Raw genomic sequence first — 115,343 nt, forward strand, 5'->3', positions numbered from 1 at the left:
TCTGAAGGAATTTTTTTCGCTCTACATTATTAATTTTAGATAGTTTCTTTTCATCTATAAAAAAATCATGTAGATCTGTTGGCATAGTTTGGGTTGTCATGTTTAAAAATAAAAGCGTTAATGTTCGTTTTTTATGCTTTTAAAAAAATGAATTTATTTTGAATTTAAATGTATATAAAAAAATTATTTTTTAAAATACTTTTTCTATTTTTTTATAAAAGATTTAATATTTAATCGAAATTTATATTTTTATAAAATAAATATCGAGTCAATTTTTAATATCCAGCTCCTTAGAATTTAGAATTACGTAGACGGGAATGACTAAAGCCTCTAAATTATTTAATTCAGCAAAAGCCACTAAAAATGAGCGTTATTTAGCGCTGGATGTTTTACGCGGATTAACCGTAGCTCTAATGATATTGGTAAATACCCCGGGAAGCTGGTCACATATTTATGCGCCATTTAAACACGCTCCCTGGCATGGTTTTACTCCAACAGATTGGGTTTTTCCTTCTTTTTTATTTGTAATTGGTAACGCTATGAGCTTTAGTTTACGCAAGTATGAAAGTATTTCTGAAAACGCATTTTTAAAAAAGGTCTTTAAACGGGGAGCACTTATTTTTCTTATTGGATTGTTTTTAAGCGCATTTCCATTTGTATTTAGACAGGAGGGAGAGCTGGTTTTTAAAAATTTGGCCAATATGCGAATTATGGGTGTTTTGCAACGAATTGCCCTTTGTTATCTTTTTGCATCCTTAATAATTCATTATCTAAAACTGAAAAAATCTATAATTTTAGGAAGTTTTATTTTACTCGGTTACTGGGCTTTAATGTGGTTTTTTGGTGATCAACCCCATCCTTTTTCGCTAGAGAATAATGCTGCGCTGAAATTTGACAATCTTATTTTTAGACCTGAAAATCTTTATAAAGGTTATGGACTTCCATTTGATCCCGAAGGTTTACTGAGTACGATTCCGGCAATTGCAAATGTAATCGCAGGATATGTGGCCGGGGTTTTTATTCAAAAATCAGGAAATAATATTTCCACAGTAATTAAGTTAAGTATTTATGGCGTATTTCTATTGGTAGTAGCACAAATTTGGGATGTTTGGTTTCCTATAAATAAACCCATTTGGAGTAGCTCTTATGTAATTTACAGCACCGGGTGGACACTTTTAGTGCTTTCGGCCTTGATTTTGATTATAGAAATTTTCAGTTTTAAAAAGTGGACGACTTTCTTCGAAGCTTTTGGTAAAAATCCGTTGTTTGTTTTTGTAATGTCTGGTCTTGTAGTAATGCTAATGAATATTATTTATGTTAACGGGCAGGCACTCAAACCCTGGCTTTATCAAAACCTATATCTTAGCTGGCTGGATAATTATAACGCGTCTTTGCTGTTTGCGTTTAGTTATTTATTACTTATGTGGATGCTGGGTTACTGGTTACATAAAAAACGAATCTATATTAAAGTATAAAATCAATATTTTTAAAATGAAGAATAGAACTTCAATCTTATTCCTTTTAGCAGTTTCATTTCTTGTTTTGCCTATGCAGGCTCAAGAAAATGCTAAAAAATCGCCAGAATTCCTTCAGTACACCAATAGTAAATGGGTAGATTCTATAATGGAGTCCTTAAGTCCGAAAGAAAGAATTGCACAATTAATTATGGTGGCGGCATATTCTAACCGGGATAATGCTCATAAAGAAGAAATACTGAAACTTATTAACGAACAAAAAATTGGTGGACTTATTTTCTTCCAGGGTGATCCTAAATCTCAGGTAGAATTGATGAACGATTACCAGTTAGCTTCAGAGGTACCGTTACTCGGCGCGATTGATGCCGAATGGGGTCTAGGAATGCGGCTTAAGAACACTATAAGTTATCCTTATCAAATGGCCCTGGGCGCGATTCGTGATGACAGTTTGGTTTACGATCTTGGAAAAGAAGTAGCGCGACAAATAAAACGAAGCGGACTTCATCTTAATTTTGCGCCGGTGGTAGATGTAAATAATAATCCGGATAATCCTGTGATCAATTACCGCTCTTTTGGGGAAAATAAGAAAAATGTTTCTGAAAAAGGAATTGCTTATATGCGTGGGATGCAGGATGCGAATTTGCTTACCACCGCAAAACATTTTCCCGGTCACGGCGATACCGATACCGATTCGCATTACGCGCTTCCGCAGATAAATCATCCTTTTGAAAGATTGGATTCCTTAGAAATGTACCCGTTTAAAGAATTAATAGACGCTGGAATTGGCGGTGTAATGGTAGCGCATTTAAATATCCCCGCTTTGGATTCTACCGGGGTGCCTTCCACTTTATCAAAATCTATCATCACCGGAATTTTAAAAGACAGTTTGGGTTTTGAAGGTTTAATCGTGACCGATGCGATGAATATGAAAGGCGTAACCAAAGGTAACGAACCCGGTATTGTTGATAAAGATGCGATTCTTGCCGGGAATGATTTGCTGGAGTTTACCGAAGATGTTCCAAAAGCTATAGATGAGGTTAGTAAAGCAATCCAACAAGGCTTGATCTCCCAAAAGCAATTGGACGAACGTGTAAGAAAAATCCTGGCGGTAAAACAATGGGTTGGATTAAACGATTATAAAGAAATTCCCACTAAAAATATTGTAAAGGAAATCAATACTCCCCAGGCGGAGTTTTTGAATAGAAAACTGGTAGAAGCTTCACTCACCGTATTGAAGAATGAAAACAGTATTTTGCCTTTAAGAAAATTAGATACTTTAAAGATCGCTTCTATCTCTTTTGGAGCCGAAAAGCAAACCAAATTTCAGAAAACCCTGGATCTTTATACTGAAGTGAAAAACTTCCAGTTAAAAGCTGATGCGAAAGCTTCAGAAATCGAGAAGATCAAAGAAAAACTTTCAGATTATAACCTGGTAATTGGTGGAATTCATGACGATAGCCGTTTTCCGAGAAATACAATGAAATTTTCAAAGCCCGTTCAGGATTTTATCGCAGAACTTTCGGAACAAAATAATACGGTCTTCAGTTATTTTAAAAATCCGTATTCCATCAATAAACTGGATAAAATTGAAGATGCCACCGCTTTGATCTTAACTTACCAGGATAACGAAACCACCCAGGATCTTGCCGCCCAACTTATTTTTGGTGGAGTAGGAGCAAATGGAAGACTTCCTGTGAGTATTGGTGAAAAATTCAAATCTGGTGATGGTTTAGATGTAAAAGGAAAAATAAGATTTAAATATACCCTTCCCGAAGATGCCGGGATGAATTCAGAAAAACTTTTTGGAGGAGTAGATTCTTTAATGCAGGAAGCTATTAAAAAAAAAGCGACGCCGGGAGGGCAAATTCTAGTCGCTAAAAACGGTAAAATCGTTCTGCATAAAGCTTACGGATACCACAAATACAGCGATACCGTAAAAGTTAAGAAAACCGATTTGTACGATCTGGCTTCGGTAACCAAGATTTCTTCGGCTTTACCGGCATTGATGAAATTGAATGATGAAGGAAAATTTAGTCTGGATGCGGGCATAGATGATTATTTACCATATTTTAAAAATTCCAACAAAGCGGGTGTTCCGTTTCGGCAAATTCTAACGCACCAGGCAAGATTTAAACCCTGGATTCCTTATTGGAAAAATACACGACGCAAAAACGGAAGTTATAAATGGTTTACGTTTAAAAAAGATTCCTCAAGTAGATTTCCAGTTAAAGTGAGTGAAAATTTATGGTTGCATCGCAATTACCAGAATAAAATGTTTAAAGCCATAAAAAAATCTGAGCTTGAAGAGGAAGCAAAATATAAATACTCGGGCCTAACTTTTTATCTTTTACCTTCTATAGTTGAAGAAATTAGTGGAGAGGATTTTAGAAAATATATCAACGAAAATTTTTATGATAAACTTGGCGCGACAACTTTAGGCTATAATCCGTTGGAACGCTTCGAAAAAAGTAGAATTGTACCTACAGAACACGATTATTTATTCCGAAGAAAACCTATTCACGGGATGGTGCATGACGAAGGTGCGATTATGATGGGTGGGGTTTCCGCCAATGCAGGGCTTTTTTCTACCGCGAACGATTTGGCAAAATTGATGCAAATGTACCTGAATATGGGTGAATATGCCGGGGAGCGTTATATTGAAGAAGAAACTTTGAAAGAATGGAGCACGGCGCAATTTCCGGAAAACGATAATCACCGCGGAATCGGATTTGACAAACCTTATTTAGAATATAAAGGCGAGAGCAGTAACACAGCAAAAGACGCCAGCAAAGCCAGTTTTGGGCATACCGGATTTACCGGAATTTACGCCTGGGTAGATCCTGAAGAAGATTTATTATATCTTTTTTTATCTAATAGAGTACTTCCTACAAGAGAAAATACACGACTCTACAGCCTGAATACCAGAACTAAAATTCAGCAGGTTTTATACGATTCTTTAGAGTATTAAATAAGAATTTATACTTCTTATATTCAAATTTCTTCTGAATTATTAGAATAGAATCCCTAAAAACTTTACAACTTATTTAGGAAAGTATATATTTGTTTGATTTTTCCATAAAAACCATTCAAATTATATGACCAAAAATTACCCCCCAGTTCTAGTTACCCTACTATTTTTATTTACCAATTCTTTAATCGCTCAACATACTGTAAAAGGTAAACTGGTGTCTGAAACCAATGATCCTATTGCATTTGCCAATGTAATTTTATTAAATGCCGAAGATTCAACTACGGTTTATAAGGGTACTTTTTCTGAAGACAATGGGGAGTTTTTGCTCGAAGAAATAGCTTCAAAAAACTATGTTTTAAAAGTGAGTTTTGTGGGCTACGAGGAGTATCTCCAGGCAATTTCGGTCAATTCTGATAAAAAATTAAAAAAGATAACCCTAAAAGAGGGCGCTGCCAATTTAGATGAAGTCACTATTAACGCCCGAAAACCAAAGATCACTCGAAGTATAGACCGTATTACCTTCGATGTAGAAAATTCTACGCTTTCCAGTGGTAGTAGTTGGGATATTTTAAGACAAACCCCGGGTGTGATTATGGCTCAGGGCCAACTACAAGTGAGAAATTCTTCAGTTACAGTTTATATTAATGACCGAAAAGTGCAACTTACTTCAGATGAATTACAAACTCTTTTACAAAGCTATTCAGCAGAAAATATAAAGTCTATTGAAGTAATTACCAATCCGCCGGCTCGCTATGAGGCTGAAGGTGGATCTATTTTGAATATCAATACATCCTCAGCTATATCTCCCGGTTATAAAGGAAGTGTAGAGGGCAATTATACGCAGGGAATTGTTCCTAAATACCAAATGGGTACCAGTCATTATTGGAAAGGCGATAAATTAAATGTCTTCGCTAATTATACTTTTAGTCCGCGAAAAGAGATAAAACGAGACGATAGTTATATAAATTTTAGTCCAAATGAAGAGTTTGGTCAAAGGTGGGAAAGCGATTTTGAAAGAGTTACGCGCTCCCAGGCGCATAATGCGAATCTGATTTTAGATTATGATTTTGATGAAAAGAACAAGCTTAGTTTTTCTTCAAATTTTCTGTATTCCCCAGACAAGGCTTTTGATAATTCGGTGCGAACCGATATTACTGCCCAGGGAAATACGGCTTTTTCAAATTTTATGACCGATAGTGAAGTTGTTACCGATGAGCATAACATTGCTTTAGATCTAACCTATACCCATAATCTTGAAAATGGAGGTAGTTTTTCTGCTGCCACACACTATACCAGGTTTTATCAGGACAGGGATCAAATAGTAGCTACCAATTATTTTGATTCAGCCGGTGAGAATGTTCAAAATATCAATTTCAATACTGCCTCGGGACAAAACATAGAAATTTTTACAGGTCAACTTGATTTTAATAGTTCGCTAGGTGAGATGAGTTTTGATGCCGGGGCGAAGGTTTCAAATATAAATTCTAACAGTGGGATCAACTTTTCTAATGCAGAAAGCCTCAACGATCTATATGATAACCTTTCCGACGATTTTTACTATGACGAAACAGTTTCTGCGGCTTATATTAGTACCTCCAGGGATTGGGAAAAATGGAGTGCCCAAGCCGGTTTAAGGGGAGAATATACTGATCTTTTAGGAGTATCTTTATCAACAAGTCAACGAAACCGTCAGGAATATTTTGAACTTTTTCCAACTGCTTATTTACAATATCGCGCTTCTGATAATCATAGTTTTACGCTGGATTATAGCCGAAGAATTGAACGACCACGTTATGAAAGCTTGAATCCGTTTAGATATTTTTTGAATGAAAACGATTTTAATGCCGGAAACCCGAATTTACGTGCGGCAATTAGCAATAATATCAATCTGAATTATACGCTTTTAGGGCAGTATTTTTTCGATGTGTATTATCGTGATAATGGGAGATCACCGGCAAGTTTAGCTTTTCAGGATAATCAAAACCTAACCATTAGAAGGTTGCAGGCCAATTTGCTGGAAAGCAAAAGCTACGGACTCGACGTTTTGCACGGCAGATCAATTACCGGCTGGTGGTATGCACAATTATACGCTTCACTTTTCCACGAAGAGAATACCTTCTTAGCGGTAGAGAGCAATAATGCGGAAGTTACCAATGAAATTGATGCTGTTTTTGGTCAATTATATAACTCATTTACCCTTTCAAAAGACGGAACTTTCTCAGGAAATCTAAGTTTCACTTATGTTTCAGATTATATTTCGGGTTCTTATAATTTCGATCCTTTTTCAACTTTAAGCCTTGGAGTAAGAAAAACACTTTGGAATAATCGTGCAGAATTAAGCCTGAATATCAACGATATTTTTAATAATACCAATACCAGGCTGACTTCCCAATATTTAAATCAGGATAATTCCTTTTTTGCACGGGAGGAAATGCGTTATGTGCGGGTTGGATTTAAATATAACTTCGGAAACTTTAGACTGGAAGACAACCAACGCAGCATAGAAGCCGCTGAGAGGGATAGGTTGTAAAAAGAAGAGCCCCCTAGCCCCCGAAGGGGGAACTCAGCGTACTCCGATTACTTTAGAAAAAGGGATTTAACTACCTCCCTTCGGGAGGGTTGGGGTGGGCTGACTTTTTTCGTACTTTTGCACTCCAAAATAAACTGAAGTGGCTAAAATAGGAAATATAGATGTAGGAGACTTCCCGTTGCTGTTGGCACCGATGGAAGATGTGAGTGACCCGCCATTCCGTGCGCTTTGCAAGGAGCAGGGGGCCGATGTGGTTTACACTGAATTTATCTCTTCAGAAGGGCTTATTCGCGATGCAGCGAAAAGTACTATGAAACTTGATATTTACGAAAAAGAACGCCCGGTGGGTATCCAGATTTTCGGAGCCAACCTGGAATCTATGTTGCAATCGGTAGAAATTGTAGAAAAATCTGGCCCTGATATTATTGATATTAATTTTGGTTGTCCGGTGAAAAAAGTGGTTTCTAAAGGTGCCGGTGCCGGTATTCTAAAAGATATAGATCTTATGGTTTCGCTTACCGAAGCCATGGTAAAACACACCAACCTGCCAATTACTGTAAAAACCCGTTTGGGCTGGGATAACGATTCTATTAAAATCGTTGAGGTTGCAGAAAGACTTCAGGATGTTGGTTGTAAAGCCATTTCTATACACGGGCGAACCCGTGTTCAAATGTATAAAGGCGAAGCCAATTGGGCCCCGATTGCCGAGGTTAAGAATAATTCACGAATGCATATTCCGGTGTTTGGAAACGGCGATGTTGATACGCCCGAAAGAGCGGTAGAAATGCGTGATAAATTCGGACTTGACGGTGCGATGATTGGTCGTGCCAGTATTGGTTATCCCTGGTTTTTTAGAGAAGTAAAGCATTACTTTGAAACCGGAGAACATTTACCACCGCCTAATATGCTGGAACGCCTGGATGCTGCAAGGCGTCACCTACAAATGGCGATTGACTGGAAAGGGGAGCGGTTAGGTGTTTTTGAAACCCGCCGCCATTATACCAATTATTTCAAAGGAATACCACATTTCAAAGAACACCGCATGAAAATGGTAACCAGCGATGATGCTGCCGATGTTTTTGCTGCGTTTGATGAGGTAGAAAGGGATTTTTCAGATTTCCAGTTTGCTTAATAAATTTAAGCCACGAATTCACGAATATTATATTTTTATGCTCCCCCCCTCCTTTCCAAGGAGGGGAATGAATTCAGCTATGCTGAAGAAAAGGGGTGGTTAAACACTTAACCTAACAAGTTCTTATATAAAAATTCAAGAAAAACCCCTCCGGCCTCACGGCCACCTCCCCTTGAAAATAAGGGGAGGAGCTTTAATATATTTTTCAAAAAGAAAATATTCGTGAATTCGTGGCGAGAAATATTAAACCGCTTTTAAAGCTTTTCTACTACTACCCGCCGCTATAAATGAAGCGATAAGCCCTAGAATTCCTATGGTAAATATCACGATAAGAATGTTTTCAAAAGTAATGGCTACGGGATAGGGCAGGCTGGGAGTGATCATAACAAGATCAAATTGCAGTTGCAAGTAAACCAATAAAACTGCAGCAGAAAGACCAATGGCCCCACCAATAACAGTCATAAGGATTCCCTGGGTAAAGAAAATTTGTTTGATCTGACTTTCGGAAGCGCCCAGGCTAAATAGTGTTTTAATATTATCACGTTTATCCAGGATCACCATAATAATAGAACCGGCAACATTAAAAAGTGCGATTATCAACACCAACGTAAAAATAAGATAGACCGCAAGATTTTCGGTATTCAGCATTTTATAAAGCGTCTCGTTGAGTTGTGCCCGGTTTTTTATGATGATTTCATCTCCAAAAAGTTCTTTTATTTCAGCGGTAATGATATCTGGATTAGCACCTGGGGCAATTTTAATTTCAATTCCGGAAAAAGTATTTTCATCTAGTTCTAAAAGATTTCTGGCAAAATTTAGATTAGAAAAAACATATTTATCGTCTAAGTCTTCATTTACGCTATAAATTCCGCTTATAATTACTTTTTCCTGGTTAAAAGCCTGGCCGGGATCTAAACCGGTAATTTGTCCTTTTCCCGGGCGCGGCACCATTACATTTAATAGATTCTGATAATTAAAAATACTAAGGCCCAGTTTTCTGGAAATAGTATTTCCAACCACTACCTGTGCTTCGCTATTGGTTAACCAGGAACCCGAAACCGCACTGTCTATTTGTGTAACTTGCTGATAATTATTGTCTACCCCTTTTAGAAAAGCGGTGTGGTTTTTATTGCGGTAATCGAGAAAAATTCGCTCTTCAATGATTCTGCTGAATCCAGAAATCCCTTCAATTTCAGCCAGATCTTCAGCTTTATCATTCGGGAACTGAAATGTTTTTCCGCTTGACGGGAGTACTTTTAAATCGGGATCAAATTTATTGGAAAACGAAAGACTAAAGTCTTTAAGTCCGGCAAACCCTGAAAGTACTATGAATAAGGAAAAAGCCCCTGCAAACACCCCAATGGCTGCAATAATGGTGATAATATTAATGGCATTATTGCTGCTTTTGCTAAAAAGATAGCGCCTGGCGATGTAGAAGGGAAACTTCAAATTAAGATTTTTTCCGGCGTTCCAGTAGGTCGGGATCGGTGATTGGGTTTTCTTCGCCCTTAATAGATTTTTCTATACCTTCTATATAATCTAAAGAATCGTCTAAGTAATAATTGATCTCCGGCATTTTACGCAACTGATTTTTAGTGCGCTGTGCCATTTCGTGCTTGATCTTAGATTTGCCAAGGTTTATTTCCTCTATAACTTCCTGCGCGTGTTTCTGCGGAAAAATACTGATATAAGCCTTAGCAATGGAAAGATCTGTGGTCACTTTCACTTTAGAGACCGAAATAATTACTCCTGTTCTCCCGGCATCTTTCAGGTTTTTTTGCAGAATATCGGCTAGATCGCGTTGCAAAACCCCTCCTATTTTCTTTTGTCTGTTTGTCTCTTCCATAGGGCAAAAATACTATAATAAATTGTTATGCACATAACATTTGGATGCGATGCATGTTCCCGGTAGATTTTGTTTATATAAAAATACAGGTTTACTTTGTTGAAATAAGCTTGATGCTGAAATGAAAAATGGCTAATTCACTTATAATTAATTGTAAACTGTAGCTATTAGCCTGGAATGAATCAAAAAATAAACAAATGAAGAAAATTGAACATATTGGTATTGCCGTTAAGGACCTTGAAGCGGCAAATGCCACTTATAATGCGGTTTTGGGAAGTGAACATTATAAAACCGAAAGTGTGGAAAGTGAAGGAGTGAGTACGTCTTTTTTTAAAATTGGGGAAAGTAAAATTGAATTATTAGCTGCTACAACTTCTAATAGTCCTATTGCGAAATTTATAGAAAAACGGGGTGAAGGAATTCACCATATAGCTTTTGCGGTAGATGATATTAAAGCTGAAATCACACGACTCCAAAAAGAAGGTTTTAAGCTGATAAATACCGAGCCTAAAGACGGCGCCGATAATAAGCTGGTAGCTTTTATGCATCCTAAAAGTGCTAACGGGGTATTGGTAGAATTATGCCAGGAAAAAAGCACTTCCCCAGTCCAGTCTAAAGGAGAGGGAGCGAGCAGTTAAGAAATTGCATTTCACCTTGCAGGAGTTAAAAATATATCATAATATTGCACTCCTAAAATTCGGGTATTGTTGAAATACTTGAATTGGTCCTATAGCTCAGCTGGTTAGAGCACTTGACTCATAATCAAGGGGTCCCTGGTTCGAGCCCAGGTGGGACCACCAATAAAATCAAGCCTTACAGAGATGTAAGGCTTTTTTATTTCTTCTTAGGCACAACATTTATTTCTCAGTCTTTGTGTAAGCTTAAAGGCCAACTTTATATCGGGGTATTGCTCGAAGAGTATTTTGCTACGCTCGTGCTGGTTCTCTGTCCAATTTGAAGGTGCTTTATAGAGCAGGTACCGGCTGCGGGCTAATAATTGTTTTCTGGTATCTCCATTAGCAAAGGTTTCTGGACTAAAACTTTTCTGTTTTAACCTGGCTTGTTTGATTTGTTCGTTCTCCAGATCTATAGCCTCCCATCGGTGCTTGATCCTAATATCCTGCAGGGCTTCAAAGGTGAGTTTCTGCACATGGAATCGGTCGGTGACCTGTATGGCCTTAGGGAAGCATTTCCTGGCAATGGTTTTCATGGAATTGGCCATATCTAGGGTGATCTCCTTGACTCGGGCTCGTTTTGAAGCTGGTATTTTAAGCAGCTGTTCTATAATGGGTTCTACCTTGGTTCCCGAGAAAATAGCTACGATACTGCCCTTTTTACCCTTAGCTTTTTTATTGGCAATAATGGTATACAGCTCCCCTTTGGAGAGTGCAGTCTCATCTATAGAGAGCTTGGAGCTGATATTCTCGGGGAAGATGAGCCATTTCTTTGAATGGGATTTTTGATCCCAATCTTTAAAATCACTTAAATAATTTTTGTACTGGCGTTGGAGCTTCTTTCCATTGACCCCGTAAAATCCACCGATGGTATGACAGTCTGAGGCTTTAGTACTGACTAAGTACTTTTAAAAAAGCAGCGAACTCGACGGTCATACGGGTTCCCTGTGCTACTAAGTTCCAGTCACGCTGAATAACCTGTTTGCTTTGTTTATTGAGCCACCGACGGCGTTTTATATGCAGGAATACCTTTTTACCACGTACAGGAAAATCCTGGATTGTTATTTCCTTATGGAACCCGTGTGCTATGACCATCTGGGAGGAGAACTCTTTAGGAATCTCCGGCTTCTCTTCAAAATGTAGGTGTAATATACCTCCTTCTGTTTGATGACCGGTAAGATCAAAATGGGTGATTAATAATTCTGGTAATAATATCTTGAGTAGGTCTATATATGGATCCAATGCTTCCTGTTTAGAAAACAAAAATCAAACTATTATTTCAATTCACACACAACTTTTGAGAATGATCCATTTTTTCTACCAAGAATTATCTCAAACATTCCTAATATTTTTGTCTACTTTTACTTCTGAAGCCCCAAGCTAACATGGATATAAAAAGTATTGAAAGCGAGTTCGACCTGGAACCCTTCTTTTCCCTATCTCACGATTATTTGTATATTGCGGGTTTTGATGGATACTTCAGAAAAATAAATCCAGCCTTCGTAAAATTAATGGGATATACCCGTGAAGAACTATTTTCGAATCCCATTAGTAATTTTGTTTATCCTGAGGATAAGAAGAATACGGCCGAAACCCGGGCAAAGATTTTGAAAGGAGTACCTTTGTTGCATTTTCAAAACCGTTATCTCACGAAATCAGGCGAAATTGTTTGGCTCACCTGGACTTCTATTCCGGTACCCGATAAAGAATTAATCTACGCTATTTCCAAGAACATTACCCATCTTAAAAAGCTGGAAGAAGATCGTCACTTCCGAATAAGAGACCTTACTTCAAAAAATTCAGGACTTACACAATTAAGTTATACTACGGCTCACGATTTAAGGTCTCCGGTAAACAACTTGATTTCGCTTGTTAATTTACTAGACCGCTCCAAAATTCAGGATGATGAAACCTTGCTATATCTGGAGTTATTAGAAAAATCAGTTTATAAATTAAAGAGGACTTTAAACGAGCAGGTTGATCATCTTCAGGAAAACCGTTTTCTAAAACCCTATTGCGAATCGGTGAATTTAAAAGAAGTGATTCAAAACATTGTAGATTCCTTACATTCTCTAATTCAAGAAACCGAGACCTGCTTTGAAATTGATTTTTCTTCAGTTGAATTCCTTAAGGTTAATAAATTTTACTTGCATAGCATCTTCCTTAATCTTATCACCAATTCCATAAAATATGCTAAACCGGGAATTCCACCTCTAATCTCCATTAGTTCGAAAAAAAAATGAATTTGATTCTCAAATTAATTTTTTAGATAACGGAACTGGTTTCGATATGGAAAAAACTGAGCACAGGCTATTTAAATTGCACCAGAAGTTTACAGATAATAAGGACAGCAAAGGTATTGGCCTATATCTGGTAAAGAGTTATATGAATAGCTTAGGAGGTGATATTGAGGTTAGGAGCAAAAACGGCGTTGGCACTGCTTTTATCTTAAATTTTAAAGATTGAAGATAAACGAAAAACAGCGAATGGTAATTGTGAAGTTTAAAGTCGTGGATATATTAATAGAGATATTAAAGGTCCGGAATTCTTATTATCTCGTGAATAATCTGGCTGTAAACTTCGTAGTAGAGTAAAAGTCTTTATAGAAAACAAAAAAACCTTAAAAAGACCCGTTTTAAAAAGCCTTTTTAAGGTTTTTATTTACTAAACTTCAACTAAAATCAAATTTGCTCAACAAAATCTGAAAAGACTTTTTTATGGAGTTTGAGGTCTAAATCTGGAGATACAGATACCCTGGCAATATAGTCCTTGTCATCTTCTTTGGTTGTGCCCTGGGTAGAGGTTGCGGGGATCGTCCAGTAACATCCTTTTAATTGACCATAACTCACACAATACTTACTTTCATTTGGGATCTCACTAATCATCATATTAATTAGTTTTTGATTTAATGCTCGTTTATAGGTCTCCCTTTCTTCATCGGTATTTCCTTTGGTAGGAAGATCTAATGAAAATACAGAAGGGGTAAAGCCTTGCTGCGCTAATTCTTCTGAAACAAAATTAATTTTCGCCTCTGGTAAAGTTTCTTTGATGAAATTTACAAATGAGCGTGTGTTCACGTAGGCATCGGCAATTCTTTGGTTCATAGAAGGTAATTGCTTTGCCAGGATTTCAACCTGCAAATCTGTTGCCTCGTTATCGCAAAGGATCAGGTGTTTCTCTATTTTTCCTAATAAATCTTCTGCATTTTTATTGGCCACACAATAACCGGCGGTGCATTTTCCGCCACTTGGAAATTTTGAGCCGCTAACGTATGAAATTGTTCTAATTTGAGAAAGTATACCGTCTTCAGCCAGGAATTGTACGTTAGGGCAAAAGGTTTGATCTAATATAAATACAGGATCAATAGCAGTTTCGCCGGTGGCAGTTTTTCGGCTTTCACTTAAAACAGCTCTTAATTTCTCAAGATCTGGGACTTCTACCCTTGGATTAGTAGGGATTTCGGCAATAATAAGGGGCACGGCGTCTTCTTTAGCAACCTGCTCCAAAACCAAATTAGTGCTTTGTACCATATCGTTATCCCCATCAACGGGTAAATCTACTATCTCCACATTATCCAGGCAATCAGCCACTCGTCTGGCCTGGTCGTTGGTTCCGCCATAGCAATTAGGAGGCACAACTATTTTAATAGGTTTACCGGGATATTTTTCCAGCGCATCGTCTATTAGTCCCATCATAATGGCATATTGAATAGACAGCCCGCAAGAACCAAGCAGTGCTTTTGTAGAAGTACCGGTAATTTTTTTAATAGATGCTACTACACTGGCTTTATGAGCTTCAATATTATTTTCTTCGGAAGCAACAGGTTTTCCTATTAATTGCTTTAAAGCAGAAAAAGAATCTGCCGGGGTCATCGCAATGGTTTCCCTTCTTCGCACGTGCTGAATTGCTGAGATATAAGTTTCGTTTTGTTTCCCATTGACTAATAGAATGCTTCCCAGTTTTGGATCAACATTTATAAAAAAGTCAATATTATCGGAAAAATTCGCTGTCTCGATCTCCTTCGATTGTGAAATAAAAACGCTACTACCATCAAAATCAGTAACCTCTTCAGCATTCTCTACCGGGTTTAATTCAAAATTATAAGCGTAAACACGCTTTAGCGTTTCCGCATCAAAATAATCTGGTAATTCGCCGGTATATGAAATTCGGGTATTTTTCTTATCGAATAAATTTTTTCTTAGAATCGCCAACACAGGAATTGTTCCTGATGAAAAACTAATTACATTTTCTGGCTTTACTCCATTTAACCTGGCAATAGCCCATTCCAATACTGAGGATAAAGGATGGCCCAACCGAATATAGTCGAAAGCGGTAGGTAATTCCTTAAGCGCTGCTGTTTCTGAATTATTGGCGGCATATAGTTTTTCAAATTGCTCTAGAAATTCGGTTTTGGCTAATTTTTCATTATAAATATCCAGTCTATGCGTGGTAAGTTTCAGCCAATCTTCTGGCGTATTTTCTAATATATCTTCAATATAATTTAGCACTTTAGCTTCCTTCATTATCATTAATTTTAGATAGGTTGGTAATATAATCTGCTTAGTTCTATTTTAAAAGTAAAAGAGATCGATTTTCGCATTGACGTTATAATATTTAATTAAGAAACCTCTTTTGGCTTCATTTCAGCACTTGAAAATTATCCTTAGTAAAAGCCCATATTATTTAGTAATTTCCGTTTTTTGCCGAACTATGCGCTTACTCGCCTTATTTTTCTTTTTTAGCTTGAGCCTGTTTGCGCAGGAGTTGCCACCAATTACCAATTTTGATCCGTCTGCTTATAATGCAGGGAACCAGAATTGGATGATAAGCCAGTCCCCAAATAATCATATTTATGTGGCCAATAACCTGGGTTTGCTTAGCTATAATGGTGAGCATTGGCATCTTCATAAAGTTCCCGATGCCAGCGCAGTGAGATCTGTTTTGGCCCAGGAAGAAAAGATCTACACCGGTTCTTATATGGATTTTGGTTTTTGGGAGCACAATAGGAAAGGAGAACTAACTTATACCAGCTTAACTAATTTATCTAATGAAGAGATTCTAGATGGGGAGCAATTCTGGCATATAGAAGCTTTAGAGGAATATATTATTTTCCAAAGCTTGCGCCGACTTTATAGCTACAATAAAGAAACAAATGAGCTCAGTACTATTACAGCTGGGAATATTATTTCCAATTTGTTTAAAGTTGGTAATAAATTGTATTACCAGGTTGCTGAAGATGGGCTTTACGCCATAGATAATGGAGTAATTGAGCGTGTAATTCCAAATTCTGAAATTAAGGATAGCCCCATTGTGGGACTTTTTCCTTTTGATAATGATGAAATGCTTGCTGTAACCCGGGACGATGGCTTGTTTATCATTAAACAAAATACCTGGCAAAGATTTCAGTTAGAAAATTATTCTTTAGACGAAAGTATTTTTACCGCTAAATTATTAGCAGATAAAACCCTGGTTTTGGGAACTATTGGCAGTGGTTTACATGTCTATAATTTGGAGACTTTAGAAAGTTACCGGGTCTTGCAGCCTGTAATAAATAACAATACGGTGTTATCGGTAATGGAAGATAAAGCCGGTAATATTTGGGGAGGCCTGGATAGTGGCCTTGTGCTTATTAATCGTAAAAGTCCGTTTAGGCTTTTTACTGATATTTACGGAAAATTGGGTACGGTTTATTGTAGTTATCAACTGGAAGATCACCTGTATCTTGGTACAAACCAGGGTTTATATGTTAAAACTGCAGATTCTACCAGCTACAAATTAATTTCGGGAACCAGCGGCCAGGTATGGAGTATCAACAAAGTAAACGGCAAATTATACGCCGGCCACGATAGGGGTGTTTATGCTATTGATGGGAATTCTGCTGAACATATTTTTGATGGCCCCGGGGTTTGGGAAATCAAAGCCATTAAAGACGGTTTGTTACAGGGGCATTATGACGGACTTAGTTTCTGGAAAGAGGGCGAATTTGAAAATGATCCCGAGTATTTAGAGAATTTCGATCTTTCTTCCCGCAACCTGGTCGTTGAAAACGATTCGGTGATTTGGGTGGGTCACGATCATAAAGGCATTTTTAAGCTGAAAATTAACGAGTCTGTAAATAAAGTTGAAGGTTTTCAGAATTATCGGGTATCTTATCAGGGTGGGATGGGATTAAAAGTCTTTCGGTTTAACGATTCAATATATTATTCTACTGAAGATGAAATTTATAAGTACGATCCTTCTAAAGATGAATTTGTTCAGAAAAATAATTTAAATAATCTTATTGAAGAACCTCGTATTACTGGAATTTCCAAGGTGCTTCCAGATAATACCTGGTGGAGTTTTGGGCGTGAGAATCTAATTTATGTAACTCAGGATGCTTTTCAGGAAAGATTGAGTGTAAAAACTGCGGCTATTCCAATAGAGTACAGGAGTATTGCAAAAGGATTTGAAAATATTTCTCTTGTTGGTGAGCGAGAATACCTGGTAGGGTCTAATAAAGGTTATACAGTTTTCTCTACACCTTTAGGTTTTCCTGGAATGGAGCCTTTAAGTATTAATAAAGTTTCTACCGCCGCACTGGAGGAAAACTTCAAAAACCAAACTTTAGAACTTGAGCTGCTGGAATTACCAAATTCTGAGAATAATATCAATTTTGAATTTAGTATTCCTGCTTTTTCAAAACTGGCCAAACCGGTGTATAGTTATAGGATTAAAGGCTTTAGTGCAGGCTGGAGCGAATGGCAGTCGCAGGGGCTAGCGAATTTTGAAAATATGCCTTCTGGTGATTATGTTTTTGAAGTTAGGGGTAAATACAACAATAAGATTAGCGATACTGCCTCCTATGCCTTTAGTATTACGCTACCCTGGTATGCCACTACCGCAGCCATTATTATTTATATTTTACTCTTCTCTTTGCTCATTTTTATTCTTCATAAAATTTACACGGGATATTACCGAAAGCAACGAAATAGGTTGATGGAGCGTAACCGAAAGAAAATTGAAATAAAACAATTAGAATCCCAACAAGAAATTATTACGCTTCAAAATCAGAAATTGGAATCAGATATGGCTTCAAAGAATCGGGAACTGGCAGCTTCAACGATGAACCTGATTAAGAAAAATGAATTTCTTAACGAGCTTAAGAAAAGAATATCTTCAGCCAACAAAGAAGAGGATATCCAAAAAGTAATTTCAGTAATCAATAAAAATATTGCGGAGGAGGATAACTGGAAATTCTTTAAAGAAGCTTTTGATAATGCCGATAAAGATTTCCTGCAATCGGTAAAAGAAGCTCATCCTAATCTTACTTCTAACGATCTTAAACTTTGTGCTTATTTACGACTTAATTTATCTTCAAAAGAGATCGCTCCATTGCTTAATATTTCGGTTCGAAGTGTGGAAATAAAACGATATCGTTTGCGTAAAAAGATGGAATTAGACCATGATCAGGGTTTAGTAGAGTACATCCTCCAGTTTTGAGCACTTAACATTTAGGTGATTTACCTCAACATCACCTCAACATTCACCTTTAATTCCTTTAATATCAATACTTCAACTCAAATATTTTAAAACTGCTTAATCTTCGGTTTTAGAGCGCTATACTGCTTAATTCGTAATTATTTCCCTTCTAAATTCTCATGTTGAAGTATTGTAAGGGTGCTTTTTCTATTGCCTTAACAATTTATTAATACATTGATTTCCGAATTAAAATCTCAACAAATGAATAGAATACTAGTACTAATTTTGTTTTGTATAGGAACATTTTCTTTACAAGCACAAGACTTCTCGGTTTCGGGAACGGTAGCTGAGGCTGACACCGGTTTCCCACTTCCTGGAGTAAACATTATTGTGAAAAACACTTCTAATGGAGTAGTAACCGATTTTGACGGAAATTATACCATTAATGATGTTAGCGCAGGAGACATTTTAGTTTTTTCTTATGTAGGTTTTTTACCAAAGGAAATTCAGATAGACGAAAATCAAAATGTTTTGGATGTGGTTCTTGAAACCGATTCTGAAGCATTAGACGAGGTGGTTGTAATTGGTTATGGAACTCAGCAACGTAAAGATATTACCGGGGCTGTTTCTGTAGTTTCTAATGAAACCATTGAAGACTTAAACCCAATTAAAATTGAGCAGGCTTTACAGGGTACTGCAGCAGGGGTAAATGTAACACCATCTTCTGGAGCGCCGGGAGCCGGAATTAATGTTAATATTCGTGGTATCGCTTCCAACAGTGAAAACGGTCCGCTTATTCTTATAGATGGTTACCAGGGCGATTTAAATACGCTAAACCCTAACGATATAGAGTCTATTTCTATTCTTAAAGATGCGCAGGCTGCTATTTACGGTATCGCCGGTGCAAACGGGGTTGTTTTGGTAACAACTAAATCAGGAAAAAAGAATACTGCTCCTACCGTGCAATATGATGCGTATGTAGGGATGCAGGAAACCACTAGAAAACTTCCTTTGTTAAATGCTACCGAGTATGGCTTACTTTTAAATGAAAGCTATGCAAACAATGGGCAGGCTTTGCCTTATCCAGATGTTAGCAATTTAGGAATGGGTACAAACTTCCAGAATGAAGTATTTGATACTTCTCCAATTATGAGTCATAACCTTACCCTTAGTGGAGGTTCAGAAAAAGTGACTTATTCGTTCGGGGTTTCGCACCTTGACCAGGAAGGAATTATTGGCGCAGAAAAATCTGATTTCAGCAGAAGTACCGCCAGGTTTAATATTGGTGTAGATATATCAGATGAATTTAAGTTAACCGCCAATACTATTTATACTAGTTTAAATAGAAGATCTATTAACGAAAATGGACTGGGATCTGTGCTTTTTAATGCATTGAACATCGCACCAACTTTTGATCGCGATCAGGAAGACCTGCAGGGTAGATTAGGAAATGAAATTATTAATCCGCTGTCGCAAATTGCTAATACATTTAATGATTATAACTTAAACAGATTTAATGGATCCTTCAGTCTTGATTATACTCCAATTGAAGAGCTAACTTTTACTTCCAGAATTGGATATAGTCTTGCTAATTCTAAAGGCAAAGATTTCGCACCAATTATAGATTACGGTCCTGGTAAGGTTTTCAATAATGTGCGTAGTACAGTGAATCAAAATCGAATTAATGACAATTCTTACACATATGACCTTTTTGGTACTTATGAGAACACTTTTGATGATACACACCATATAACAGGAACTGCAGGTATGACGGTAATTAGAGACTGGGGAGACGGACTTTATGCTACCGGTTACGATGTTCCTAATAACTCCTGGGATTTTGCTGATATAAGTCTAACCACAGGAACTAACGATGGTTTAAATAACAGTGCTTATAAATATGATATCCGAAAATTATCATTCTTCGGAAGGTTGCAATACGATTATAAAGGAAAGTACCTGGTTTCTGGTATGCTTCGTAGAGATGCTTCTACCAGGTTTGGCCCTGAAAACCGTGTAGGTTATTTCCCTTCGGCTACGGCAGGTTGGATTCTTTCAGAAGAAGCTTTCTTAGATAATTCGGATGTTGTTTCTTTTCTAAAGTTAAGAGGTAGTTTCGGTATTCTGGGGAATGATGAAGCTGGAGGTGCAGAATTTTACCGTGCATTATTAGACGGGGAATCTACCTATGTTTTAAATGGAGGTTTGGTTAATGGAACCGCTTTAGGACGAATTGCAAACCCTGGAGCTGGTTGGGAAGAAGCAGAGAAAACTAATATTGGTGTAGATCTTAGGCTTTTTAACAATAAACTTGATATCACTGCAGATATTTTTAGGGAAGATCGTAGAAATCTTCTTGTTGCAGGAATTCCTGTTTCGGGAATTTTTGGCGGTGGAGCACCGGGATCTGGAGCACCAACCATTAATGCAGGAACTACGCGTAACGAAGGTCTTGAATTCGCTATAAATTACAAAGAAAGTATAGGCGATGATTTTAGCTATGGAATTGGTTATAATGCCACTTTCCTTAGAAACGAAGTTACCGAAGTAAATGGAACTGAATTTTTGCCCGGCGGGCAATTTGGCGTTGGACAGCCGCAGCCTTCACGTTTCCAGGCAGGTTTCCCAATTGGTTATTTCTTTGGATATGAAACTGATGGAATTTTCCAAACTCAGGCTGAAGTAGATGCACACCCTTCTCAGGAAGCTCTTGGTGCTGCAGCTGCTCCTGGAGATCTTAGATTTGTAGATACCAATGGTGACGGAGTTATAGATGTGAACGATCGTACTAATATTGGAGATCCAATTCCAACAGCAACTATGGGCTTTAATATTAATTTTAATTATAAAAACTTCGATTTTACGGCCTATACCTACGCCTCTTTAGGCAACGATATGGTTAGAAACTACGAACGTAATCAGCCAAACGTAAACCGTCACGCTTACTATCTAGAACGATGGACCGGGCCGGGAACCAGTAATGAAGTGCCTAGACTTACCACAGGAGCAACTTCAAATGTTGTTTTCTCAGATTTCTTTGTTGAAGATGCTTCTTATGCTAGAATTCAAAATGTTCAGTTAGGCTATAGCCTGCCAGATACATTTTTAGAGCAGACGGGAATTAACCGTTTGAGAATTTATGCTTCTGTGCAAAACCTGTACACTTTTACTAATTACAAAGGTTTTGATCCTTCAGCCTCAACCGGGGAAGCCATTGGCGGCGGAATTGACTACGGATTCTATCCGGTACCGAGAATTTTCCTTGCCGGATTAAACCTTAACTTTTAAAAAATAGCACCATGAAGAGATATAACACCATATTTAATAAAATGCTTCTGTTGCTCCTGCTGGCTTTTAGCTTTGGTTGCAGCGAAGATTATCTTGAAAAAACTGAAGAATATAATATAGATTCAGAAAATTATTTCAATTCTGAAGATGACTATTATAATGCCCTTATTGGGGTTTACGATATTCTTCAATCTACTTATGTAAATGTGTTACTGGGCGAGATCGCTTCAGATAACACGGTAAGCGGTGGAGAAAGCGCAACCGATGTTATCGGTTTTCAGCAAGTAGATGATATGACGCATACTCAGGTAAATGATAACCTGGACGATGTTTGGGACTGGAATTTCGCCGGGGTACAACGAGCCAACTATATGTTAGAATTTGAAGACAAAACCGATTTTGAAGGGCGTGATATGATTATTGCTGAAGTTCGCTTCTTACGGGCCTATTTCACTTTTGAATTGTTGAAATGGTTTGGTCCAATTCCATTAAGTGGCGATGAACGTTTTGTTTTAGGAGATGAAACTTCTATCCCCAGGGCTTCTACAGAAGAAGTTTACGCACAAATAGAAAGCGATTTACAGTACGCTATAGATAACCTGAATTATACTGCGCCTCAAACAGGCCGTGCGACCAAAGGTGCTGCATTGGCTTTACTAGGAAAAGCACATTTGTATCAGGAAGAATTTGACGAAGCAGCAACTGTTTTAAATGAATTAATAAACAACGGGCCTTATGCTTTAGCCAATTTTGAAACACTTTTCGAATTTGAAGGAGAAAACAATGAAGAATCGGTTTTTGAAGTACAATATACCGGCGAAGAAGGAGCAGGATTCGACTGTCTTCAGTGTAGTGAAGGTAACGTAGCCGTAGGTTTCCAGGGAATAAGAAATTATTCAGGGCCGGTTTTTGAGGCTGGTTTCGGTTTTAACTTACCCACACAGGAAGCTTATGATATGTTCACTGAAAATGATATTCGTAGAGATCTTTCAATTTTAGATATCGAAGCCTGGGCAGCAGAAACTGGAGCAACCTATTCTATTGGAAATGTAGAAAAACATACCGGTTATTTTAACCGAAAATACCTTCCGCGGGAAAATAATAACGTTGGTGATGCGAATCTTACCCAACCTAATAATTACCGTGCAATTCGTTATGCAGATGTATTGTTAATGGCTGCTGAAGCTCTTAACAGAGGCGGGATTGACGATAGTCAGGCAAGAAACTACCTTAATGAGGTACGCGATAGAGCAGGTTTAGATGATGTAGACGCTTCTGGAAGTGAACTTACTGAAAGAATTTATGAAGAAAGAAGGAAAGAATTGGTAGGCGAAGGTCACCGTTTCTTTGACCTGGTAAGAACCGGCAGAGCAGCCAATAATATAGACGGATTTACTAGCGGAAAGAACGAACTTTTCCCAATTCCGTTAGAAGAAATAGAATTTTCTCAGGGTAACTGGGAGCAAAATCCTGGTTATTAATAATATTAAATTTAAGACACATGAAACTTTTTAAAAAATTACTGGTATTCTTTTTAGTTATTAATGTTTTCAATTCCTGCGAAAAAGAAGAAGAAGTATCTTACGCCTTGCAGGATGTATCGGCGCCCCAAAATATAAATGCAGTTTTTGATATATCCCAGGAAGAAGAAGGCCTGGTTAGTGTAACCCCGACTGCAGATGGAGCAACTTCTTTCGAAGTTTATTTTGGAGATGAAGAAAATGAAACCCCTACGGTAATTGAACCAGGAGAAACCCTGGAGCATCTTTATGAAGGCGAGGGCGAATTTAACCTTAGAATTGTAGCTGTTGGCCTTACAGGTTTAACCAGTGAGCTGGTAAGAGTGGTAACTATTTCCAGTGATCCTCCGTCAGAACTTGAGGTTGATATTTCAACTTCCTCCCTTGAGGTTACTGTAACTCCAACAGCAATTAATGCAACGGTTTATGATATTTATTTTGGAGAAGAAGAAGATGAAGAACCAACAACAATTATGAATACAGAATCGGCTACTTATACTTATGCTGAAGCAGGAACTTATACTATTAGAGTTGTAGCAAGAGGTAGTGGTAGTTCAAGTACAGAAATTTCAGAAGAGATCACTGTTACAGAAGGCACAAATCCGATTAAATTTCCGCTAACTTTTGATGAAGAAGGTGTGAATTATGATTTTGAAACTTTTAATGGAGTATCTTTTGAGGTAGTTGAAAACCCTGATGTTTCCGGAGCTAATGATGTAGAATCTAATGTAGGTGCCATCACCAATTCAGGAAATACATTTGAAGGAATTCTATTTGCGCTTGATGAAGCAGTAGATTTCAGTGGCGAAAATAAGACCATTACCATGAAATTCTGGTCAGATGTGCCACTTCCACTTTTACTAAAATTTGAAGGCGGAGTGAACGACGAGCGCGAAAATGAAGTTGTCGCAAACCATGGTGGTACCGGTTGGGAAGATATAACTTTCAATTTTTCTGCAAATGCTACTACAAGTTATATAGATGAAAGTCAGCCTGGTGGAGAGCCATTTGTGCCTACCGGAGAGTATTTAAGTGCAGTATTGTTTGTAGATGGTCCCGGTACAACCGATGGAACATTTTATATTGATGATGTAGCACAAGCTGAAGGAGAAGGAAATGGTGATGGCGAAACAGAATTTGCTACCAGCCTACCCATAGATTTTGAATCAAATAAAACATTTTCAGGTGTTTTTGAGGCAGACCAGGGTGTGACAGGAAACTTAATTGAGAATCCTGATATGAGCGATGAAAACCCATCTAATATGGTTTTCGAATTCACAAAAGCCAATGGAGCTGCCTGGTATTCGGGAATATTCCAAATACTTTCTGAGGATCTGGATTTGTCTACTGAAAAAAGTTTCAGCTTTAAGATATGGTCTCCAAAAAGCGGAATAAATGTAAGAATGAACCTTGAAAAAGAAGGTGAAGGAGGTGGCCCTACTTTATCAATTGATCAAACCCTGACTGAAGAAAATACCTGGGTAACTTTAACCTACAATTTTTCAGACCTTATTGCTGATGGCGATGCTTATGATAAATTGGTGATTTTCTTAGATTATGATGAAGAAAATCAAGCTCCAGGAGATGGTTCGGTTTACTATATAGACGATTTAGAACAAACTTCAGGAGGTGATACTGGAAATGGTAACGGAGGCGATGAGACATGTGTACCTGAAGCTACTGAATCACTAAATGCAGCAGATTTCAACTTAACATTTTTGACGAATAATTTAACTGTAGTTCAGGATAATGCAACATACGTTCGTACAGATAACCCTGGAGAGGATTCTGTAAACAATTCATGTTTTGTTGGTGAAGTGACAAATTCTAATCAAAACCCTTGGGATAATATTCAAATTGATTTAGATAGTAAATTAGATTTTAACGCTAATGCAGGTTTTAAAATAAAAGTATACTCCCCTCAGGCAGGCAAGAAGGTTACAATTAAACTTGAAGAAATAGGAAATGCCGGCAATAATATGGAATTAGGTGTTGAAACAACTAGAACCAACGAATGGGAAGAGTTGACCATTCCTTTTCCAAGTAGTGCGAGTGGAGAATTCAATAAAATTGTTCTTTTCTTTGATCTGGAATCAACCAATGGGGATACCTACTATTTTGATGATCTTAAACTTTATCCACGTACCGATGGTAACGGAGGAAACGGGGACGGTGAAGGAAATGGCGACGGTGACGGAGGTGCTACTGGTGATTTGGCTAGTAATGGTGACTTTGAAACAGGAAATCTTGATGGTTGGGCTGTATATGAGAATGGTGGAATCATTGAAGCAGATAATTCGCAAAGTAATGGTGGAGATTGGTCTGCCAGAATTGTGGCCAGTAGTCCAGATGGTTTGAATCCAACTCTTAAACAAGAAAGAAAGGGCGCTGGAAGTGTTTCTGTAGGAGATGTTGTAGAGATTAAGTTTGATTATAAGGGATCAGCTTCAGCTGGTGGTATTTATAGCATCCAGTCTTTTGTAGAAGCTGCAGAAGGTATTAATCAAACTGAAGTTTTTTCAGTCACACCAACAGACAACTGGCAAACGTTTACCACTACTTATACTGTAGTTGATGGTGACGTAAATGGTGGTATTACATTGGAATTTACGCCAATTTGTGGAGGTGATCCTGCTTGTAATTCAACTTTAAACTTGGATAATGTTTCTATAACACTAAATCCATAGATATTTAAATAACTGACTGAAAGTTAGAACTTAATCATCTTTCAATCAGTTTAAAATTCAACTTTTTGATGAATAGTATTGTTCTGGTATTTAAAGTTGTTGACCAAATAATAATCCCTGATTTTGCCTATAGAGATGTGGATAACATCACTTTCAGCAGTAATTAAAAAAGCATAAAAATGAGAAATATAATTAAAATAAGTCTTTCGGTTCTGGCGCTGCTATTTTTTAGCATCGCCTGTACCGACGATGACTACGAGCTTGGCACAATAACCACGCCTTCAAACTTAACGGTTACAACAGAGGTGGTAGGCCAAACTGAAGATATGCCAAATGGTGATGGTAGTGGTGCTGTGAATTTTAACGCAAGCGCCGATAATGCCATGAGTTATAAGTTTATTTATGGCGATGGTTTTGAGGAAGTTTCATCTACAGGTGAAACAACGCATAGTTTTAACGAGAACGGAGTTAACGATTATACCGTAACGATAATTGCTTCGGGTACTGGTGGAAATTCTTCCAGTATGAGCACCATGGTTACTGTTTTTAGTGATTTTAATGATCCTGAAACCAAAGAATTACTTACCGGTGGAAGTTCTAAAACCTGGTTTGTAGCGGCTTCACAGCCCGCACACCTAGGAGTGGGACCAAGCTCAGGAGAAGGGTTTACAAGTCCTATTTTTTACTCTGCAGCTCCTTTTGAAAAAGCCGGAGCTGAGGTTAGCTCTTGTTTTTATACCGATGAAATGACCTTTAGTTTGAATGCCAACGATAACATTGTTTATAACTACAATAATAACGGACTAACTTTCGTCAACGTAGCCTTTACTGGTGATTTTGGTGGCGATGGTTCTGAAGATCAATGTTTGGATTATGACAACACCGGTGATTTTAGTGCTTCATTATCACCCTCAACTTCAGGATTGCCTGAAGAGGCAACAACTGGTACAGTAATTAATATTGCAGGTGGTGGAACCATGAGTTACTATGTTGGTTCAAGTTCTTATGAAATTCTTGATATTACTGCAACCACTATGGATGTAAGGGTAATTCCCGATAACGATCCTGGTTTGGCCTGGTATTTAAAATTCACCACGTCACAAGGTGAAGAAGAAGAACCAGAAGAGTTTGAAAGTCAGTTTAATACTGAAATCTGGTCAGACGAGTTTGATGGGGATGTTCTTGATACCAATAACTGGAATTATGAAATAGGTAACGGAGTAAATGGATGGGGTAATAATGAAGCTCAGTATTATACCGATTCCGAGGACAACGTAAGAGTGGAAGATGGAAACCTGGTTATTACTGCAAAAAGAGAAGCAGAAAGTGGCTTCAATTTTACTTCTGCAAGAATAACTACCAAGGATAAATTTGAGTTTACTTATGGACGTGTAGAAATACGCGCAAAATTACCTGCTGGTGGCGGTACCTGGGCTGCATTCTGGATGCTGGGAGCCGAATGGCCTGAAGAAGACTGGCCCGGAGTTGGAGAAATGGATATTATGGAGTTTGTAGGAAATGATCCTGGGAAAACTATATCTGCATTGCATTTTCCTGGAAATTCAGGAGGAAATGCTATTGTGGGGGATACTCAGGTAGCTGATGCGACATCAGAATTTCACATTTATGAAGTTGAATGGACATCCGAAAAAATCACCTTTCTGGTAGATGGAATGCCTCATCTAGAATTTGATAATGATGATTCAACTCCTTACCAGGATGACTTCTATTTACTGTTTAATATTGCTATGGGAGGTACTCTTGGAGGTAACATTGCTGATGATTTCCAGGAATCCTCTATGGAAATAGACTACGTAAAAGTCTACCAGGAGTAATTATTTTTTAAGAATCAGACTGCCTGATTACTATGTCAATTTTACGGTTGAAGATGATTTGTTTGTAGGCCACAAACTTAATTACCAAAACATAGTACAGGCAGTTTTTTTACTCGATAATCGAGATTTAAATGCTTTTAGGCTTGCCTCGATATCAAGATATATTTTCTATAAATGCCTTTTGGGAGTATCCCAGGGTACTTCACTTCAAATTATGAAAAAACTAAATTTATTAGGTTTTTTTCTGTTGAGCTGTTTTATTGCAAGCGCACAGGAATCAACCATAAAAAGTTCGGTTAGAAATGTGGAAACCAAAGTAGATTCGGTTTTGGCATTAATGACGTTGGAAGAAAAAGTTGGACAACTTGTTCAATATAACGGTAGTTGGGATCTTACCGGTCCCGCTTCTGAAATGAACAGTAAAGAAAAGGAAGAAAACCTTAAAAACGGAAAGGTAGGCGCAATGCTTAATGTACTTTCGGTAGAAGCTACAGCAGAAGCACAAAGACTGGTCATGGAAAATTCCCGTTTGAAAATACCGTTGATGTTTGGCTACGATGTAATTCACGGATATACCACTATTTTTCCTGTGCCTCTTGCAGAAACTGCAAGTTGGGACCTGGAGGCGATGAGGAAATCGGCTGAAATTGCTGCTTTAGAATCTGCCGCTAATGGCGTGAACTGGACCTTTTCTCCCATGATTGATGTTTCCCGTGATGCCCGTTGGGGTAGAATAATGGAAGGTTCTGGAGAAGATACCTATTTAACCGCAAAAGTTGCGGTTGCAAAAGTAGAGGGTTACCAGGGCAATGATTTAGCTAATTCCAGAAGTATTGCTGCCACGGCAAAACATTTTGCGGGTTACGGCTTTGGTGAAGCAGGCAGGGATTATAATACCGTGCATATTGGAGAAAATGAACTTCATAATACCATTCTTCCCCCTTTTAAAGCTGCGGCTGAAGCTGGTGTAGCAACATTTATGAATGCATTTAACGATATAGATGGCACTCCGGCAACAGGCCATAAAATTCTTCAGCGAGATATTTTAAAAAGAGACTGGGATTGGGACGGATTTGTAGTTTCAGACTGGGGTTCTATTCCCGAAATGATCCCACACGGTTTTGCAAAAGACAAAATGCAGGCTGCTGAAATCGCTTTAAACGCGGGCAGCGATATGGATATGGAAGGCGGAGCTTACGAATCCAGTCTTGTTGAACTTGTTGAGAACGAAAAAGTAAGCCTGGATTATATTGATGATGCGGTAAAAAGAGTGCTTAGGGTAAAGTTTAAACTCGGTCTTTTTGACGATCCTTATTTATATGCAAACCCAGCTCTTTTAGAACAGATTTCTTTTGAAGATCACAAAGAACTTGCCCGGGATGTGGCAAAAAAATCTATCGTTTTACTAAAAAATGAAGGTGACCTTCTTCCGCTCAAAGATGAAGTAAAAAACATTGCTGTTATTGGCCCACTTGCCGATGATAAAGATACACCAATAGGAAACTGGAGAGCGCAGGGAGAAGCTAATTCTGCTGTTTCGTTGTTGGAAGGACTTAAAAATAATGCGGGTAAAAATGTAAATATCACTTATGCTAAAGGTGCAGATCTTGGGGTTGGAGAACGAAGTTTTTTAATGCCTTTGGAAATTAATAAAACCGATAAATCGGGATTTGAAGAAGCAATTAACACAGCTTCAAAAGCCGATATGGTGATCATGGCACTTGGTGAGGATGCTTTTCAAACCGGGGAAGGTAGAAGCCAGGTGAATATTGGTTTAGCTGGAGTTCAGCAGGAATTACTGGAGGAAATTTATAAAGTGAATCAAAATATTGTTTTGGTTTTAATCAATGGTAGACCTTTGGAAATTACCTGGGCATCAGAAAATATCCCGGCCATTGTTGAGGCCTGGCAATTAGGTTCTGAAAGTGGAAATGCCATTGCCGATGTTTTACTGGGGAATTATAATCCTTCAGGAAAACTTCCGGTTTCGTTTCCAAGAGCTGTAGGCCAGGAACCACTGTATTACAATCAAAAAAGCACTGGCCGCCCTTCTAATCCTGAACACGTGACATATTCCGGTTATACCGATGAAAAGAAAGACGCGCTTTATCCTTTTGGCTTCGGACTTAGTTATACCAATTTTGAATATAGCGATTTGCAACTTTCTTCTGAAGAAATGAATCCTGATGGAAATAGCCAGGCAAGTATAACTTTAAAAAATACCGGTGATGTTGAAGGAAAAGAGATCGTTCAACTTTACTTAAGAGATCTTGTAGCCAGCACTACCAGGCCGGTGATAGAACTTAAAGGATTTGAAGCGGTAAATCTGGCTCCCGGAGCATCTAAAACAGTCACTTTTGAAATTAACGAAGAAATGCTTCAGTTTTATACAGCCAATAGAAAATGGGAATCTGAAGCCGGGGAATTCGAAGTTTTTATAGGCGGAAATTCTCGTGATCTCCAGAAAGTGAAATTCAGTTTAAAGAAATAATGATGAAAAAAAAGAATATAGTATTAAGCTTAATCCTATTTATTGGCCTACAAGTTTCTGCACAGGAATTAGTGTGGGAAGAAGATTTTGAAGGCGATTCACTAAATATGGACAACTGGAGCTATGAAACCGGAGACGGTTGCCCCGATCTTTGCGGATGGGGAAATAACGAGCGCCAGATCTATAGTGAAGATTATGTTGAAGTAAAAGATGGAAATTTGGTAATTACCGCCGATAAAATTGGTGAGAAATATTACAGCGGAAAAGTAAATTCTAAGAATAAATTTGAATTTCAATACGGTACCGTTGAGGTAAGAGCAAAATTGCCTGATGGCCACGGGTTATGGCCGGCAATTTGGATGTTGGGAAATAATATAAATGAAGTAGGTTGGCCGGCTTCCGGTGAAATTGATATTATGGAATTTGTAGGGAGGCAACCCGATACGATTCATAATGCGTTGCACACACCCGCAAGCCACGGTGATACCGAAAATATTAAAACTACGCCGGTTAAAGATGCGACTTCAGAGTTTCGTGTGTTTAAAATGAACTGGACAAAAGATGCGATCACCTTTTATATTGACGATAAGAAGACGTATACCTTTTCACCTTCAGAAAAAAATGAAGAAACATATCCTTACAAGCATCCGTTTTATTTCTTGCTGAACCTTGCGGTAGGCGGAAATTTTGGCGGTCCCGATGTTGATGATTCTATTTTTCCAAAGCAATTTTTAATAGATTATGTGAAGGTTTATAAGAATTAAAATATTTTAAAATTTAGAAAAAGGTCAATGAACGTATTTGCGTTTATTGGCCTTTTGTTTTTATGAATTGGTTGAAGATTAATAATTTGTGTGTATTTTACAGATATTAATAATCTTTACCAATGAGAAACATTACCATTTTGCTTCTAAGCGCATTTCTATTTGCCAGCTGCGCCGAATCCCAGAAAGACGACATCCCCTGGACTAATTTATTTGACGAAGAAAGCCTTGACGGATGGTCGCAAAAAGGCGGGGAAGCCGAATATCGCGTGGAGAATTCAGCAATAATCGGCATTACGGTACACGATACTCCAAATTCTTTTCTTACCACCGATAAAGATTACGAAGATTTCATCCTGGAACTGGATTTTAAAGTCCACTCGAGTATGAATTCAGGGATTCAAATTAGGAGCAATAGTTTTGATGATTATATGAACGGTCGGGTACACGGTTACCAGGTAGAGATAGATCCTTCAGAGCGTGCCTGGAGCGGGGGAATTTATGATGAGGCCCGTCGTGGCTGGTTGGTAGATTTAGACGAAAATCCAGATGCTAAACAGGCTTTTAAAAAAGACGAATGGAACAGTTTCCGCATAGAAGCTATTGGCGATACTATTAAAACCTGGATAAACGGGGTTCCTGCAGCTCATTTAATAGATGGTAAAACATCAAAAGGCTTTATTGCACTACAGGTACACAGTATTGGCGAAGATGCGGAAGAGGGTACAGAAGTAATGTGGAAAAACATTAAAATTCTAACCGAAAATTTAGATAAATACAGCACTAAAACTCCCCTGGAACCTATTAAAACTAAAAATAGATTAACGACTGCAGAGGAAAAAAACGGCTGGGAAATGCTATGGGACGGAGAAACTACCAATGGTTGGCGCGGTGCACGTCTTGATGAATTTCCTAAAGAGGGATGGAAAATAGAAGATGGAGTGCTGACAGTGTTGGCTAGCGGAGGGGGTGAATCTGAAGCCGGTGGTGATATCGTTACCAAAGAACTTTATGGCGATTTTGAATTAAAAGTTGATTTTAAAATTACAGAAGGTGCCAACTCCGGCATTAAGTATTTTGTGGATACCGATCTAAATAAAGGTCCCGGTTCTTCCATAGGTTTAGAGTATCAAATTCTGGACGATGAGCTGCATCCAGACGCAAAACTTGGGAATCATGATGGCAGTAGAACAATGGCTTCTTTGTACGATCTCATTCAGGCCGATCCGGATAAACCGGTTAATCCCGTGGGAGAATGGAATACTGCGCATATTATTTCGAAAGGAAATAAAGTAGAGCACTGGTTAAATGGCGTAAAGGTTTTGGAATATGAACGAAAGAGCGAAGATTACCGAAAACTTGTTGCTGAAAGCAAATATGTAGACTGGCCAGATTTTGGAGAAGCCGAGGAAGGACATATCTTACTTCAGGATCACGGCAATGAAGTGAGTTTTAAAAACATCAAAATCAAATCGGAATAATGAAAAATTCAAGAAGAGATTTTATCAAAAAAACAGCATTGGGCGGAACTGCGATTGCTGTAGGAAATTCAGCAATGGGAATGAGCGCAAAAAGCTACCGCAAAATTATAGGTTCTAACGATAGGATTCATGTAGCAATTGCCGGTTTGGGAAGAAGGCTTGGTGCATACTTCGATCCAATTGCACGAAAGGAGTCAAATGTAGAGCTAATGTATTTGTGTGATGTGATGGAAAGTCAGCGTGTAAACGCACTAAAAAGTTTTTCAGAACATATAGATTATAAACCCAAATTGGAGAACGATATTCGTAAAGTTTTAGAAGACTCTAAAGTTGATGCGCTAATAAATGCTACGCCAGATCACTGGCACACGCCCGGTTCCATTATGGCGATGAAAGCTGGTAAGCACGTATATGTTGAAAAACCTTCCAGCCATAATATGTTTGAAAATGAATTGCTGGTAGAAGCCACTAAAAAATATGGGAAAGTAGTTCAAATGGGAAACCAACAACGCTCATCAGATCATACGATTCAAATAATAAAAGATATCCACGATGGGGCCATCGGGGAGGTTTATAAAGCAGTGGCATTTTATACCAATAGCCGCGGGGAGACCCCAGTTCAGAAAAAAGCTGCGGTTCCGCAGGGATTGGACTGGGATTTATGGCAGGGCCCTGCAATAAGGAGGGAATATACCGAAGAAACCTGGGATTATAACTGGCACTGGTATGGCTGGAATTACGGCACGGCAGAAGCCGGTAACAACGGCACTCACGAAATGGATATCGCTCGCTGGGCATTACAGGTGGGACTTCCGCTACGTACCGATGTACAATCAGCCAAACGCCATTTTAAAGATGACGGGTGGGAGATGTACGATACCATGGATGCCACTTTTAAGTTTGCTGATAACAAAGTTATTCAATGGGATTCTAAAAGCCGGAATGGCTACGACACCTATGGCGGTGGTCGCGGGACTTTAATTTATGGTACCGAAGGCGGGGTTTTTATAGACCGTGAGAAATATGTACTTACCAATAGAAATGGAGAAGTAGTTAAGGAATATAATTCAGAATCTGAAGAAGCGGGAACCGCACTTGGTGGCGGTGGCGATATGTCTACACAACACCTTATTAACTTCTTTGACGGGATACGGGGCACAGCAAAGCTTAATGCGCCAATAGATGATGCTAACATTAGTATGGCGATGGTTCACTACACCAATATTGCCGACCAACTTGGAAGGGGATTTGATGTAGACGATAAAACAGGAAGGATATTTGACCGGGATGCAATGAAACTTTGGGGCCGCGAATATGCCCCGGGCTGGAAACCCCAAATTTAGTAACTTCTATTTCTTTATAAACTGTTCTCTAAGTATTAAATACCGACTTTAGATTTATGAAAATAATATTCTGAAAACTGATTTAATTGCTGATTTTTAGAAAAATCCTAAGCGATATCATACCCAAGGAGCTTTATTTTTTTAATATCTTTGACACCTCATATAGCCCCTTATGAATAATGTTGAAATTGAAGAGAATAAAGAAATAAAAAGATTACAAACTTTACTTTCCTATAACATTCTCGATACCCCCTACGAAAAAGATTTTGATGAACTGGCCCAATTAATCGCCCTTATATGTGATGTGCCTACTGCTATTATTTCTATGATAGATGATAAGAGGCAATGGTTTAAAGCCAAAGTAGGAATTTCTATGGATGAAGCTCCTATTGAAGAAACTTTCTGTAAATATACCGTTGTTCAGGACGAACTTTTAGAAATTTCTGATGCACTTTTAGATGAACGAGTAAAAAATAATCCTCACGTTAAAGCTGAAAACGGTATACGTTTTTATGCAGGATTGCCCTTAAAATCTGAAAATGGTTATAATATTGGGACGGTATGTGTGGTAGGAGACAAACCAAAGCAACTTACCGGAAAGCAAAGAAAAGCTTTAAAGCTTCTAACCAGCCAGGCTATGCATTTGCTGGAAACCCGAAAAAAGAATAAGAATCTGGGAACTGAGTTAAGCTCCATCCTGGGAAAGAAAATTGCCGAGACCCAGAAGAAGCTTCTTCTTAAAGAGAGCGAGAATAAATCCCTAATGAAAGCGATTAAAAATTCTAGTGGGGTAGTAGAATTTAGGCCAGATGGAACAATAATCTCTATTAATCAAAACTTTGAAGAAATTTCTGGGTACCGTGAGATCGAGCTTTTGGGAAGCCATCATAAAATGTTTATTACACCTGCCGATTATTCAGAAAATGATAGACTTTGGAAATCGTTAGGGAAAGGCAAATTTAAAACAGGAAGGGTAAGAAGAATTCATAAAGATGGTTCAGAATTTTATCTTCAGGCTACTTATAACCCTATACAGGACCTGGATGTTAGAGTAGTGAAAGTAGTAAAGATCTCCCAGGATATCACCAAGGAAATAGAAGCAGAATTTTCTTTGCAAAGAGCCAAAGATATGGCTGAAAGCCTGAATGAACAAAAAGATAATTTTATTGCCAATGTAAGTCACGAGATTAGAACGCCCATTCACGCTATGTTAGGTTTTACAGATCTTTTACTTGAGAATGAGAATGATGGGCATAAAATAAATTACCTAAAAGCAGTTAAAGTTGCTGGCGATTCATTACTCTTTATAATAAACGACATTCTTGATCTTTCCAAAATGGATGCAGGATTACTACAAATAGATAAGGATGTTTTTGATATACGCGATGCAATTAACAGGGTCTTTTCAATTTTACATCTTAAAGCACATCAAAAGAAAATTGAGTTCAAACCATCTATTGCTCAGGAAGTCCCACAACTATTAATTGGCGATAAGAACAGGTTGGCCCAGGTACTTATTAATTTATTAGGCAATGCTATAAAGTTTACATCAGAAGGTAGTGTAAAGTTACTGGTAGAAATTTGTAAAGAAACAGATTTTAAAGTTGTTATTAGATTTAATGTTTCAGATACAGGAATTGGTATTCCGCAGAAAAAACTCCATACAGTTTTTCAGCGATTTACACAGGCTGAAGAAAATACCTCGCAAAAATATGGAGGCACCGGGTTAGGGCTGAATATTTCCAGGCAGCTCATAGAAAAGCAGGAGGGGAATATTGAAGTGAAAAGCGAATTTGGAAAAGGAACCAATTTTATTTTTGAGATCCCATTCGAAAAAGCTACTGAAAAGGCACTAAAGAAAGAAATTAGTATAAATAATTTTCAGGAAAAATATTCGGGCAAAATTTTAATTTGCGAAGACAGTGAATTAAATCAACGCTTGGTAAGGGCTATTTTAAAAGGAAAAGGTCTTGAGGTAGATATTGCCGCAAATGGAGAAAAAGCAATTTCCTTTTTAAAGGAAAAGAATTACGATCTTATTTTTATGGATGTGCAAATGCCTGTAAAAAATGGGTATGAGACCACTAAAGAAATAAGAAACGAACTGAAATTAACGACTCCTATTGTTGCTTTAACAGCCAATTTTATGACTGCCGAAAAAGAAAAATGTAGCGCAGTGGGAATGGACGATTATTTGGCGAAACCATTTCAGAAAAAACAATTGTTTGAGAAAGTAGAAAAGTGGGTAAATGGGAAAAAATAATCGAGAAATAAAGATTTGTCATTAATTACCCGAACCGGTTTCCACAAAAGGCCTGGCTAAGATTAAATATTTATAGATATTTAATGAGAATTGTTAAATTGAATCAAAATTATACTATTTTTATATAGTGTTGCCCCCACATAAAACCACCCTGCTTATTTTTACGTTAATATACCCCAATTGAAGTTTTTTGGCGAACAATATTATTGTAGTACATTACGCACGAATTATGAGGGTTAATGTGATAAAAGTTTTTCTGATAATGACGATTTGGTTAGCTCCAGGTATTATCTTTACACAGGACAGAGTACATCCTCCTGCCCCGGATAATGTAGTTATGTCTACGCCTCCTCCTCCTCCCGGTCTACCAATAGACTTCGGGATCTCCGCTTTAATTGCTGCGGGTTTAGGATTGGGAATTCATCATATTAGAAACAGGAAGTAATTATTTTAATTCCTGAATACGCTTTACATATTTACCTATCACATCAAACTCCAGGTTTACGTTGTCTCCTTCTTTTAGAGATTTAAAGCTGGTGTGCTCATAAGTATAGGGAATTATAGCTACGCTAAATTCATTCTTTTTTGAATTCACCACGGTAAGACTCACACCATTTACAGTAATAGATCCCTTTTCTATAGTTATATTTTGCAAAGTCGGGTCATATTCAAAAGTGAATTCCCAGCTACCATCTTTTTCCTTCACTTTTTTACAAATTGCCGTTTGATCTACGTGTCCCTGTACAATATGACCATCCAGGCGATCGCCAAGTTTCATCCCGCGTTCTAGGTTTACCGGGGCGCCTTCAGCTAAATTTTTCAAATTGGTCTTCTCAAGGGTTTCAGCTACAGCTGTAACGTTATATTGCGTATCATTAATAGCAACCACGGTTAGACAAACTCCGTTGTGTGCGACACTTTGGTCTATCTTAAGCTCAGGAGTTATCGCGGCTTTTATACTAAAATGTATATTGCCACCTTCGGGTTCTATACGGCTTACTTCTCCTACTTCTTCAATAATTCCGGTAAACATATCTTTGGATTATTCTTACATTTGTGATGTAAAAATAGAAATAAACCCGGGAAGTTTTAGGTAATTAGCCAGAACAAAATCCTGAATTTTCTCAGGATGGTTTTTTGTAAATTAATTAGTAGTCGGAAAATCTATAAACATTAAGTAAATGAAACACGCTGAAAAGGTCAAATTAGGAATAAGCATAGGAGATTTGAATGGAATTGGAAGTGAAATAGTGCTTAAAACCTTTGATGATTCCCGAATGTTGGATTTTTGTACTCCGGTTATTTTTGCTTCAGCTAAGGTGATTACTTTTCTAAAAAAACACTTTAATCTAACTTTAAATTTCAATGGAATTGATCATCCGTCTAAAGCAATAGATGGAAAGATTAATGTGATGAATGTTTGGAAAGAAGGAGTAAATATAAATTTTGGGGAAGAAAACCCTAAAATAGGAGAGTATGCTTTTAAATCTTTGCAGGCAGCTACAAAAGCGCTGAAAGAAGATGAAATTGATGTATTAGTCACTGCACCTATAAACAAACACAGTATCCAGTCGGCTGAATTTAATTTTCCAGGACATACCGATTATCTGGCGAAAGAACTGGAAGGGGAAAGTCTAATGTTTATGATTACCGATACCTTGAAAATTGGCTTACTTACAGATCACGTTGCTTTAAAAGATATTGCCAATACAATTACTCCAGAGTTGATTGAAAAGAAACTAGGAATAATTCAGCAAACCTTAAAACAGGATTTTAGAATTCAGAAACCTAAAGTTGCTGTTTTAGGAATAAACCCGCATAGTGGAGATAACGGGGTGATTGGGAAAGAAGATGAAGAGATTTTAAAACCAACGCTTCAGAAGTTACGGGATAAAGGCGATTTGGTATTCGGTCCATTTTCAGCTGATAGTTTTTTCGGTTCAAAAAATTACATCAATTTTGATGCGGTTGTAGCTTCATATCACGATCAGGGATTAATTCCGTTTAAAACGCTATCCTTTGGGAATGGTGTGAATTTCACCGCTGGCCTTAGTAAGGTTAGAACTTCACCAGATCATGGTACTGCATTTGAAATAGCAGGAACAAATTCAGCAAATATTAATTCCTTTAAAGAGGCAGTTTTTAGTGCTATAGAAATTTACAAATGCCGTGAAGAATATAAAGAGCTCACTAAAAATCCCTTAAAGAAGCAGGGAAAAAAGTTATAAACAAAAATTTGTTTACAACAGCGCTCTAATTTATTAATTTTTATATATTTGCACCCGCCTAAGCCGAAGCGGCCCGGGCAAGAAATTGACGATGAGATGAGGAAATTAGCAGCGTATACAATTCCTTTTGTAGGATTAAAGCTGGGAAAGCACCAGTTTGAATACGATATTGATAATGAGTTCTTTGAGCATTTTGAGTACGACGATCTAAACAGTGCCGATGTAAAAATCGATTTGTTGTTGGAGAAAAAAACAACAATGATGGAGCTTACTTTTAAAGCTTCGGGATCTGTAAACGTAAATTGTGATATTACCAATGAGCCCTACGACCAGCCTGTAGAAGCAAGTTTATTTTTGGTTGTAAAGTTTGGTGATGAATTTAATGATGAAAATGAAGATTTACTTATTCTGCCACACGGCGAGTTTGAAGTAAATGTTCAGCAATATATTTACGAACTTATTGTATTATCTATACCATTAAAGAGGGTGCATCCCGGGGTAGAAGATGGGACTTTAGATTCAGAATTACTTGATAAACTTGAAGAATTAAGTATTAACAACAACGAGAATAGAAATGATGAGGATGAAATAGATCCTCGTTGGGATAAATTAAAAAACTTATTAAACGATAAATAACAGCAAGCCATGGCACATCCAAAGAGAAAAATCTCTAAAACAAGAAGAGATAAAAGAAGGACACATTATAAAGCTTCGGTACCAAAAATAGCTACAGATCCTACTACAGGAGAGGCGCATTTGTACCACAGAGCACACTGGCACGAAGGTAAACTATACTACCGCGGCCAGGTATTAATTGACAATACCGAAGAAATAGAAGCTTAATTTAACATAGAGCTTCAACTTTTAATAAAAACTCTCACCCACGTGGGAGTTTTTTGTTTTAAGTTGATTAAGTGCTAAAAAGACCTTAATTTGCAGCCCCGTTCAAAGAATAATTATTACATTTCTTTAAATATTTTTACGTTTTTAAAGGCGTAAAGGGGTTTTAAAAGTCAAATCTATGAATAAAATCACAGCTGCTATTACCGCTGTGGGTGCATACGTACCCGAAGATGTGTTGACCAACAAGATGTTGGAAAAAATGGTGGAGACCAATGACGAGTGGATCTTCAGCAGAACCGGAATTAGAGAACGCCGCATACTTAAAGACCCAAATAAAGGAACTTCATATTTAGGAATAGAAGCAGCTAAAGATTTAATAGAGAAATCTAACCTTGATCCCAAGGAGATAGATCTTGTGATTCTTGCTACTGTTTCTCCCGATTTACCTGTAGCCGCTACTGGTGTACATATCGCTACCCAAATTGGTGCTACAAATGCTTTTGCCTACGATTTACAGGCTGCCTGCTCGGGCTTTTTATACGCTATGTCTACAGCTTCGGCTTACATAGAAGCTGGGCGGTATAAAAAAGTATTGGTAATTGGAGCCGATAAAATGTCTTCTATAATTGATTATACCGATAGAACTACTTGTATTATCTTTGGAGATGGTGCAGGCGCGGTACTCATGGAGCCTAATGAAGAAGGTTTTGGTTTGCAGGATGAGTTTTTAAGAAGCGATTCTATAGGAAGAGATTCTCTAAGAATAGAGGCAGGAGGCTCATTAATGCCACCTACAGCCGAGACTGTAGCCAAAAAATTGCATTATGTGAGACAGGATGGAAAAACTGTTTTTAAATTTGCAGTTTCTAATATGGCAGAAGTTAGCGAGAAGATTATGGAGCGCAATAAATTGAGTAATGATGATGTAGATTGGCTTATTGCACACCAGGCAAATAAACGAATTGTGGGTGCTACAGCATCCAGAATGGGACTTGAAGATAATAAAGTGCTCATGAATATTGAGCGATATGGAAATACTACATCGGCTACCTTGCCATTATTGCTTAGCGATTATGAGAAGCAATTTAAAAAAGGAGATAATTTAGTTTTTGCTTCATTTGGAGGCGGTTTCACCTGGGGAGCCACCTATTTAAAATGGGCATATAATTCTTAAAAAACCAACACCCTAATATTATGGATTTAAAAGAAATTCAGAATTTAATCAAGTTTGTGGCTAAGTCTGGTGCCAGTGAGGTAAAACTGGAAACTGGCGATGTAAAGATCACCATTAGAACAGGCTCAGACGAGAAAGAGACTATTGTTCAACAAGTGCCAATGGGTGGCCAAATGCCACAGATGCCACAACAGCAGCCTCAGCAACAACAAGCGCCGGCCCCTTCACAGGAAAAAGCATCTCAAAACCAGGAGGAGCAAAAAACTACCTCTGAAGATAATTCAAATTATATCACGGTTAAATCTCCTATTATTGGAACTTTCTATCGTAAACCTTCCCCAGATAAACCAACATTTGTAGAAGTTGGTGATTCAATTAAAGAAGGCGATGTGCTTTGTGTGATTGAAGCTATGAAACTCTTCAACGAAATTGAAAGCGAAGTTTCAGGAAAAATAGTAAAAGTATTGGTAGATGATGCTTCTCCTGTAGAATTCGATCAGCCATTATTTTTAGTAGACCCATCATAAATTACCGCCCATTTAGCTTAAGGAAAATTTCTTTGGGCCTAAAAAACAATAGGTATGTTTAAAAAAATATTGATAGCAAACAGGGGTGAGATTGCCTTGCGTGTAATTCGCACCTGTAAAGAAATGGGAATTAGCACCGTTGCGGTATATTCTACTGCAGATGCTGAAAGCCTTCACGTAAGGTTTGCCGATGAGGCCGTATGTATCGGTCCGCCGCCAAGTAATTTGTCTTACCTTAAAATTTCAAATATTATCGCTGCCGCAGAAATTACCAATGCAGATGCAATTCATCCCGGCTATGGTTTCCTTTCTGAAAATGCAAAATTTTCCAGGATTTGTGAGGAGCATGATATAAAATTTATTGGTGCTTCAGCTGAAATGATCTCAAAGATGGGAGATAAGGCTACCGCAAAAGCTACGATGAAAGCAGCGGGAGTTCCTTGTGTACCTGGATCAGAAGGAATTATCAAGGATTTTCCAGAATGTATAAAACTAGCTAAAGAAGTTGGTTACCCGGTAATGCTTAAGGCTACCGCCGGTGGTGGTGGTAAAGGTATGCGTGCGGTATGGAAAGAGGAAGATTTACAGGATGCCTGGGATTCTGCAAGACAGGAATCTGCAGCTGCTTTTGATAACAACGATATGTATATGGAAAAGCTTATTGAAGAGCCACGCCATATCGAGATCCAAATTGTTGGGGATAGTACCGGTAAAGCCTGTCACCTTTCAGAAAGGGACTGTTCGGTACAACGTCGTCACCAAAAATTAACCGAAGAAACTCCTTCCCCTTTTATGACCGATAGTCTTCGGAAAAAAATGGGAGCGGCTGCAGTAAAAGCTGCAGAATATATTAAATACGAAGGTGCGGGAACCGTAGAATTTTTGGTAGATAAACACCGAAACTTCTACTTTATGGAAATGAATACCCGTATTCAGGTAGAACACCCCATTACCGAGCAGGTAATAGATTACGACCTGATTAGAGAACAAATTCTTGTAGCGGCCGGAGTGCCAATTTCCGGAAAAAATTATTTCCCGCAATTACACTCTATAGAATGCCGTATTAATGCTGAAGACCCCTATAACAATTTTAGACCTTCTCCCGGGAAGATCACTAATTTACACGCGCCGGGTGGTCATGGAGTAAGAATAGATACACACGTTTACAGCGGTTATATCATTCCGCCTAACTATGATTCCATGATCGCCAAATTGATCACTACTGCCCAAAGTAGGGAAGAGGCGATCAATAAAATGAAGCGAGCACTCGATGAGTTTGTGATCGAAGGCGTAAAAACTACGATTCCTTTTCATAGACAACTTATGGACCACCCCGATTATGTTGAGGGGAATTATACCACTAAGTTTATGGAGGATTTTAAAATGAAACCACTCGAAGAAGAAGATTAAGTTTTTTTCAAAATAAATCTAAGTACCAAGACCTCACAGGTTTCAAAAATCTTGTGAGGTCTTTTTTTATTTAAGTATTTTTCTTTCGTCACCCTGAATTTATTTCAGGGTCTAAGTTTTTGAAAACCTAAATACATTGAAAACTCAAAAAAGATCAAATACTAGCGATTAGAGTTTTTAGATCGCCTCAATATTTATTTCGTATTTTCATTGAAAATTAACCCATTCAATGAAACTTTCTTACTGGGAAACCAAAACCTGGTTTTCAAATATCGATTTTTGCATTATAGGCAGCGGGATTACGGGATTAAACTGTGCGTTGGATCTTTCTAAACGTTTTCCAAAGTCGAAAATCGTAATTTTAGAACGTGGCCTTTTGCCTAATGGCGCAAGTACTAAAAACGCCGGTTTTGCTTGTTTTGGGAGTGCCTCTGAGATCCTGGATGATCTGAATTTCCATACAGAGGAAGAAGTGCTGTTACTTATACAGAAGCGCTTAAAAGGACTGGAATTGCTTCGGAAGAATCTTGGGGACCAGAATATTGGTTATACAGAATATGGAGGTTACGAACTTTTTACAAAAGAAGATCAGCCACTTTTTGAAAACTGCAGGGAAAAGCTGCCTGAATTAAATAAAATGCTGAAACCAATATTTGGAGGAGAGGTTTTTGGTGTTCAGAAAGATAGTTTCGACTTTAAAAATATTCAGAAAAAACTCATTTTTAATCAATTTGAAGGGCAATTAAATACCGGGAAAATGATGGAAGCTTTGCTTCATAAAGTGCAGAAAGCCGGGATAAAAATCCTGAATAATATTACCGTAGAAGAATTTTCAGAAACGGAAGATTCAGTCAAAATTAAGACAGATAAATTAGAATTTTCAGTAAATAAATTATTGATTGCTACCAACGGATTTTCTGAAAAACTTGGGATTCCAGAAGTAAAACCAGCCCGTGCCCAGGTTTTGATCACCAAACCAATTAAAAACCTGGGGATCAAAGGAACATTTCATTTAGATAAAGGTTTTTATTATTTCAGAAATATAGATGATCGCATTCTTTTTGGTGGCGGCAGAAACCTGGATCTTAAAACCGAAGAAACCATTGAAATCGGTCAAACCGAACTTATTCAGCATAAACTTGAAGAATTGCTTAAAACCACCATTTTGCCTGAAACATCTTTTGAGATCGATCAGCGTTGGAGCGGAATTATGGGGGTGGGAAAACAGAAAAACCCGATAGTAAAACAGATTTCAGAAAACGTATTTTGCGGAGTTCGATTAGGCGGAATGGGTGTAGCTATTGGTAGTTTGATTGGACAAGAACTTTCAGAATTGATAAAATGATCAAAAAAATATTCAAATTTCTACTAAAACTGGTGGGTGGCTTAATCCTGATTTCCATTTTACTGGTGTTACTTTTTAAATGGGTTCCGGTGCCATTTACACCATTGATGGCCATTCGGTATTTTGAAAATCCCGAAGAGAAGATTCAGCATTCATGGGTGCCACGAGAAGAAATTTCTTTGCATTTACAACTTGGGGTGATTGCCAGCGAAGATCAAAACTTTGTAAAACATAATGGTTTTGATTTTCAAGCCATTGAAAAGGCAATTGAGGATAATCAAAAAGGAAAGCGGGTGCGGGGCGCCAGTACAATTTCCCAACAAACCGCGAAGAATGTGTTTTTATGGCCTGGTAGGAATTGGTTGCGAAAAGGACTGGAAGTTTACTTTACTTTTTTGATCGAAACCTTTTGGAGTAAAGAACGAATTTTAGAAGTTTATCTAAATAGTATTGAAATGGGACAGGGAATTTACGGTGCTGAAGCCGCCGCACAGCATTGGTTCAATAAATCGGCGACAAACCTTTCGGTGTATGAAGCCGCGGCTATTGCTGCTATTTTACCCAATCCCAGGGAGTATCGCGCAAATCCCGCCAGCAATTATATCAATCAACGAAAAAACTGGATTGTGAGGCAAATGCAGAATTATGGGAAATTTAGTTTGGAGTAAATTCAACGACAATATTATTTATCGTCAATTTGAACTTGTTTCAGATTTTAATTTGTGAGGATTATTAAACGCTTAGATCTCCGAACAAATTTCGGAGCAAGCTCTGAAATAAATTCAGGATGACGATTCTATAAATTTCTCATATTTCAAAAAGAGAATAATCTATGAATTCAATAAAAGAAAAACTCTATAAAGCCTGCGAAGCTTACGTGGAAGAACGTATAAAGCGTATTGAAGGTTCTTTGGCGGGTCTTGAAAATGATCTGGGAAATGAAACCAAAAGCAGCGCTGGAGATAAATACGAAACTGGCCGGGAAATGATAAACCTGGAAATAAATAAGCTGGCGGAACAACTGCAGCAATTCAAAAACTTAAGAAACACGCTTAATCTTGCAAAAAGCCGAATTAACAATGGTTCCGCTCAATTAGGAACTGCGGTAAAAACCAATATGGCTAATTATTTTATCGCGATCCCGGCAGATCGTATTATTGTAGATGGCGATGAATATTTTGCCATAGGCGCCAATTCCCCGATTGCGCAATTATTGCTGCATAAAAAAGTCGGTGAAGAAATTACTTTTAATGGGAAATCGGCTCAAATCCTTGAAGTCTTTTAAATTAAAATGATTAGCCACGAATTCACGACTGAAGCAATCTGGACAACTAAGATCTATTATTCCAAAGATTGCCGCGCTCCTGCGTCGCTCGTGATGACGGTAGTAGAGAGTAAGGAAACAAAACACAAAACATTCGTGTATTTGTTGCAAAAACCAAATTACTTCAACCTTGATTTAATTAATTTTTCGGAAACTTTGAGATTTATCTTTCTCCCTTCTTTTAAAGCTTTAGAATGATTAAAATAAATGGTTTTCCCATTTAAATCGGACTCAATTAACCAGGTTTCACCTTTAAACCAGGATTTTTTTACTTCGGCTTTAATTCCTGCTTTTTGGGTTAGTTTGATTTCTTCTGGGTAAAGAATTGCTTTTTTTCGGCTGCTTTCATCTTCAGCCAAATCCTTCAGCATAAGTTCATTTACATCGCCAAAAAGGGAGGCAACATATTTATTGGGCGGATTTTGATATAATTTTTCAGGAGCATTTTCAGCATAAATCTTTGCGTTTTTTAGTACGATAGTTTTATCAGCAAAAGAAAGCGCATCGGTGCTATCGTGTGTGGCAACTATACAAGCAATATTATTTTGCTTGAGATATGCGAAAAGTCGTCGGCGTAAATTATTTTTTCTAAAATGATCTATATGGCTAAAAGGTTCGTCCAGTAAAAGTAGTTCGGGTTCATTGGCCAGGGCTCTTGCCAAAGCTACGCGCTGTTGTTGGCCACCGCTTAAGAGTTTCGCTTTTTTATCGGCAAGCTCGGTCATTTCCACAACTTCCAGCAACTCTTTAATGCGTTTTTTCTTTTTTTGAGGATATTGGTTACTAAGATATTTTCCAATATTATCGGCAACATTTAAGGGAAGCATTAAATCAAAATCCTGCGCTAAATATTTAATAAAAGGCTCTCCCGGAACCAGATTGAAATTTGGGCCTAATAATTCCTTTTCTCCCCAAAAGATCTCTCCATCGGTATGAAGTAAGCCATAAATAAGTTTAAGTAAGGTACTTTTTCCGCAGCCACTTTCTCCAATTATCGAGAGATTTTCTCCTTTTTCAAGCTTAAAACTTATGTTTTTTAAAACTGATTCTTCAGCGTAGGCAAAGGAGACATTTTTGAGTTTCAGCATAAAATTATTTTGTCCCTACAAGTTAGGCTTTTCCCAATTCTTAGGAAAGTAACTTAAACATCGTCGTAGTCTACTTTTAGTTTTGGTGTAAGTGGTTGTGCCTGGCACGTAAGGATCAAACCTTCTTCTATTTCTTCATCAGTTAAGATCTGGTTTTTTCGCATTTCGGCTTTTCCTTCTACGATCCTGGCAATACAGCTGCTGCAAATCCCGCCCTGGCAGGAATAAGGCACATCTAAATCATTTTCTAAAGCGGCGTCTAAGACTGTTTCTTTGGTATCCATTGAGAACGTAGTTTCCTCGTCGTCTACCATAATGGTAAGTTCGGTTTTACCTTCTACATTGGTTTCTATGGCGCCGGTTTCTTCAGATGTAAATAGCTCGTAAAGAATTTTGTCTTCGGTTACGCCGTTTTGTTTTAAAACATCACTTACCTGGTTGATCATTGCTTCAGGTCCACAAAGATAGAATGCATCAAAAGAATGATCTTTAAATTTATTTTTAACTATAAAGTTTACTGTACTGGTTTCAATTCTTCCAAAGTGAGAATTGTCTTCTCTCGTACGGCTGTAAACAAATTCAACAAAAAGCCTGTCTGGGAATTTAGCTTGAAGTTCAAGTAATTCCTTAAAAAATATAGTGTCTTCTGGAGCTTTATTTCCGTAGGTAAGTACAAACCTGCTTTTTGGTTCTTCAGCTAAAACAGTTTTTATAATAGACAATACAGGGGTAATTCCGCTTCCCGCGGCAAAAGCTGCATAAGATTTTGCTTCGGCGGTAGGTTTTAAAATAAATTTCCCTTCTGGCGGATGAACTTCTAAAATATCGCCTGCGTTAAGCTTATTATTAGCGATTACCGAGAATTTGCCGCCTTCCACTTCTTTTACGGTCACTTTAAATTCTCCTGAATTTGGTGCTGAACAAAGGGAATAAGCGCGTCTTAGTTCTTCTTCGCCTAATTTTATTTTTATGGTGATATACTGGCCCGCATCAAATTTAAATTCATCTTTTAGGTTCTCTGGAATCTCAAAAGATAAGCTCACTGCCTGCGGGGTTTCCCTAATTACTTCTTTAATCTCTAACGGAAAAAACTGACTCATCAAAAAATTTATTTTTGGCAAAAATACAAAGTATGTGAAATTAAAGAGTGTAACAAATACCTAAATTTCTATACTTGTATAGGAAAAGGCTCTAGTTGTAGCAATAAGTATTAAATCTTTATTAGAAACGACTGAATTTTTTTGGTGAACTCACGGCGTTTTAATCCTGTTTTTCGGGGAAATCTTTATAGTATGTTTAAACGGTTTTTGTGGTTAGAATGGAAATCTTTTTTTCGCTCGGCAAGTGTGGGAAAGAGTATTGGACTTAAAATTCTACTTATTTTCCTGGCTTTATATTTTTCAGTAGCATTTCTTGCTCTTGGAATTGGTCTTTATCCTTTGCTGCAAAAGGCTTTTCCAGATCAGGATCCTTTAGAGTTGGTAAATCGCTTTGTTTTGCTTTGGCTGGTTTTTGAGCTCGGTTTTAGGTTTATGCTGCAAACACTGCCGGTTTTAGATATAAAGCCGCTTCTAAATTTGCCCATCGCAAGACGAAAAGCAGTGAATTTTGTACTTATAAAGTCTATTTATTCCTTTTTTAATTTTTTACCATTATTTATAATTATTCCCTTCGGAATTTTTTGCATCTATAAGTCTGATTATGGAACCTGGAATATTTTAGGTTGGATGATAGCAATGATTGCTATTACTCAGTGCATAAATTTTCTGAATTTTATTATTAAAAAGAAATTTACCGATAATTTAAAAGCATTGATTCCGGTATTTCTTTTGGTTATTGTATTGGGTGCACTGGAGTATTTCAATGTTTTTGAAGTAAGTTTTTGGTTTGGGAAAATGTTGGATTTCCTGGTTTTAAAGCCGTACCTGGCAATTATTCCAATACTTTTGGTTGTAGTTTTATATAAGTGGAATCAACTTAACCTGGAAAGCAAATTTTATCTTGATGCAGGCTTAAAAGCAAAACAACAAGCCGTAAATACGCAGGATTTTGGTTGGACAAAAAAGTTTGGAACACTTGCTCCTTTTCTTCAGCAGGACCTAAAACTGATTTGGCGGAATAAAAGGCCTAAAACTACCATCTATATGTCCTTAATTTTGCTCGGCTATGGTCTTTTTGTCTATCCCACTGAGATGTATTCGCATTCGGCATTTTACGTTTTTGTAGGTATTTTTATGACAGGTATTTTTATGATCAATTTTGGGCAGTTTGTGCCTTCGTGGGACGCATCTTACTATCCTTTGATAATGTCGCAAAATATTCCAGTGAAAGATTATCTGGCTTCTAAAGCAATGTTGCTTAGCTTTAGTGTTATTATTCTTGCAATTCTTACTACACCTTATATTTATTTTGGTTGGAATATCTTGTTGATTAATATGGTAGCAGCTTTATATAATATTGGTGTAAATGTTCCAATCTTGCTTTATTCTGGTTCTTTCAATAAGAAGAGGATAGATCTTGATAAGAGCCCATTTATGAATTACCAGGGCACAGGCGCAGCCCAATGGATAGTGGGACTTCCCTTAATGTTTTTGCCAATACTAATCTTCTGGCTTTTAGACTATTTTATAGGATTCAAGACCGCTTTGTTAGGACTTTCAGGTTTAGGAGCGCTCGGTTTAATACTTCGCCCTCAAATTATGCAATACCTTGCCCGGGTTTACCGAAAAAGAAAATACGCAATGATTAATGGTTTTAAACAAACCGGCGACTAAAATTTTTAATTATGATAACAGCTACAAACCTTAGTAAAATATACGGCGGCACAAAAGTGCTAAACATAGATCATCTGGATATCCCATCTGGGCAAAGTTTTGGTCTTGTAGGGAATAACGGAGCCGGTAAAACTACATTTTTCAGTCTTTTGTTAGATCTTATTCAGCCAACTACCGGGAACATTTTTAATCACGAGATCACGGTGAGTCAAAGTGAAGATTGGAAGCCTTTTACCGCTTCTTTTATAGATGAAAGTTTTTTAATTGGCTATTTAACGCCAGAGGAATACTTCTACTTCGTAGGGGAATTACGCGGAGCCAATAAAGCAGATATCGATTCATTTTTAGCCAATTTCGAAGATTTTTTTCACGGGGAAATCTTAGGACGAAAAAAATATTTACGCGATCTCTCTAAAGGAAATCAGAAAAAAGTGGGGATTGTTGCGGCTTTAATAGGAAATCCCAAAGTGGTGATATTAGATGAGCCTTTTGCTAATTTAGATCCAACCACTCAAATTCGCCTAAAAAAGATCATTAAAGAATTGACAGAAAATAGGGAAGTTACGGTATTAATTTCCAGCCACGATCTTATTCACGTGACAGAGGTTTGTGAGCGTATTGTAGTTTTAGATAAAGGTGAACAGGTAAAAGATATAATAACTTCTGAAGCTACTTTAAGTGAATTAGAAAGCTATTTTTCTCGTGAGATTGGTGCGATCCAGGTTGAAGAACTATAACGAATTGGTTTGCGTTTGTAAAAAGAAGCGTATTTTTGAACACTAAACAAACTGATTTTTAGTTATAAAGCCATAGAGAACCGGTTAATTTTGAATACAATTACCAAACTTACTTTATTGTTGCTCCTTCTTGGGAGTATCGCTGGCTGTTCGCGCAAAAAAAATACCTTCGTAAACCGAAACTGGCATGCAGTTACCACAGAGTATAATACCCTGTATAACGGTAATCTTGGTCTTGAACAGGGAAAGGAAGAATTAAACCAAAATTATGCCGATAATTATTGGGATATCCTTCCTATTGAGCGTATGCAAATTGATGAAAATATTGTTCTTCCAGACAGTATTCGAAATCAAAATTTTGGCTATGCCGAAGAAAAAGCGGTAAAAGCAATTCAGCGTCACTCGATGTTGATAGAGGGAAAAGAAAATAATCCACAAATAGATGAAGCTTATTTATTACTGGGAAAAGCCCGGTATTTCGACCAGCGTTTTATTCCCGCACTGGAAGCTTTTAATTATATTCTAAGGAGTTATCCTGGTAGTAATAATATTATCCACGCCCGGGTTTGGCGTGAAAAAACGCATATGCGCCTGGACAATAATCGTCTTGCCATTAACAATCTCAAAAAAGTGCTGGACCTTGAACATTTGCAAGAGCAGGATATAGCCGATGCCAGCGCAGCAATGGCGCAAGCCTACATCAATCTACGGCATTTAGATAGCGCGGTTGTGCCATTAAGGAATGCAGCCGAATTTACCGGAAACAACGAAGAAAAAGGACGTTATTTTTATATCCTTGGCCAGCTAAATAATGAATTAGGCCAGGTTGCTGAGGCTAATGCTGCTTTTGACGAAGTAATAGATCTAAACAGAAAATCTCCCCGAATTTATATGATCAATGCTTATGTTCAAAAAGCAAGGAATTTTGAGCTGGGTCGTGGCAACAATTACGAATTGCGAGAAATGCTTCGCGAACTTGAAGAAGACCGTGAAAACAGGCCATTTTTAGATAAGATCTACTTTCAGGTTGGAGAGTATTATAATCGCTTAGATTCTATAAATACTGCTGTAGATTATTATAAAAAATCCCTTCGTGAACCCACTAGTGATATTTTTTTGCGGTCAATTAATTATGAAATTCTCGCTAATATAAATTTCGACGGAAGTAATTATGTGCTTGCCAGCAAATATTTTGATAGTACGCTTACCGAGATGGATCCTCAGTTAAGAGAATTCAGAGCTATAAAAAAGAAAAGGGATAACCTGGAAGATGTTATAAGGTATGAAGATGTAGCTTATAAAAACGATAGTATATTGCGATTGAGCCAGATGACGCCTGCCGCGCAATTAGATTATTTTAAAAATTACACCACAGATTTACGGGCAAAACTAGAAGCAGATAATAATGCAGCCGCGATGCCGGTAGTTTTACCAGAAATAGCATCGGGATCACCAGGTTCAGCGCGCAGTTTTTACTTTTACAACGAAGCCAGGATGCAACAGGGAAGACGGGAGTTTTTAAATCAATGGGGCGATCGGCCATTAGCCGATAACTGGCGATGGGCAGAGGTGAGTTTTGAAACAGACGATGCTATGGCAGAAGAAGCCGGTCTTTCTCAGCAAATTTTAGATAGCGATCCAAGAATTGATCCTTATACTTACATCAATCAAATTCCTACAGATTTGGCGGTTTTAGATACCATAACCCGCAATAGGGATTTTGCATATTACCAGCTGGGAATTATTTATAAAGAGAATTTCAGGGAATATGAAATGGCACAGGCCAGATTAGAAGCGGTGCTGGAAATATCTTCAGATGAGCGCCTTATTTTACCTTCCATGTATAATCTCTATCAGATTTATCAAACCACAAATCAAAGTTTTAAGGCTGAAGAAATGAAGCAGGAAATTTTGCAGAATTATCCCGATTCCCGCTATGCCGCTTATATTTTAAATCCTGAAAGTATACGAGAAGACGAGAACTCTCCTGAAGCGATTTATGCTGATCTTTATCGTGAATTTGAGAAGCAAAATTTCAGTAGTGTTATTGCTGAAACAAATAGATATTTGTCAGAATTTACCGGGGATGCGATTGTACCAAAATTAGAATTATTAAAAGCTCAGGCAAGTGGAAGGCTTTTGGGATTGGAGGCTTATAAAAGTGCATTAAATAATCTCGCATTAAGCTACCCGCAAACCCAGGAAGGTAAAAAAGCGCAGCAGATATTAAATAAATCAATTCCGCAGCTAAGCGGCTTGAAATTTAATACAGATAGCCTGCAGCAAAATTATAAGTTGCTATATCGTTTTGAAGTTTCAGAAAAGGAAGCGGCTTCAGCTTTAAAAGAAAAGATAGAAACAGCGATTTCAGAAATAAATTACGATCAACTTTCGGTGTCCCTGGATATTTATAATCCCGATGAGGTTTTTGTGATTGTACACGGCCTTCAGGATCTTAACCGTGCAGAAGGTTTTGCTGAATTACTTCAAATAAATGAAGATTATTTAGTTGAAAAGGAACCTATAAAGATTTCAACAGAAAATTATAGAATCGTGCAAATTCAAAAGAATATAGCCGATTTTCCAAGTCCTGTTAATTAAGATTTTTTCAGCATAAAGTATGAAAAACGAGAACTTAAATAAATACCTGGGGTTTGTAAATATTGCCTTTCAAATGGGAATTATAATTGCCGGTGGGGTTTTGTTGGGCATCTGGTTAGACGGCAAATTCCCTAATAAATATTCGGCATTTACTATTTCTTTATCCTTATTGGGCGTTTTTATAGCGCTTTACCAGGTGTATAGAAGTGTAATTAAAATGAGTGAAGAAGACGAAAAAAATGAAAAATGAATTATTGGCTTTCTTAAAACGATTGCTGCCCTTTACTATATTACTTTGGCTTATACAATTTCTTTTGCAGCGCTACGTGTTAGACATGGATTTCTATTATAGCAGCTTAAGCATTTATCTCTTTCACTTTTTCGCAACTTTTGCTATTTATTTATGCCTGGTTTTTGTTTATAAGAATTTCACCGATAAAACTGGTTTTGCATTTATGGGATTGAGTTTATTTAAAATGGTGGCAGCAGTGATTTTTTTACTTCCCTTAGTCTTAAGCGATGTAAATGCCGTGTTTGCTAATATACTTGCCTTTTTTATTCCTTACTTTTTGTATTTAGTCTTTGAGACCCTATATGCCGTGAAGCTAATAAACAAAGCTTAAATTACTGTTTATCAGTTATAATAATAAAAATAACGCTTTTGCTAAAATTTTAGTTTGGGCGCTTTTAAATAAGAATTAAAAGTATACCTTTGCACCCGAATTTAGAGCCCATAATTTTAAGCAGAACAGGTACTATGATAGCACATAAATCTTTAAAGATTATAGTGACGTTTACACTAGCCTTAGCCTTACTTCCTTTTAACGCTTTTGCCAAGGACGATTCTCAGGCAGAAGAATCTAAAGAATTTAACCCAACAGACATGATTATGCACCATATTGGTGATTCTCATGGCTGGCATTTTTTTGGTGAAGGAGAAAGTTCATTTACTTTACCACTCCCGGTAATTCTTTTTACTAACAATGGTATGGTTACTTTTATGTCCAGTGAATTTCACCACGATACTGAAGGGCATCACGTAGTAGAAAAAGATGGGATGCGTTTTGTTAATTATCACGAAGATATTTACAAATTAGATGCAGGTGCTGAAACTGTTGAGTTTGATGAAGAGCATAATGTGTTAAATGCTAGTAAACCCTGGGATTTTTCTATAACCAAGAACGTAGCTGCTATGTTGCTAACGGTTATTTTGATGTTGATCTTCTTCTTTGGTTTGGCAGGACATCATAAAAAGAGTAAAAATGCGCCGGCAGGCTTCAATAATATTTTAGAGACTTTAGTACTTTTTGTGCGCGATGAGATCGCTAGACCTCAAATTGGTGATAAGAAGTATATGAAGTTTATGCCGTTTTTATTAACTGTATTTTTCTTTATCTGGATTACTAACCTATTAGGTTTGTTGCCAGGTGCTGCCAATGTAACAGGTAATATAGCGGTAACCGTTTCTTTAGGACTTTTTACACTGGCTTTAATATTGATAAACGGAAATAAAGATTTTTGGAAACACACATTGTGGATGCCGGGAATACCTACTTTTGTGAAGCCTATTTTAGCGGTGGTAGAGGTACTTGGCTTAATTATTAAGCCGGTAGCACTTATGATTCGTTTATTTGCGAATATTACCGCGGGTCACATTATTATATTGAGTTTAATAGGATTGATATTTATACTGGAAAGTGCTGGAGTTGCCGGGATCTCGGTTCCTTTTGCCCTTTTCATCACAATACTGGAATTGTTAGTAGCATTCCTTCAAGCGTTTATTTTTACAATGCTGTCGGCCCTGTTTATCGGGATGGCGGTTGCGGAACATGAACATCATTAATTTTAATTTTTAATTTTTATACTATGGAATTATTACACGTAGGTCTTGCAGCTTTAGGAGCTGGATTAGCAGTTGTTGGAGCCGCTATTGGCGTTGGTAAAATTGGCGGTGCCGCAATGGACGCTATTGCCCGTCAACCGGAAGCTTCTGGAAAAATCCAGACTGCAATGATTATTGCTGCTGCACTTGTAGAGGGTGTTGCTCTTTTTGGAGTTGTAGCTGCGCTTTTAGGTGTATTGACCACCTAAGAAGATTTCAAAAACCCATTCGTAACGGTTGGTTGCGAATGGGCTTTTTAAAAAATGATGTTAACAGGTATTATATAAATAAAGAATTATGGATTTAATTACTCCTGAAGTTGGTCTTATTTTTTGGCAAACCATCGTATTTTTAGTACTGATGCTTATTCTTGCCAAATTCGCCTGGAAGCCAATTCTTGGTGCGGTAAGAACCCGTGAAGAGTCTATTAACGAAGCTCTTGCTTCTGCTGAAGACGCGCGGAAAGAAATGCAAAATCTTAAGGCAGATAACGAAAAGTTATTGAAAGAAGCTCGTGCCGAAAGAGATGAAATTATTAAAGAAGCTCGCCAGATAAAGGAGAAGATGATTGCTGAGGCCGAAGGAGATGCACAAAAAAAGGCAGATCAAATTGTGGCTAAGGCTAAAGAAAGCATCGAGATGGAAAAGCGTGCAGCAATGGCCGATATTAAAAACCAGGTTGCAACACTTTCTATAGAAATTGCTGAAAAAGTAATTGGTAAAGAATTATCTACCGAGGAGAAACAACATCAAATGATAGACAAGATGTTGAATGATGCTACCTTAAATTAAGATATAATGAAAGGAACCAGGGCAGCAAAACGATATGCGAAAGCAATCTTAGATTTAGCGAAAGAGAAAAATTCTGCAGATACTGTTTTTACAGATATGCAGCAAATTTCTCAAACTATCGCAAAAAGTGAAGATCTTGCTAATATGCTTAAAAGTCCGGTTATAAATTCATCGGTTAAAAAAGCGAGTTTAAAAGAAATTTTTAAAAGTGCTGGCGAAATTACTCAGGGTAGTTTTGATGTGCTTATTGAAAATGGAAGAATTAATATTCTTGATTTAGTAGCGAGAAATTATATTGTTCGTTACAATACATTAAACAAGTCTCAGGAAGCGATTGTAACTTCGGCTGTACCTTTAACACCAGAACTGGAAGAGAAAATTCTAGCTAAGGTGAAAGAATTAACAGGAACCGGGGCTAAGATTAAAAATGTTGTCAATAAGGATATTATAGGAGGTTTTGTTTTAAGGGTTGGTGATTTGCAATATGATGCCAGCGTCTCCCGAAATCTTAATAGGTTGAAAAGAGAATTGAAAACAAACGCATACATATCATCAATATAAATGCCCATAATGGGCTTTTAAAAAGTTAATAAAAACAGTCACGTAATTATCGTGGCATTTTATCTTAAATAATTATGGCAGAAGTAAATCCTGCTGAAGTATCAGCAATATTAAAGAAACAATTATCAGGTTTTGAAAGCGGAGCCTCTTTAGACGAGGTAGGAACTGTACTTACAGTTGGTGATGGTATCGCCAACGTATATGGTTTGGCCAACGCACAATACGGAGAATTGGTTCAGTTTGACAGCGGCCTTGAAGGTATGGTGTTAAACCTTGAGGAAGATAATGTAGGTATCGTTTTATTAGGACCTTCTAAAGGTGTTAGAGAGGGATCTGTAGTAAAAAGAACTGAAAGAATTGCTTCCATCAATGTTGGTGAAGGTATTGTAGGTCGTGTTGTTGACACTCTTGGAAGTCCGATAGATGGTAAGGGAGCTATTGAAGGTGAAACTTTTGAAATGCCCTTAGAGCGTAAAGCTCCGGGTGTAATTTTCCGCCAGCCAGTAACCGAACCTTTGCAAACCGGTATTAAATCTATTGATGCCATGGTGCCAGTTGGTAGAGGACAACGTGAGCTTGTTATTGGTGACCGTCAAACCGGTAAGACTACTGTTTGTATTGATACTATTCTTAATCAGAAAGAATTTTTTGATGCAGGGAAACCTGTTCATTGTATATATGTAGCAATTGGGCAAAAAGCTTCAACTGTTGCTGGTATTGCCAAAGTACTTGAAGATAAAGGTGCAATGGAATACACTACTATTGTAGCTGCTAATGCATCAGACCCTGCTCCTATGCAGGTTTATGCTCCATTTGCAGGTGCTGCTATTGGTGAGTATTTTAGAGATACTGGTCGCCCGGCTTTGATTATTTATGATGATCTCTCTAAACAAGCCGTAGCTTACCGTGAGGTATCTTTACTTTTACGTCGCCCACCGGGACGTGAAGCTTATCCTGGGGATGTTTTCTTCTTACACTCCAGACTTTTAGAGCGTGCTTCTAAAGTTATTGACGATGATGATATTGCAAAAGGAATGAACGATCTTCCTGATGTGTTGAAAGATAAAATTAAAGGTGGAGGTTCTTTGACCGCGCTTCCAATTATCGAAACACAGGCAGGCGACGTTTCTGCATATATCCCAACCAACGTAATTTCGATTACCGATGGGCAGATCTTCCTTACTTCAGATTTATTTAACTCTGGGGTTCGTCCTGCAATTGATGTTGGTATTTCTGTATCTCGTGTAGGTGGTTCGGCACAAATCAAGTCGATGAAGAAAGTTGCCGGTACTTTAAAATTAGACCAGGCACAATATCGTGAACTTGAAGCTTTTGCTAAGTTCGGTTCAGATCTAGATCCTACTACTTTAAGAGTTATTCAAAAAGGTAAGCGTAACGTGGAAATCCTTAAGCAGGCTGAAAACGATCCTTACCCGGTAGAAGACCAAATCGCGATTATCTATGCAGGTTCTAAAAACCTACTAAAAGATGTTCCGGTAGAGAAAGTAAAAGAATTTGAAAGAGACTATCTTGAATATCTTAATGCGAAGCATAGAGATATGTTAGATACTTTGAAAGCCGGTAAATTAACCGACGAAGTTACAGATACTTTAGTATCAGTAGCAAAAGAACTTTCAGCTAAGTATAAAAAGTAAAGAAAAGTATTGTCATTTCCGCGAAGGCGGAAATCTCATAGAATTTTAAAGATTCCCTCCTACGAGGGAATGACATAAATAAACTTATGGCAAACTTAAAAGAATTACGTAGCAGGATTACTTCGGTATCATCAACGATGCAGATTACCAGCGCCATGAAAATGGTGTCGGCGGCAAAGTTGAGCAGGGCTCAGGATGCGATTACGCAAATGAGGCCTTATTCGGAAAAATTAACTCAGCTGTTACAGGATTTAAGTGCAACCCTGGATGACGATGCCAGTAGCAAATATGCCGAAGAACGCGAAGTTAAAAACGTGTTGGTAGTTGCTATTTCGTCTAACAAAGGTCTTGCAGGTGCTTTTAATACCAATATTGTAAAGGGTTTTAAATATAAAGCCAAAAACGATTACGAGTCTAAAAATGTATCACTTTACACGCTTGGTAAAAAAGCCAACGATGTGTTGAAGAAAGAATACGAAGTCTACAAGAATAATAACGAAATATTTGATGATCTTTCTTTTGAAAACGTTTCAGAGATCGCTGAAGAATTAATGCAGTTATTCTTAGATGAAAAATACGACAAGATCGTATTGGTGTATAACCAGTTTAAGAATGCGGCTACTCAAGTTGTTCAGCACGAACAATTTTTACCCATTGAACAATTTGATACTGAAGAGGAAAAGCAACTGGATTACCTTTTCGAACCATCAAAAATCGAGATTGTAAAAGAGCTTATTCCAAAGTCTTTAAAAATGCAATTGTTTAAAGCATTAAGAGATTCTTTCGCTTCAGAACACGGCGCGCGTATGACGGCAATGCACAAGGCAACAGATAATGCCAAAGAACTTAGAGATGATCTTAAATTGTCTTATAACAAAGCTAGACAGGCTTCCATTACCAACGAGATCTTAGAGATTGTTGGAGGGGCCGAAGCTTTAAGTTAACAGCTTTCAAATAATATTTTGGGAGTAATCCCAGTTTAAAAACCCGTAAGTTAACTACGGGTTTTTTATTTGGTATGCGTTTTGTTTTTGTACTTTTAAACAACAAACTATCTATTATGAAAAAATTACTTTTTTTATTCAGCAGTATATTCGCTTTAAGTCTTATCAGTGGTTGCGGCAGTAATAAGGAACTACAGGAACGTGCTCCCGCACAGTTTCAGGATATTTATTATACGCGGGGTGAAAATGGGTTAGATCTCCACATTCCTGTTGCGATAATTCAGGACAATAGGGTTAATTTGGAAAGTGTTTATTTTAGAGGAATGAAATCTCCGCTTATTCAGGATGAAGATAGAACTAATCTTTATACTGCTAATTTCAGTATTAATGGCATGGAGATAATGAGTTCTGATCCTGCTGAAGAAAACAAAAATAGGGTTCCGCAGAAAGCTGTAAAAATGCCGTTTGAGATTGAAGATGATGAAGCTATTCTCGTGTTTTCCCAAAACGATAAAACTAAATATTACAAGCTATCAGGGATAGAAGAGCAAAACTAAAAAATTGTTTCTAAATTAAAACAGCGATTGAGTACTCTAAAGCGTTTCTTCAAGGATACGATAATTTACGGGTTTGCTACGGTACTTCCCAGATTGATGAACTTCATTTTGGTACCCCTGCATACTGCAGCGTTAAGTACGGGCGATTATGCAATAAATACAACTTTCTATGTATGGGCGGCATTTTTCAATGTTGTACTTACTTATGGGATGGAAACGGCTTTCTTTAGATTTTTTAGTCAGTCCAAAGAAAAATCTAAAGTGTTCTCCACGGCTTTTATCACACTAAGCCTTACCACTGTTCTCTTTTTTTTGTTGGTATTTCTTTTCAGGGATTATCTTTTTGGTCTACTTGATCTTGAACCATATTACTTTAATATCCTTTTAGGAATCCTCGCTTTAGATACTTTGGTGGTGGTACCTTTTGCATGGCTGCGTGCATCTAATAAGCCGATTAAATTCGCTGGCGTAAAAATTATTAATATAGCGATAGTAGTTGGTCTGAATTTATATTTTCTCTGGTGGGTAAGAAAATTTCCGGGGTCTACACCTCAAATCATTTTAGATAATTACTCTGATGCTGACAAGGTTGGATATATTTTTCTTGCAAACCTTGCGGCAAGTGCAGTAACTTTCTTGATCTTATTGCCCTATTTTTTTAGAACAAAAATAGATTTCAGTTTTCCTTTGCTCAAGAAAATGTGGAAATACGGTTGGCCGATAATGGTTGCAGGCCTTGCTTTCGTCATCAATGAAAACCTAGATAAATTGTTGCTAAAAGATATGCTTTCAGACGAAATCATGGGTGCTTATGCAGGTTGCTATAAATTAGCAGTGTTTATGACCATTTTTGTGCAGGCTTTTAAGCTTGGTGCAGAACCTTTCTTTTTCAATCAGGCAAAAGCAGAAAATGCAAAAAAGACTTATTCACTTATTCTTACATACTTTGTAATTGTAGGTAGTTTTATTTTTTTATTTCTAGTAACTTTCGTGGATTTTTTTAAGGAACTAATTATACGTAACAACGATTACTGGATTGCAATTTCAATTGTACCAATTGTGCTATTGGCTAATTTATTCCTGGGAATCTATCATAATCTTTCGGTTTGGTATAAACTAACGGATAAAACCAGAATTGGAATGTATATTTCAATTTTTGGAGCTATGGTTACAATTTTGTTTAATATTCTTCTAATTCCAGTCCTTGGTTTTATAGCTGCAGCCTGGGCAACTTTGGCGGCTTATGCAAGTATGGCTATAATTTCTTATTTCTACGGAAGAAAATATTATCCAATTCCCTATAACCTTAAAAAAATTGGAGGCTATTTAATGCTTTCCGTCTTATTTTCGGTATTTTCATTTTATGTTTTTCGCGGAAATTATTTCGTGGGAATCACGTTATTATTAATATTCATTGGGGCAGTTTATTTCTTTGAAAGAAAACAACTTGCCCTCATTATAAAATCTTAAGAATGCAGGTTAAAATTATCAATAAATCAGCACATAAGGTGCCTCATTACGAAACTGAAGCTTCAGCAGGAATGGACCTTCGTGCCAATATTTCTGAAGCCATTACTCTAAAACCATTAGAAAGAACTATCGTTAAAACGGGACTTTTTATAGAGCTTCCGGTAGGCTACGAAGCCCAGGTAAGACCAAGAAGCGGGCTTGCCGCTAAAAAAGGGATTACCGTTTTGAATTCCCCCGGCACTATAGATGCCGATTACCGTGGTGAAATTGGCGTGATTTTAGTGAATTTATCTAATGAAGAGTTTACCATAGAAAATGGCGAGCGCGTTGCTCAAATGGTCATTTCCAAACACGAACATATATCCTGGGAAGAAGTAGAAATGCTGGAAGAAACCACTCGTGGTGCCGGCGGCTTCGGAAGTACAGGAAATGAATAAAATATAATTTGACCGGTTATTACCGGTTGTGCGGAAAATTAATATGAATATCGATTTTCAAGGATTGAAGATCACAAAAACTAAATAAATGAAAATTATAGTGCCTATGGCTGGTCGTGGTTCACGACTTCGCCCACATACTTTAACAGTGCCAAAACCTTTAATTCCTGTTGCAGGAAAACCTATAGTTCACAGACTTGTAGAAGATATTGCCAAAGTGCTAAATCAACCCATAGATGAAATCGCTTTTATTCTTGGCGACCCGGCTTTTTTTGGAGATGATGTAGTAAATAGCCTTAAAGATCTAGCAAAAGGTTTAAATGCCAAAGTTTCAATTTACCGTCAGGACCAACCTTTGGGAACCGGTCACGCTATTATGAGCGCGAAGGAATCTCTTTCCGGCCCTGCAGTGGTTGCGTATGCTGATACTTTAATAAAAGCAGATTTCAAACTGGATAAAGATGCCGATGGTGTAATTTGGACAAAAAAAGTAGAAAATCCGGAAGCTTTTGGTGTGGTAAACCTGAATGAGAAAGACGAGATTATAGAGTTGGTTGAAAAGCCGAAAGAATTTGTAAGTGACCAGGCCGTTATTGGTATCTATTATTTTAAAGATATCGCAGTATTAAAAGAAAAACTGGAAGAAGTACTGGCTGAAAATCTTATGCACGGTGGGGAGTACCAAATCAACGACGGGATAAAGAAAATGATGGCCGAGGATAGGGTTTTCAAGACAGGAACCGTAGACGAATGGATGGATTGCGGCAATAAAGCTGTAACCGTAGATACAAATAACAGAATGCTCAATTTTCTACATCAGGATGGTGAAAAATTAATTTCAGATTCTGTAAAGATCACTAATTCTGAAATTACTGAGCCTTGTTTTATAGGCGAAAATGTAGAACTGGTTAATGCGAAAATTGGCCCTAATGTTTCTATTGGAGACGGAACAAAAATTACAAATGCTGAAATAAAAAACAGCCTCATCCAAACTTTTGCAGAAATAAAAAATGCAAAACTGGATAACGCAATGATCGGGAATTTTGCGAAATTTAACGGCGAATTTACCCAAATAAGCATTGGCGATTATTCAACTTTAGAATAAGCTTATTGAAGAGGTTGTTTGAAAAATCGGGTTTCGTCAAGCTGAACTGGTTTCAGCTTCTAACATGTTTTGACTAACAATAAATTAGATCCTGAAATAAATCAGGATGACGATCTTAAAAATTTTTCAAACAACCTTTTTATTTCAATGTTGTCCTGAAAATTTATTTATGAAAAGAAACTTCTTCATTATCGCTGTGCTTTCAGGAGCTCTATTAACTTGCCATCCAGGTTTTGCCCAGGAAGAAGAAGTTGTGCTTGAAGAAGTAAACCAGGACGATCTTGGTAATGTAACTGATGAATTTCAGGAACAATTTTTTGAAGCCCTAAAGCAAAAAGGGATTGAAAATTACGAAAAAGCATTAACAGCCCTAGAAGAATGCCTGAAACTGGAGCCTAATAATCCCGTGGTTTACTTTGAAATGGCCAGGAATTACAATGAATTAAAGAAGTATGAACAGGCAATTAACAGTCTTGAAAAAGCACAGGAATTAGCTCCGGAGAGAGATGATGTGCTTAATGAACTTTATAAAAGTTATACGCGAGCTGAGCAATATGATAATGCAGTCAGGACCTTAAAAAAATTACTTGTTGTTGATAGCAGTTATAAAGAGAAACTTGCGAATATTTATTTGATGAATCAGCAGTATGACGAGGCACTGCAAACAATAGATGAACTGGACCAACAGGAAGGCCCCAGCACCTACCGAAATAAATTACGCCGACAAATTTTTGCCCGTACCGGCGATACTGCTGCACAAATTGATAACCTGGAAGAAAGCATCAGTAATAATCCGGAAAACGAACAAAACTACCTGAACCTAATCTATATCTACAGCGATCAGGGGGATAACGAAAAGGCTTATAATACTGCTCAGGAATTATTAAATACCAATCCTGGATCTACTCTTGTACATCTTGCTCTCTACAAATTTCATCTTGAAAGGGAAGAGCCTGATGATGCCGTAAGTTCAATGAAAATCGTTTTTGAGAGTGAAGAAATTGATCCCGAATCTAAGTTTAAAGTGCTTAACGATTTCCTGCTATTTGTAGATAATAATCCAGAGTATGAAGATGACCTAATGCAGGTTAGTAAAATGCTTAGTGAACGCGAAAATGCGCCTAAACTTTACGGGCAGCTTGGTAAATATTATTTAAATCGCGGTCAAATTGAAGAGGCGCTTAATTTTTTTGAAGCCGGTTTAGCGGAAAGTACAGAAGATTTTGAGTTAGTAAAAAATACTATTTTACTGCAAATTGAGTTAGAAAAGTATAAAGAGGCCCGGGATTTGAGTAAAGAGATGTTAGAAGTGTTTCCGGCGCAGCCAATTTTATTTTTATTACAGGGTATCGCATTAAACCAATTGCAGGAATATAATGAAGCTATAGAAATACTTACATTTGGCCTGGATTACCTAATTGATAACCCGAGGTTAGAAGTAGATTTTTACACACAATTAAGCGGGGCGCATAAAGAACTGGGAGAAGAAGAGAAATCGGCGGAATTTGCAAGAAAAGCCGAAGAATTAATAAAAGAAATAGATTGATGTACAGAAAGATTTTAGGCTTAATATTATTGAGCGTCTTTGTTGTTTCCTGCGGAAGCCGGAAAGGGACTAAAGGAATTGCGACCAGGAATGCTGAAGCAGCAAATATCATTGAAAACCATTATGATGCTGAAACCGATTTTAAAACTCTAAGCGGGAAATTAAGAACGGTTTACCAAAGCGAAGAACGTACCCAATCGGTGAATTTAAGCTTTAGAATGGAAAAAGATAAGGCGATTTGGATGAGTGCTACGGTTTTGGGATTTCCGGTAGCCAGGGCCTATATTACCCCATCTCGTGTTAGCTATTACGAAAAAGTAAGTCAGACCTATTTTGATGGTGATTTTAGATTGTTAAGTGATTTGTTGGGCACGCCCTTAGATTTTCAAAAACTTCAGAATCTATTGATAGGGCAGGCCATTTACGATCTTAGGGAAGAGGAATTTGAGTTTTCCCAGACAGCCAGAGGTTTTCAGTTTTTGCCTTCAGAAGAAGGAGTTATTAAGAAAATGTTTCTGTTAGATTCTAAAACCTATAAAGCATCTGCCCAGCAACTGGCCCAAACCGCTGAAAATAAAAGTGTAACAGTTACTTATTCAAATTACCAGGAAGTAGAAGGAAAGATTTTTCCGGAAGAAATAAGTATTATTGCCAATGAATCTGGCAGTAGTACAAGAATAGAACTCACGTATAGGTCTTTAGAGTTTGATCAGGGAGAATTGAGTTTCCCATTCGATATACCATCAGGTTATGAAGAAATTAGTTTATAATGAAGTTTAAGAAATTTTCTACCACTTTTTTCTGTGTTCTTTTTCTATTGCTTTCCGCGGGAAATTTGTCGGCGCAAACAACACGTGAAAGTCTCGAGAAAAAACGGATAGAACTTCGTAACGAAATTAGCCGTATTAATGAGCTTAGAAGCAGTAATAAGCAAAAAGAGCGTTCGGTTTTAAGCCAGGTAGAGGATCTGGATCAACAAATAAGAAGTACAGAAAATTTAATAAAAGTAACCAACCAGCAAGCAAACCTCCTTACTAATCAAATTAGCGCGAATACCAGTAAGATTTCCCGTCTTAGGAACGAATTAGAGCAGCTAAAGGAAGATTATGCAAGGATGATAGAGAAATCTTATAAAAGTAAATCTACGCAGAGCAGAATAATGTTTTTGCTGTCTTCAGAAAACTTTTTGCAAGCCTATAAGCGAATGCAGTATATGAAACAATATACCAATTATCGCAAGCAACAGGGGGATGAAATTCAAAATCGAACTGAAGAACTTCAGGAACTCAATGCCGATCTTGCCAATCAAAAGGAAACCAAAGAAAAACTTATTGCTGAAAACCGCCAAACCCGTGCCGATCTTGGTAAGAATAAAAAGGCGCAACAGGATCTAATGCAAAATATTAGAAGTAAAGAAGGTGAATTTGCTGCACAGATTAGACAAAAACAGCAGGAAATAAATAAGATAGATGCTCAAATTGAAAAAATGATTCGGGAGTCTATTGCAAAATCTAACGAAGAAAGTGGGTCTGCTGAAAGGGATGTCTATGAATTAACTCCTGAAGCTAAAGCCCTGGCAGCAGATTTTGTGAAAAATAAAGGTCGTTTGCCCTGGCCCGTAAGGTCTGGTGTGGTTACTTCCCGATTTGGAACTCAACCTCACCCGGTAGTTAAAACTATTTCTATCAATAATAATGGGGTAAATATTGATACCGATCCCGGCGGAAAAGCCCGTGCTGTTTTTAACGGAACAGTAAGTGAAGTACAGGTATTAAAGGGCGCTAATAAAGCGGTAATGGTAAGGCACGGAGATTACATCACGATTTATGATAACCTGGAAAAAGTTTATGTGAAAAGAGGAGATGTAGTGAATACAGGACAGGAACTGGGTGCTGTTGCCACTAGCCGATCTTCTGGAAAAACAACCTTACATTTTCTTATATATAAGAATATGCAGAAAATGGATCCGGCAGACTGGATCCTGGAAATGTAAATTTTCTTACGCAACCTTTTGCTAATTCCTGCATCTTATTAGTAGAAGAGCCTTGTTTTTATGAAAAAATCAATACTTATTTTAAGCATAATTGTTTTAACTGCTTGTAGCGAACACAATGTTGCGGTGGTTGGTGAGAAAAGAATGCAGGTTTCAGGAAATATTCTTGATAAAGAAAATGCTCCAATAGAAAACATTAGCGTAACCGCTTCAGGCTCAGAGAATGCATTTTTAGAGTTAAAACCAAATGAGATTTTGGGTGAAGGGTATACAAATAATGCCGGGGAGTTTGCTTTTGTAAGTTTAGATTCAAATAATAGTTTTTACGGTGTAAGTGTAAATCATCCTAATAACCAGGATTATAGAGAGGAATACGGCACGTTGCACTTTTTGGACTCAATTGGAACCCGCGGAACTTCTTATGAATTCGAAAATTTAAGTCTGCCAGAAATCCAGGAATTTCAGGTTAGGCTTAAAAATACTTCAACGAGAAATGATACCCTATTTTATAGGTTTTCATATTCTAACACCGAAATTTATCAGAGTTTAATTGATAATTCTTTTGGACAAAATTTTTTACGGTTTCACAATGAAATGGAATATTGGAACCGTTTACTACCCGGCCAGGATGAAATGACAATTTCAACACGAACATTAGCGAATAGTAGTATTGCTTTTAAATATAAATTTAGCTCGGAAGCCACTTATGATACTATAAATGCTGAAATAACCCCTGAAAACCCGGTTTATGAATTCAACTTTTAGGGTTTCTTTGATCGCCATCTTCTTACCGCTTTTAATGAATGCACAGGATAGTATTCCTGAACCGCACAGAAATCAATACGTAGCTACAGATCCTGAAACTGTATTTTTTGTAGGAGAATTTTTTAGAGGTTATAGTGTTAATAATTCGATTTGGGAAAATTATTCACAATTGGGTTTTGGATTGGATTTTAACTGGTTTGTATTACCATATTTAACTATTGGTGGGCAGTATAGTGTGGGAAAAGCAAATTTAAAGGAGGGGCAAATTAGTAATACAGGCCCCGTAAATAGAATAACCACTCATTACCTGGGTCTTCATCTTGGTTATTATCATGCCTTTAACCGCGAATGGAATTTACACAGCCAGGCCGGTTTTGGAGAGGTGCATAATGTAAATCATGCCCCTGATTCCCGTTTTACTGAAGATGGTAACAGTTTAATGTTACAAAGTGCGTTAGGATACAGGTTTGATAAAACCGCAACAATATTTTTAAAAGCTACCCTGCGGTGGGATAGAATGGATATCGAAGCTCCGCCGGCTTTAGACGATTATTTTAATAAACATAGTTTATTGCTTATAGGCTTTGGAGTTAGGCTTCATTTACAAAACCCTAACGGTTAATCTTCAAAAAGCGCTTTAAGCTCTGTAGCTTCGTTAGGTTTCATTTTACCGGCCAGAACAAGGCTTAACTGTTTTCTTCTTAATGCAGCCTCATAACGTTGTTTTTCGAGCTCTGTTTCGGGCTCTAAAGGTGGTACGGTAATAGGAGCGCCAGTTTCATCTACAGCTACAAAAGTATAAATAGCTTCATTGGCTTTGGTTCTGTTTCCACTTTCACGGTCTTCTACCCAAACATCTATAAAGATTTCCATAGAAGATTTAAACGCACGGGATACCGCGGCTTCAACGGTAACAACACTTCCTAAAGGAACAGCCTTGTTAAAAGCAACGTGATTTACTGAAGCGGTAACTACAATCCTGCGGCTGTGCCTTCTGGCAGCAATACTGGCAGCGCGATCCATTCGGGCGAGCAATTCACCACCAAATAAATTATTGAGAGGATTGGTTTCACTAGGTAAAACCAAGTCGGTTAAAGTAGTTCTGGATTCTTCTGGATGTTTTGCTTGCATTTCGCCAATTTTGGGCAAAAATAAGGTGCTTTGAGCAATTAAACCCGTTAAAGGAATATTAAAGTTCCTGTACTAATAGCCAGGCACCTTCGTTAGAAGATTTTACTTCTCTAAGCATATTTATCGCATCACGTCTTTTTTCGTGACTTGCATAAACCACCTGGTGTAAGCCCCATTTGTTTTCACCTATATGTCGGGCTTTGTAACCTTCTTCTTTTAGTTCTGAAACTTTCTTTTGGGCATTTTCTTCATTTCTAAATGCACCGGCTACAATATGATAATTTCCGGTTTGTTTAGCTACATTAAAAGTAACAGCCGGTAATGGATTGTCGATAATAAAAGTAGCCTGTTGTATTTGCTCCTGAAGTTGTTCCTGGGCTTGTTGCTGTTCAGCAATGTTATGTTTTGAAACCTGGCTGCTATAAATATTTAATCCTGCAAAGCCTGAAACTCCCAAAGCGATAAGTCCAATGGCTGCATATTTAAGATAAGCTGGTGATTTTCTTCTTTCTGGAGTGAAAAGTATAGGCGCTTTTTCTTCCAGCTCTTCAACTTGCTTTTTATAAGTTTCGCGTGCAATTGCTGAAGTTTTAAAGCTGTCCAGTCCAAAAGAATCGGTTAGGTAATTTACCTGGCCAAATGGTTCAAACTGTAATTTTTCTTCAGCATAAGAAAAACGACCTATGTTTTCTAACTCCGCCTTACCATCCTCCTTAAAGGATTCTTCCAGTTTCTCTACAAATTCGGCAATCATATTAACTGACGTTGTATAAGAAACTTTTTGCGATGCTGCGATGTAATTTGCTAAAAGCCCGTCATTCTTTTTTAACTGCGAATTAAAGGAAACTACTTTTTTCGGCGGATAAAAAACTTGAGTTTCTTCGTCAATAAAAGCCGGTTCTTTTCTGGAAAGAAATGCCCCGAAGCCCGGTAGAATTACGCATTCGTAACGATAAAGTAAATCCTGGATGTAGTTAGCTATCTTCATTGCCGCAAAAATAAGGGGTTATTTTAATCTTTCTAAAGTTACCCAAAGAATTTTTATTAACAAACCTTTTTTTCTGTAATTTTATTCAAACTTCAATTATGTCTTCTGAAGAATTACAATATGCTTTGGCTTTGCAACACATTCCAAATCTGGGAGATACGTTGGCAAAAAAACTTATAAGACATTTTGGATCTCCAAAAGAGGTATTACAGCAGAACAAGCAAAATTTATTGAAAATTGCTGGAATTGGTGCTTCTCGTATGCGTGATTTTTTCGATTCCTCTCATCTTAAAGCAGCAGAAGAGGAATTAAAATTTATAAAGGATAATAATATTGAAGTATTGTATTTTAAAGATGATGATTATCCTGAAAAATTAAAGCATTGCATAGACGGCCCTATTTTGTTGTTTCAAAAGGGAAGTATCAATCTTAAAAATCAAAAGATTATTAGTGTTGTCGGCACGCGAAAGATTACGCAAAGTGGAATTGCATTTTGTGAGCAGTTTATTGAAGATTTAAGTCCGCTTAATCCGGTTATAGTTTCTGGGTTTGCTTATGGTGTAGATATTACGGCACAAAAAGCGGCGGTGGAAAATAATCTGCAAAATATAGGCTGCCTGGCTCATGGCTTTGAACAAATTTACCCGAAAGTGCATCAAAAATATATGGCTTCAGTTGAAAAAAATGGGGGATTTTTCACCGATTTCTGGAGTAGTGATGATTTCGACAGAAATAACTTCTTGAAGCGAAACCGAATAATCGCAGGTTTAAGTGAAGCAACTGTTGTAATAGAAAGTGCGGAAAAGGGTGGTTCTCTGGTTACCGCAGATATTGCTAATTCCTATAACCGGGAAGTTTTTGCTGTGCCGGGCAGACCTTCAGATAAATTGAGTAAAGGCTGCAACAATTTAATAAAATCACAAAAGGCTCATTTATTAAATTCTGCCGCAGATTTGATTTACCTTTTAAACTGGCAAACCGAAGAAAAACCTAAGCCCGTACAAGGGCAATTATTTGTAGATCTTGATGCAGATGAGGCTAATGTTCTGGATTTTTTAAAAGAGGAAGGGAAGGCACAGTTAGACAATATTGCTCTAAACTGTAACTTCCCTTCTTATAAAACTGCGGGTATTTTAATTAATATGGAATTAAAAGGCGTGGTGCGACCCTTGCCCGGTAAATTATTTGAATTAATCTAATATCCTACTTTTGCTCTTACCCTTTTAATAACCTCATTGGCAACATTTCTAGCTTTTTCTGCGCCAACTTCCAGGGCTTTATCCAGTTCTTCAAGGTTATTCATATAATATTCATACTTCTCTCTGGGCTCTTTAAACTGTTCCAGAAGCACTTCATATAAAGCCTGTTTTGCGTGGCCGTAACCAAAGCCACCGGCTTCATAATTTTTTCGCATTTCAGCTATTTGTGCTTCAGGAGCTACTAATTTATATAGCGCAAAAACATTACAGGTATCGGGGTTTTTAGGTTCTTCCAGGGGGGTACTGTCGGTTGCTATAGCCATAATTTGTTTTCGAAGCTTTTTATCGCTCACAAAAAGATTTATAGTGTTGCCTTTAGATTTACTCATTTTGCCACCATCGGTTCCCGGAACATACATCGTATTTTCCTGAACTTTCGCTTCTGGAATTACGAAAACTTCCCCCATTTTTGAATGAAAACGGGAAGCTACATCGCGGGTTATTTCCAAATGTTGAAGCTGGTCTTTTCCTACCGGGACTATTTCTGCATCGTAAAGCAAAATATCTGCAGCCATAAGCATTGGGTAGGTGAAAAGCCCTGCATTTACATCTTCTAAATGATCAGATTTGTCTTTAAAGGAATGTGCCAGGGTTAAACGTTGATACGGAAAAAAACAGCTTAAATACCAGGAAAGTTCAGCAGTTTGCGGTACATCACTTTGGCGATAAAAAACAGTTTTTTCAATATCAATACCACAAGCCAGCCAGGTTGCGGCTACAGAATAGGTGTTGTTTCTTAAAGTTTCGGCATCTTTTATTTGGGTTAGGGAATGCATATCTGCAATAAAAATAAAAGATTCATTATCAGGTTTTTTGGCCATTTCTATAGCCGGTAAAATTGCTCCTAATAAATTTCCTAAGTGTGGAGTTCCTGTGCTTTGTACTCCCGTAAGAATTCTGGACATCTGCTTTTTCGGTTTTTGTGCAAAGGTACTTTTTTTAAGGAATTCCCTCAGTTCAATTTAGTACTTTTGGTTCCTATGCAAATCATTCGGTTTATACTTACTATTCTATGGCGAATCTGGTTTTATATGCTACTTATAATACCTATTTTAGTAATGTTGCCGGTACTTGTGGTGTTTTCTTCAGCTGAACGGCTTTATCCTAAGTACTATGTTTGCGCCCGTATTTGGGCTAAATGTATCTTATACGGTATGGGCTTTTATCCTGAAATTAAAAGGATGCAGCAACTTAACCCGAAGCAAAATTACATGTTGGTGGCCAATCATACCTCTATGATGGATATTATGATGATGCTTGTAATTATTAAACAACCATTTATTTTTGTTGGGAAAAGGGAGTTAGCTAAAATCCCGGTTTTCGGTTTTTTCTATCGGAAAACAAACATTACTGTAGATAGAAATTGTGCTAAAAGCAAACAGGATGTGGTTACTGAAGCCAAGAGGAGATTAGATATGGGAGAAAGTATTTGTATTTTTCCCGAAGGGGGAGTGCCTGCAGATAGGTCACTTATTTTAGATACGTTTAAAGATGGGGCTTTTAGATTAGCGATCGCGCACCATATTCCTATTGTTCCTATTACTTTCTACGATAATAAAAAGCGGTTTTCTTATAAGTTTGTATCAGGCGGACCGGGAAAACTAAGGGTTAAAATTCACGAATTCATTTCTACAAAAGAAATGAAACCGGGTGATAGAAGGGAGTTGAGAAATAAAACCAGGGAGGTTATTTTCCAGGAACTTTCTAAAGATTTGGAGAAGAAAAATAAACCTTAAAAATCTTGCTTCTATATTGAAGAGCAGGCTTTGAAGAAAGTTCAGTTTGCGAAATTTAGAGCTTGCGAAACTTTAGCTTAATTTAAAAACTATAACTTATCCCAGAATAAACTCCAAAAAAGAATGGTCTTACACCAGAAACATCATTAAAAGTATCAAGCTGGTATTTAAATATTGGCTCTAAATTTAGCATAAAACTATCGGTGATTTTGTAATCTAAGCCAACTCCAACATTAGTACTAAAACTCACTTTATTAATGTTGTTTGCTTCACCAATTCTTGTATTTTGGTTATTTGTATTTACCTGGATGCTGTTTTCATCTAAAAAGAAACTACTTCCTCCGGCAATGATATTAAGGCCAATTTTTGTATCCAGAAGATTATATTCTATCTCTACAGGAATTTCAATAAAACCAAATTGCTGGTTGATTTCGCCTGGCAAGGCCATATTGTTTATCGAGGTGAAACTACTCTCATCGCTATTTCCATTATTAATGGGAAGGCCAGATGGAGCATTTTCTAATTGTACATTATTCCTACTGGACCCATAATTTATGGAGCTAATATTGTTTGGGTTTATCGATGCAGAAAACACAATATCTTCTACATCATAACTCATAGTAACTTTAGAAATACCACTTCTTATCTTGATCTTATCTGATATTGCGTAAGCCACGTTCATCCCGTAGGCCATGCTTACCTGTGAGCTGGTGTTATTCCCGGCAAATTGTGGATCAATCGCGCTTCCGCTACCTAAATTATCGTAAAAAACTGGCGCTGCAAACGTGCTCAAACGTAGTTTCTTTTTAGCAGTTTCAGCAATAAGCTCTTCATTTTCGTCCAGATTTTTTTCTATTTCGATCTGGGCCAATTCTTCTGCTATCTCAAGACTATCTTTGGTTGAAAGCTGTTTTTCCTGTTCAATATTTCCAGGCTTATTTTGGGCTATAGCTTTAGATTCCTGTTCGTTTTTTGATTTTGGATTGATGAAATCCTGATGTGGTTTTTTTTCTTCTTCGGAATTTTGATGATCTTCCGCAGCTATAGCAGCATTTTGATCGCCACGCTTCTTGTTAATGGTATTTTCCTTTTTAGCTGAACCAATTTCTGTTTTTTCGATTTCGGCTTTTGTATTTTCTGAAGCTAAAGCCGAATTATTATTCGCTGATGAGTTTCTGGCGCCTTCAGAAGTTGAATAAGATGCTTCGTTTATATTTTTTAAAGTTTCTGAAGCATTTAGAAACTGTTCGTTTTTATTGATTTCAGGTAAATCCAATTGGGGTTTTGCGTTTTCTTCCAATTCAAAAACTACCTGGGTTTGAGTAAAATTATTTTGGCTAAAAAAATAGCCGCCAAGCATTAAAGCTAAAACTGCGGCCACGCCACTAAGTTTAAGCCATAACGGAATTACAAATGGTTTTTTGCGATCTTTCTCCTGCAGTTTGCCGGCAATATTATTCCATAACTCAGGATTAGGTTGGGGTTCAAAATCTCTGAATTTTTCCTGGTATAGCCGGTCTATGTTCTTTTTCTCTTTCATAGCGATTGCACCTTATTGTCGTTTTGGTTTTCTATCTTTCCTTTCAAAATATGCCTGGCTCTCGCGAGGTTGGATTTTGAACTTCCCACACTTATATTCAGCATTGCTGCAATTTCTTTGTGTGAAAATCCATCTAATGCATACAGGTTGAATATTTGCCGGTAACGATCGGGTAATTCCTGAATGCTTTTTAATAGAAAATCTCTACTAATTTCGTCGTCATCAATTTCTACCTCGGGGTCTTCCATAAGGTCGTCATTAATGATCTCGAAATATTTTTCTTTTCGATGCTTTTGTAGGCTTGTATTTATTACAATACGTTTCATCCAGCCTTCAAAAGAACCCTTATCTTCATATTGATTGATTTTATTGAAAATAGTAATGAAACCATCCTGCAGGTTGTCTTCAGCCTGCTGGTAGTTATTGGAATATTTAAGGCACAGGCCAAAAAGTTTACCGGAGTACAATCGGTAAAGCTTTTCCTGTGCCCTAATATCCTGCTTTTTACACTGGTGTATGAGTTTTTCTAAACTCACTAACTTATTTGTTATTCGTTAGTATTCTCTTCTGGTGTTTGGGGTTCCGGTTCTCCTACCGGTACATCAACTGTTAAATATTCAGGTTGATCGGTAGAATCAAAGCCTGAAAGAAAATTAAATCTGATAATGGAATAATTTTCAGAATTAATCTTAAAATTATCGAAGGCTTTGGCGCTAGCATTTAGGGAGTCGCTTTCTTCGTTGCATTCAGTCAGAGCAGGATCATAAGAAGAAACAGATCTAATATAATATTCAAATATTGAGTCATTTTCTTTATTCTCACCCTGACTTCCGTCTAATCCAGCAAAAGTATGGCAAGCTGAAGGTAGTACATAATCTACATTTATTTCGTATTCTTCATCAAGTTCAAAAAACTCGGGCAAATCTGAAGCGGTAATTTCTGCAAATTCAAAAGCTACACTGGGACCATCATCTGTATCACAGCTGTAAAGGCTTAGGGCCAGGACCATTAATAAGGCAATTCTTTTCATTTTAAATGTATAATTTTAAGTGTTATCTATTTCATAGATGCAGCTTTATTGAAATGGTTGCGTGCAGAATCAAAAAAATCCCTTTTTTAAGGGATTTTTAAGAATTTGTTTTTATTTAAAGATTCAATTAAGCTTCTTTCGCTACTTTAATGGCATTTTTTATCTTTTCCTCAAGTTCTTCCATTAAATCAGGATTGTCTTTAAGCAGAATTTTTACTGCATCACGACCCTGTCCTAATTTAGTGTCTTCATAGCTAAACCAGGAACCGCTTTTCTTTACAATCTCATAGTCAACTCCAATATCTATTATCTCACCTATTTTAGAAATTCCTTCACCATACATAATGTCAAATTCTGCCATTTTAAAAGGTGGAGCTACTTTATTCTTTACCACTTTCACACGGGTTTTGTTACCCATAACGTTACTGTTGCTATCTTTTATTTGTGTAGAACGTCTTATATCCAAACGAACTGAAGCATAAAATTTAAGGGCATTACCACCGGTAGTAGTTTCTGGATTTCCAAACATTACCCCAATCTTTTCCCTAAGCTGGTTAATAAAGATTACGGTACAATTTGTTTTACTAATAGAAGAAGTAAGTTTTCTAAGTGCCTGTGACATTAAACGGGCGTGTAATCCCATTTTAGAATCTCCCATTTCCCCTTCAATTTCACTCTTAGGTGTAAGCGCTGCAACCGAATCTATCACGATAATATCTATAGCACCGGAGCGAATTAAATTATCGGTAATTTCTAAAGCCTGCTCCCCGTTATCGGGTTGTGAAATTATAAGGTTTTCTATATCTACGCCTAAGTTTTGAGCATAAGTACGGTCAAAAGCGTGTTCAGCATCTATAAATGCGGCAATTCCCCCTTTTTGCTGGGCTTCAGCTATTGCGTGTAAAGTTAAAGTTGTTTTTCCTGAAGATTCCGGTCCATAAATTTCTATAACCCTTCCTCTTGGATATCCGCCTACACCCATAGCCAAGTCTAAGCCTAAAGAACCCGTAGATATTGCATCCACATCGGCTACGGCCTGGTCACTCATCTTCATTACGGTACCCTTTCCGTAGGTTTTATCCATTTTATCCAGGGTAAGCTTTAAGGCCTTTAATTTTGCTTCTTTTTCTTTGTCGTTGCTCATAATTTGAATAATCTATTTAGAGAGTTGCTAAATTACTATAAGTTTTCCTGCATCACAATTTTATATGTGTAGCTTTTGTATATTTACTTTCTAACCTGAGGTTTAAAGCATATTTAAGTTTAGGAATAAATGTTTTAAATCTCGATTATCGAGTAAGAATTTAAAATTAACCCTGCCTATGAGATTTTTGAAAAAAAGTCTGATTATGCCTGGTGGTTTTAGTACTTCGGCCGTTATTTTGCTGAATGTAAGTTGCCGGGTTGATGGTGGCTAGAATTTAAAAATCTAATTTATGAAACAAAGTAAAAAAGATTACAAACCGAATTAGCCACACAAAAAATGCCCTGGGAAATGACTTTTCAGGGCATTTTTTCTTCCTTCAATTTTAAGTATCTTTGCAAAAAATATCTTTAACCTTAACTAATTAGTATAGCATGCAACTGTACAATAAATTAAGCGCTAAAGAGAGGGAAGCACTTATAGACGAAGCGGGAGAAGACCGTTTAACGCTCTCTTTTTATGCCTACGCCAAAATTGGCAATCCACACTTATTTAGAAATCACCTTTTTATCGCCTGGGACCAAATGGATGTGCTTGGTCGCATTTATGTAGCCCACGAAGGAATCAACGCCCAACTTTCAGTTCCGGCAAAACGATTTGAAGAATTCAAAAAGTTCATTGATAATATTTATTTTTTAGAAGGCGTTAGATTGAATATCGCTATAGAACACGATGCCAAAGCCTTTTTAAAACTGAAGGTGAAAGTGCGTAAAAAGATTGTTGCTGACGGGCTTAACGATGCAACTTTTGATGTAACCAATAAGGGAGTTCATGTTGATGCTTTAAAATTCAACGAACTTATTAGCGATCCCAATACTGTTTTAGTAGATATGCGAAATCATTATGAAAGTGAAATTGGTCATTTTCAAGGAGCAATTACGCCAGATGTTGATACGTTTAGAGATTCTTTACCCATTATTGAAAATGATCTAAAAGAGCATAAAGAAGATAAAAACCTGGTGATGTATTGCACCGGTGGGATCCGTTGTGAGAAGGCTAGTGCCTATTATAAACACAAAGGATTTAAAAATGTGTATCAGCTGGAAGGCGGTATTATTGAATATGCCCGCCAGGTTGAAAACCAAAAACTGGAAAATAAATTTATAGGAAAGAACTTTGTTTTTGATCATCGCCGCGCCGAGCAGATCTCAGAAGAAGTTATTGCGCATTGCCACCAATGTGGTAAAGCTTGTGATAAGCACGTAAATTGTGCAAATGAAGCCTGCCATTTACTTTTTATTCAGTGTGAGGAATGTGCTGAAAAAATGAATAATTGTTGTTCCATAGAATGTAAGGAAATTGCAGCTTTGCCTTATGAGGAGCAAAAAGCCTTGCGAAAAGGAAAAGGAAACAGTAATAAGATATTTAAAAAAGGTCGTTCCACTGTTTTAAAATATAAAAGTTAACACAGCGTTCTAAAAAGGGAGTGCCAATTAATATTGGTATATTTACTCGATAATCGAGATTTAATTGTTCTAAGGTTTGCCTCTTTTGGAATAATAAATTTTCGTTTCATAACTTGTGGGATTGCCCCAAGGCTCTTGATTAGAAACTCAATATAAACCCAAAAAGTCTGCAATGCAATTTGCAAGACTTACAACATATAAATATTTATGGCTTGTAGCAGTTGCTCAACCAAAGACGGTCAGCCAAAAGGATGTAAAAATAACGGGACCTGTGGTACAGATTCCTGTAACAAACTTTCTGTATTCGATTGGCTTTCAAACATGTCTATGCCTAACGGGATAGAACCTTTTAATTATGTAGAAGTTCGTTTTAAAAACGGAAGAAAACACTTTTTTAAAAATGTAGAAAACCTAAGCCTAAGTATGGGCGATGTAGTGGCTGTAGAAGCTTCTCCCGGCCATGATGTTGGTATGGTAAGCCTTACCGGGGAGCTGGTTAGGGTACAAATGAAAAAGAAAAAGATAAAAACCGATAGCGAAGAAGTTTTAAAGATTTACCGAAAAGCCACCCAAAAGGATATTGATATTTGGGAAGAGGTTCGCGGTAGGGAAGAAGCGATAAAGAAAAGAGCCCGTGAAATCGCGATTCGACTTAATCTTAGTATGAAGATTAGTGATATAGAATTCCAGGGAGACGCTTCAAAAGCCACTTTTTATTATACAGCAGATGATCGCGTAGATTTTCGCCAGCTAATTAAAGAATTTGCCAGGGAATTTAATACGCGTATAGAAATGCGCCAAATTGGTTTAAGGCAGGAAGCTGCCCGCCTTGGTGGTATTGGATCTTGTGGCCGTGAACTTTGCTGTTCTACCTGGTTAACAGATTTTAGATCGGTAAGCACTTCTGCAGCGAGATATCAGCAATTATCTTTAAATCCGCAGAAATTAGCGGGACAATGTGGTAAGTTAAAATGTTGCCTTAACTATGAACTGGATTCTTACCTTGAAGCTTTAAAAACATTTCCACGAACCGATACTAAACTTTTTACCAAGAAAGGAACTGCGGTTTGCCAGAAGATTGATATTTTTCAAGGTGTTTTGTGGTATGCTTATGAGGGTGAATGGATGAATTGGCACAAACTAACCGCCGAACAGGCAAATAAAATTATAGCATCAAATCGTAAAAAAGAAGATGTTGGAAGCCTTGAGGAATTTGAAGTTCAATTACAACTTGAGGAAAAACCAGATTTCAATAATGTGGTTGGGCAGGATAGTTTAACGCGTTTTGATAAACCTAAGGGACACTCAAAAAGCCGCAATAAAAAACGTAAAAAAAGAAAAGGAAAACCTTCTAAGAATGCATAAATCTTCGATTTATTTATTTTTTATTGGCGCTATTTTTCTGCTGGGTTCTTGCGATAAAAAGCGGATTTATGATGAATACAAGCCTATAAAAGGAGCATGGCAAAAAGATTCTACCCAGGTTTTTAAATTAGGCGAATTAGATTCATTAAAATCATATAACCTATTTATCAATATTAGAAATAATAAAGATTATAAGTATAGTAACCTGTTTTTGATTACCGAAATGCAATTTCCGCAGGGAAAAGTAGTAACCGATACTTTGGAATATGAAATTGCAGCACCAGATGGTTCCTGGCTTGGTACAGGTTTTGGTGATGTAAAAGAGAGCAGGCTTTGGTACAAAGAGAATGTGAGTTTTACTGAGCCCGGCGAATATAGGATTGCCATAAAACAGGCAATGCGTAAAAACGACGAGGTAGAGGGAATAGAAAATTTAGAAGGAATTACCCATATAGGTTTTAGAATAGAAGAAAGCCTATAATAATTATTAAATAAATGGCCGGAACAAAAAAGAAGCAGCAAAAAAACAAAACCAGCAAGAGGCCTTATATTGTTGGATTTTGGACAATTTTTGGAATTGGATTATTGACTGTAGTTTTAATTTTCTTAATGGCCGGTTGGGGCGCATTTGGGAAAATGCCCGAGTTTGAAGAACTTGAAAACCCTGAAACTAACCTAGCTACCGAGATCTTTTCTTCAGATGCGGAAACTTTAGGAAAGTATTATAGTGAAAACCGTACTCCAATAAAATATGATGATCTCCCAGATCATCTCGTAAAGGCCCTTATCGCTACTGAAGATGAGCGTTTTTACAAACACGCCGGGATAGATGCTAAAGGAACTCTTAGAGCAGCATTTTACCTGGGAACCCGAGGTGGAGCAAGTACCATTACACAGCAGCTTTCAAAACTTTTGTTTACTGAAGATGTTTCTAATAATCCATTTGCCAGGATTTTGCAAAAAGTAAAAGAATGGAATATTGCTACAAAATTAGAAAGGCAATACACGAAAGAAGAGATCATCACCATGTATTTCAATAAATACGATTTTGTGTATCAGGCTGTTGGTATTCGTTCAGCTGCAAAAATTTACTTTGGTAAAGAAGCTAAAAATCTCAATATAGAAGAATCAGCGGTTTTAGTGGCAATGCTTAAAAATGCCTCTTTATACAATCCGGTGCGTAGGCCAGAGTTAGTATTGCAACGGCGAAACCAGGTTTTTGTTCAAATGAATAAAAACGGATATATTTCTGAGCAGGAAAAAGATTCTCTTCAAAAATTACCACTAAAGCTCGATTTTTCTCCTGAAGGTCACGATGAAGGAATGGCAACTTATTTTCGTGTTTACTTGCAGGGATTTATGAGAGATTGGATCGAGAAAAATCCTAAAACAGATGGTACCGAATATAGTCTTTATCGCGACGGTTTAAAAATTTACACCAGTATAGATTCCAAGATGCAGCAGTATGCTGAAACTGCGGTAGAGAAACATATTTCTCATCTTCAAAAAGAATTTGACAGGCAAAATAAAAATAACAAAACCGCACCATTTCGTGATATTGATCAGCACCAGGTGAATGGAATTGTAAGAAGTGCTATGCGTCGTTCTGTAAGATGGAAAGAAATGGCAAATCAGGGAAAATCTGAAGAAGAAATTCTGGCTTCATTTGATAAAGAGACAGAAATGCGTGTCTTTTCCTGGGAAGGAACTAAAGATACTATTATGACGCCTAAAGATTCTATTTTTTACTACAAAGGCTTTTTACAGGCAGGCTTAATGTCTATGACGCCTCAAACAGGAGAAGTTAGAGCCTGGGTTGGCGGTACCAATTTTAAGCATTTTAAATATGATCACGTAAAACAGGGGAAACGCCAGGTTGGTTCTACGTTTAAACCTTTTGTATATGCTACAGCAATAGACCAGTTAAAACTTTCCCCTTGTGATATCATGCCAAAAAGCAGGTTTACGATAGAAGAAGGTAAATATGGAAATTCGAAAGATTGGTCTCCCTCTAATGCCAACGGAGAATACGATGGAATGATTAGTTTGAAGAATGCCCTGGCGCAATCGGTAAATACCGTAACAGCCCGGTTAATTGATAAAACAGGACCCGGACCAGTTTTAGATTTAGTAAAGAAATTAGGCGTAGATACAGAAACATTCTCGAACGGCCCCGCCATTGCTTTAGGTACCGAGGACATGAGTTTATTTGAAATGGTTTCCGCTTACAGCACTTTTGTTAACGAAGGAGTGTACGTTAAACCGGTAATTGTAAATAGAATTGAAGATAAGAACGGAGCTGTTTTATATCAACACGTTCCAGAAACCCGTGATGTTCTTAATAAGGAAGCGGCTTATGTAACGGTAAACCTTTTAGAAGGTGTAACTCAATACGGCTCGGGGGCTCGTTTACGTGGAAGTTACGCGAAAGATTTTGATCACTACAAGCGCGGCGTAACCGGTTATCCTTACGATTTAAAAAACCCTATTGCCGGTAAAACAGGAACCACACAAAATCAAAGTGATGGTTGGTTTATGGGAATGGTTCCCAATTTAGTAACCGGTGTTTGGGTTGGTGCTGAAGATCGTGCCGTACATTTTCCCGGTATTACTTACGGGCAGGGAGCCACTATGGCTCTGCCAATTTGGGGGATGTATATGAAAGATCTTTATGCAGATGAGGAATTGAAAGTTTCAAAAGATGCTTTCCCAAGACCCGATAATCTTTCTATCGAAATAAATTGCGATGAGTACAATCAGGAAAATGAATCTGAGAGAGGCAGTGTACCTGATGAGCTTGATTTTTAAGATTTAATAAAAACTTACCAGTATTTTTCAGAAAAATATAATCTAGCAAGGCATAAGCATTGTAACAGCATTTTTATTTTCGTATTTTTCGGTAAAATTAAATACCGATGATTAGAAAAACTGTAGCGAATGTAAAAGATGCTTTGCAGGGTGTAGAAGATGGCATGACGTTTATGCTTGGAGGTTTTGGTCTTAGCGGGATTCCCGAAAATGCCATTTCAGAACTGGTGCGTCTTAATGTAAAAAACCTTACCTGTATTTCCAATAACGCCGGGGTAGATGATTTTGGCCTGGGGCTTTTACTTCAAAAGAAACAAATAGATAAAATGGTTTCTTCCTATGTGGGAGAAAACGACGAGTTTGAGCGCCAAATGCTTAGCGAAGAGTTGGACGTAGAGCTAATTCCGCAGGGAACATTAGCTGCACGTTGCCAGGCTGCTCAACAGGGTTATCCTGCCATATACACACCTGCCGGTTATGGAACTGAAGTTTCCCAATTTAAAGAAACCCGCGAATTTGATGGTAAAATGTATGTGTTGGAAAAAGCCTTTAAAGCCGATTTCGCTTTTGTAAAAGCCTGGAAAGGCGATAAAGCCGGAAACCTTATTTTTAAAGGAACCGCCCGTAATTTTAATCCGCTAATGTGTGGAGCTGCGAAAATAACTGTTGTTGAGGTTGAAGAATTGGTAGAACCGGGAGAACTGGATCCAAACCAAATTCATATTCCTGGCATTTTTGTGCAGCGAATTTTTGAAGGGAAAAATTACGAAAAACGAATTGAGAAGAGAACAGTTCGAAAAGTGAGTTAAAGGTTAATGGTTAAAAGTGACCATTGAACAAATAACCAATATTAATAAACGATGATTTGAAGATTTGAAAATGTGATAATTTGAAGATGATTTATTGATTAAACGTTTTTACAAAATTGCCATAGCTTTTGTAGTAAAAATCGAAGGTTAAATGAATTAACTACACTTTGGTTATGAGGAATGATAAAGATAATATTATAGTAAGCAAAACGTTTGATTTTGCACTAAAGATTATCGATTATTCGGAAAAATTGAGATCAAACCATAAATATGAAATGTGTTCTCAACTCTTTAAAAGTGGTACTTCAATTGGAGCAAATGTTTGGGAAGCCCAAAATGCTGAAAGCAATGCTGATTTTATTCATAAATTTAAAATATCAGCTAAAGAAGCCGATGAGACTAACTATTGGTTAAAACTTTGCAAAGCATCAAAACATCTTCCAGATCCAGATGAAGAATTTTTTTCAGAATTAACCTCTATTATAAGGATAACTTCAAAGATTATAAGTTCGTCTAAAAGGCGGTAAACAAAATTTTCAAATCAGCAAATAGTCAAATTTTCAAATTGAATTATGTTAGACAAAGAAGGAATAGCAAAACGTATCGCAAAAGAGGTAAAGGACGGTTATTATGTGAATTTAGGAATTGGAATTCCTACGCTGGTAGCCAACTTTGTGCGCGATGATATAGAAGTAGAATTTCAGAGTGAAAATGGCATCCTTGGGATGGGGCCTTTTCCTTTTGAGGGAGAAGAAGACGCCGATCTTATTAATGCAGGAAAACAAACCATAACGGCACTCCCAGGTGCGAGTTTCTTTGATTCGGCAATGAGTTTTGGAATGATTCGCGGTCAACACGTAGATCTTACTATTTTAGGAGCTATGGAAGTTGCTGAAAACGGTGATATCGCCAACTGGAAAATTCCGGGGAAAATGGTAAAAGGTATGGGCGGCGCTATGGATCTTGTAGCCAGTGCTGAAAATATTATCGTTGCGATGATGCATACCAACAAAGCGGGAGATTCTAAGTTGCTTAAAAAATGTTCGCTGCCTTTAACCGGCGTTGCCTGCGTTACAAAAATTGTGACCAACCTTGCGGTTATTGAAGTCACTAAAGATGGCTTTAAATTACTCGAAAGAGCTCCTGGGGTGAGTGTTGAAGAAATTCAAAAAGCTACCGAAGGAAAGTTGATCGTAGAGGGTGATATTCCCGAAATGAAATTGTAAAAAAGCTGCTTGAATATTGATTTGACAGATATTCAAGCAGCTTTTCTTTTTTATCTATGCATCCAGAAAGGAAGTGGATGTTTCTTTAATATTCACTAGAAAATTTATGGCTTTATCTCGCGGAATCATTTCTCCGCGTGAATTAGCCTGAGAGAAATAATTGTACCATCCTACCCGGTCTAAATTTTCTTCAAGCATCTTCACTTCATCTTTAGAGGGCATTTTCCAAACCGTAATATATCTATAATCGCTACGATATGGAGTGTGCTCATCATTTAAAGCCCAACCCAAATTTTCTACACCGCGGTCCTTCATTTCTTTAATTCTTTCTTCCATATTGGTAAATACCTTACGGCGTTCTTCCACAGAAAGTTTTAACCATCGGCGTGTTACGTTCCACATTTCAATATACAAATACATAACTATAGGTTTTATTGGTTATACACTTAAAGTTAGTAATTATATGATAGCTAATTCTTTAGGTAAGGTTAAAATTAATTGAAGTATGATAAGACTCATATCCCGGGAGTTTTTTGAGAAAATTTATCTGTTCCAACCCCGGATTTTTCTCTGATATTTTTTAAACACTTACAACCTCTGAAATTTCCAAAAGATTTTCCTGCCTAAGTTTTAAAATTACCTGCGCTATGGCGAGCACGTCTTTTTCGCAATATTTTACAATACGATTTAGGTCATTTTCATTGTAAAAAACATTTCTTACATCACTTCCAGAAATATCGTCTTTGGGAGAAGGTATTTTTAAAACATTGGTTAACAATTTTAATGAAGTGAAATGTTTGTAATCGCCAAATTTCCATAATTCCAGGGTATCCAAATGCGGAACTTCCCATGGTTTTTTTCCGAATAAATTTAGTTTTAAAGGCAATGCAAGCTCATGAATTAGCATTCGGCGAGCGATAAATGGAAAATCGAATTCTTTCCCATTGTGCGCGCAAAGTAAATGCTGAGGTTTCGCAAAATGCTCATTTAATAATGCAGTAAACTGCTGGAGTAAGGTTCTTTCTTCATCCTTAAAAGTAGTAAGTCTAAAAGTTCTTTCTCCATTTTTAAAGCTAAAAAAACCTACCGAAATACATACAATCTTACCAAATTCGGCCCATATTCCGGCTCTATCATAAAACTCCTGTGCGGTGAAATCTTCTTTGCGCTGGTATTGAGTTTTCTCTTCCCAGAGTAGTTTTTTGTCCTCAGAAAGTTCGTTGAAATCTTTAAATTCAGGCACGGTTTCTATATCGAGAAAAAGAATATTCTCAAGCTTAATTGAGTGTAGCATTGTCTAGCATTTTATAAGTCTCATCAATATACTTATAGAAATCTGGAGCGTGTTCCTCGTCCTGGTCTTTTTTAATAAGGTTTTCCCCCAATCTTACAATAATAAGGTCGTCTTCAGGAATTACAATAACATATTGACCCCGAATGCCCCGCATATAAAAAATATCTTTTTCTTTATGATCGCTCAGCCAAAAGCCGTAGCCATATTGCGGACTTTCTTCAAAACGAGGCTCTGTAGATCGTGCTACAAATTCTGAATCCAGGATTTGTTTGCCGTTCCACTTTCCTTTGTTTTTATAGAGCTTTCCAATCCTGGCGAAATCACGAGCGTTGGAAGCAATACAGCAATAAGCTTTTTCCATCCCGCTTTCCTGGCTGTCTAATTGCCAAAGTGCATCGCTTTGCATTCCCATTGGTTTCCAGAAACTTTCACTTAAATATTCCGAAAGATTTTCTCCTGTTGCTTTCTCAATTACCATCCCCATAAGAATAGTGTTCCCGCTTAGGTATTTAAAGCTTTCTCCCGGGTCTTGAGTGACTTTGAGCCGAAGAACCAGCTCTCTAATGTTTTCGTCAAAATAAGCTCTTGCTGTCATCCCAAACGGATTGTAATAGTTCTCGTTCCAGTTTAAGCCAGATGACATGGAAGCCAAATCGCCTACTTTTAATTCTTCCTTAAACTGTGGAAAAAAATCGGAAACGGGTTGATCTAAACTTTTAATATAGCCATCTTGAATGGCCTTGCCTAATAAAGCAGAAACGATACTTTTAGCCATAGAAAAAGAGTTTGTTTTAGAATCTCGCCCATATTCCTGGTAATATTCTTCAAACCAAATACTATCACTTGTTATGATCAAAAAAGCGGCGGTTTCCAGCTCTTCGTTTAATTCAGTAAGATCTTTTGTAGGTTTAATCGAATTATAATTAGAATGTTCTGGCCATTTATCAGCTTGAGTTCCTGCCTTAATAAGTCGGTTTTCAAAATTAGGATAATCATCTATATAGGCCGTTTTTTCACCTTGAAAATAGGTGGCCTGAATGCCACGGAAAATATAACCAAAATCAAAAATGATTAGAATAAAAATTGCGATAGACAAAACAAGAATTACAGTGCCAAGAATCTTTAAAAATCTAATCATAAAGCTGAAGTTTTAGAACATTGAAAGTTGTGAAGTGTTATTTTCGTGATTTAAAAGCCATTGCTTTCTATGCAGTCCTCCTGCGTATCCGGTTAAAGAGCCGTCGCTCCCAATTACTCGATGGCAGGGAATTACCACCCAAAGCGGATTCTTACCGTTTGCCGAAGCTACTGCCCGAATTGCTTTCTCGTCTCCCAATTTTTTTGATAATTCTAAATAGGAACAGGTTGTTCCGAACGGAATTTCACTTAAAGCTTTCCAAACTTTCTGCTGAAAATCGGTCCCCTGCGGATTTACTTTTAAATGGAAATCCTTCAGCTTCCCATTAAAATAGTCGTCTAATTGTTGTACAGTAGACTTAAGGAAAACTGGTATTTCTGTTGAAGGGGGAATTTCTTCATCTAAGATCTGAATGGCAGAAACCCCTTCTTCGCTCCCGCTAATTCTGGCTGTTCCCAGGGGTGTTTTCAGAAATATTTGAGTTTGATGATTCGGTGTTTTCTTCATTATCCTTACGTTGAATAAGTCCAAGGCGTTTAGCTCTTTTTTCCCAATTTTGGCGGGCAAGCATCTGCATATCTTCAATGCTGTCGCTCTCGTCCATAATTTCAAGGCCCAGCAGGGTTTCTATGATATCTTCCATAGTTACAATACCAACCGTATTTCCAAACTCATCTACAATTATGGAAATGTGCCCTCTTTTCTGTACAAAGTTCTCAAAAAGTTCAGGTATTGGCGTATCTCCCGCACTCATAAAAATATCTCTTTTTAAAGCGCTTAAAGGCTGTTCGCCCTTATGGTCTATCATTCCTTCTAATACATCGTCTTTTAAAATAAAGCCAGTTACATTGTTGGTTTTATCTTTATAAACTGGGATTCTGGAAAATTTAAGATTTTTATGGGTTTGGTGAAATTCTTCAATAGTAGTGTCTTCATTTTCAATAATGGCTACAGAATATGGCGTCATCACATCTTTAGCTTTAACCGATTTAAATACCAGGAGGTTTTTAATAACCGTGGTTTCACTTTCATCAAAAACACCTTCTTCTTCTGCAGCATCGGTAATTGCAGCAAATTCTTCCCGGTTCATAGAAGAAACATGAGCCGATTTTCCAATTAATTTCGTGGTAAGCATCATAAGCCAAAGTATACCGGTATACTTCAGCGGGAAGATCATTACTTTTAAGGTTTTGGCGGTGAAATTTCCTAAAGCTTGCCAGTAGGTTGCGCCTATAGTTTTCGGAATAATTTCAGAAAGAACCAAAATAGCAACGGTCATTATAGCCGAAACTATACCCACGGCATTACCACCATCCCCATAAATTTTTTCGGCTTGAACTCCAACCAGAATAGCACCAACGGTATGGGCAATAGTATTTACTGTTAATATAGCTATAAGAGGTTTATCTATATCCTGTTTAAAGTTTGCCAGGGTTTTGGCATAGGCTTTTCCTTCCTTATTTTTTATTTTAATATAAGAAGGGGTTACGCTCAATAAAGCTGCTTCCAGAATAGAACACATAAAAGAAAAGAAAATAGAAAGAACAGCGTATAAAATGAGTATTCCCATATTGGTTTTTAGTTGTTTAGAATACTAAATTAAAGATAATTCCTGCAAACAAGTGTAAAGAAATGATAAAACATAAAAAACAGCCCCGCTCATTGATGGGCGGGGCTGCTTTAAATTGAGTTTTTTAGGTTTTAAGCTGAAATTTTTTCAGTGATAATTTGTTTCCATTTATTGGCCACAATTAGTCTTTCAGAGGCATCGTTGTTCTCATTATCATCTTCATCATAAAAAATGATTTCAGTGAGTTTTTTATGCTCAGATTTTCCTGAAAGGTCAAGGCTTATCCGTTTAATGCTATTACTATTCTCGTTAAGCTTTAGAGTGTTAACTTTGGTATTTTTAATTTCCGACAGGTCTAAAACCTGGTGCTGCATATTATTTGTGGGTTCTACCACCAACAATTTCTTCGATTTACTGTCCAGCCCTAGAAAAAGTGTAGCCGAAACTTCTACCATATCTGTTAATAAATTATTATTTGAACTTATTGCTTTTAGACTTTTTAGTCGAATTTTTTCTTTTGAGTTTTGTTGCCAGATAAGAAATAATATTGGCAACACGAAAAGTGCTAAAAGGCCCAGGCCAATTAGCGTAGATGCTGTATCCATTTTTTATAATAATTAGATGAAATTTTCTTTGTCTGCCCTTTTTATAGAGCTAAGCCTGAATTTTGAAAAACCTTCGGTTCTTCTAAAATCGAGAAATTCACCAGAAAAAATGGAAAGGATAAATATGCTGAAGTATTAACTGTCTCTGGTCTAAACAATTGAAAAATGATTTCTTTTCAATTGGAGGCAGCAATAGTCTTTTTGAAGTAAAAGTAGAGGCTGAATTTCCTGTAAAATCGGAAAAACTTTCTTCTGAAGTGGTATTTTCAGAAGCGGTAATTTCAGAAAATAGTACCGCCTGTTTATTTTGATCGGCCTGCAGATAATCATAATTCCGGGAATCAAGATTAGGAGCGGGAAAACCAGAAAAAGCAAAGCCCTGCCCTGAAAAGGACATAAGTAATATGCCAAATAGCGCATATAAAGCTTTGAAATTTTTCTGGTTTTTCATCCTATAAATGTATATAAAAACCTAATTGGTTAGCGCCAAATTTTAGTTATAAAATCAGGAGATTAATTTCACTGCATCTTTAGCGAAGTAGCTGGCAATCATAGATGCGCCGGCTCGTTTTATAGCGGTTAATTGCTCTAAAACTACCGCATCGTGATCTAACCAACCTTTTTCGGCTGCAGCCTTAATCATTGCATATTCGCCGCTAACCTGGTAAACCGCAATTGGGATATTTACTGCATTTCTTAAATCACGAACAATATCCAGATAACATAATCCCGGTTTTACCATTACAATATCAGCCCCTTCTTCAATATCCATGATGGTTTCCTTAACCGCTTCTTCACGGTTTGCAGGATCCATTTGGTAGGTTTTTTTATCCTTCGGAATATTTTTGGCATCTACCGGAGCAGAATCCAGTGCATCCCGAAACGGCCCGTAAAAAGCCGAAGCATATTTGGCGCTGTAGCTCATAATTCCTGTGTCGTGAAAACCTTCGTCTTCCAATAGGCTGCGCATTTCCAAAATACGGCCGTCCATCATGTCACTGGGAGCGAGAATATCGGCACCGGCTTTGGCGTGGGAAAGTCCCATTTCAGCTAAAATAGCGGTAGTGTCGTCATTATTAATTTTTCCATCGGCAATAACGCCATCATGGCCATAAACTGAATAAGGATCCAGGGCAACATCGGTCATGACCAGCATTTCCGGAACTGCATTTTTAACAGATCTTATAGCGCGCTGCATGAGTCCGTCGCTGTTTAGAGCTTCAGTTCCGGCATTGTCTTTTAGGTTATCTGGAACTTTTACAAAAAGTAACACCGATTTTATGCCTAAACTCCAAAGCTCTTTAACTTCTTTCTCCAGCAAGTCCAGGCTAAACCTAAAATAATTAGGCATAGAAGCGATTTCTTCCTTTTTGTTTTTTCCTTCCACCACAAAAAGCGGTGCGATAAAATCGTTTGGTGTGATAGCGGTTTCGCGTACCAGGCTACGCATTGCTTCGCTTGTTCGTAATCTTCTATTTCTTTTTAGTGGGTACATAATTTCAGTTTTCGGTTCACAGTAAATCAGTTTTCAGTTAAACCCAATCCCTCGGCTTTTCCAAAACTTTTAATATTTTTTCTTCCTCGCTGCCAGGTTTGGGGTAATGGTCGTAAACCCATTGTACATGGGGAGGCAAACTCATTAAAATACTCTCAATTCTTCCGTTGGTTTTTAGACCGAAAAGTGTGCCTTTATCGTGTACTAAATTGAATTCTACATAGCGTCCTCGCCTTATTTCCTGCCAGTTTCGGTTAGCTTCAGAATAGTCCAAATCTTTACGGTTTTCAACAATAGGCACATAAGCTTCCAGAAAGCTATCTCCAACTTCGGTTACAAAATTATACCAGTCTTCAATACTTTTTTCTTCGGAAGCTTTTAAATGATCGAAGAACAATCCGCCAATTCCGCGGGCTTCATTTCTATGGGAATTCCAGAAATATTCATCGCATTTTTTCTTGTATTCGGGATAAAATTTTGAAGCATGTTTATCGCAGGCATTTTTAGAAATCTGGTGAAAATGTTTTGCATCTTCCTCAAATAAATAATAAGGCGTAAGATCCTGCCCGCCGCCAAACCACTGGTCTAAAACTTTTCCATTCTTATCGTACATTTCAAAATACCTCCAATTCGCGTGAACCGTGGGAACCATTGGGTTTTTAGGATGTATCACCAAACTGAGTCCGCAGGCGAAAAAATCTACATCACCCACTTTAAAATATTTCTGCATTGCTGGAGCCAAAGGACCGTGAACTGCGGAGATATTTACGCCGCCTTTTTCAAAAACAGCCCCATTTTCTATAACCCGGGTTCTACCACCACCGCCTTCTTCGCGTTCCCAGAGGTCTTGCTGAAATTTTGCTGTGCCGTCTATTGCTTCCAGTTTTTTACAGATGGTATCCTGTAAATTTTCAATGTATTTATAAAATTGCTCTTTCATTTTCAATCTTCAATATAAACCAGTTTATCTTTCGCTTTTTCAATTTCCAGCACGTTTATAACCTTAATTGCCTTATTCATTTTCTGTTCTAAGCGTCCAATAATTTCACCTTCTGAAAGTGTATTTTCACTGAATAAAAATTGGCCAACCCGGTTATTATGTAAATCCATCGCTTTAGCCAGTTTTTGATTGGGAGAAAGCTTCTCGTGCAAACCGGTAATGTGATCGCTCCAGTCTCTAACTATTTTAACCGAACCCGAAATAGGATAACACTTCTCACAAATTAAATAATTCCATAAGGCGTGTCTAAAAGCGTTTTCAGTGCCATTATTGTGATGCTCTTTTTCGTAAAGATGATCACAAATTTTAATGGTCTTGATCGTTGCCTTGTAAGTGGGTAAAATATAGCGCGGCTTTGTAATAAAAACCCTAGAAACCGAAAAGAGTTCCTTAAAGTTCATATTCTTAATCCGCGCCCATACAGCCATTACTGCACTTTATATTCCTTTACCGCATCAACAAATGCCTGGGCATTTTCTACCGGAATGTCTGGTAAAATACCGTGGCCCAGGTTTACGATATATTGATCTTTTCCAAATTCGTTAATCATTTGGGTGACCATTTTTTTGATCTCAGCCGGTGGCGAATATAATCTAGCCGGATCAAAATTACCCTGCAAGGTAATTTTTCCACCGCTTAGATAACGGGCGTTTCTGGCACTTAAAGTCCAGTCAACTCCCAAAGCTGAAGCTCCCGAACCTGCCATTTCGTGAAGCGCAAACCAACAACCTTTTCCAAAGGCGATTACAGGAATTTCATCTTTTAAAGCGTCTATGATTTGCTGAATGTATTTCCAGGAGAATTCCTGGTAATCTACGGGGCTTAACATACCGCCCCAGGAATCGAAAATTTGAACGGCATCTACACCTGCTGCAACCTTTGCTTTAAGGTAACCAATGGTGGTGTCGGTAATTTTTTGAAGTAATTGGTGTGCGGCCACAGGATTTGTAAAACAGAATTTCTTCGCTTTATCAAAATTCTTGGAGCCCTGACCTTGCACGGCGTAGCACAAAATAGTCCATGGGGAACCGGCAAAACCAATTAATGGAACTTCATTATTCAATTCCTGTTTGGTCATTTTAATGGCATCCATCACATAACCTAAAGTTTCCTCGATATTGGGAACAATTACATTGTCTACATCTTTAGGTGTACGAATGGGATTTGGTAACCATGGCCCAAGACCGGGTTTCATCTCCACTTCAATATTCATCGCCTGCGGAATCACTAAAATATCGCTAAAAAGAATAGCGGCATCTGTACCTATCTGGTGAATTGGCATTACGGTGATTTCGGTAGCTAATTCTGGAGTTCTGCAACGGGTGAAAAAGTCGTATTTTTCTTTAAGCTTCATAAAATCTGGAAGGTAGCGGCCAGCCTGGCGCATCATCCAAACCGGGGGACGTTCTACCGTTTCTCCTTTTAAAGCTTTTAGAAATAGATCGTTTTTTATCATTTTTTAAAATATTTCACCACCTGCACGATCACATTTTCAATAGAAGGTTTGGTGGCTATGATTAAATTATTTGTATGTTTTTTGGCTTCTGAAGCCGTTGTGGTTCCTATGCAAAAAGCCATAGCGCTTTTAAGCTCATTTTTAGCAGTAAAACTTTGCACCGCACTGGGACTAAAAAATAAAATCCCGTCAAATTCCTGTGAAAATGACTGCGGATTTAAACCTGTTTTATAAACTTCAATTTCAGTAAACTGAACATTCTTATACTCTAATATTTCGGGAATTTCATCCCTTCTTTTATTTCCGCAGAAAAATGTGAATGTTTCGGCAGTGTATTTTTTAGTAATAGTTTCTGCTAAATCTTTGCCGTAATCTGCAATTTCCTGGATATGAAACCCATTGTAGCTTAAAACTTCTGCAGTTTTTTGACCTACGCAAAAACAATTTTCGGCTTCAATTTTATCTAAAACGGCATTTACTGCTTTTTTGCTGGTGAAAATGGCATTTTTAATTTTTTCTGAAGGAAGTTTGAAATCGGTAGTTTCAGTAAGAATCGCATCATATTCTATCAAACTCAATCCTGAATTCAGAAATAATTGTCTCTGAGAATTACTGATTTTTTTGGTAGAAAGAACGCTTTTCATTCAAGAGGATTTATATAAAAATCAGCCTGCGTTATTAATTTCAGCCTTTATTTGCTGCATTAAATTTGCGCCGCCATTTTGCAAAATTTCTTCAGCACAACGCCTTCCAAGATTTTCGATTTCGTTGATGGAAACCGTCTTTTCAACGCCAATTTTTTCTTTTCCGTCCAAACTAAAAAGTGCGCCTTTAAAATAAACAAGATTTTTATCAATACTTGCTAAAGCTCCAATTGGCGCGGTACATCCACCTTCTAAAACCTTTAAAAATTCTCTTTCGATATGCACGGTGATTTCAGACTCTTTATGGTTTAAAAGCGCGAGAGCTTTTTGGGTAAATTCATCTTCTTCCATTGCTACTACGAGCATTGCACCCTGTGCCGGGGCGGGGATCATCCAGTTTAGATCTATAAAGTTGTCGGGTTTTAAGGCGATACGTTCCAATCCGGCAGCGGCGAAAATTGCGCCGTTCCAGTTATTATCGTCTAACTTTTTCATTCGGGTGTTTACGTTACCACGTAAATCAACCACATTATGAATGGGATATTTATTAAGCCATTGTGCTTTTCGGCGTAAACTTCCAGTTGCGATTGTTCCCTCACTTTCCAGGAAATCGAGACCTTTATGAATAAGAATATCTTTGGTATTGGCTCGTTTTAAAACAGCTGCTTCCACGATTCCTTTGGGAAGTGCCGTGGGCACATCTTTCATAGAATGTACAGCGATATCAATCTCGCCTTTTATCATAGCTACGTCCAGGGTTTTTGTGAAAATTCCCGTGATACCCATTTCGTACAGCGGCTGGTCTAGAATAAGGTCTCCGGTAGATTTTACGGGAACCAATTCGGTTTTATGGCCTAATTTTTCGAGTCCGTTTTGTACGGTTTTGGCCTGCCAAAGTGCAAGTTCACTGTCCCGGGTGCCAATGCGAATTACTTTATTCATTTAGCCTGTTCTTCAAGCTGAAATACTTTCTGGATCAATTCCAGACTTTCATCAGTAGTTTCGGAATCTCCTTTTAAATGATTAGCGAAATGTTTCATGATTTTCTGAATAATTCGGTCGCTAACAATTTCGGCCTGTTCATCATTAAAATCTGAAATTTTTCTACGCTGAAAATCAAGCTCATCATCTTTCATGCTTCTAAGCTTTTTCTTTAAAGCCTTTATGGTGGGAGCAAATTTTCGGGTTTCCAGCCATTTATTAAAATCGGTTTCCACTTCTTCAATTATCGCTTCGGCTTCAGGAATAAATTGCTTTCTACGTTCTAAATTTTTATCGGTAATTTTTGAAAGCTGATCCAGGTGCACCAATTTTACATTGAGTAAATGCGCTACATCTTCAGAAACATTCTTTGGTATAGAAAGATCTAAAACCAATAAATCTTTGTTAGAATAAATCAACTCTTTAGAAATGGTAGGGTTTTGCGCCCCGGTAGCGACAATTAGAATATCGGTATTTCTTATTTCCGCCTGTAAATCGGCATAATCTTTTACGATTAAATTGAATTTACCCGCGATCCTTTCTGCTTTATCTTTGGTACGGTTTATTAAAGTAATATGCGTGTTCTGCGTATGTTTAATAAGGTTTTCACAAGTATTTCTGCCAATTTTTCCTGTTCCGAAAAGTAAAATATTCTTATCTGAAACATTAGGTACATTATTCAAAATATATTGAACCGAAGCAAAAGACACCGAAGTGGCTCCTGTAGAAATTTCGGTTTCATTTTTAATACGCTTACTTGCTTGAATAACTGCATTTACCAATCGCTCTAAGAACGCATTTACCAAACCAATTTTTTTGGAACGGATAAAGGCAAGTTTTAACTGACTAATTATTTCAAAATCACCAAGAATTTGGCTGTCTAAACCAGTACCAACCCTAAACATATGAGAAATGGCTTGTTTGTTTTTGTGAACATAAGCCACTTTTTCAAACTCTTCTACGGTACCGTGCGTATGTTCGCAAAGCAATTTTATAAGCTGAAAAGGGTGTTGTGCAAATCCGTATATTTCGGTGCGGTTACAGGTAGAAGTTACCAGAATAGCATCAATACCTTCAACTTTAGCCTGCTGAAGTAAGCGATTCTTGGCTTCTTCGTCCAAACTAAAATGTCCTCTTATCTCTGCATCAGCCTTTTTGTAGCTAAGGCCTATCGTATAAAAATGTTTTCCGCTTGCGATGTGATAATCTTCCATGTACCTATTTAGGGTCTTCGGGAGCAAAATTAAGCTAATGTTAAATCAAAAAGTAACGCTCAAAGTACTTTTTGTATCGCTTTCAGTTATTTTAGGTTTTTTATAACTTTAAAAAATGCTAATTCCTTACTTTTGTAGCAGTGATAGTCGGTTTGGAGTAAATAGTTTAGAACTGTTCTAAATAGACTTAAAATAAAATAAAATGATTTCAGAAGATAAAAATAACGCTGTAGGATTTACTGAAGAGTTGAAAATTGAGGATGGATTTTATCTTTTAAAGTTTCAAAATGAAACCGCTGATATTCAGAAAATTATTCGGGATATTGATAGTAGTTTTATTCAGTTTCATTTCAACCTAAAGGGGAGTAGTAAGTTTTTATTCAACAATAACAATTATGAACTTCCGCTTAGTGAAGAGAAATCTTTATTATTGTATAATCCACAACAAGATCTTCCTTTAAACCTTGTTTTAGAACCGAATTCCTGGTTAATTTCGCTGGTTATTTCAATTAAAAAATTCCACTCTCTTTTTTCGCAAGAGGCCGGTTATATCACTTTTTTAAGTGCCGATAACAAGGATAAGAAATACTATAAAGATGGGCCAGTTTCACCTTCTATGGCCATTGTACTTAATCAGGTAATGAATTTTAATCTTACTCAAAGTATTAAAAACCTTTATTTTAAGGGGAAAGCATACGAGTTGCTTAGTTTGTATTTTAACAGGACTGAAGATCCTAATGTAGAACAATGCCCTTTTCTTAGCGATGAAGAGAATATTATAAAAATTAGAAAAGCCAAGGATATTGTTATTTCCAGGATGGCCGAGCCGCCATCGCTCCAGGAATTATCAGAAGAAATAGGATTGAGCCTTAAAAAACTTAAGGAAGGATTTAAGCAAATCTATGGCGATTCGGTGTATAGTTTTTTATTCGATTATAAGATGGAGTATGCGAGAAAGCTGTTAGATAGCGGTGATTATAATGTAAATGAAGTTGGTCTAAAAGTAGGTTACAGTACTGCAAGTCATTTTATAGCTGCTTTTAAAAAGAAATTTGGTACCACGCCAAAGAAATATATTATGTCCTTAACCCCAAATGTTTAAATATGCTTAAAAATTATTCAACTTTTCTATTGGTGATCTTCCTATTTAGTTTAACCACTGGTTTTTCGCAGGAAGACGAAGAAAAAGGAGATAAAAAAGAAGTGCTGGTTTTCTATAAAACCGATGGTTTTTGGCATAATTCTATTCCCACCGGACGCGATTTCCTTTTAGATCTTGGGGAAGATCACGATTTTGAAGTGACCACTACAAAAGATGCAGACGATTTTCTTGAAGATGATATTCAAAATTATGATTTAATCATATTCTTAAATACCACCGGTAATGTCTTTGATGATGAAGAGCAGGAAGGTTTTAAAAAATATATAGAAAATGGTGGTAATTTTTTCGGTATTCACGCTGCTGCAGATACCGAAGGAGATTGGCCCTGGTTTGTAGAGTTGGTGGGCGGCTTTTTTGATGGGCATCCAGAAGTTCAACAAGCTGATATAAAATTAAATATGCCGCAACATCCTGCAGTTTCTCATCTTCCAGAATTGTGGACACGAACAGATGAATGGTATAATTATAAAAATCTAAATCCTGAAATGCAGGTTTTGCTCTACCTTGATGAAAACTCTTACGAAGGTGGCACTAATGGAGAAGAACATCCTATTGCATGGTTTGGAGAAACCGGCTACGGAGGAATTTCAATTTATACAGGTTTGGGACACACCGTTCAGTCATATATTGAGCCGTTGTTTCAGGAGCATATTTTGCAATCGATATTATTCGCCCTGGAGAAAGATAAATAGGCGCTCTATGACTGTATAAAAAACAGTAATAAGTAATTGAATTCCCCCAAAGTAAATAGTCTTATTTTTGAATTGAAAAAGAAAAATTATGAGCAAAGGCGTACTGATGGTTAATTTGGGATCCCCCAAAAGTACCGATCCCAAAGATGTGAAAAATTACCTTGATGAATTTTTGATGGATGAGCGTGTAATAGACGTTCCCTATTGGGCCAGAGTACTTTTAGTAAGAGGAATTGTCTTAAACACCAGGCCGAAGAAATCAGCTGAAGCTTATCAGAAAATTTGGTGGGATGAGGGGTCGCCGCTAATTGTTTTATCAGAGCGTCTTCAAAATAAAATTGATAAAAACACGTCGGTTCCAATTGCTTTGGCAATGCGTTATGGCGAGCCAAGTATAAAAGCGGGCCTTCAGGAATTGCACGATAAAGGGGTAGACGAGGTGTTGCTTTTTCCATTGTATCCTCAATTTGCAATGGCAACTACTGAAACTATTCTTGTTTTAGCTGAAGAACTTCGGAAAGAATTTTTTCCAAAAATGCAATTCACTACGGTACCGCCTTTTTATAATCATTCAGATTATATTCGGGTTTTAGCCGAAAGTATTGCTGAAAAATTAAAAGGAAAAGATTTTCAGCATTTATTGTTTTCTTATCACGGTGTACCCGAACGCCATATTAGAAAAAGTGATGTAACTAAATCTCATTGTAAAATTGACGGAAGTTGTTGCCAAACGGCATCAGCAGCACATCAATTTTGTTATCGTCACCAATGTTATGAAACCACTAGACTTGTAGCTGAATATCTTGAGTTAAAAGAAAATTCATACAGTGTTTCCTTTCAATCCCGATTAGGTTTCGATCCATGGTTACAACCCTATACCGATAGAACCATAGAACGTTTTGGAAAACAGGGTATGAAAAAACTCGCCATTGTAACTCCAGCTTTTGTTTCCGATTGTCTGGAAACTTTGGAAGAAATCGCCATGGAAGGCGAAGAAATTTTTCACGAAGTTGGAGGTGAAGAATTTACTGTAGTTCCCTGCTTAAACGATCGTAACGACTGGGTAAAAGTGCTTTCCCGTTGGATAGACGAATGGGCGCACCAAAAGCCGGTTGAAGCCTAATGGCTTCGGCGAATTCCCAAAACCTGGGAGAAAAACCTATAGGTAAATTATTAATTCAGCAGGCTGCCCCGGCTTCCATAGGAATTCTGGTAATGTCGCTGAATATTTTGATCGATACCATTTTCGTGGGGAACTGGATTGGTTCTACTGCTATCGCAGCGATAAATGTAGTGCTTCCGGTTTCATTTTTTATAGCCGCTTTGGGAATGGCTATTGGTATTGGAGGTTCTTCTATAATAAGCAGGGCATTAGGTGGTAATGACCGTAAAAAAGCCTTAAAAACCTTCGGTAACCAGATTAGTTTAACGCTAATTCTCACCATTAGTTTAGTTATTATTGGGCTTACGTTCATAGATTCTCTTATTCCTGCCTTTGGCGGAAAAGGCGATATTTTTGAACCTGCAAAAATCTATTATACCATAGTGCTATATGGAGTGCCTTTTCTCGCGCTTTGTATGATGGGCAACACGGTAATTCGAGCCGAGGGGAAACCTAAATTTGCCATGATCGCGATGATTATCCCTTCTGTAGGAAATTTGTTGTTGGATTATATTTTTATAAACCAAATGGGACTTGGAATGTGGGGTGCAGCCTGGGCAAGTACCGCTTCTTATCTTTTTTGCTTTGCCTATGTTTTCTGGTTTTTTCTTTCTAAAAATTCTGAATTAAAAATTAGAATACCAGATTTTAGGCTTCATAAATCTATACTGTCTGAAATAAGTTCTTTGGGCTTTGTTACGCTTTCCAGGCAGGCCGTGGTAAGCATAATTTACTTACTTATGAATAACATTCTTTTTGATCTTGGCGGGGAAGATGCGGTAGCGATTTATGCGATTATTGGAAGAATGCTAATGTTTGCCTTATTTCCGGTTTTAGGGGTTACACAAGGCTTTTTACCAATTGCCGGGTTTAATTATGGCGCTGAAAAATTTCAACGGGTTAGGGAGAGTATCAACACGGCGGTGTTATATGCCTGCGGATTGGGATTATTGGTTTTTGGCGGGATTATGTTTTTTGCTGAAGAAATTGTTGAAATCTTTACTCAAAACCCAACGATTATTGCTGAAACTCCTAATGCTATGCGTTGGGTTTTTGCAGCGACACCTATAGTGGCAATTCAACTTATTGGTGCGGCATATTTCCAGGCGGTTGGTAAAGCAGTTCCGGCATTATTGCTCACCCTTTCCAGGCAGGGATTCTTTTTTATTCCGTTAATTCTAATTTTACCAAATTACTATGGGGAGATTGGCGTTTGGATTTCATTCCCAATTGCTGATTTACTTTCAACTTTGCTAACAGGCTATTTTTTAAATAGGGAAATAAGACTAAAACTGAAAGCGGAAACCTCCTGATAATTCTTCTGAAGAAAAAATCATAAATCCTTATCTTTGTTAGAAAGCTGGAAATACCATGGATAAAAATGCTTTAAAAATAGAAATTATTCAAAAAATCATTGCCTGCGATGATGAGGATTTGCTTGGTGAAATTGAAATTTTATTCAAAAATCTAAAACTTGGAGCCAGCGAGCCGGGAGAAAGTTATAAAGTAGAAGGCCAAAAGAGCCTGCTTTCAAAAGAGCAACTTGAAGAAATAGAAAGACGGAACAAAGCCTATTTAGAAGGAAGTCTGGAAACCGAATCACTGGAAACCTTCAATAAAATAATATTCGAAAAATATGGGGTTTAAGCTTAAAATAAGCGTAAAAGCCCGTTTAGATGTTCAAGAAGCTATGGATTGGTATAACGACCAATTACCTGAATTAGGAATGCGATTTTTAAATGATTTTCGAAGTACTTTAGCTTATATCGTTGAGCATCCCTATTCATTTAGAAAATTTGATGCTAATAATAGGGAAGCAGGATTGAAGATTTTTCCTTATTTAATAATTTATAAGGTCGAAGATTTTAAAATTACTGTTCTCGGTGTTTTCAATACTCACCAAAACCCAACCAAAAAACCATAATTTGTGATAGAATATTACCAGTATATAAAAGCTTTGCACCTTATTTTTGTAATAACCTGGTTTGCGGGGCTTTTTTATATTCCGCGTTTATTTATATACCATATTGAAGCCACCCAAAAACCCGAACCAGAGAAAAGTATTTTAGGTACCCAACTAAAATTAATGACCAAAAGACTCTGGTTTATAATTACCTGGCCTTCGGCTATTTTAGCGAGTTTGTTTGCTTTTCTATTACTTCATTTGGCCCCGGGATGGCTTTCCCAGGATTGGATGTTAGTGAAATTGGGATTTGTAGTTTTGCTTTATGCTTATCATATAAAATCCCATTTCATCTTTAAAGAACTTCAAAATGATATTGTAAAATGGACCTCCAATCAAATGCGATTATGGAATGAAGGTTCTACATTAATTCTTTTTTCAGTGATATTTTTAGTAATAGTGAGGGATGCTTTAAACTGGATTTATGGAGTTCTGGGAATTTTTCTATTAGCGGGAATGTTAATGTTGGGAATTAAAATTTACAAACGAATTAGAACTAAAAAACCCGATGCCTAATTGGTGTGATAATTGATTAATTTGGGCTAATAATCACTTATGAAGCTTTCTAAACTTTCCTTAAGTACTCGTATTTTTATCTCCATGATCCTATTGGTGTTGGGAGCTTCAATTCTAATTGTGGGAATTACGGTTTATCAATATAAGCAGGAAGCTGAAAATTATCACCGCGAACGCCTGGAGCGAAAAGAGCAGGCGATAAGAGAAAACATCAGGTTTATTCTGGCCAGTACAACTTACCTTGTTAATAGTGAGAATATTGATAATATTCTAAGGGGTAAAATAGACGAAATGGCTCAGGTTCACGAAATGCAAATCAATGTTTATAATCTTGATGGGCGTTTAATGGTAAAATCAGACCAATCTTTTTTTAGGGATACTACAGATAACCAGATAGATCGGGAGATTCTTCAAAAAATAGAAAAATCTGAACATAAGCGCTATTTGCAAAAAACCCAAATTAATGAACAAAAATACCAATCGTCGTATACCCATATTACCGACGGAAAATTTAAACCAATAGCCATACTATATCTTCCTTATTTGCAGGATGATTCGGTTTTAAATCGCGACTTGAACAATTTCCTCATTCGAATGGGTGAAGTTTATTTATTTATGCTGGTTTTGGCTATAATAATGTCTTATTTTCTGTCTAAATACATTACGAAATCGCTTAAGATTATTTCAGATAAAATTACCGAAACCCGTTTAGATAAGAGAAATCAGAAAATTGATATCAGCAACGCTTCTGAAGAGATTTACACGCTTGTTGCAGCATATAATAGTATGATTGACGAGTTGGAGGAAAGTGCAGTACAACTGGCCGCAGGAGAGCGAGAACAAGCCTGGCGTGAAATGGCCAAACAGGTCGCCCATGAGATTAAAAATCCGTTAACTCCAATGCGCTTGAGTGTACAAAGTTTTGAACGAAACTTTAATCCTAATGACCCAGATATTGAAGCAAAGGTTGCTGAATATTCTACAACACTCATCAATCAAATAGATACGATGAGCTCTATTGCATCGGCATTTTCTAATTTCGCAAAAATGCCGGCTCAGCAAAACGAAATGCTGAATGTTCCAAAAATAGTGAAACTCGCTCTGGATATTTTTAATGAAGATTATATTCAGTTTTCCAGTGAAAAAGAGGAAATTCTGGCAAAATTCGACCGTACACAGCTAATTAGAGTAATTACCAATTTGGTGAAAAACGCAATACAAGCTATGCATGGGCAAGAAAATCCGCGTATTATAGTAAGCATTCATGAAGAGGAATCAGAAGTATGTGTGATTATTTCTGACAACGGAATGGGAATTTCCGAAGAAAATTTAGAGAAGGTTTTTGAACCTAAATTTACTACCAAAAGCAGTGGAATGGGGCTTGGACTGGCCATGGTAAAGAATATTGTGGAAACCTATAATGGAAGTATTACCTTTACTTCAAAGCAGGGGAAAGGCACTACGTTTAAGGTGCGTTTTCCAAAATAAAATAAGTAACGAACCAAAAATTTTAAATATGGAATTCGAAAATATTTTAACCGAAAATAATGACGGAATTTTACAAATTTCAATAAATCGTCCTAAAAAATTAAACGCATTAAACCGCGATACTATTGAAGAATTGCACGAGGCTTTCTCTGATGCTAAAGAAGATAGCGAAGTAAAAGTAATTATCTTAACCGGAACAGGTGAAAAGGCTTTTGTTGCCGGTGCTGATATTAGTGAATTCTCCAATTTTTCTACGGAAGAAGGTCGGGAGCTTGCAGCCGATGGACAAGCTAAACTATTCGATTTTGTAGCCAACTTTCCAAAACCGGTGATTGCAGCGGTAAATGGCTTTGCACTTGGCGGCGGACTCGAATTGGCGATGTCTGCTCATTTTAGAGTAGCAAGCGATAATGCTAAAATGGGGCTTCCCGAAACTTCACTTGGGCTAATTCCCGGTTATGGAGGTACGCAGCGACTTCCGCAACTTGTTGGAAAAGGTCGCGCTATGGAGATGATCATGACCGCAGGTATGATAGATGCTAACCAAGCGCTTCAATATAATCTGGTAAATCACGTTTGTGAGCCGGAAGAATTAATAGAATTTACCGAAAAAATTGCTCAGAAGATTATGAAAAATTCTCTGGTAGCTATGAGCGCCGCAATTAGGGCGGTTAATGCAAATTACGAAGATGGCGTAAACGGCTTTGGAGTGGAAATTAGCGAATTTGGAAGTTCTTTTGGAACCGAAGATTTTAAAGAAGGAACTTCAGCCTTTTTAAATAAACGCAAAGCAGATTTTCCGGGAAAATAATATAAAAGCTTTGACATTCAGCATATATCTTTTGAATGTTAAAGCTTATTTTTTATTCTATTAATAGGATATATTCCATAAATTTGTAATATGTCCAATAATAATGAATTTATCTACGGAAGAGGTGCGCAGTTAAATGTGTCTAACCGATTTGATGCGCACAATCACGAGTTTAGGGATGATTTTCTAAATCATTGTGCTACTGAAGGGGATGAGGTGCAAAACTCTAAAACCGTTTTATTAGATACTTTTCCTAAAAGTATTGTGAATAAAGTGACCAGCCCCGATGTGGGTATGGGTTTTTCTCTAAATCCTTACCAGGGCTGCGAACACGGTTGTGTTTACTGTTATGCTCGTAATTCCCACGAATACTGGGGTTATAGCGCCGGACTCGATTTTGAACAGAAAATTCTTGTAAAAAGAAACGCGGTCCAGTTGCTTGAAAAGAAAATAAGCGGTAAAAAGTGGGAAGCTGCTCCTATTGTACTTTCCGGAAATACCGATTGTTACCAGCCTATTGAGAAGAAACTGAAAATTACCCGCCAACTACTGGAAACGTTTCTGAAGTATAAACATCCGGTAGGAATTATTACCAAGAATGCACTGGTGCAAAGGGATATGGATATTTTACGAGAGCTGGCAGCAGATAATTTAGTACACGTGAACCTTTCGGTTACTTCGCTGGAAGAAAAAACCCGAAGGATTTTGGAGCCTAGAACCGCAAGCATTAAAAAACGCCTGGAAACCATAGAGAAACTTTCTCTGGCAAACATTCCTGTTAGTGTTATGATGGCTCCTATAATTCCCGCCATCAACTCTCACGAAATCATGCCTTTGGTCAAAGAGGTTTCAGAAAGGGGTGCCCTGGGCATTGGCTATACCATTGTGCGTTTAAATGGTTCGATTGGTGCAATTTTCACCGATTGGATTAAGAAAACAATGCCAGATAGAGCCGATAAAGTTTTAAGTCAAATTGAAAGTGTACACGGCGGGAGTCTAAATGATAGTCGCTTTGGAACGAGAATGAAAGGAGAAGGCGAGTTTGCAGATCAGGTAAAGCAACAATTTAAAATAGCGCGAGCTAAATATTTAAAAGGAAGAGAAAGACCATTGCTAAACTGCGATCTACATGAAGAATTTAAAGACGGACAAATGAAGCTGTTTTGAGAGACCGTCGTTTTGCTAAAACCAGTTCAGACTTTGATAATAAACTTTATGATGAATTTATAAGCTTAAAGCTAAAATCATTAATATTTTAGAGATAGGAGATAACCGGAAACCGATAACTCATAACTGAAAAGACATGCCAGAACTACCAGAAGTTGCTTACCAGAAAAAATATGCCGATGCTACTATTTTGCATAAAAAGATAGTAAATGTAGAGACCGGTGATAAAAAAATATACCAGTCGGCTCAAAGTGAATTTGTAGAAACCCTAAAAGACAATCAATTTACCGGAAGCGAACGCCTGGGGAAATACTTATTCTTAAATTTAGAGAATAAAGGGGTTTTGGTAGTGCATTTTGGAATGACCGGGAAACTGGAATATTATCAACACGATGAGGTGCCAAAGTATGCACAACTCACACTTACCTTCGAAGACCATTCCCGGGTTTCCTTTACCTGTCCGCGTAAATTTGGAAAGCTCTATTTAGCTAAAAGTTTAGCTGAATTTCAGAAAGAAAATGATCTGGGATTTGATGCGCTTGCCCTTACAAAAGAACAGTTTTCAGAAATTTTGGATGGAAAAACCGGAACGATAAAAGGCTTGCTTATGAACCAAAAACTCATCGCGGGAATTGGAAATTTGTATGCCGATGAGGTGCTTTTCCAGGCCAAAGTTCATCCAACAATCAAAGTTGATAAACTTTCAGAAAAAGAGAAGCTGGTGATTTTTAAAGAGATCGAAGAAGTCCTGGAAGTGGTAAAAGAAGCCAGGGTAGAAGGGAAGAAACTCCCGAAGTCTTATCTAACTTCGGTGCGTAAAAAAGACGTAGGATGTCCCAGGGAGAACGGTAAAATTGAACAAATAAAAGTTTCGGGGAGAACCACTTATTTCTGTCCTACCTGTCAAAAGGAGAAATCTTAAAATTTAAACTTTTCCGTTCCATTCCGCATAAAATTGCTCCAGGTAAAGTTCCATAAATTCATGGCGCCTTTGGGCAATCTCCTTTCCTGTTTCAGTATTCATTCGGTCTTTTAGCAAAAGTAATTTTTCGTAAAAATGATTGATGGTTGGTGCAGTAGAAGCTTTGTATTCTTCTTTGCTCATATTCAGGTCTGGCTTAATTTCAGGATCGTAAAGGGCACGGCCTTTAAAGCCTCCATAGTTAAAGGTACGGGCAATTCCTATTGCACCCAGCGCATCTAACCTGTCGGCATCCTGAACTATTTCGAGTTCAATCGAATTAAATTCCCGCTGAATATTTCCGCCTTTAAAAGATACGTTTTCGATGATTTTTACCACCTGATCTATAACTTCAGCATCAACCTGTTGTTTCTCAAGAAATTTTGATGCCACGTTGGGTCCAACACTTTCATCTCCATTGTGAAATTTTGAATCGGCGATGTCGTGCAACAGAGCGCCTAATTCTACGATAAAAAGATCAGCATTTTCATTTTTTGCAATCAGTTTCGCATTTTTCCAAACCCGCTGAATATGAAACCAGTCGTGACCACCTTCAGCATTTTTAAGGGTTTCTTTTACGAAGGTTTTAGTATTTTTTAATATCTGGGGTTTATTCATATTTTAATCAAAGAATATTTTGGAAGTGTCGCTTCGTCAAGCTGAACTCGTTTCAGCTTCTGATATTATTACAATTTAAGATCTTAGATCTCCGAATAAATTTCGGAGCAGGCTCTGAAATAAATTCAGGATGACGTTTTAATATACCTACAGGCGTATTACTTAATATCCGCAATAATAGTTCGTTCCACTTTAGCAACCAAACTTTCCGGATCGTCTGAAGCTACAGGAATGGGCTCGTGAATTTTTAGCTTGATATGAACGCCGGGTTCCATAGGAAAATTGCCGTGTTTAAAAAGTTTCCAGGAATTATTTATAGTTATGGGAACAATTAAAGCTTCTGGCATTTGTTTAAAAAGCATCTGCATTCCGCTAACGGCAAACTTTTTTGGAGCTCCGGTTCGGCTGCGGGTTCCTTCTGGAAAAATTACCGCAGAGCGATTTGTTTTATTTAAGTATTTAGCAAATTTGGCCATTTTAATAAGTGATTCTCTTGGATTTTTTCGATCTATTAAAACAGAGCCTCCGTGGCGTAGATTAAACGAAATACTTGGTATTCCTTTACCTAATTCTTTTTTGCTCACAAATTTTGGATGATGTTTGCGCAAGTGCCATATAATAGGTGGGATATCATACATTCCCTGGTGATTTGCAACAAAAATACAGGGTTTTTCTATTGGAATATTCTGAGTGTTTTCAATACTAAAACGGGTGCCTAAAATATTAAGGCAACGCATTAAAAATAGATTAAAAACATCCACACTCTTTTTATGTGTTTGGTAACCACCAAGTTTTAAGCACAACCACTGGATAGGATGAAAAACCAACAGGTTTAGAAAGAAAAAGAAATAGAATAAAACCGTTAAGGGGTATGAAAGTATTTTTTTCATCTCTTAGATTATGCAGCTAAATTAAGTATTTAAGCCGTAAACCTACAAATACTAATGTGGGAAAGGGAAATAAAAAATGGCTGGTTGAAAAAATGTTTTTGATCGTCATCCTGAACTTGTTTCAGGATCTAGTTTCAAATTAACTTAGAAGCTGAAACAAGTTCAGCTTGACGTAATAAGACTTTTCAACCAGCCATTCAATAATTTATACTGGCTGCTGCTTAACAAAACTCGTTATAAGCTCCAATAAGGTTTTCAGCAATCATTTCAGCCGGGCGACCTTCAATGTGGTGACGCTCTAGCATATGTACTAATTCACCATCTTTAAAAAGTGCCATAGAAGGCGAAGATGGAGGGAAAGGTACCATTAAGCTACGAGCTTTATCTGTAGCTTCTTTGTCTACCCCTGCGAAAACAGTCACTAAATTATCTGGTTTTTTTGCATTCTGTAAAGAGATTCTGGCGCCTGGTCTTGCATTGGCGGCAGCACATCCACAAACCGAATTTACAACTACCAGGGTAGTTCCTTCTTTCTTCATTGCGTTCTCTACATCTTCTACACTGTGTAATTCTTCAAAACCAATGCTGGTAAGGTCTTCACGCATAGGTTTCACTAAATCTGCTGGATACATATATTTTGTTTTTTGTATTAAACTTTAGTAAGTGACAAAGATACCAAATTAACTTCAGCTGCCCATATTCCAATTAATTATGTGCGAATAGGTTAAATCGATGAACTTAATTAAATAATTTGTCGAAATACACGACCCAGGCTAACAAAATTTTGGGGTTAAGGCTCTAGGGCATTTAAATCTCGTTTAATGAGTAAACTACTTCAACGCAAGCTTCCGAAGCATTTTGATTAGAAAATACAATTTGATTTCGAGGCAAGCTTCAAAGCATTTAAATCTCGATTATCGAGTAAAATAGTATCTTTGCCGCTTATTTAAAATTTTCTTCATGTTTAAATGGATTGCCGCCGTAATTGGCTATATGTATTTCCGGTTTCCGGGAGCCATTTTAGGATTTATTATAGGAACGCTTATAGATAACTGGACGCGTGGAAGTGGCGGTGCATTTAAACAAATGTTTGGGCAGCAGGGAGAGCAAAAAGTTTCTCCCGGCGATTTTGAACTTAACTTACTTTCGCTCTGTTCTCTTGTAATTAAAGCCGATGGCCAGGTTTCCCAGTCTGAAATGGATTATGTACGTTCCTATTTTGTGCAAGCCTATGGGAAAGAGCGAGCCAATGCAACATTTAGAACTTTTAATGAATTAATTAAAAACCGTGAAATTTCAGCGTCAAGAATTTCTCAGTATTTAGCTTCCAGAACCAAATATCCTGCACGTCTACAAATTATTCATTTTCTCTTCGGAATAGCGCAAGCCGATGGTCGCGTTAGTGAATCTGAAGCACGCGTGATCCAGGAAATTGCGGGCTATCTTAGAATTGGCCGAATGGATTTTGAAAGCTTAAAAGCTATGTTCTTTAAATCTGCCGATAATGCTTATAAAATCCTTGAAATTGAAAAATCTGCTACAGATGCTGAGGTTAAAAAAGCATACAGAAATATGGTTAAAAAATATCATCCCGATAAATTAGGCCATATGGATGAAGCTTATAGAAAAGGAGCTCGCGAAAAATTCAATAAAGTTCAGGAAGCCTATGACCAAATTCAAAAGGAACGCGGACTTTAGAAATTATATTTCAAATTCAGCATAAAATTCCTACCGGGGCTACTCACGTTAAACGCCCTTAAAATTGACATATGGTCTACATAGTTTTTATTTAAGGTGTTATAAACCGTAATTCCTGTTTCCAGCTGATCGTTTCCTAAATTAAATTTCTTACTTACTCCCAAATTAAGCAACGTATAACCAGCTGTAGTTTCCTCGTTGAGACCGGCCCTGTTTTGGTCACTTACCAATCTTAATTTTGAAAAAGCATAAAGCGACCTATCTTTTAAACCGAAATAACCAATTTCCAGGTTAAAATTATCTGGCGGGATAAAGCTTAAATTACGCTCATTTTTTATATCCCAGGCTCTAACAATGGCTCCGGAAAGTTTTGTTTCCAGTCTTCGATGGTTTAGCCAGCTGTGTTTCAGCTCAAACTCAAAACCATAAAGATCGGCATCGGTTTGCAGGTAAGACCATATTTCCAGGTTTTCATCCGGCAATGTTTCATCAGTAGCGGTGAAATAAATATAATTGTTTACCCGGCTACCAAACGCGGAAAAAGTGCCTTCAAATCTTTTATTTCGGTAAGTATAGCTGGCATCAACCTGTAAACTTTGCTCCCTGCCAAACTGGTCGTTTCCCTTTTCAAATCTGCTGGTTCCTGGATGCGGACCGTTAGAAAATAATTCAGCCAGATCTGGAGCTCTAAAACCGGTAGAGAAATTCAGTTTTAATTGATTTCTGGAATTAAATTTTTTAGTGGCTCCAATTGAACCTGTAAACCCGTTGAAGGTTCTAGTAAGTTTTCGATTTTCAGGATTTCCGGGAAGTATAAATTCGTCGGCAATTAGTTGGGCAGAACTGGCGTCTGCAGTAACATTTCTATAATCGTAGCGGAGGGCGCCTTGTAAATACCAGGATTCAATATCTAAGCTTGCCAAATAATAAAATCCGTTTTCAAAAACATCGGCGTCGGGAATTAGAAATTCATGCGAATTTTCAATATTTCGCGTTTTTACAAAACTTCCCTGGGTTCCTAAGCTATGTTTTATTTTTCCGTTAGGGAAACTTATCCGGGCATTATAAAAACTATGGTTTTGTTGTAAACCAAGGTCTACGAGGTTAAAATTTTCCTCCACTTCCTTTCGGTTATTGGAGTGATGGGAAAGATGTAAAGAAGTTTCAAAATTCTCGTGTTGCGTGGTCTGGTTGTAAGAAAGCAAATAGTCTTTTACTTCCTGAAACGGCAATTGCATTTCCCTATCGTTTCGTGTTGTGGCGAGACTTTGGGAATCCTGCATTTCTTCATCCAGAATAATCCCTAAATTCTGGTCATTAAAGGAAAATGATAATTTATTCTGAAAATTTTTCTTTTCAATTCCTGTATGTAACCGAAAGGTTTTCGTGTTAAACCGGCTATTTCCAATAATTCGGTTATCCCCGTTTTTATAATCGGCGTGATCTTCATAAGCAAGATCGGTAGCTATAAAAATGCCATTTTCAAAAGATTTCCCTAGAGAAGCATAGGTGCGAATTCCGTTGGAAACGCTATTAAAAGTGGTGCCAATATTTGCTGAAAAATCCGTCGATTTTTTATAGGATTCGTCATCCCGAGTGAGTAAAACTCCACCCAATGCGCCTGAACCATATAACACTGAAGCAGGACCTTTAATAACTTCTACTTTTTTTATGCCCAGGTCATTTATTCCAAGTCCATGATCTGCGCCCCATTGGTGATTTTCCAGTTTATTGCCCTGGTAAATAGTAACCACCCTGGAGAAACCAAGTCCGCGGATAAAAGGTTTCACAATCCCCTGCCCGAATTCTGCTCCATAAACACCGGGAACTTCCCTTAAAGTGCCCATCATTCCGTTAGGGTTTCCTTTGTTTTCTATACCCTGCATACTAATGCTCGAAACATTATAAGGGGTTCGGCGTGTAAGTCCCGTTTGTGTATCTACAATCACGATCTCCTCGAGTTCGGCTGCAGATTCTTGAAGATCAATATTGAGATTAGAAGTTTGTTCTTCAGAAATAAAAATTTCCCTACTAAATGTTTGAAAACCAATAGCACTAACTTCCAGAAGATGATTTCCCTGCGGAATGTTCTTTAGAAGAAATTTTCCGTTTTTATCGGCTGTTGTACCCAGACTCAAATTTTCTATATAGACGTTGGCAAAAGCAACAGGATTTCCGGCTGAGGTGATTTCACCCAGGATTTTGCCTTGCTGAGCAAAACCTAAACTCACGGTAAATAGCAGAAATAATGTTCCTAAAGTTTTCATTTACTTATTTTTGACAAAACTATAAATAAAATTTAGATAAGTCTAAAAATAGGTTTTTAATTTTAAAAATGTATTTTTGGGAAACGTAAATTGTCTTACAGTTCAAGAGACATAAGTAGTGAACAATTTAATTTCGAGCTAAGCCTCGGAGAATTTTAAATCTCGATTACCGAGTAAATTAGAAATATGTTTAGTTTTTCAGAAGAAAATTATCTTAAAGCGATTTTTCATTTAGAAAGGAAATACCAGGCAGGTGTGAGCACCAACGCGCTGGCAGAAGAAATGGATACTAAAGCTTCCTCGGTTACTGATATGATCAAGAAATTATCAGAAAAAGAGCTGGTGATCTATAAGAAATATCAGGGCGTTAAACTAAGTGAGCTGGGGAAGAAAACAGCAATAGAAATTATTAGAAAACACCGGTTATGGGAATATTTTCTGGTAGAAAAGCTGAATTTTAATTGGGATGAAGTACACGATGTGGCCGAGCAATTGGAACATATAAAGTCTGAAAAGCTTACGAGACAATTAGATGAATTTCTAGGTTTTCCTAAACGCGATCCTCACGGAGATCCAATTCCCGATGCTGACGGAAACTTTAGTGTGGCAAACAAAATGTTGCTATCAGAATTAGATAAAAACGATAACGGAATTTGTGTCGGGGTTAAAGATTCTTCTTCAGAATTTTTGAGATTTTTAGACAAGAATAATATCTCCCTTGGGAAAGAAATAAAAGTTCTCGAAAAGGAAGCTTTTGATGGGTCTATGCTTATTCTCATAGAAGAACATCAGCTAAGGATCTCACAATTGATATCAAATAATCTATATATAAAAACACAGTAATAAATGGAAGATTTAATCGCTTATTTCGAGCAATTAGACCCGGTAATGGCAGCATTACAGGCTACAATTTTCACCTGGTTACTTACCGCAGCCGGAGCTTCCCTGGTTTTTCTTTTCAAAAATATGGACAGAAAATTATTTGACGGAATGCTTGGATTTACCGGTGGCGTTATGGTAGCTGCCAGTTTTTGGAGTTTATTGGCACCCGGAATAGAAATGAGTCCCGGAGAAGGGTTTGAAAAAACAGTACCACCACTTGTGGGCTTTGGTTTGGGTGCACTTTTTTTGTTTGGTCTTGATAAAATATTACCTCACCTGCACGTGAATTTTAAGATGAGTGAAAAGGAGGGAATTAAAACACCCTGGCATAAATCCGTTCTACTTACCCTGGCAATTACTTTGCATAATATTCCCGAAGGCCTGGCGGTAGGCGTGCTTTTTGGTGCTGCGGGTGCAGGACTGGAAGGGGCCAGTATTGGTGGTGCCGTAGCTCTTGCTATAGGAATTGGCTTACAAAATTTTCCTGAGGGTTTTGCGGTTGCCATGCCGCTGCGCGGGCAGGGAATGAGCCGATGGAAAAGTTTTAATTTTGGTCAACTTTCGGCTATTGTAGAGCCTTTCGCTGCAGTGCTTGGTGCCTGGGCGGTGATGACTTTTGAACCTATTTTACCCTATGCACTTTCTTTTGCGGCCGGTGCAATGATTTTTGTGGTAGTGGAAGAAGTAGTGCCAGAGTCTCAGAAGGGGAATTATACCGATATTGCTACTATGGGTTTTATTTTAGGTTTTATGGTGATGATGACCCTGGATGTAGGCCTTGCGTAAATTGCAACATTTAGTTTCTGGCATAGTCTTTATAGTAGTTATAGAAAACTACTATTGATGAAAATTTATATACTAATTGTTCTGTTTTTTATTTTTTCGCCTGGTATACAGGCACAGGAGAAAATAGAAATTATAAAGTATTCTGCTGAAACCGCTCCCGGCGATGCTTTAAGTTTTGATGGAAAATCTGTTGAGTTTAAAGAAGTGATTCTGGATTCCCGTTGCCCCAGCAATGTGACTTGTGTTAGGGCAGGTGAGGCAAAAGTTTTGGTGGCACTTTATGAAAAAGAAAAACTTCTTGGAGAAGAAGTTATAAATGTGGGGGCGAATTCCAGTTCTTTTCAGACATTTCTTGGTGATTTTTTTAAAGAGGATTATGCAGTAAATTTATTTTCATTATTGCCATATCCTGAAACTTCAAGAAAAATATCCGCCTCAGAATATAGGCTTCAGTTAGAAATTAGTCAGCATAAGGAAGAAGGCTAATCACAACCACAACCAGATCCTCCGCAAGCTTTGGTTTTTTCAGATTTCTTTTTTAGAAAAGCAGGTTTCCATATAAATTTTGTCATAATATATCCCAATGCAATCGCGAAAGTGATAAAGACAAGTATTTCCTGTAATAATTCCATAGTTTCTAAGTCGTTTTATAAGATTTAACTTACACTTAATTTAATAGTTGAAATGCAATTAAAGCTACCAAATAGGCAAAAAGTGTCATTACCACCAATTGTAAAACGGGCCATTTCCAGGTGTTGGTTTCTCTTTTCACAATAGCAAGTGTACTCATACATTGCATCGCAAATGCATAGAATAACAGAAGGCTAACTCCGCTTGCAAATGTAAATAACGGTCCTCCCAAAATTGGATTTATTTCTGCAGCCATTCGGTTTTTTATGGTTTCTTCTTCATCGCTGCCTACGCTATAAATTGTGGCTAAAGTGCCAACAAAAACTTCCCGGGCGGCAAAAGAACTTATTATAGCAATTCCAATTTTCCAGTCATAACCTAAAGGTGCAACAACCGGCTCAATACCTCTTCCCATAATCCCTATATAGGAATTTTTTAATTTGAAAGAAGCAATCTCTTCGTCAAGCTCGCCTTCGGTGATATTGCTCTGCTCGTCATATTGTTCACTCACAATTTCACTGGCATTATTAAAATTATCTCCCGGCCCGTAGCTGGCCAAAACCCATAATACAATTGAAATAGCGAGAATTATTTTTCCGGCCCCAAACACGAAAGATTTGGTTTTTTCAACCACATTAATGGCAATGTTTTTTCCCATTGGCATCTTGTAGTTGGGCATTTCAATTACAAAATGGCTTCTGTTTTTAATTTTTAGAATTGCATTTAAGATCCAGGCAGAACCAATAGCAACAGCAAAGCCTAGCAGGTAAAGTAACATTAGAGTTAAACCTTGCAGGTTAAAGCCCCACACGGCCCTATCTGGAATTACCAGCGCAATTATGATTAAGTAAACCGGCAATCGCGCAGAACAGGTAGTAAAAGGAACTACCAAAATAGTGATTAAACGTTCTTTCCAACTTTCTATATTCCTGGTGGCCATAACGGCGGGAATTGCACAGGCAGTTCCTGAAACCAGGGGGACAACGCTTTTTCCGCTAAGTCCGAATTTTCGCATAATTCTATCCATAAGAAATACTACGCGGCTCATATAGCCGGTTTCTTCCAGAATAGAAATAAAGAAAAACAGGAAAGCGATTTGCGGAATAAAAATCACAATCCCGCCAAGTCCGGGAATAATACCTTCAGCAATAAGATTGGTGAAAGCTCCAGCCGGCAAGTTTGTTTTTGTCCATTCACTTAAAAAGGCAAAAGTTTCGTCTATGAGATCCATGGGGTAGCTGGACCAACTATAAATCGCCTGAAAAATCAATAAGAGAATTCCGAAGAATATCGCGTAACCCCAAATTTTATGAGTAAGCACGCGATCTAAACGCGAACGTAAATCTTTAGCGGCACTGGCGTCAACTTTCATTGTTTCTTTTAAAACACCATTGATAAACTGGTATCTTAAAATGGTTTCTTTATGTTGAAGTTTCTTTAGTTCAGAATGAGATTTGGTATCAAAATGATCGGAATTTGTAATTTCCTTCCGATTGATATTACCAAAGTTTACATCCTGGGTAATTACCAGCCAGAGTTTATAAAGAGATTGTTTTGGAAAAGCTTTCCGTAGGCGATCAAAATATTCTGGTGCTATTATCGATGCATTTACGCAAGGTTCGTTTGAAATATGCCGATAATTAATAATTGCTTCCTTTAGCTCATCAATTCCGGTGTTTTTACGAGCACTTACCAGGCAAACTTTTGTTTTTAAGCGTTCTTCCAGTAAATCTACGTCCAGGGAAATTCCTTTGCGCTCCATCCTGTCGGCCATATTTATCACCAAAATAGTTGGAATTCCAAGATCTTTAATTTGGGTAAAAAGGAGGAGGTTTCGTTTTAGGTTTTCAGCATCGCTAACTACTACGGCCACATCGGGATAATCTTTATCGCTTTTATTCAGCAGTAATTCTATTACCACATTTTCATCTAAAGAAGAGGCATTTAGGCTGTAGGTTCCCGGAAGGTCAAGAATATGAGCTTTAAGTCCGCGAGGAAGTTTACAAATTCCTTCTTTCTTTTCAACAGTTATCCCCGGGTAATTGCCCACTTTTTGATTAAGACCGGTGAGCTGATTAAACACCGAAGTTTTACCGGTATTAGGGTTTCCTATTAAAGCGACATTTAATTGTTTAGCCATGTTAGCTTATAAGGTCAATTTCTATAAGTAAAGCGATCTCTTTTCTAATGGCCAGGTGGCTGCCGTTAATGTTTAGATACATAGGGTCTCTAAATGGGGCCATTTGTAACATTTCAACCTCATTACCCGGCAGGCAACCCATTTCGAGCAATTTCAACGGAATATTTTCTTCTGAAAATTCCTTGATAATTGCGCGTTCACCACGATTTAAATCGGCCAGGGTTCGTTTCACTTTTTATTTAGATTGATTTTAAACAAGGCAAAAGTAAGGTAAAATTCCAGCAGGAAAAAATTTCAATGGAAAAAGTCTATACTAGCGGTATTCCTCTTTTAAGACCTTGATATCGTGCATAAGATCTTTTATGGCTTCGGCATCAGTACCGTCGTAAAATCCGCGAATGCGTTTTTCTTTATCTACCAGTACAAAATTTTCGGTATGAATCATATCATAAGGGCCGCCATCGCCATTGCTTTTTGAAGCGAGGTAAGATTTTCGAGCCAGTTCATAAATATGCTTCTTATCGCCGGTAACAAGATTCCATTTCTCATCGATAACCCCTTTTTCTTCAGCATAAGCTTTTAAAACCGGCACTGAATCTGTTTTTGGAAAAACGGTGTGGGAGAGTAAAAGTACTTCAGGATCGTCTTTAATTTTCTGCTGAATTTCCAACATATGGTCTGTCATTACCGGGCAAATGGTAAGGCAGGTGGTAAAAAAGAAATCGGCTACATAAATTTTATCTTCATAAAAATCCTGGGTGATGGTATCGCCGTTTTGATTGAAAAGTTCAAAATCTTTAACCGTGTGGTATTTTCGCACATGTTGCACGGTTGAATCTACTAATTCAGCATTTACCATATCGGGTTGAAAAACAGGTAAGCGTTCTTCGGGAGTTAAGAGCGTATAAATACTATAAATAATAATTACCGAAAGTATAAAAAGTACAATCGCAAATTTCTTGAGCCAGTTAAAGAGGTTACGCATATTAATAAGTTTACGCTATAATCGAAATTTATTTCCTACGCCCCGATAATAATGGGGATATTTAGTTTTTGCAATTTAAATCCTGAAGGATTATCTCAGGAAAATTTATGCAAAATTAAGTCCTAACAATCAATTAGTCGCAGTTTAAAACCTAAAATTTCAGCTGGTTAAAACAGGAGGGCTTTTAACTTTTATAGGAGATTATAAAAGGTTACTTTTGTGCGATTTAAAATTTGAAGCATTACGCATGGATCCATTTATAGTTAAAGCCATACAGTTACTGTTAAGCTTGTCCTTACTTATCGTTTTACACGAACTTGGGCATTTTATTCCCGCCAAAATATTTAAAACCCGAGTAGAGAAATTCTTTCTTTTCTTTGATGTGAAATTCGCACTTTTCAAGAAGAAAATTGGTGGTACGGTTTACGGAATTGGATGGTTGCCATTAGGCGGTTATGTGAAAATTTCCGGGATGATAGACGAAAGTATGGATAAGGAGCAAATGGCAAAGCCGCCAGAGCCCTGGGAATTTAGAAGTAAACCGGCCTGGCAACGACTTATCATTATGCTTGGTGGCGTTACCGTAAACCTTGTACTTGGTTTCCTTATTTATATGATGATTATGTTTGTTTGGGGTAAAAATTACGTTGGCCCCGATGAAATGCCACAGGGATTTGCAATTGCCGAAGAATTTAAACAGTATGGTTTTGAAGATGGCGACCGGGTTTTGCAAATTAACGAGGAGGATCTTCAAAATAGTGATGATGTAAATCGATATCTATTTATGCGTGATGTAAATAGTATAACAGTTTTACGCCAAAGTGGGGAAGAAGAAATTATTGAGGTTCCAGAAAATATTGGAGAGCAAATGTGGGAACAGGGGGTTATGTTACCCTTTGTGCCTATTCAGCGCGCAATTTTAGACACGGTAGTTGCAGAACAGGCAGCAGCTAAAGCCGGTTTAAAAAAAGGAGATAGTTTGATTTCTATTAATAACCAGGAAATTGGTTATTGGCATACTCTTGGGCCTGTTTCTGAAGAGAATAAAGGGAAAGAAATTGAGATTGTTTTTAAGAGAGGAGATGAAATTAAAAGCGTGATGGTAACCCC

At 37.4% G+C, this 115,343-nt stretch carries 110 protein-coding genes and 1 tRNA gene (2 of these 111 cut by a window edge); 73 read left to right on the forward strand and 38 right to left on the reverse strand.

Annotated features, from left to right (window positions below; translation table 11 throughout):
• A protein-coding gene (locus FG27_RS09370; RefSeq protein WP_037318311.1) for an ROK family transcriptional regulator crosses the window boundary here: on the reverse strand, nt 1-85 show its 5' portion. The gene continues 1,187 nt to the left of window position 1, outside the view; the window shows 85 of its 1,272 coding nt (coding positions 1-85); the start codon lies at nt 83-85; its stop codon lies beyond the left edge, outside the window.
• A gap of 232 nt (nt 86-317) precedes the next feature.
• Here FG27_RS09370 and FG27_RS09375 point away from each other — a divergent pair, with 232 nt between their 5' ends.
• From FG27_RS09375 to dusB, 4 genes are all read left to right on the forward strand, one after another.
• Nucleotides 318-1,475, forward strand: coding sequence for an acyltransferase family protein (locus FG27_RS09375; protein WP_051935810.1), 1,158 nt, complete (start codon nt 318-320; stop codon nt 1,473-1,475).
• Nucleotides 1,476-1,491: 16 nt separating this feature from the next.
• Nucleotides 1,492-4,443 (forward strand): glycoside hydrolase family 3 N-terminal domain-containing protein, encoded by a 2,952-nt coding sequence (locus FG27_RS09380; protein ID WP_037318321.1) that lies wholly within the window; start codon nt 1,492-1,494, stop codon nt 4,441-4,443.
• A 127-nt stretch (nt 4,444-4,570) separates the two neighbouring features.
• Nucleotides 4,571-6,976: an outer membrane beta-barrel family protein gene (locus FG27_RS09385; RefSeq protein ID WP_037318324.1), complete on the forward strand. Its 2,406-nt coding sequence runs from the start codon at nt 4,571-4,573 to the stop codon at nt 6,974-6,976.
• A gap of 139 nt (nt 6,977-7,115) precedes the next feature.
• Complete coding sequence (gene dusB, locus FG27_RS09390; RefSeq protein ID WP_037318327.1) at nt 7,116-8,108, forward strand: tRNA dihydrouridine synthase DusB; 993 nt, start codon at nt 7,116-7,118, stop codon at nt 8,106-8,108.
• Between the two features lie 243 nt (nt 8,109-8,351).
• Here dusB and FG27_RS09395 read toward each other — a convergent pair whose 3' ends face one another.
• Together FG27_RS09395 and rbfA are read right to left on the reverse strand one after the other, a co-directional pair.
• Complete coding sequence (locus FG27_RS09395) at nt 8,352-9,557, reverse strand: ABC transporter permease (protein ID WP_037318330.1); 1,206 nt, start codon at nt 9,555-9,557, stop codon at nt 8,352-8,354.
• Between the two features lies 1 nt (nt 9,558).
• Nucleotides 9,559-9,954, reverse strand: a complete 396-nt coding sequence (gene rbfA / locus FG27_RS09400) for a 30S ribosome-binding factor RbfA (protein ID WP_037318333.1) — start codon at nt 9,952-9,954, stop codon at nt 9,559-9,561.
• A 197-nt stretch (nt 9,955-10,151) separates the two neighbouring features.
• Between rbfA and mce the strand changes: the two genes are divergently transcribed.
• On the forward strand, nt 10,152-10,592 hold the full coding sequence (gene mce / locus FG27_RS09405; protein ID WP_051935811.1) for a methylmalonyl-CoA epimerase: 441 nt from the start codon (nt 10,152-10,154) through the stop codon (nt 10,590-10,592).
• Nucleotides 10,593-10,677: 85 nt separating this feature from the next.
• Nucleotides 10,678-10,754 (forward strand) — tRNA-Ile (locus tag FG27_RS09410).
• Nucleotides 10,755-10,798: 44 nt separating this feature from the next.
• Here FG27_RS09410 and FG27_RS09415 read toward each other — a convergent pair.
• The gene (locus FG27_RS09415) at nt 10,799-11,497 is read right to left on the reverse strand and encodes a transposase (protein ID WP_369794137.1); all 699 of its coding nucleotides are present in this window, start codon (nt 11,495-11,497) and stop codon (nt 10,799-10,801) included.
• A 19-nt stretch (nt 11,498-11,516) separates the two neighbouring features.
• Entirely contained in the window at nt 11,517-11,891 is a 375-nt protein-coding gene (locus tag FG27_RS09420; RefSeq protein ID WP_231563304.1) for a transposase, read from the reverse strand.
• A gap of 122 nt (nt 11,892-12,013) precedes the next feature.
• On the opposite strand from FG27_RS09420, the gene FG27_RS09425 reads away from it, so the two are divergent.
• Nucleotides 12,014-12,871 carry a PAS domain S-box protein gene (locus tag FG27_RS09425; protein ID WP_051935812.1) on the forward strand — a complete coding sequence of 286 codons (858 nt, stop codon included), beginning with the start codon at nt 12,014-12,016 and terminating at the stop codon, nt 12,869-12,871.
• 46 nt (nt 12,872-12,917) lie between these two features.
• A complete protein-coding gene (locus FG27_RS19390; RefSeq protein ID WP_231563305.1) occupies nt 12,918-13,094 on the forward strand; it encodes an ATP-binding protein in 177 nt (58 codons plus the stop codon).
• Nucleotides 13,095-13,309: 215 nt separating this feature from the next.
• On the opposite strand, the gene FG27_RS09430 is transcribed toward FG27_RS19390, so the two are convergent.
• Entirely contained in the window at nt 13,310-15,151 is a 1,842-nt protein-coding gene (locus tag FG27_RS09430) for a PLP-dependent transferase (RefSeq protein WP_037318335.1), read from the reverse strand.
• A gap of 187 nt (nt 15,152-15,338) precedes the next feature.
• On the opposite strand from FG27_RS09430, the gene FG27_RS09435 reads away from it, so the two are divergent.
• The 11 genes from FG27_RS09435 (at nt 15,339) to FG27_RS09485 (ending at nt 36,203) form a co-directional block, all read left to right on the forward strand.
• Entirely contained in the window at nt 15,339-18,107 is a 2,769-nt protein-coding gene (locus tag FG27_RS09435; protein WP_037318340.1) for a triple tyrosine motif-containing protein, read from the forward strand.
• Between the two features lie 240 nt (nt 18,108-18,347).
• Nucleotides 18,348-21,374, forward strand: a complete 3,027-nt coding sequence (locus FG27_RS09440; RefSeq protein WP_037322125.1) for a TonB-dependent receptor — start codon at nt 18,348-18,350, stop codon at nt 21,372-21,374.
• Between the two features lie 11 nt (nt 21,375-21,385).
• Nucleotides 21,386-22,855 carry a RagB/SusD family nutrient uptake outer membrane protein gene (locus FG27_RS09445; protein WP_037318344.1) on the forward strand — a complete coding sequence of 490 codons (1,470 nt, stop codon included), beginning with the start codon at nt 21,386-21,388 and terminating at the stop codon, nt 22,853-22,855.
• Nucleotides 22,856-22,875: 20 nt separating this feature from the next.
• On the forward strand, nt 22,876-25,581 hold the full coding sequence (locus tag FG27_RS09450) for a carbohydrate binding domain-containing protein (RefSeq protein ID WP_037318346.1): 2,706 nt from the start codon (nt 22,876-22,878) through the stop codon (nt 25,579-25,581).
• Between the two features lie 179 nt (nt 25,582-25,760).
• Nucleotides 25,761-27,416, forward strand: coding sequence for a family 16 glycosylhydrolase (locus FG27_RS09455; RefSeq protein WP_037318348.1), 1,656 nt, complete (start codon nt 25,761-25,763; stop codon nt 27,414-27,416).
• Nucleotides 27,417-27,630: 214 nt separating this feature from the next.
• The gene (bglX, locus tag FG27_RS09460; protein ID WP_037322127.1) at nt 27,631-29,907 is read left to right on the forward strand and encodes a beta-glucosidase BglX; all 2,277 of its coding nucleotides are present in this window, start codon (nt 27,631-27,633) and stop codon (nt 29,905-29,907) included.
• The gene (locus FG27_RS09465) at nt 29,907-30,671 is read left to right on the forward strand and encodes a family 16 glycosylhydrolase (RefSeq protein ID WP_369794110.1); all 765 of its coding nucleotides are present in this window, start codon (nt 29,907-29,909) and stop codon (nt 30,669-30,671) included. Before bglX ends, FG27_RS09465 begins: the two co-directional genes overlap by 1 nt.
• 122 nt (nt 30,672-30,793) lie before the next feature.
• Nucleotides 30,794-32,152, forward strand: coding sequence for a DUF1080 domain-containing protein (locus FG27_RS09470; protein ID WP_037318350.1), 1,359 nt, complete (start codon nt 30,794-30,796; stop codon nt 32,150-32,152).
• The gene (locus tag FG27_RS09475) at nt 32,152-33,495 is read left to right on the forward strand and encodes a Gfo/Idh/MocA family protein (protein WP_037318352.1); all 1,344 of its coding nucleotides are present in this window, start codon (nt 32,152-32,154) and stop codon (nt 33,493-33,495) included. The genes FG27_RS09470 and FG27_RS09475 overlap by 1 nt, the downstream gene beginning before the upstream one ends.
• Nucleotides 33,496-33,667: 172 nt before the next feature.
• A complete protein-coding gene (locus FG27_RS18670) occupies nt 33,668-35,758 on the forward strand; it encodes a response regulator (protein WP_051935813.1) in 2,091 nt (696 codons plus the stop codon).
• Between the two features lie 262 nt (nt 35,759-36,020).
• Nucleotides 36,021-36,203 carry a PID-CTERM protein-sorting domain-containing protein gene (locus FG27_RS09485; protein WP_156101220.1) on the forward strand — a complete coding sequence of 61 codons (183 nt, stop codon included), beginning with the start codon at nt 36,021-36,023 and terminating at the stop codon, nt 36,201-36,203.
• Here FG27_RS09485 and FG27_RS09490 read toward each other — a convergent pair whose 3' ends face one another.
• Nucleotides 36,204-36,791 carry a riboflavin synthase gene (locus FG27_RS09490; RefSeq protein WP_037318360.1) on the reverse strand — a complete coding sequence of 196 codons (588 nt, stop codon included), beginning with the start codon at nt 36,789-36,791 and terminating at the stop codon, nt 36,204-36,206.
• 148 nt (nt 36,792-36,939) lie between these two features.
• Here FG27_RS09490 and pdxA point away from each other — a divergent pair, with 148 nt between their 5' ends.
• From pdxA to FG27_RS09535, 9 genes are all read left to right on the forward strand, one after another.
• A complete protein-coding gene (pdxA, locus tag FG27_RS09495; protein WP_037318362.1) occupies nt 36,940-37,986 on the forward strand; it encodes a 4-hydroxythreonine-4-phosphate dehydrogenase PdxA in 1,047 nt (348 codons plus the stop codon).
• 96 nt (nt 37,987-38,082) lie between these two features.
• On the forward strand, nt 38,083-38,622 hold the full coding sequence (locus FG27_RS09500) for a DUF177 domain-containing protein (protein ID WP_037322137.1): 540 nt from the start codon (nt 38,083-38,085) through the stop codon (nt 38,620-38,622).
• Between the two features lie 9 nt (nt 38,623-38,631).
• A complete protein-coding gene (gene rpmF, locus FG27_RS09505) occupies nt 38,632-38,829 on the forward strand; it encodes a 50S ribosomal protein L32 (RefSeq protein ID WP_037318365.1) in 198 nt (65 codons plus the stop codon).
• A 178-nt stretch (nt 38,830-39,007) separates the two neighbouring features.
• The gene (locus FG27_RS09510) at nt 39,008-40,003 is read left to right on the forward strand and encodes a beta-ketoacyl-ACP synthase III (protein ID WP_037318368.1); all 996 of its coding nucleotides are present in this window, start codon (nt 39,008-39,010) and stop codon (nt 40,001-40,003) included.
• A 20-nt stretch (nt 40,004-40,023) separates the two neighbouring features.
• Entirely contained in the window at nt 40,024-40,530 is a 507-nt protein-coding gene (gene accB, locus FG27_RS09515; RefSeq protein WP_037318369.1) for an acetyl-CoA carboxylase biotin carboxyl carrier protein, read from the forward strand.
• 54 nt (nt 40,531-40,584) lie between these two features.
• On the forward strand, nt 40,585-41,940 hold the full coding sequence (accC, locus tag FG27_RS09520; RefSeq protein ID WP_037318371.1) for an acetyl-CoA carboxylase biotin carboxylase subunit: 1,356 nt from the start codon (nt 40,585-40,587) through the stop codon (nt 41,938-41,940).
• A gap of 229 nt (nt 41,941-42,169) precedes the next feature.
• Nucleotides 42,170-43,285, forward strand: coding sequence for an FAD-binding oxidoreductase (locus FG27_RS09525; protein WP_037318372.1), 1,116 nt, complete (start codon nt 42,170-42,172; stop codon nt 43,283-43,285).
• On the forward strand, nt 43,282-43,953 hold the full coding sequence (gene mtgA / locus FG27_RS09530) for a monofunctional biosynthetic peptidoglycan transglycosylase (RefSeq protein WP_037318374.1): 672 nt from the start codon (nt 43,282-43,284) through the stop codon (nt 43,951-43,953). Before FG27_RS09525 ends, mtgA begins: the two co-directional genes overlap by 4 nt.
• Nucleotides 43,954-44,117: 164 nt before the next feature.
• The gene (locus FG27_RS09535) at nt 44,118-44,570 is read left to right on the forward strand and encodes a hypothetical protein (RefSeq protein ID WP_037318376.1); all 453 of its coding nucleotides are present in this window, start codon (nt 44,118-44,120) and stop codon (nt 44,568-44,570) included.
• Nucleotides 44,571-44,728: 158 nt separating this feature from the next.
• On the opposite strand, the gene FG27_RS09540 is transcribed toward FG27_RS09535, so the two are convergent.
• Nucleotides 44,729-45,697 carry an ABC transporter ATP-binding protein gene (locus FG27_RS09540; protein ID WP_037318379.1) on the reverse strand — a complete coding sequence of 323 codons (969 nt, stop codon included), beginning with the start codon at nt 45,695-45,697 and terminating at the stop codon, nt 44,729-44,731.
• Between the two features lie 53 nt (nt 45,698-45,750).
• Nucleotides 45,751-46,797, reverse strand: coding sequence for a ferredoxin--NADP reductase (locus FG27_RS09545; RefSeq protein WP_037318382.1), 1,047 nt, complete (start codon nt 46,795-46,797; stop codon nt 45,751-45,753).
• Between the two features lie 192 nt (nt 46,798-46,989).
• Between FG27_RS09545 and FG27_RS09550 the strand changes: the two genes are divergently transcribed.
• The 20 genes from FG27_RS09550 to FG27_RS09645 all read left to right on the forward strand — a co-directional run bounded on the left by FG27_RS09550 (nt 46,990) and on the right by FG27_RS09645 (nt 66,138).
• Entirely contained in the window at nt 46,990-48,471 is a 1,482-nt protein-coding gene (locus FG27_RS09550) for a DUF5687 family protein (RefSeq protein ID WP_037318384.1), read from the forward strand.
• A gap of 11 nt (nt 48,472-48,482) precedes the next feature.
• Nucleotides 48,483-49,208 (forward strand): ABC transporter ATP-binding protein, encoded by a 726-nt coding sequence (locus tag FG27_RS09555; protein WP_037318387.1) that lies wholly within the window; start codon nt 48,483-48,485, stop codon nt 49,206-49,208.
• 90 nt (nt 49,209-49,298) lie between these two features.
• Entirely contained in the window at nt 49,299-51,809 is a 2,511-nt protein-coding gene (locus tag FG27_RS09560) for a hypothetical protein (protein WP_037318390.1), read from the forward strand.
• Between the two features lie 19 nt (nt 51,810-51,828).
• Nucleotides 51,829-52,059, forward strand: coding sequence for an AtpZ/AtpI family protein (locus FG27_RS09565; RefSeq protein ID WP_037318400.1), 231 nt, complete (start codon nt 51,829-51,831; stop codon nt 52,057-52,059).
• On the forward strand, nt 52,049-52,432 hold the full coding sequence (locus FG27_RS09570) for a hypothetical protein (protein ID WP_037318408.1): 384 nt from the start codon (nt 52,049-52,051) through the stop codon (nt 52,430-52,432). Before FG27_RS09565 ends, FG27_RS09570 begins: the two co-directional genes overlap by 11 nt.
• 134 nt (nt 52,433-52,566) lie before the next feature.
• On the forward strand, nt 52,567-53,652 hold the full coding sequence (gene atpB / locus FG27_RS09575) for a F0F1 ATP synthase subunit A (protein WP_037318410.1): 1,086 nt from the start codon (nt 52,567-52,569) through the stop codon (nt 53,650-53,652).
• A 23-nt stretch (nt 53,653-53,675) separates the two neighbouring features.
• On the forward strand, nt 53,676-53,900 hold the full coding sequence (atpE, locus tag FG27_RS09580) for an ATP synthase F0 subunit C (protein WP_037318413.1): 225 nt from the start codon (nt 53,676-53,678) through the stop codon (nt 53,898-53,900).
• Between the two features lie 88 nt (nt 53,901-53,988).
• On the forward strand, nt 53,989-54,483 hold the full coding sequence (locus FG27_RS09585) for a F0F1 ATP synthase subunit B (RefSeq protein ID WP_037318417.1): 495 nt from the start codon (nt 53,989-53,991) through the stop codon (nt 54,481-54,483).
• Nucleotides 54,484-54,489: 6 nt separating this feature from the next.
• The gene (gene atpH, locus FG27_RS09590) at nt 54,490-55,044 is read left to right on the forward strand and encodes an ATP synthase F1 subunit delta (RefSeq protein ID WP_037318421.1); all 555 of its coding nucleotides are present in this window, start codon (nt 54,490-54,492) and stop codon (nt 55,042-55,044) included.
• Nucleotides 55,045-55,118: 74 nt separating this feature from the next.
• Nucleotides 55,119-56,699 (forward strand): F0F1 ATP synthase subunit alpha, encoded by a 1,581-nt coding sequence (atpA, locus tag FG27_RS09595; protein ID WP_037318422.1) that lies wholly within the window; start codon nt 55,119-55,121, stop codon nt 56,697-56,699.
• An 86-nt stretch (nt 56,700-56,785) separates the two neighbouring features.
• Entirely contained in the window at nt 56,786-57,643 is an 858-nt protein-coding gene (gene atpG / locus FG27_RS09600) for an ATP synthase F1 subunit gamma (RefSeq protein ID WP_037318423.1), read from the forward strand.
• 116 nt (nt 57,644-57,759) lie between these two features.
• Nucleotides 57,760-58,200, forward strand: coding sequence for a hypothetical protein (locus FG27_RS09605; RefSeq protein ID WP_037318426.1), 441 nt, complete (start codon nt 57,760-57,762; stop codon nt 58,198-58,200).
• Nucleotides 58,201-58,227: 27 nt separating this feature from the next.
• Entirely contained in the window at nt 58,228-59,670 is a 1,443-nt protein-coding gene (locus FG27_RS09610) for an oligosaccharide flippase family protein (RefSeq protein ID WP_037318429.1), read from the forward strand.
• Nucleotides 59,671-59,672: 2 nt separating this feature from the next.
• Entirely contained in the window at nt 59,673-60,107 is a 435-nt protein-coding gene (dut, locus tag FG27_RS09615) for a dUTP diphosphatase (RefSeq protein ID WP_037318431.1), read from the forward strand.
• Between the two features lie 88 nt (nt 60,108-60,195).
• A complete protein-coding gene (locus FG27_RS09620) occupies nt 60,196-61,212 on the forward strand; it encodes a sugar phosphate nucleotidyltransferase (protein WP_037318435.1) in 1,017 nt (338 codons plus the stop codon).
• Nucleotides 61,213-61,381: 169 nt separating this feature from the next.
• Entirely contained in the window at nt 61,382-62,758 is a 1,377-nt protein-coding gene (locus FG27_RS09625) for a lipopolysaccharide assembly protein LapB (protein ID WP_037318439.1), read from the forward strand.
• Nucleotides 62,758-63,528 carry a DUF4292 domain-containing protein gene (locus tag FG27_RS09630; protein ID WP_037322139.1) on the forward strand — a complete coding sequence of 257 codons (771 nt, stop codon included), beginning with the start codon at nt 62,758-62,760 and terminating at the stop codon, nt 63,526-63,528. Before FG27_RS09625 ends, FG27_RS09630 begins: the two co-directional genes overlap by 1 nt.
• A complete protein-coding gene (locus FG27_RS09635; RefSeq protein WP_037318443.1) occupies nt 63,528-64,751 on the forward strand; it encodes a murein hydrolase activator EnvC in 1,224 nt (407 codons plus the stop codon). The genes FG27_RS09630 and FG27_RS09635 overlap by 1 nt, the downstream gene beginning before the upstream one ends.
• A 60-nt stretch (nt 64,752-64,811) precedes the next feature.
• Nucleotides 64,812-65,516, forward strand: coding sequence for a hypothetical protein (locus FG27_RS09640; RefSeq protein WP_037318446.1), 705 nt, complete (start codon nt 64,812-64,814; stop codon nt 65,514-65,516).
• On the forward strand, nt 65,500-66,138 hold the full coding sequence (locus FG27_RS09645) for a hypothetical protein (RefSeq protein ID WP_156101221.1): 639 nt from the start codon (nt 65,500-65,502) through the stop codon (nt 66,136-66,138). Before FG27_RS09640 ends, FG27_RS09645 begins: the two co-directional genes overlap by 17 nt.
• Here the strand turns inward: FG27_RS09645 and FG27_RS09650 are convergent.
• Both FG27_RS09650 and FG27_RS09655 read right to left on the reverse strand, forming a co-directional pair.
• Entirely contained in the window at nt 66,135-66,647 is a 513-nt protein-coding gene (locus FG27_RS09650; RefSeq protein ID WP_037322141.1) for an acyl-CoA thioesterase, read from the reverse strand. The genes FG27_RS09645 and FG27_RS09650 overlap by 4 nt on opposite strands.
• A 58-nt stretch (nt 66,648-66,705) precedes the next feature.
• Nucleotides 66,706-67,635: an SPOR domain-containing protein gene (locus FG27_RS09655; protein ID WP_037318451.1), complete on the reverse strand. Its 930-nt coding sequence runs from the start codon at nt 67,633-67,635 to the stop codon at nt 66,706-66,708.
• Nucleotides 67,636-67,733: 98 nt separating this feature from the next.
• Between FG27_RS09655 and dprA the strand changes: the two genes are divergently transcribed.
• Entirely contained in the window at nt 67,734-68,834 is a 1,101-nt protein-coding gene (gene dprA, locus FG27_RS09660; protein ID WP_037318453.1) for a DNA-processing protein DprA, read from the forward strand.
• Here dprA and trpS read toward each other — a convergent pair.
• On the reverse strand, nt 68,831-69,799 hold the full coding sequence (gene trpS, locus FG27_RS09665; RefSeq protein ID WP_037318455.1) for a tryptophan--tRNA ligase: 969 nt from the start codon (nt 69,797-69,799) through the stop codon (nt 68,831-68,833). The two genes, dprA and trpS, sit on opposite strands and share 4 nt — an antisense overlap.
• Nucleotides 69,800-69,925: 126 nt before the next feature.
• On the opposite strand from trpS, the gene FG27_RS09670 reads away from it, so the two are divergent.
• Nucleotides 69,926-70,630, forward strand: a complete 705-nt coding sequence (locus FG27_RS09670; RefSeq protein WP_231563306.1) for a 1-acyl-sn-glycerol-3-phosphate acyltransferase — start codon at nt 69,926-69,928, stop codon at nt 70,628-70,630.
• 82 nt (nt 70,631-70,712) lie between these two features.
• On the opposite strand, the gene FG27_RS09675 is transcribed toward FG27_RS09670, so the two are convergent.
• The 4 genes from FG27_RS09675 to recA form a co-directional block, all read right to left on the reverse strand.
• The gene (locus tag FG27_RS09675) at nt 70,713-72,170 is read right to left on the reverse strand and encodes a hypothetical protein (protein ID WP_037318457.1); all 1,458 of its coding nucleotides are present in this window, start codon (nt 72,168-72,170) and stop codon (nt 70,713-70,715) included.
• Nucleotides 72,167-72,706 (reverse strand): RNA polymerase sigma factor, encoded by a 540-nt coding sequence (locus tag FG27_RS09680; protein WP_037318459.1) that lies wholly within the window; start codon nt 72,704-72,706, stop codon nt 72,167-72,169. The genes FG27_RS09675 and FG27_RS09680 overlap by 4 nt, the downstream gene beginning before the upstream one ends.
• A gap of 11 nt (nt 72,707-72,717) precedes the next feature.
• Nucleotides 72,718-73,200: a hypothetical protein gene (locus FG27_RS09685; RefSeq protein ID WP_037318461.1), complete on the reverse strand. Its 483-nt coding sequence runs from the start codon at nt 73,198-73,200 to the stop codon at nt 72,718-72,720.
• 127 nt (nt 73,201-73,327) lie between these two features.
• Complete coding sequence (gene recA / locus FG27_RS09690) at nt 73,328-74,344, reverse strand: recombinase RecA (protein WP_037318463.1); 1,017 nt, start codon at nt 74,342-74,344, stop codon at nt 73,328-73,330.
• 434 nt (nt 74,345-74,778) lie between these two features.
• Between recA and FG27_RS09695 the strand changes: the two genes are divergently transcribed.
• The 7 genes from FG27_RS09695 to FG27_RS09725 all read left to right on the forward strand — a co-directional run bounded on the left by FG27_RS09695 (nt 74,779) and on the right by FG27_RS09725 (nt 82,018).
• On the forward strand, nt 74,779-75,810 hold the full coding sequence (locus FG27_RS09695) for a rhodanese-related sulfurtransferase (RefSeq protein ID WP_037318465.1): 1,032 nt from the start codon (nt 74,779-74,781) through the stop codon (nt 75,808-75,810).
• 207 nt (nt 75,811-76,017) lie between these two features.
• Complete coding sequence (locus FG27_RS09700) at nt 76,018-77,175, forward strand: regulatory iron-sulfur-containing complex subunit RicT (protein WP_037318467.1); 1,158 nt, start codon at nt 76,018-76,020, stop codon at nt 77,173-77,175.
• Nucleotides 77,168-77,656 (forward strand): gliding motility lipoprotein GldH, encoded by a 489-nt coding sequence (locus FG27_RS09705; RefSeq protein WP_037318470.1) that lies wholly within the window; start codon nt 77,168-77,170, stop codon nt 77,654-77,656. The genes FG27_RS09700 and FG27_RS09705 overlap by 8 nt, the downstream gene beginning before the upstream one ends.
• 14 nt (nt 77,657-77,670) lie before the next feature.
• Nucleotides 77,671-79,983 carry a penicillin-binding protein 1A gene (locus FG27_RS09710; protein WP_037318472.1) on the forward strand — a complete coding sequence of 771 codons (2,313 nt, stop codon included), beginning with the start codon at nt 77,671-77,673 and terminating at the stop codon, nt 79,981-79,983.
• 107 nt (nt 79,984-80,090) lie between these two features.
• On the forward strand, nt 80,091-80,792 hold the full coding sequence (locus FG27_RS09715) for a CoA transferase subunit A (protein ID WP_037318474.1): 702 nt from the start codon (nt 80,091-80,093) through the stop codon (nt 80,790-80,792).
• Between the two features lie 173 nt (nt 80,793-80,965).
• Nucleotides 80,966-81,319, forward strand: coding sequence for a four helix bundle protein (locus FG27_RS09720; protein ID WP_037318475.1), 354 nt, complete (start codon nt 80,966-80,968; stop codon nt 81,317-81,319).
• Between the two features lie 45 nt (nt 81,320-81,364).
• Nucleotides 81,365-82,018 (forward strand): CoA transferase subunit B, encoded by a 654-nt coding sequence (locus FG27_RS09725; protein WP_037318478.1) that lies wholly within the window; start codon nt 81,365-81,367, stop codon nt 82,016-82,018.
• 54 nt (nt 82,019-82,072) lie between these two features.
• On the opposite strand, the gene FG27_RS09730 is transcribed toward FG27_RS09725, so the two are convergent.
• The 14 genes from FG27_RS09730 to hemA all read right to left on the reverse strand — a co-directional run bounded on the left by FG27_RS09730 (nt 82,073) and on the right by hemA (nt 93,415).
• Nucleotides 82,073-82,438: a DUF6616 family protein gene (locus FG27_RS09730; RefSeq protein ID WP_037318481.1), complete on the reverse strand. Its 366-nt coding sequence runs from the start codon at nt 82,436-82,438 to the stop codon at nt 82,073-82,075.
• A gap of 160 nt (nt 82,439-82,598) precedes the next feature.
• On the reverse strand, nt 82,599-83,312 hold the full coding sequence (locus FG27_RS09735; RefSeq protein ID WP_037318483.1) for a 3'-5' exonuclease: 714 nt from the start codon (nt 83,310-83,312) through the stop codon (nt 82,599-82,601).
• A complete protein-coding gene (locus FG27_RS09740; protein WP_037318486.1) occupies nt 83,296-84,450 on the reverse strand; it encodes a serine hydrolase in 1,155 nt (384 codons plus the stop codon). The genes FG27_RS09735 and FG27_RS09740 overlap by 17 nt, the downstream gene beginning before the upstream one ends.
• A gap of 12 nt (nt 84,451-84,462) precedes the next feature.
• On the reverse strand, nt 84,463-84,957 hold the full coding sequence (locus FG27_RS09745) for a methylated-DNA--[protein]-cysteine S-methyltransferase (protein WP_037318489.1): 495 nt from the start codon (nt 84,955-84,957) through the stop codon (nt 84,463-84,465).
• On the reverse strand, nt 84,890-86,020 hold the full coding sequence (locus FG27_RS09750) for a CNNM domain-containing protein (RefSeq protein ID WP_037318492.1): 1,131 nt from the start codon (nt 86,018-86,020) through the stop codon (nt 84,890-84,892). Before FG27_RS09750 ends, FG27_RS09745 begins: the two co-directional genes overlap by 68 nt.
• Nucleotides 86,021-86,151: 131 nt before the next feature.
• Entirely contained in the window at nt 86,152-86,625 is a 474-nt protein-coding gene (locus tag FG27_RS09755; protein ID WP_037318495.1) for a hypothetical protein, read from the reverse strand.
• A 97-nt stretch (nt 86,626-86,722) separates the two neighbouring features.
• On the reverse strand, nt 86,723-87,076 hold the full coding sequence (locus tag FG27_RS09760) for a hypothetical protein (RefSeq protein WP_037318498.1): 354 nt from the start codon (nt 87,074-87,076) through the stop codon (nt 86,723-86,725).
• A gap of 54 nt (nt 87,077-87,130) precedes the next feature.
• Complete coding sequence (gene hemB, locus FG27_RS09765; protein ID WP_037318501.1) at nt 87,131-88,120, reverse strand: porphobilinogen synthase; 990 nt, start codon at nt 88,118-88,120, stop codon at nt 87,131-87,133.
• Nucleotides 88,121-88,157: 37 nt separating this feature from the next.
• Nucleotides 88,158-89,060 carry an oxygen-dependent coproporphyrinogen oxidase gene (gene hemF, locus FG27_RS09770; RefSeq protein WP_037318503.1) on the reverse strand — a complete coding sequence of 301 codons (903 nt, stop codon included), beginning with the start codon at nt 89,058-89,060 and terminating at the stop codon, nt 88,158-88,160.
• A gap of 2 nt (nt 89,061-89,062) precedes the next feature.
• The gene (locus tag FG27_RS09775; RefSeq protein WP_231563307.1) at nt 89,063-89,521 is read right to left on the reverse strand and encodes a hypothetical protein; all 459 of its coding nucleotides are present in this window, start codon (nt 89,519-89,521) and stop codon (nt 89,063-89,065) included.
• A gap of 26 nt (nt 89,522-89,547) precedes the next feature.
• Nucleotides 89,548-90,576 (reverse strand): uroporphyrinogen decarboxylase, encoded by a 1,029-nt coding sequence (hemE, locus tag FG27_RS09780; RefSeq protein ID WP_037318510.1) that lies wholly within the window; start codon nt 90,574-90,576, stop codon nt 89,548-89,550.
• On the reverse strand, nt 90,573-91,220 hold the full coding sequence (locus FG27_RS09785; RefSeq protein ID WP_037318512.1) for a uroporphyrinogen-III synthase: 648 nt from the start codon (nt 91,218-91,220) through the stop codon (nt 90,573-90,575). The genes hemE and FG27_RS09785 overlap by 4 nt, the downstream gene beginning before the upstream one ends.
• Before the next feature lie 21 nt (nt 91,221-91,241).
• Nucleotides 91,242-92,162 carry a hydroxymethylbilane synthase gene (gene hemC, locus FG27_RS09790; RefSeq protein WP_037318513.1) on the reverse strand — a complete coding sequence of 307 codons (921 nt, stop codon included), beginning with the start codon at nt 92,160-92,162 and terminating at the stop codon, nt 91,242-91,244.
• On the reverse strand, nt 92,159-93,415 hold the full coding sequence (hemA, locus tag FG27_RS09795) for a glutamyl-tRNA reductase (RefSeq protein WP_037318514.1): 1,257 nt from the start codon (nt 93,413-93,415) through the stop codon (nt 92,159-92,161). The genes hemC and hemA overlap by 4 nt, the downstream gene beginning before the upstream one ends.
• A gap of 202 nt (nt 93,416-93,617) precedes the next feature.
• Between hemA and FG27_RS09800 the strand changes: the two genes are divergently transcribed.
• The 11 genes from FG27_RS09800 (at nt 93,618) to FG27_RS09850 (ending at nt 103,298) form a co-directional block, all read left to right on the forward strand.
• A complete protein-coding gene (locus tag FG27_RS09800; RefSeq protein ID WP_037318515.1) occupies nt 93,618-94,517 on the forward strand; it encodes an AraC family transcriptional regulator in 900 nt (299 codons plus the stop codon).
• Between the two features lie 2 nt (nt 94,518-94,519).
• Entirely contained in the window at nt 94,520-95,269 is a 750-nt protein-coding gene (locus FG27_RS09805) for a ThuA domain-containing protein (protein WP_037318516.1), read from the forward strand.
• An 88-nt stretch (nt 95,270-95,357) separates the two neighbouring features.
• Nucleotides 95,358-96,392 carry a ferrochelatase gene (hemH, locus tag FG27_RS09810; RefSeq protein ID WP_037318517.1) on the forward strand — a complete coding sequence of 345 codons (1,035 nt, stop codon included), beginning with the start codon at nt 95,358-95,360 and terminating at the stop codon, nt 96,390-96,392.
• Nucleotides 96,392-97,744: an MATE family efflux transporter gene (locus tag FG27_RS09815; protein ID WP_037318520.1), complete on the forward strand. Its 1,353-nt coding sequence runs from the start codon at nt 96,392-96,394 to the stop codon at nt 97,742-97,744. The genes hemH and FG27_RS09815 overlap by 1 nt, the downstream gene beginning before the upstream one ends.
• Before the next feature lie 58 nt (nt 97,745-97,802).
• The gene (locus FG27_RS09820) at nt 97,803-98,078 is read left to right on the forward strand and encodes a hypothetical protein (protein WP_037318522.1); all 276 of its coding nucleotides are present in this window, start codon (nt 97,803-97,805) and stop codon (nt 98,076-98,078) included.
• On the forward strand, nt 98,068-98,355 hold the full coding sequence (locus tag FG27_RS09825) for a type II toxin-antitoxin system RelE/ParE family toxin (protein WP_037318524.1): 288 nt from the start codon (nt 98,068-98,070) through the stop codon (nt 98,353-98,355). The genes FG27_RS09820 and FG27_RS09825 overlap by 11 nt, the downstream gene beginning before the upstream one ends.
• Nucleotides 98,356-98,361: 6 nt before the next feature.
• Nucleotides 98,362-98,910, forward strand: coding sequence for a CopD family protein (locus tag FG27_RS09830; protein ID WP_081912657.1), 549 nt, complete (start codon nt 98,362-98,364; stop codon nt 98,908-98,910).
• A gap of 39 nt (nt 98,911-98,949) precedes the next feature.
• On the forward strand, nt 98,950-100,398 hold the full coding sequence (locus tag FG27_RS09835) for a PAS domain-containing sensor histidine kinase (protein WP_037318527.1): 1,449 nt from the start codon (nt 98,950-98,952) through the stop codon (nt 100,396-100,398).
• Between the two features lie 28 nt (nt 100,399-100,426).
• Entirely contained in the window at nt 100,427-101,209 is a 783-nt protein-coding gene (locus FG27_RS09840; RefSeq protein ID WP_037318531.1) for an enoyl-CoA hydratase/isomerase family protein, read from the forward strand.
• Between the two features lie 90 nt (nt 101,210-101,299).
• A complete protein-coding gene (locus tag FG27_RS09845) occupies nt 101,300-102,376 on the forward strand; it encodes a PA0069 family radical SAM protein (protein WP_037318534.1) in 1,077 nt (358 codons plus the stop codon).
• 136 nt (nt 102,377-102,512) lie between these two features.
• The gene (locus FG27_RS09850) at nt 102,513-103,298 is read left to right on the forward strand and encodes an Fpg/Nei family DNA glycosylase (protein WP_037318537.1); all 786 of its coding nucleotides are present in this window, start codon (nt 102,513-102,515) and stop codon (nt 103,296-103,298) included.
• Nucleotides 103,299-103,301: 3 nt separating this feature from the next.
• On the opposite strand, the gene FG27_RS09855 is transcribed toward FG27_RS09850, so the two are convergent.
• The 3 genes from FG27_RS09855 to FG27_RS09865 form a co-directional block, all read right to left on the reverse strand.
• On the reverse strand, nt 103,302-103,955 hold the full coding sequence (locus tag FG27_RS09855; RefSeq protein WP_037318540.1) for an HD domain-containing protein: 654 nt from the start codon (nt 103,953-103,955) through the stop codon (nt 103,302-103,304).
• 158 nt (nt 103,956-104,113) lie between these two features.
• Nucleotides 104,114-104,845 carry a 1-acyl-sn-glycerol-3-phosphate acyltransferase gene (locus tag FG27_RS09860; RefSeq protein WP_037318541.1) on the reverse strand — a complete coding sequence of 244 codons (732 nt, stop codon included), beginning with the start codon at nt 104,843-104,845 and terminating at the stop codon, nt 104,114-104,116.
• 221 nt (nt 104,846-105,066) lie between these two features.
• Nucleotides 105,067-105,477, reverse strand: coding sequence for a BrxA/BrxB family bacilliredoxin (locus FG27_RS09865; RefSeq protein WP_037318542.1), 411 nt, complete (start codon nt 105,475-105,477; stop codon nt 105,067-105,069).
• A gap of 328 nt (nt 105,478-105,805) precedes the next feature.
• On the opposite strand from FG27_RS09865, the gene FG27_RS09870 reads away from it, so the two are divergent.
• The gene (locus FG27_RS09870) at nt 105,806-106,543 is read left to right on the forward strand and encodes a TerB family tellurite resistance protein (protein WP_037318543.1); all 738 of its coding nucleotides are present in this window, start codon (nt 105,806-105,808) and stop codon (nt 106,541-106,543) included.
• On the opposite strand, the gene FG27_RS09875 is transcribed toward FG27_RS09870, so the two are convergent.
• Nucleotides 106,540-108,810: a TonB-dependent receptor gene (locus tag FG27_RS09875; protein WP_037318544.1), complete on the reverse strand. Its 2,271-nt coding sequence runs from the start codon at nt 108,808-108,810 to the stop codon at nt 106,540-106,542. The two genes, FG27_RS09870 and FG27_RS09875, sit on opposite strands and share 4 nt — an antisense overlap.
• Before the next feature lie 186 nt (nt 108,811-108,996).
• On the opposite strand from FG27_RS09875, the gene FG27_RS09880 reads away from it, so the two are divergent.
• Genes FG27_RS09880 through FG27_RS09890 form a run of 3 tightly spaced genes read left to right on the forward strand, consistent with a single transcriptional unit; the run spans nt 108,997 to nt 110,964 of the window.
• The gene (locus FG27_RS09880; protein ID WP_037318545.1) at nt 108,997-109,653 is read left to right on the forward strand and encodes a metal-dependent transcriptional regulator; all 657 of its coding nucleotides are present in this window, start codon (nt 108,997-108,999) and stop codon (nt 109,651-109,653) included.
• A 3-nt stretch (nt 109,654-109,656) separates the two neighbouring features.
• On the forward strand, nt 109,657-110,478 hold the full coding sequence (locus FG27_RS09885; RefSeq protein ID WP_037318546.1) for a ZIP family metal transporter: 822 nt from the start codon (nt 109,657-109,659) through the stop codon (nt 110,476-110,478).
• A 57-nt stretch (nt 110,479-110,535) separates the two neighbouring features.
• Nucleotides 110,536-110,964, forward strand: a complete 429-nt coding sequence (locus FG27_RS09890) for a hypothetical protein (RefSeq protein WP_037318551.1) — start codon at nt 110,536-110,538, stop codon at nt 110,962-110,964.
• Here FG27_RS09890 and FG27_RS19265 read toward each other — a convergent pair.
• From FG27_RS19265 to FG27_RS09905, 4 genes are all read right to left on the reverse strand, one after another.
• Complete coding sequence (locus tag FG27_RS19265; protein ID WP_197051682.1) at nt 110,961-111,110, reverse strand: hypothetical protein; 150 nt, start codon at nt 111,108-111,110, stop codon at nt 110,961-110,963. The genes FG27_RS09890 and FG27_RS19265 overlap by 4 nt on opposite strands.
• 35 nt (nt 111,111-111,145) lie before the next feature.
• Nucleotides 111,146-113,248 carry a ferrous iron transport protein B gene (gene feoB, locus FG27_RS09895; RefSeq protein WP_037318555.1) on the reverse strand — a complete coding sequence of 701 codons (2,103 nt, stop codon included), beginning with the start codon at nt 113,246-113,248 and terminating at the stop codon, nt 111,146-111,148.
• 1 nt (nt 113,249) lies between these two features.
• Nucleotides 113,250-113,480, reverse strand: a complete 231-nt coding sequence (locus FG27_RS09900) for a FeoA family protein (RefSeq protein ID WP_037318557.1) — start codon at nt 113,478-113,480, stop codon at nt 113,250-113,252.
• 81 nt (nt 113,481-113,561) lie between these two features.
• On the reverse strand, nt 113,562-114,233 hold the full coding sequence (locus FG27_RS09905) for an SCO family protein (protein ID WP_037318558.1): 672 nt from the start codon (nt 114,231-114,233) through the stop codon (nt 113,562-113,564).
• Nucleotides 114,234-114,480: 247 nt separating this feature from the next.
• On the opposite strand from FG27_RS09905, the gene rseP reads away from it, so the two are divergent.
• Nucleotides 114,481-115,343, forward strand: the 5' portion of a protein-coding gene (gene rseP / locus FG27_RS09910; protein WP_037318559.1) for an RIP metalloprotease RseP. It continues 454 nt past the right edge of the window; 863 of the gene's 1,317 nt are visible here — the first part of the coding sequence; its start codon is at nt 114,481-114,483; its stop codon lies beyond the right edge, outside the window.

Source organism: Salegentibacter sp. Hel_I_6 (genome assembly GCF_000745315.1).
Classification (GTDB): domain Bacteria; phylum Bacteroidota; class Bacteroidia; order Flavobacteriales; family Flavobacteriaceae; genus Salegentibacter.

What these genes read in the sequence shown, in the direction of transcription:
- FG27_RS09715 (WP_037318474.1), top strand. Translation starts at nt 80,091, where the DNA reads ATGATTAGAAAAACTGTAGCGAATGTAAAAGATGCTTTGCAGGGTGTA.
- mce (WP_051935811.1), top strand. Translation starts at nt 10,152, where the DNA reads ATGAAGAAAATTGAACATATTGGTATTGCCGTTAAGGACCTTGAAGCG.
- FG27_RS09565 (WP_037318400.1), top strand. Translation starts at nt 51,829, where the DNA reads ATGAAAAACGAGAACTTAAATAAATACCTGGGGTTTGTAAATATTGCC.
- FG27_RS09475 (WP_037318352.1), top strand. Translation starts at nt 32,152, where the DNA reads ATGAAAAATTCAAGAAGAGATTTTATCAAAAAAACAGCATTGGGCGGA.
- hemH (WP_037318517.1), top strand. Translation starts at nt 95,358, where the DNA reads ATGAGCAAAGGCGTACTGATGGTTAATTTGGGATCCCCCAAAAGTACC.
- FG27_RS09585 (WP_037318417.1), top strand. Translation starts at nt 53,989, where the DNA reads ATGGATTTAATTACTCCTGAAGTTGGTCTTATTTTTTGGCAAACCATC.
- FG27_RS09435 (WP_037318340.1), top strand. Translation starts at nt 15,339, where the DNA reads ATGCGCTTACTCGCCTTATTTTTCTTTTTTAGCTTGAGCCTGTTTGCG.
- rpmF (WP_037318365.1), top strand. Translation starts at nt 38,632, where the DNA reads ATGGCACATCCAAAGAGAAAAATCTCTAAAACAAGAAGAGATAAAAGA.
- FG27_RS09760 (WP_037318498.1), bottom strand. Translation starts at nt 87,076, where the DNA reads ATGAAAAACCAGAAAAATTTCAAAGCTTTATATGCGCTATTTGGCATA.
- FG27_RS09785 (WP_037318512.1), bottom strand. Translation starts at nt 91,220, where the DNA reads ATGAAAAGCGTTCTTTCTACCAAAAAAATCAGTAATTCTCAGAGACAA.
- accC (WP_037318371.1), top strand. Translation starts at nt 40,585, where the DNA reads ATGTTTAAAAAAATATTGATAGCAAACAGGGGTGAGATTGCCTTGCGT.
- FG27_RS09825 (WP_037318524.1), top strand. Translation starts at nt 98,068, where the DNA reads ATGGGGTTTAAGCTTAAAATAAGCGTAAAAGCCCGTTTAGATGTTCAA.
- recA (WP_037318463.1), bottom strand. Translation starts at nt 74,344, where the DNA reads ATGAGCAACGACAAAGAAAAAGAAGCAAAATTAAAGGCCTTAAAGCTT.
- atpA (WP_037318422.1), top strand. Translation starts at nt 55,119, where the DNA reads ATGGCAGAAGTAAATCCTGCTGAAGTATCAGCAATATTAAAGAAACAA.
- hemB (WP_037318501.1), bottom strand. Translation starts at nt 88,120, where the DNA reads ATGTACCCACTAAAAAGAAATAGAAGATTACGAACAAGCGAAGCAATG.
- FG27_RS09710 (WP_037318472.1), top strand. Translation starts at nt 77,671, where the DNA reads ATGGCCGGAACAAAAAAGAAGCAGCAAAAAAACAAAACCAGCAAGAGG.
- FG27_RS09745 (WP_037318489.1), bottom strand. Translation starts at nt 84,957, where the DNA reads ATGAAGAAAACACCGAATCATCAAACTCAAATATTTCTGAAAACACCC.
- FG27_RS09620 (WP_037318435.1), top strand. Translation starts at nt 60,196, where the DNA reads ATGAAAATTATAGTGCCTATGGCTGGTCGTGGTTCACGACTTCGCCCA.
- FG27_RS09860 (WP_037318541.1), bottom strand. Translation starts at nt 104,845, where the DNA reads ATGAAAAAAATACTTTCATACCCCTTAACGGTTTTATTCTATTTCTTT.
- FG27_RS09695 (WP_037318465.1), top strand. Translation starts at nt 74,779, where the DNA reads ATGCAACTGTACAATAAATTAAGCGCTAAAGAGAGGGAAGCACTTATA.
- FG27_RS09465 (WP_369794110.1), top strand. Translation starts at nt 29,907, where the DNA reads ATGATGAAAAAAAAGAATATAGTATTAAGCTTAATCCTATTTATTGGC.
- FG27_RS09845 (WP_037318534.1), top strand. Translation starts at nt 101,300, where the DNA reads ATGTCCAATAATAATGAATTTATCTACGGAAGAGGTGCGCAGTTAAAT.
- FG27_RS09535 (WP_037318376.1), top strand. Translation starts at nt 44,118, where the DNA reads ATGAATTCAATAAAAGAAAAACTCTATAAAGCCTGCGAAGCTTACGTG.
- FG27_RS09855 (WP_037318540.1), bottom strand. Translation starts at nt 103,955, where the DNA reads ATGAATAAACCCCAGATATTAAAAAATACTAAAACCTTCGTAAAAGAA.
- FG27_RS09700 (WP_037318467.1), top strand. Translation starts at nt 76,018, where the DNA reads ATGGCTTGTAGCAGTTGCTCAACCAAAGACGGTCAGCCAAAAGGATGT.
- FG27_RS09725 (WP_037318478.1), top strand. Translation starts at nt 81,365, where the DNA reads ATGTTAGACAAAGAAGGAATAGCAAAACGTATCGCAAAAGAGGTAAAG.
- FG27_RS09720 (WP_037318475.1), top strand. Translation starts at nt 80,966, where the DNA reads ATGAGGAATGATAAAGATAATATTATAGTAAGCAAAACGTTTGATTTT.
- FG27_RS18670 (WP_051935813.1), top strand. Translation starts at nt 33,668, where the DNA reads ATGAATAATGTTGAAATTGAAGAGAATAAAGAAATAAAAAGATTACAA.
- FG27_RS09450 (WP_037318346.1), top strand. Translation starts at nt 22,876, where the DNA reads ATGAAACTTTTTAAAAAATTACTGGTATTCTTTTTAGTTATTAATGTT.
- feoB (WP_037318555.1), bottom strand. Translation starts at nt 113,248, where the DNA reads ATGGCTAAACAATTAAATGTCGCTTTAATAGGAAACCCTAATACCGGT.
- FG27_RS09675 (WP_037318457.1), bottom strand. Translation starts at nt 72,170, where the DNA reads ATGAAAGAGAAAAAGAACATAGACCGGCTATACCAGGAAAAATTCAGA.
- FG27_RS09640 (WP_037318446.1), top strand. Translation starts at nt 64,812, where the DNA reads ATGAAAAAATCAATACTTATTTTAAGCATAATTGTTTTAACTGCTTGT.
- accB (WP_037318369.1), top strand. Translation starts at nt 40,024, where the DNA reads ATGGATTTAAAAGAAATTCAGAATTTAATCAAGTTTGTGGCTAAGTCT.
- FG27_RS09425 (WP_051935812.1), top strand. Translation starts at nt 12,014, where the DNA reads ATGGATATAAAAAGTATTGAAAGCGAGTTCGACCTGGAACCCTTCTTT.
- dut (WP_037318431.1), top strand. Translation starts at nt 59,673, where the DNA reads ATGCAGGTTAAAATTATCAATAAATCAGCACATAAGGTGCCTCATTAC.
- FG27_RS09905 (WP_037318558.1), bottom strand. Translation starts at nt 114,233, where the DNA reads ATGCGTAACCTCTTTAACTGGCTCAAGAAATTTGCGATTGTACTTTTT.
- FG27_RS09605 (WP_037318426.1), top strand. Translation starts at nt 57,760, where the DNA reads ATGAAAAAATTACTTTTTTTATTCAGCAGTATATTCGCTTTAAGTCTT.
- pdxA (WP_037318362.1), top strand. Translation starts at nt 36,940, where the DNA reads ATGAAACACGCTGAAAAGGTCAAATTAGGAATAAGCATAGGAGATTTG.
- FG27_RS09820 (WP_037318522.1), top strand. Translation starts at nt 97,803, where the DNA reads ATGGATAAAAATGCTTTAAAAATAGAAATTATTCAAAAAATCATTGCC.
- FG27_RS09650 (WP_037322141.1), bottom strand. Translation starts at nt 66,647, where the DNA reads ATGCAAGCAAAACATCCAGAAGAATCCAGAACTACTTTAACCGACTTG.
- FG27_RS09730 (WP_037318481.1), bottom strand. Translation starts at nt 82,438, where the DNA reads ATGTATTTGTATATTGAAATGTGGAACGTAACACGCCGATGGTTAAAA.
- FG27_RS09685 (WP_037318461.1), bottom strand. Translation starts at nt 73,200, where the DNA reads ATGAAAAGAATTGCCTTATTAATGGTCCTGGCCCTAAGCCTTTACAGC.
- bglX (WP_037322127.1), top strand. Translation starts at nt 27,631, where the DNA reads ATGAAAAAACTAAATTTATTAGGTTTTTTTCTGTTGAGCTGTTTTATT.
- FG27_RS09570 (WP_037318408.1), top strand. Translation starts at nt 52,049, where the DNA reads ATGAAAAATGAATTATTGGCTTTCTTAAAACGATTGCTGCCCTTTACT.
- FG27_RS09430 (WP_037318335.1), bottom strand. Translation starts at nt 15,151, where the DNA reads ATGAAGGAAGCTAAAGTGCTAAATTATATTGAAGATATATTAGAAAAT.
- FG27_RS09670 (WP_231563306.1), top strand. Translation starts at nt 69,926, where the DNA reads ATGCTACTTATAATACCTATTTTAGTAATGTTGCCGGTACTTGTGGTG.
- FG27_RS09870 (WP_037318543.1), top strand. Translation starts at nt 105,806, where the DNA reads ATGTTTAAATGGATTGCCGCCGTAATTGGCTATATGTATTTCCGGTTT.
- FG27_RS09445 (WP_037318344.1), top strand. Translation starts at nt 21,386, where the DNA reads ATGAAGAGATATAACACCATATTTAATAAAATGCTTCTGTTGCTCCTG.
- atpB (WP_037318410.1), top strand. Translation starts at nt 52,567, where the DNA reads ATGATAGCACATAAATCTTTAAAGATTATAGTGACGTTTACACTAGCC.
- FG27_RS09470 (WP_037318350.1), top strand. Translation starts at nt 30,794, where the DNA reads ATGAGAAACATTACCATTTTGCTTCTAAGCGCATTTCTATTTGCCAGC.
- FG27_RS09840 (WP_037318531.1), top strand. Translation starts at nt 100,427, where the DNA reads ATGGAATTCGAAAATATTTTAACCGAAAATAATGACGGAATTTTACAA.
- FG27_RS09440 (WP_037322125.1), top strand. Translation starts at nt 18,348, where the DNA reads ATGAATAGAATACTAGTACTAATTTTGTTTTGTATAGGAACATTTTCT.
- FG27_RS09555 (WP_037318387.1), top strand. Translation starts at nt 48,483, where the DNA reads ATGATAACAGCTACAAACCTTAGTAAAATATACGGCGGCACAAAAGTG.
- FG27_RS09885 (WP_037318546.1), top strand. Translation starts at nt 109,657, where the DNA reads ATGGAAGATTTAATCGCTTATTTCGAGCAATTAGACCCGGTAATGGCA.
- hemF (WP_037318503.1), bottom strand. Translation starts at nt 89,060, where the DNA reads ATGAAAGAGCAATTTTATAAATACATTGAAAATTTACAGGATACCATC.
- FG27_RS09485 (WP_156101220.1), top strand. Translation starts at nt 36,021, where the DNA reads ATGACGATTTGGTTAGCTCCAGGTATTATCTTTACACAGGACAGAGTA.
- hemA (WP_037318514.1), bottom strand. Translation starts at nt 93,415, where the DNA reads ATGGAAGATTATCACATCGCAAGCGGAAAACATTTTTATACGATAGGC.
- FG27_RS09750 (WP_037318492.1), bottom strand. Translation starts at nt 86,020, where the DNA reads ATGGGAATACTCATTTTATACGCTGTTCTTTCTATTTTCTTTTCTTTT.
- atpH (WP_037318421.1), top strand. Translation starts at nt 54,490, where the DNA reads ATGAAAGGAACCAGGGCAGCAAAACGATATGCGAAAGCAATCTTAGAT.
- FG27_RS09540 (WP_037318379.1), bottom strand. Translation starts at nt 45,697, where the DNA reads ATGCTGAAACTCAAAAATGTCTCCTTTGCCTACGCTGAAGAATCAGTT.
- FG27_RS09525 (WP_037318372.1), top strand. Translation starts at nt 42,170, where the DNA reads ATGAAACTTTCTTACTGGGAAACCAAAACCTGGTTTTCAAATATCGAT.
- dprA (WP_037318453.1), top strand. Translation starts at nt 67,734, where the DNA reads ATGTCTTCTGAAGAATTACAATATGCTTTGGCTTTGCAACACATTCCA.
- FG27_RS09545 (WP_037318382.1), bottom strand. Translation starts at nt 46,797, where the DNA reads ATGAGTCAGTTTTTTCCGTTAGAGATTAAAGAAGTAATTAGGGAAACC.
- atpE (WP_037318413.1), top strand. Translation starts at nt 53,676, where the DNA reads ATGGAATTATTACACGTAGGTCTTGCAGCTTTAGGAGCTGGATTAGCA.
- FG27_RS09550 (WP_037318384.1), top strand. Translation starts at nt 46,990, where the DNA reads ATGTTTAAACGGTTTTTGTGGTTAGAATGGAAATCTTTTTTTCGCTCG.
- FG27_RS19390 (WP_231563305.1), top strand. Translation starts at nt 12,918, where the DNA reads ATGGAAAAAACTGAGCACAGGCTATTTAAATTGCACCAGAAGTTTACA.
- mtgA (WP_037318374.1), top strand. Translation starts at nt 43,282, where the DNA reads ATGATCAAAAAAATATTCAAATTTCTACTAAAACTGGTGGGTGGCTTA.
- FG27_RS09455 (WP_037318348.1), top strand. Translation starts at nt 25,761, where the DNA reads ATGAGAAATATAATTAAAATAAGTCTTTCGGTTCTGGCGCTGCTATTT.
- FG27_RS09385 (WP_037318324.1), top strand. Translation starts at nt 4,571, where the DNA reads ATGACCAAAAATTACCCCCCAGTTCTAGTTACCCTACTATTTTTATTT.
- hemE (WP_037318510.1), bottom strand. Translation starts at nt 90,576, where the DNA reads ATGATAAAAAACGATCTATTTCTAAAAGCTTTAAAAGGAGAAACGGTA.
- FG27_RS09655 (WP_037318451.1), bottom strand. Translation starts at nt 67,635, where the DNA reads ATGAAGATAGCTAACTACATCCAGGATTTACTTTATCGTTACGAATGC.
- FG27_RS09500 (WP_037322137.1), top strand. Translation starts at nt 38,083, where the DNA reads ATGAGGAAATTAGCAGCGTATACAATTCCTTTTGTAGGATTAAAGCTG.
- FG27_RS09735 (WP_037318483.1), bottom strand. Translation starts at nt 83,312, where the DNA reads ATGCTACACTCAATTAAGCTTGAGAATATTCTTTTTCTCGATATAGAA.
- trpS (WP_037318455.1), bottom strand. Translation starts at nt 69,799, where the DNA reads ATGTCCAGAATTCTTACGGGAGTACAAAGCACAGGAACTCCACACTTA.
- FG27_RS19265 (WP_197051682.1), bottom strand. Translation starts at nt 111,110, where the DNA reads ATGGAATTATTACAGGAAATACTTGTCTTTATCACTTTCGCGATTGCA.
- FG27_RS09805 (WP_037318516.1), top strand. Translation starts at nt 94,520, where the DNA reads ATGCTTAAAAATTATTCAACTTTTCTATTGGTGATCTTCCTATTTAGT.
- FG27_RS09800 (WP_037318515.1), top strand. Translation starts at nt 93,618, where the DNA reads ATGATTTCAGAAGATAAAAATAACGCTGTAGGATTTACTGAAGAGTTG.
- FG27_RS09880 (WP_037318545.1), top strand. Translation starts at nt 108,997, where the DNA reads ATGTTTAGTTTTTCAGAAGAAAATTATCTTAAAGCGATTTTTCATTTA.
- FG27_RS09630 (WP_037322139.1), top strand. Translation starts at nt 62,758, where the DNA reads ATGTACAGAAAGATTTTAGGCTTAATATTATTGAGCGTCTTTGTTGTT.
- FG27_RS09490 (WP_037318360.1), bottom strand. Translation starts at nt 36,791, where the DNA reads ATGTTTACCGGAATTATTGAAGAAGTAGGAGAAGTAAGCCGTATAGAA.
- atpG (WP_037318423.1), top strand. Translation starts at nt 56,786, where the DNA reads ATGGCAAACTTAAAAGAATTACGTAGCAGGATTACTTCGGTATCATCA.
- FG27_RS09380 (WP_037318321.1), top strand. Translation starts at nt 1,492, where the DNA reads ATGAAGAATAGAACTTCAATCTTATTCCTTTTAGCAGTTTCATTTCTT.
- FG27_RS09755 (WP_037318495.1), bottom strand. Translation starts at nt 86,625, where the DNA reads ATGGATACAGCATCTACGCTAATTGGCCTGGGCCTTTTAGCACTTTTC.
- FG27_RS09875 (WP_037318544.1), bottom strand. Translation starts at nt 108,810, where the DNA reads ATGAAAACTTTAGGAACATTATTTCTGCTATTTACCGTGAGTTTAGGT.
- FG27_RS09850 (WP_037318537.1), top strand. Translation starts at nt 102,513, where the DNA reads ATGCCAGAACTACCAGAAGTTGCTTACCAGAAAAAATATGCCGATGCT.
- rbfA (WP_037318333.1), bottom strand. Translation starts at nt 9,954, where the DNA reads ATGGAAGAGACAAACAGACAAAAGAAAATAGGAGGGGTTTTGCAACGC.
- FG27_RS09635 (WP_037318443.1), top strand. Translation starts at nt 63,528, where the DNA reads ATGAAGTTTAAGAAATTTTCTACCACTTTTTTCTGTGTTCTTTTTCTA.
- FG27_RS09890 (WP_037318551.1), top strand. Translation starts at nt 110,536, where the DNA reads ATGAAAATTTATATACTAATTGTTCTGTTTTTTATTTTTTCGCCTGGT.
- FG27_RS09705 (WP_037318470.1), top strand. Translation starts at nt 77,168, where the DNA reads ATGCATAAATCTTCGATTTATTTATTTTTTATTGGCGCTATTTTTCTG.
- FG27_RS09375 (WP_051935810.1), top strand. Translation starts at nt 318, where the DNA reads ATGACTAAAGCCTCTAAATTATTTAATTCAGCAAAAGCCACTAAAAAT.
- FG27_RS09625 (WP_037318439.1), top strand. Translation starts at nt 61,382, where the DNA reads ATGAAAAGAAACTTCTTCATTATCGCTGTGCTTTCAGGAGCTCTATTA.
- FG27_RS09865 (WP_037318542.1), bottom strand. Translation starts at nt 105,477, where the DNA reads ATGTATCCAGCAGATTTAGTGAAACCTATGCGTGAAGACCTTACCAGC.
- FG27_RS09815 (WP_037318520.1), top strand. Translation starts at nt 96,392, where the DNA reads ATGGCTTCGGCGAATTCCCAAAACCTGGGAGAAAAACCTATAGGTAAA.
- FG27_RS09510 (WP_037318368.1), top strand. Translation starts at nt 39,008, where the DNA reads ATGAATAAAATCACAGCTGCTATTACCGCTGTGGGTGCATACGTACCC.
- hemC (WP_037318513.1), bottom strand. Translation starts at nt 92,162, where the DNA reads ATGAATAAAGTAATTCGCATTGGCACCCGGGACAGTGAACTTGCACTT.
- FG27_RS09740 (WP_037318486.1), bottom strand. Translation starts at nt 84,450, where the DNA reads ATGATTAGATTTTTAAAGATTCTTGGCACTGTAATTCTTGTTTTGTCT.
- FG27_RS09775 (WP_231563307.1), bottom strand. Translation starts at nt 89,521, where the DNA reads ATGAACTTTAAGGAACTCTTTTCGGTTTCTAGGGTTTTTATTACAAAG.
- FG27_RS09645 (WP_156101221.1), top strand. Translation starts at nt 65,500, where the DNA reads ATGAATTCAACTTTTAGGGTTTCTTTGATCGCCATCTTCTTACCGCTT.
- FG27_RS09835 (WP_037318527.1), top strand. Translation starts at nt 98,950, where the DNA reads ATGAAGCTTTCTAAACTTTCCTTAAGTACTCGTATTTTTATCTCCATG.